This is a genomic window from Pseudomonas sp. GW821-FHT10B02, assembly GCF_059415665.1.
Genome location: NZ_JBWKNR010000005.1, coordinates 167,601 through 279,727 on the forward strand (window position 1 = coordinate 167,601; position 112,127 = coordinate 279,727).

Annotated in this window: 111 protein-coding genes (1 of these 111 only partly in view); 58 read left to right on the top strand and 53 right to left on the bottom strand. The window is 62.0% G+C overall.

Annotated elements, in window-relative coordinates:
- A protein-coding gene (locus AC07OF_RS10390; protein ID WP_495072853.1) for a hypothetical protein crosses the window boundary here: on the bottom strand, positions 1-1,258 show its 5' portion. It extends 236 nt beyond the left edge of the window; only the first 1,258 of its 1,494 coding nucleotides appear in the window; the start codon lies at positions 1,256-1,258; its stop codon lies off the left edge, out of view.
- Between the two features lie 447 nt (positions 1,259-1,705).
- On the opposite strand from AC07OF_RS10390, the gene AC07OF_RS10395 reads away from it, so the two are divergent.
- Positions 1,706-2,014, top strand: coding sequence for a DUF3077 domain-containing protein (locus AC07OF_RS10395; protein WP_476446955.1), 309 nt, complete (start codon positions 1,706-1,708; stop codon positions 2,012-2,014).
- A 33-nt stretch (positions 2,015-2,047) separates the two neighbouring features.
- On the opposite strand, the gene AC07OF_RS10400 is transcribed toward AC07OF_RS10395, so the two are convergent.
- A complete protein-coding gene (locus AC07OF_RS10400) occupies positions 2,048-2,485 on the bottom strand; it encodes an acyl-CoA thioesterase (protein WP_476446954.1) in 438 nt (145 codons plus the stop codon).
- Between the two features lie 103 nt (positions 2,486-2,588).
- Positions 2,589-3,545, bottom strand: a complete 957-nt coding sequence (locus tag AC07OF_RS10405) for a site-specific integrase (protein ID WP_495072854.1) — start codon at positions 3,543-3,545, stop codon at positions 2,589-2,591.
- A gap of 160 nt (positions 3,546-3,705) precedes the next feature.
- Here AC07OF_RS10405 and AC07OF_RS10410 point away from each other — a divergent pair, with 160 nt between their 5' ends.
- On the top strand, positions 3,706-4,353 hold the full coding sequence (locus tag AC07OF_RS10410) for a DUF1345 domain-containing protein (protein WP_495072855.1): 648 nt from the start codon (positions 3,706-3,708) through the stop codon (positions 4,351-4,353).
- On the opposite strand, the gene AC07OF_RS10415 is transcribed toward AC07OF_RS10410, so the two are convergent.
- Positions 4,279-5,535, bottom strand: a complete 1,257-nt coding sequence (locus AC07OF_RS10415) for a pyridoxal phosphate-dependent aminotransferase (RefSeq protein ID WP_495072856.1) — start codon at positions 5,533-5,535, stop codon at positions 4,279-4,281. The two genes, AC07OF_RS10410 and AC07OF_RS10415, sit on opposite strands and share 75 nt — an antisense overlap.
- 321 nt (positions 5,536-5,856) lie before the next feature.
- On the opposite strand from AC07OF_RS10415, the gene AC07OF_RS10420 reads away from it, so the two are divergent.
- On the top strand, positions 5,857-6,117 hold the full coding sequence (locus AC07OF_RS10420) for a DUF1652 domain-containing protein (RefSeq protein WP_461528836.1): 261 nt from the start codon (positions 5,857-5,859) through the stop codon (positions 6,115-6,117).
- Positions 6,118-6,119: 2 nt separating this feature from the next.
- Here the strand turns inward: AC07OF_RS10420 and AC07OF_RS10425 are convergent, their stop codons facing one another.
- The 10 genes from AC07OF_RS10425 to AC07OF_RS10470 all read right to left on the bottom strand — a co-directional run bounded on the left by AC07OF_RS10425 (position 6,120) and on the right by AC07OF_RS10470 (position 21,679).
- Entirely contained in the window at positions 6,120-8,204 is a 2,085-nt protein-coding gene (locus tag AC07OF_RS10425; protein ID WP_157192817.1) for a putative bifunctional diguanylate cyclase/phosphodiesterase, read from the bottom strand.
- A gap of 298 nt (positions 8,205-8,502) precedes the next feature.
- Entirely contained in the window at positions 8,503-9,990 is a 1,488-nt protein-coding gene (locus AC07OF_RS10430) for an efflux transporter outer membrane subunit (RefSeq protein ID WP_157192818.1), read from the bottom strand.
- Positions 9,987-13,094, bottom strand: a complete 3,108-nt coding sequence (locus AC07OF_RS10435; protein ID WP_495072857.1) for an efflux RND transporter permease subunit — start codon at positions 13,092-13,094, stop codon at positions 9,987-9,989. Before AC07OF_RS10435 ends, AC07OF_RS10430 begins: the two co-directional genes overlap by 4 nt.
- Entirely contained in the window at positions 13,091-16,192 is a 3,102-nt protein-coding gene (locus AC07OF_RS10440; RefSeq protein WP_157192820.1) for an MdtB/MuxB family multidrug efflux RND transporter permease subunit, read from the bottom strand. Before AC07OF_RS10440 ends, AC07OF_RS10435 begins: the two co-directional genes overlap by 4 nt.
- Entirely contained in the window at positions 16,189-17,472 is a 1,284-nt protein-coding gene (locus tag AC07OF_RS10445; RefSeq protein WP_157192821.1) for an MdtA/MuxA family multidrug efflux RND transporter periplasmic adaptor subunit, read from the bottom strand. The genes AC07OF_RS10440 and AC07OF_RS10445 overlap by 4 nt, the downstream gene beginning before the upstream one ends.
- Before the next feature lie 264 nt (positions 17,473-17,736).
- Positions 17,737-18,237, bottom strand: coding sequence for a thiol peroxidase (gene tpx, locus AC07OF_RS10450; protein WP_038611417.1), 501 nt, complete (start codon positions 18,235-18,237; stop codon positions 17,737-17,739).
- A gap of 166 nt (positions 18,238-18,403) precedes the next feature.
- Entirely contained in the window at positions 18,404-19,681 is a 1,278-nt protein-coding gene (locus AC07OF_RS10455) for a serine/threonine transporter (protein ID WP_157192822.1), read from the bottom strand.
- Between the two features lie 250 nt (positions 19,682-19,931).
- Positions 19,932-21,134, bottom strand: a complete 1,203-nt coding sequence (locus AC07OF_RS10460; RefSeq protein ID WP_157192823.1) for an amino acid aminotransferase — start codon at positions 21,132-21,134, stop codon at positions 19,932-19,934.
- 90 nt (positions 21,135-21,224) lie between these two features.
- Positions 21,225-21,506: a response regulator transcription factor gene (locus tag AC07OF_RS10465; protein WP_157192824.1), complete on the bottom strand. Its 282-nt coding sequence runs from the start codon at positions 21,504-21,506 to the stop codon at positions 21,225-21,227.
- Positions 21,404-21,679, bottom strand: coding sequence for a response regulator transcription factor (locus AC07OF_RS10470; protein WP_495072858.1), 276 nt, complete (start codon positions 21,677-21,679; stop codon positions 21,404-21,406). The genes AC07OF_RS10465 and AC07OF_RS10470 overlap by 103 nt, the downstream gene beginning before the upstream one ends.
- Before the next feature lie 255 nt (positions 21,680-21,934).
- Here AC07OF_RS10470 and AC07OF_RS10475 point away from each other — a divergent pair, with 255 nt between their 5' ends.
- Together AC07OF_RS10475 and AC07OF_RS10480 are read left to right on the top strand one after the other, a co-directional pair.
- Complete coding sequence (locus AC07OF_RS10475; protein WP_157192826.1) at positions 21,935-22,996, top strand: hypothetical protein; 1,062 nt, start codon at positions 21,935-21,937, stop codon at positions 22,994-22,996.
- A 62-nt stretch (positions 22,997-23,058) separates the two neighbouring features.
- Entirely contained in the window at positions 23,059-23,544 is a 486-nt protein-coding gene (locus tag AC07OF_RS10480; RefSeq protein WP_157192827.1) for a hypothetical protein, read from the top strand.
- Between the two features lie 45 nt (positions 23,545-23,589).
- Here the strand turns inward: AC07OF_RS10480 and AC07OF_RS10485 are convergent, their stop codons facing one another.
- Positions 23,590-24,612 carry an Ldh family oxidoreductase gene (locus AC07OF_RS10485; protein ID WP_157192828.1) on the bottom strand — a complete coding sequence of 341 codons (1,023 nt, stop codon included), beginning with the start codon at positions 24,610-24,612 and terminating at the stop codon, positions 23,590-23,592.
- A gap of 148 nt (positions 24,613-24,760) precedes the next feature.
- Between AC07OF_RS10485 and AC07OF_RS10490 the strand changes: the two genes are divergently transcribed.
- From AC07OF_RS10490 to AC07OF_RS10515, 6 genes are all read left to right on the top strand, one after another.
- Positions 24,761-25,630: a MurR/RpiR family transcriptional regulator gene (locus tag AC07OF_RS10490; RefSeq protein WP_157192829.1), complete on the top strand. Its 870-nt coding sequence runs from the start codon at positions 24,761-24,763 to the stop codon at positions 25,628-25,630.
- A 31-nt stretch (positions 25,631-25,661) separates the two neighbouring features.
- The gene (locus AC07OF_RS10495) at positions 25,662-26,420 is read left to right on the top strand and encodes a transporter substrate-binding domain-containing protein (RefSeq protein ID WP_038611431.1); all 759 of its coding nucleotides are present in this window, start codon (positions 25,662-25,664) and stop codon (positions 26,418-26,420) included.
- Positions 26,421-26,567: 147 nt separating this feature from the next.
- Complete coding sequence (locus AC07OF_RS10500; protein WP_157192830.1) at positions 26,568-27,287, top strand: ABC transporter permease; 720 nt, start codon at positions 26,568-26,570, stop codon at positions 27,285-27,287.
- Positions 27,284-27,994 (top strand): ABC transporter permease, encoded by a 711-nt coding sequence (locus AC07OF_RS10505; protein ID WP_107023393.1) that lies wholly within the window; start codon positions 27,284-27,286, stop codon positions 27,992-27,994. Before AC07OF_RS10500 ends, AC07OF_RS10505 begins: the two co-directional genes overlap by 4 nt.
- Before the next feature lie 24 nt (positions 27,995-28,018).
- Positions 28,019-29,260: an NAD(P)/FAD-dependent oxidoreductase gene (locus AC07OF_RS10510; protein ID WP_157192831.1), complete on the top strand. Its 1,242-nt coding sequence runs from the start codon at positions 28,019-28,021 to the stop codon at positions 29,258-29,260.
- Positions 29,261-29,278: 18 nt separating this feature from the next.
- Positions 29,279-30,067: an amino acid ABC transporter ATP-binding protein gene (locus tag AC07OF_RS10515; RefSeq protein ID WP_157192832.1), complete on the top strand. Its 789-nt coding sequence runs from the start codon at positions 29,279-29,281 to the stop codon at positions 30,065-30,067.
- 95 nt (positions 30,068-30,162) lie between these two features.
- Here the strand turns inward: AC07OF_RS10515 and AC07OF_RS10520 are convergent, their stop codons facing one another.
- Positions 30,163-30,453: a hypothetical protein gene (locus AC07OF_RS10520; protein ID WP_038611444.1), complete on the bottom strand. Its 291-nt coding sequence runs from the start codon at positions 30,451-30,453 to the stop codon at positions 30,163-30,165.
- A 420-nt stretch (positions 30,454-30,873) separates the two neighbouring features.
- Between AC07OF_RS10520 and AC07OF_RS10525 the strand changes: the two genes are divergently transcribed.
- Entirely contained in the window at positions 30,874-31,689 is an 816-nt protein-coding gene (locus AC07OF_RS10525; RefSeq protein WP_157192833.1) for a gamma-glutamyl-gamma-aminobutyrate hydrolase family protein, read from the top strand.
- Positions 31,690-31,886: 197 nt separating this feature from the next.
- On the top strand, positions 31,887-32,960 hold the full coding sequence (locus tag AC07OF_RS10530) for an NAD(P)-dependent alcohol dehydrogenase (RefSeq protein ID WP_157192834.1): 1,074 nt from the start codon (positions 31,887-31,889) through the stop codon (positions 32,958-32,960).
- Positions 32,961-33,036: 76 nt separating this feature from the next.
- On the opposite strand, the gene AC07OF_RS10535 is transcribed toward AC07OF_RS10530, so the two are convergent.
- Entirely contained in the window at positions 33,037-33,717 is a 681-nt protein-coding gene (locus AC07OF_RS10535) for an MOSC domain-containing protein (RefSeq protein ID WP_371261974.1), read from the bottom strand.
- 5 nt (positions 33,718-33,722) lie between these two features.
- Complete coding sequence (locus tag AC07OF_RS10540; protein WP_157192835.1) at positions 33,723-34,280, bottom strand: MarR family winged helix-turn-helix transcriptional regulator; 558 nt, start codon at positions 34,278-34,280, stop codon at positions 33,723-33,725.
- 124 nt (positions 34,281-34,404) lie between these two features.
- Between AC07OF_RS10540 and AC07OF_RS10545 the strand changes: the two genes are divergently transcribed.
- The 3 genes from AC07OF_RS10545 to AC07OF_RS10555 all read left to right on the top strand — a co-directional run bounded on the left by AC07OF_RS10545 (position 34,405) and on the right by AC07OF_RS10555 (position 35,949).
- Complete coding sequence (locus AC07OF_RS10545) at positions 34,405-35,139, top strand: hypothetical protein (protein WP_157192836.1); 735 nt, start codon at positions 34,405-34,407, stop codon at positions 35,137-35,139.
- An 81-nt stretch (positions 35,140-35,220) separates the two neighbouring features.
- On the top strand, positions 35,221-35,607 hold the full coding sequence (locus AC07OF_RS10550) for a hypothetical protein (protein WP_038611460.1): 387 nt from the start codon (positions 35,221-35,223) through the stop codon (positions 35,605-35,607).
- A 42-nt stretch (positions 35,608-35,649) separates the two neighbouring features.
- Positions 35,650-35,949, top strand: coding sequence for a DUF7693 family protein (locus tag AC07OF_RS10555; protein WP_157192837.1), 300 nt, complete (start codon positions 35,650-35,652; stop codon positions 35,947-35,949).
- A gap of 52 nt (positions 35,950-36,001) precedes the next feature.
- Here the strand turns inward: AC07OF_RS10555 and chrA are convergent, their stop codons facing one another.
- The 5 genes from chrA to AC07OF_RS10580 all read right to left on the bottom strand — a co-directional run bounded on the left by chrA (position 36,002) and on the right by AC07OF_RS10580 (position 43,288).
- Positions 36,002-37,189, bottom strand: coding sequence for a chromate efflux transporter (chrA, locus tag AC07OF_RS10560; protein ID WP_157192838.1), 1,188 nt, complete (start codon positions 37,187-37,189; stop codon positions 36,002-36,004).
- A gap of 475 nt (positions 37,190-37,664) precedes the next feature.
- Positions 37,665-38,405 carry a TorF family putative porin gene (locus AC07OF_RS10565; RefSeq protein ID WP_157192839.1) on the bottom strand — a complete coding sequence of 247 codons (741 nt, stop codon included), beginning with the start codon at positions 38,403-38,405 and terminating at the stop codon, positions 37,665-37,667.
- Positions 38,406-38,501: 96 nt separating this feature from the next.
- Positions 38,502-40,244 carry an amidohydrolase gene (locus tag AC07OF_RS10570; RefSeq protein WP_157192840.1) on the bottom strand — a complete coding sequence of 581 codons (1,743 nt, stop codon included), beginning with the start codon at positions 40,242-40,244 and terminating at the stop codon, positions 38,502-38,504.
- An 82-nt stretch (positions 40,245-40,326) separates the two neighbouring features.
- Positions 40,327-41,343, bottom strand: coding sequence for a helix-turn-helix transcriptional regulator (locus AC07OF_RS10575; protein ID WP_157192841.1), 1,017 nt, complete (start codon positions 41,341-41,343; stop codon positions 40,327-40,329).
- 40 nt (positions 41,344-41,383) lie between these two features.
- Complete coding sequence (locus tag AC07OF_RS10580; RefSeq protein ID WP_157192842.1) at positions 41,384-43,288, bottom strand: M14 family metallopeptidase; 1,905 nt, start codon at positions 43,286-43,288, stop codon at positions 41,384-41,386.
- 72 nt (positions 43,289-43,360) lie between these two features.
- On the opposite strand from AC07OF_RS10580, the gene AC07OF_RS10585 reads away from it, so the two are divergent.
- The gene (locus AC07OF_RS10585) at positions 43,361-43,687 is read left to right on the top strand and encodes a cupin domain-containing protein (protein WP_157192843.1); all 327 of its coding nucleotides are present in this window, start codon (positions 43,361-43,363) and stop codon (positions 43,685-43,687) included.
- Positions 43,688-43,718: 31 nt separating this feature from the next.
- Here AC07OF_RS10585 and ureG read toward each other — a convergent pair whose 3' ends face one another.
- Genes ureG through AC07OF_RS10625 form a run of 8 tightly spaced genes read right to left on the bottom strand, consistent with a single transcriptional unit; the run spans position 43,719 to position 49,259 of the window.
- Positions 43,719-44,345, bottom strand: a complete 627-nt coding sequence (ureG, locus tag AC07OF_RS10590) for an urease accessory protein UreG (RefSeq protein ID WP_157192844.1) — start codon at positions 44,343-44,345, stop codon at positions 43,719-43,721.
- A gap of 10 nt (positions 44,346-44,355) precedes the next feature.
- Positions 44,356-45,030, bottom strand: a complete 675-nt coding sequence (locus AC07OF_RS10595; RefSeq protein ID WP_157192845.1) for an urease accessory protein UreF — start codon at positions 45,028-45,030, stop codon at positions 44,356-44,358.
- A complete protein-coding gene (locus tag AC07OF_RS10600; RefSeq protein WP_157192846.1) occupies positions 45,030-45,575 on the bottom strand; it encodes a HupE/UreJ family protein in 546 nt (181 codons plus the stop codon). Before AC07OF_RS10600 ends, AC07OF_RS10595 begins: the two co-directional genes overlap by 1 nt.
- 21 nt (positions 45,576-45,596) lie before the next feature.
- Positions 45,597-46,076, bottom strand: a complete 480-nt coding sequence (gene ureE, locus AC07OF_RS10605) for an urease accessory protein UreE (RefSeq protein WP_157192847.1) — start codon at positions 46,074-46,076, stop codon at positions 45,597-45,599.
- Between the two features lie 10 nt (positions 46,077-46,086).
- Complete coding sequence (ureC, locus tag AC07OF_RS10610) at positions 46,087-47,790, bottom strand: urease subunit alpha (RefSeq protein ID WP_157192848.1); 1,704 nt, start codon at positions 47,788-47,790, stop codon at positions 46,087-46,089.
- Positions 47,787-48,104 carry an urease subunit beta gene (locus tag AC07OF_RS10615; RefSeq protein WP_495072859.1) on the bottom strand — a complete coding sequence of 106 codons (318 nt, stop codon included), beginning with the start codon at positions 48,102-48,104 and terminating at the stop codon, positions 47,787-47,789. Before AC07OF_RS10615 ends, ureC begins: the two co-directional genes overlap by 4 nt.
- Before the next feature lie 9 nt (positions 48,105-48,113).
- Entirely contained in the window at positions 48,114-48,416 is a 303-nt protein-coding gene (locus AC07OF_RS10620; RefSeq protein ID WP_107023374.1) for an urease subunit gamma, read from the bottom strand.
- A 9-nt stretch (positions 48,417-48,425) separates the two neighbouring features.
- Complete coding sequence (locus AC07OF_RS10625) at positions 48,426-49,259, bottom strand: urease accessory protein UreD (RefSeq protein WP_476446942.1); 834 nt, start codon at positions 49,257-49,259, stop codon at positions 48,426-48,428.
- A 241-nt stretch (positions 49,260-49,500) separates the two neighbouring features.
- Here AC07OF_RS10625 and AC07OF_RS10630 point away from each other — a divergent pair, with 241 nt between their 5' ends.
- Entirely contained in the window at positions 49,501-49,737 is a 237-nt protein-coding gene (locus AC07OF_RS10630; protein ID WP_495072860.1) for a hypothetical protein, read from the top strand.
- A 6-nt stretch (positions 49,738-49,743) separates the two neighbouring features.
- Here AC07OF_RS10630 and nfuA read toward each other — a convergent pair whose 3' ends face one another.
- Both nfuA and AC07OF_RS10640 read right to left on the bottom strand, forming a co-directional pair.
- Positions 49,744-50,328, bottom strand: coding sequence for a Fe-S biogenesis protein NfuA (gene nfuA, locus AC07OF_RS10635; RefSeq protein ID WP_028941949.1), 585 nt, complete (start codon positions 50,326-50,328; stop codon positions 49,744-49,746).
- Positions 50,329-50,452: 124 nt separating this feature from the next.
- On the bottom strand, positions 50,453-52,753 hold the full coding sequence (locus tag AC07OF_RS10640) for a fatty acid cis/trans isomerase (protein ID WP_495072861.1): 2,301 nt from the start codon (positions 52,751-52,753) through the stop codon (positions 50,453-50,455).
- A gap of 156 nt (positions 52,754-52,909) precedes the next feature.
- Between AC07OF_RS10640 and metH the strand changes: the two genes are divergently transcribed.
- The gene (metH, locus tag AC07OF_RS10645) at positions 52,910-56,617 is read left to right on the top strand and encodes a methionine synthase (RefSeq protein ID WP_157192852.1); all 3,708 of its coding nucleotides are present in this window, start codon (positions 52,910-52,912) and stop codon (positions 56,615-56,617) included.
- A 138-nt stretch (positions 56,618-56,755) separates the two neighbouring features.
- Positions 56,756-56,974 (top strand): DUF2970 domain-containing protein, encoded by a 219-nt coding sequence (locus AC07OF_RS10650; protein ID WP_157192853.1) that lies wholly within the window; start codon positions 56,756-56,758, stop codon positions 56,972-56,974.
- Between the two features lie 262 nt (positions 56,975-57,236).
- Here the strand turns inward: AC07OF_RS10650 and AC07OF_RS10655 are convergent, their stop codons facing one another.
- On the bottom strand, positions 57,237-58,319 hold the full coding sequence (locus tag AC07OF_RS10655) for an ABC transporter substrate-binding protein (RefSeq protein ID WP_157192854.1): 1,083 nt from the start codon (positions 58,317-58,319) through the stop codon (positions 57,237-57,239).
- 218 nt (positions 58,320-58,537) lie between these two features.
- On the opposite strand from AC07OF_RS10655, the gene AC07OF_RS10660 reads away from it, so the two are divergent.
- Together AC07OF_RS10660 and AC07OF_RS10665 are read left to right on the top strand one after the other, a co-directional pair.
- Positions 58,538-60,190: a nitrite/sulfite reductase gene (locus AC07OF_RS10660; RefSeq protein ID WP_157192855.1), complete on the top strand. Its 1,653-nt coding sequence runs from the start codon at positions 58,538-58,540 to the stop codon at positions 60,188-60,190.
- A complete protein-coding gene (locus tag AC07OF_RS10665; RefSeq protein WP_038611520.1) occupies positions 60,174-60,668 on the top strand; it encodes a DUF934 domain-containing protein in 495 nt (164 codons plus the stop codon). The genes AC07OF_RS10660 and AC07OF_RS10665 overlap by 17 nt, the downstream gene beginning before the upstream one ends.
- 36 nt (positions 60,669-60,704) lie before the next feature.
- On the opposite strand, the gene AC07OF_RS10670 is transcribed toward AC07OF_RS10665, so the two are convergent.
- Together AC07OF_RS10670 and sohB are read right to left on the bottom strand one after the other, a co-directional pair.
- A complete protein-coding gene (locus AC07OF_RS10670; RefSeq protein ID WP_495072862.1) occupies positions 60,705-65,921 on the bottom strand; it encodes an NEL-type E3 ubiquitin ligase domain-containing protein in 5,217 nt (1,738 codons plus the stop codon).
- A gap of 71 nt (positions 65,922-65,992) precedes the next feature.
- Positions 65,993-67,009 carry a protease SohB gene (gene sohB, locus AC07OF_RS10675; RefSeq protein ID WP_495072863.1) on the bottom strand — a complete coding sequence of 339 codons (1,017 nt, stop codon included), beginning with the start codon at positions 67,007-67,009 and terminating at the stop codon, positions 65,993-65,995.
- 197 nt (positions 67,010-67,206) lie between these two features.
- Here sohB and AC07OF_RS10680 point away from each other — a divergent pair, with 197 nt between their 5' ends.
- From AC07OF_RS10680 to AC07OF_RS10695, 4 genes are all read left to right on the top strand, one after another.
- Entirely contained in the window at positions 67,207-67,917 is a 711-nt protein-coding gene (locus AC07OF_RS10680; protein ID WP_157192859.1) for a histidine phosphatase family protein, read from the top strand.
- 57 nt (positions 67,918-67,974) lie between these two features.
- Positions 67,975-68,292: an SCP2 sterol-binding domain-containing protein gene (locus tag AC07OF_RS10685; RefSeq protein WP_028941938.1), complete on the top strand. Its 318-nt coding sequence runs from the start codon at positions 67,975-67,977 to the stop codon at positions 68,290-68,292.
- 268 nt (positions 68,293-68,560) lie between these two features.
- Positions 68,561-69,628 carry a phosphotransferase family protein gene (locus AC07OF_RS10690; protein WP_157192860.1) on the top strand — a complete coding sequence of 356 codons (1,068 nt, stop codon included), beginning with the start codon at positions 68,561-68,563 and terminating at the stop codon, positions 69,626-69,628.
- A 22-nt stretch (positions 69,629-69,650) separates the two neighbouring features.
- Positions 69,651-70,418 carry an SDR family oxidoreductase gene (locus AC07OF_RS10695; protein WP_191833542.1) on the top strand — a complete coding sequence of 256 codons (768 nt, stop codon included), beginning with the start codon at positions 69,651-69,653 and terminating at the stop codon, positions 70,416-70,418.
- A gap of 13 nt (positions 70,419-70,431) precedes the next feature.
- Here the strand turns inward: AC07OF_RS10695 and AC07OF_RS10700 are convergent, their stop codons facing one another.
- Both AC07OF_RS10700 and AC07OF_RS10705 read right to left on the bottom strand, forming a co-directional pair.
- Complete coding sequence (locus AC07OF_RS10700) at positions 70,432-71,031, bottom strand: thioredoxin family protein (protein ID WP_342622344.1); 600 nt, start codon at positions 71,029-71,031, stop codon at positions 70,432-70,434.
- A gap of 24 nt (positions 71,032-71,055) precedes the next feature.
- The gene (locus tag AC07OF_RS10705; protein WP_157192863.1) at positions 71,056-71,325 is read right to left on the bottom strand and encodes a DUF2790 domain-containing protein; all 270 of its coding nucleotides are present in this window, start codon (positions 71,323-71,325) and stop codon (positions 71,056-71,058) included.
- Positions 71,326-71,550: 225 nt separating this feature from the next.
- Between AC07OF_RS10705 and AC07OF_RS10710 the strand changes: the two genes are divergently transcribed.
- The 4 genes from AC07OF_RS10710 (at position 71,551) to AC07OF_RS10725 (ending at position 74,851) form a co-directional block, all read left to right on the top strand.
- Complete coding sequence (locus tag AC07OF_RS10710) at positions 71,551-72,291, top strand: response regulator (RefSeq protein ID WP_342622345.1); 741 nt, start codon at positions 71,551-71,553, stop codon at positions 72,289-72,291.
- 8 nt (positions 72,292-72,299) lie between these two features.
- Positions 72,300-73,601, top strand: a complete 1,302-nt coding sequence (locus AC07OF_RS10715) for a sensor histidine kinase (protein ID WP_495072878.1) — start codon at positions 72,300-72,302, stop codon at positions 73,599-73,601.
- 126 nt (positions 73,602-73,727) lie between these two features.
- The gene (locus tag AC07OF_RS10720) at positions 73,728-74,351 is read left to right on the top strand and encodes a ferric reductase-like transmembrane domain-containing protein (protein ID WP_476446931.1); all 624 of its coding nucleotides are present in this window, start codon (positions 73,728-73,730) and stop codon (positions 74,349-74,351) included.
- Between the two features lie 14 nt (positions 74,352-74,365).
- Positions 74,366-74,851, top strand: coding sequence for an HvfX family Cu-binding RiPP maturation protein (locus AC07OF_RS10725; protein WP_495072864.1), 486 nt, complete (start codon positions 74,366-74,368; stop codon positions 74,849-74,851).
- A gap of 58 nt (positions 74,852-74,909) precedes the next feature.
- Here AC07OF_RS10725 and AC07OF_RS10730 read toward each other — a convergent pair whose 3' ends face one another.
- The 5 genes from AC07OF_RS10730 to AC07OF_RS10750 all read right to left on the bottom strand — a co-directional run bounded on the left by AC07OF_RS10730 (position 74,910) and on the right by AC07OF_RS10750 (position 78,971).
- The gene (locus tag AC07OF_RS10730; protein ID WP_157192867.1) at positions 74,910-75,320 is read right to left on the bottom strand and encodes a cupin domain-containing protein; all 411 of its coding nucleotides are present in this window, start codon (positions 75,318-75,320) and stop codon (positions 74,910-74,912) included.
- A 22-nt stretch (positions 75,321-75,342) separates the two neighbouring features.
- The gene (locus AC07OF_RS10735; RefSeq protein WP_157192868.1) at positions 75,343-76,098 is read right to left on the bottom strand and encodes an SDR family oxidoreductase; all 756 of its coding nucleotides are present in this window, start codon (positions 76,096-76,098) and stop codon (positions 75,343-75,345) included.
- A gap of 163 nt (positions 76,099-76,261) precedes the next feature.
- Positions 76,262-76,981, bottom strand: coding sequence for an SDR family NAD(P)-dependent oxidoreductase (locus tag AC07OF_RS10740; RefSeq protein WP_495072865.1), 720 nt, complete (start codon positions 76,979-76,981; stop codon positions 76,262-76,264).
- Between the two features lie 103 nt (positions 76,982-77,084).
- The gene (gene yghX / locus AC07OF_RS10745; RefSeq protein ID WP_157192870.1) at positions 77,085-77,972 is read right to left on the bottom strand and encodes a YghX family hydrolase; all 888 of its coding nucleotides are present in this window, start codon (positions 77,970-77,972) and stop codon (positions 77,085-77,087) included.
- A 66-nt stretch (positions 77,973-78,038) separates the two neighbouring features.
- Positions 78,039-78,971, bottom strand: coding sequence for a LysR family transcriptional regulator (locus AC07OF_RS10750; RefSeq protein ID WP_476446927.1), 933 nt, complete (start codon positions 78,969-78,971; stop codon positions 78,039-78,041).
- Positions 78,972-79,098: 127 nt separating this feature from the next.
- On the opposite strand from AC07OF_RS10750, the gene AC07OF_RS10755 reads away from it, so the two are divergent.
- From AC07OF_RS10755 to ligD, 3 genes are all read left to right on the top strand, one after another.
- On the top strand, positions 79,099-79,839 hold the full coding sequence (locus AC07OF_RS10755) for an SDR family NAD(P)-dependent oxidoreductase (RefSeq protein WP_495072866.1): 741 nt from the start codon (positions 79,099-79,101) through the stop codon (positions 79,837-79,839).
- A 20-nt stretch (positions 79,840-79,859) separates the two neighbouring features.
- Positions 79,860-80,075: a tautomerase family protein gene (locus AC07OF_RS10760; RefSeq protein WP_157192873.1), complete on the top strand. Its 216-nt coding sequence runs from the start codon at positions 79,860-79,862 to the stop codon at positions 80,073-80,075.
- Between the two features lie 66 nt (positions 80,076-80,141).
- The gene (ligD, locus tag AC07OF_RS10765) at positions 80,142-82,610 is read left to right on the top strand and encodes a DNA ligase D (protein ID WP_495072867.1); all 2,469 of its coding nucleotides are present in this window, start codon (positions 80,142-80,144) and stop codon (positions 82,608-82,610) included.
- Positions 82,611-82,624: 14 nt separating this feature from the next.
- On the opposite strand, the gene ku is transcribed toward ligD, so the two are convergent.
- Complete coding sequence (ku, locus tag AC07OF_RS10770) at positions 82,625-83,485, bottom strand: non-homologous end joining protein Ku (protein ID WP_495072868.1); 861 nt, start codon at positions 83,483-83,485, stop codon at positions 82,625-82,627.
- Positions 83,486-83,660: 175 nt separating this feature from the next.
- Here ku and AC07OF_RS10775 point away from each other — a divergent pair, with 175 nt between their 5' ends.
- The 3 genes from AC07OF_RS10775 to AC07OF_RS10785 all read left to right on the top strand — a co-directional run bounded on the left by AC07OF_RS10775 (position 83,661) and on the right by AC07OF_RS10785 (position 84,959).
- Positions 83,661-84,167: a DUF4142 domain-containing protein gene (locus AC07OF_RS10775; RefSeq protein ID WP_157192876.1), complete on the top strand. Its 507-nt coding sequence runs from the start codon at positions 83,661-83,663 to the stop codon at positions 84,165-84,167.
- Between the two features lie 14 nt (positions 84,168-84,181).
- Positions 84,182-84,469, top strand: coding sequence for a hypothetical protein (locus AC07OF_RS10780; protein ID WP_157192877.1), 288 nt, complete (start codon positions 84,182-84,184; stop codon positions 84,467-84,469).
- Positions 84,470-84,533: 64 nt separating this feature from the next.
- Positions 84,534-84,959 (top strand): DUF1810 domain-containing protein, encoded by a 426-nt coding sequence (locus tag AC07OF_RS10785; RefSeq protein WP_157192878.1) that lies wholly within the window; start codon positions 84,534-84,536, stop codon positions 84,957-84,959.
- 85 nt (positions 84,960-85,044) lie between these two features.
- Here the strand turns inward: AC07OF_RS10785 and AC07OF_RS10790 are convergent, their stop codons facing one another.
- On the bottom strand, positions 85,045-85,317 hold the full coding sequence (locus tag AC07OF_RS10790; protein WP_157192879.1) for a DUF1652 domain-containing protein: 273 nt from the start codon (positions 85,315-85,317) through the stop codon (positions 85,045-85,047).
- Positions 85,318-85,617: 300 nt separating this feature from the next.
- Between AC07OF_RS10790 and AC07OF_RS10795 the strand changes: the two genes are divergently transcribed.
- The 3 genes from AC07OF_RS10795 (at position 85,618) to AC07OF_RS10805 (ending at position 86,727) form a co-directional block, all read left to right on the top strand.
- Positions 85,618-85,791 (top strand): KGG domain-containing protein, encoded by a 174-nt coding sequence (locus tag AC07OF_RS10795; protein WP_157192880.1) that lies wholly within the window; start codon positions 85,618-85,620, stop codon positions 85,789-85,791.
- Positions 85,792-85,840: 49 nt separating this feature from the next.
- Entirely contained in the window at positions 85,841-86,401 is a 561-nt protein-coding gene (locus AC07OF_RS10800; RefSeq protein WP_157192881.1) for an ATP-dependent Clp protease proteolytic subunit, read from the top strand.
- A gap of 98 nt (positions 86,402-86,499) precedes the next feature.
- The gene (locus tag AC07OF_RS10805; protein WP_157192882.1) at positions 86,500-86,727 is read left to right on the top strand and encodes a DUF6555 family protein; all 228 of its coding nucleotides are present in this window, start codon (positions 86,500-86,502) and stop codon (positions 86,725-86,727) included.
- A 1-nt stretch (position 86,728) separates the two neighbouring features.
- On the opposite strand, the gene AC07OF_RS10810 is transcribed toward AC07OF_RS10805, so the two are convergent.
- The 4 genes from AC07OF_RS10810 to AC07OF_RS10825 form a co-directional block, all read right to left on the bottom strand.
- Positions 86,729-87,646 carry a DNA-3-methyladenine glycosylase family protein gene (locus AC07OF_RS10810; RefSeq protein ID WP_495072869.1) on the bottom strand — a complete coding sequence of 306 codons (918 nt, stop codon included), beginning with the start codon at positions 87,644-87,646 and terminating at the stop codon, positions 86,729-86,731.
- Positions 87,647-87,756: 110 nt separating this feature from the next.
- A complete protein-coding gene (gene ycaC / locus AC07OF_RS10815; RefSeq protein ID WP_038611574.1) occupies positions 87,757-88,383 on the bottom strand; it encodes an isochorismate family cysteine hydrolase YcaC in 627 nt (208 codons plus the stop codon).
- 54 nt (positions 88,384-88,437) lie between these two features.
- Entirely contained in the window at positions 88,438-89,124 is a 687-nt protein-coding gene (locus tag AC07OF_RS10820) for a hydrolase (protein WP_038611578.1), read from the bottom strand.
- An 86-nt stretch (positions 89,125-89,210) separates the two neighbouring features.
- Positions 89,211-90,101, bottom strand: a complete 891-nt coding sequence (locus AC07OF_RS10825; protein ID WP_342622361.1) for a pirin family protein — start codon at positions 90,099-90,101, stop codon at positions 89,211-89,213.
- A gap of 96 nt (positions 90,102-90,197) precedes the next feature.
- Between AC07OF_RS10825 and AC07OF_RS10830 the strand changes: the two genes are divergently transcribed.
- A complete protein-coding gene (locus AC07OF_RS10830) occupies positions 90,198-91,106 on the top strand; it encodes a LysR family transcriptional regulator (RefSeq protein ID WP_232478273.1) in 909 nt (302 codons plus the stop codon).
- 31 nt (positions 91,107-91,137) lie between these two features.
- Here the strand turns inward: AC07OF_RS10830 and AC07OF_RS10835 are convergent, their stop codons facing one another.
- The 4 genes from AC07OF_RS10835 to AC07OF_RS10850 all read right to left on the bottom strand — a co-directional run bounded on the left by AC07OF_RS10835 (position 91,138) and on the right by AC07OF_RS10850 (position 94,111).
- On the bottom strand, positions 91,138-92,013 hold the full coding sequence (locus AC07OF_RS10835; RefSeq protein ID WP_157192886.1) for an alpha/beta fold hydrolase: 876 nt from the start codon (positions 92,011-92,013) through the stop codon (positions 91,138-91,140).
- 16 nt (positions 92,014-92,029) lie between these two features.
- The gene (locus AC07OF_RS10840; RefSeq protein ID WP_174446942.1) at positions 92,030-92,659 is read right to left on the bottom strand and encodes a LysE family translocator; all 630 of its coding nucleotides are present in this window, start codon (positions 92,657-92,659) and stop codon (positions 92,030-92,032) included.
- Between the two features lie 100 nt (positions 92,660-92,759).
- Positions 92,760-93,350 carry a 2-hydroxychromene-2-carboxylate isomerase gene (locus AC07OF_RS10845; protein ID WP_495072870.1) on the bottom strand — a complete coding sequence of 197 codons (591 nt, stop codon included), beginning with the start codon at positions 93,348-93,350 and terminating at the stop codon, positions 92,760-92,762.
- Between the two features lie 29 nt (positions 93,351-93,379).
- On the bottom strand, positions 93,380-94,111 hold the full coding sequence (locus tag AC07OF_RS10850; protein WP_038611598.1) for an SDR family oxidoreductase: 732 nt from the start codon (positions 94,109-94,111) through the stop codon (positions 93,380-93,382).
- Between the two features lie 91 nt (positions 94,112-94,202).
- Here AC07OF_RS10850 and AC07OF_RS10855 point away from each other — a divergent pair, with 91 nt between their 5' ends.
- The 18 genes from AC07OF_RS10855 to AC07OF_RS10940 all read left to right on the top strand — a co-directional run bounded on the left by AC07OF_RS10855 (position 94,203) and on the right by AC07OF_RS10940 (position 111,998).
- The gene (locus AC07OF_RS10855; protein ID WP_038611600.1) at positions 94,203-94,757 is read left to right on the top strand and encodes a TetR/AcrR family transcriptional regulator; all 555 of its coding nucleotides are present in this window, start codon (positions 94,203-94,205) and stop codon (positions 94,755-94,757) included.
- Positions 94,744-95,340: an eCIS core domain-containing protein gene (locus AC07OF_RS10860; RefSeq protein ID WP_461528891.1), complete on the top strand. Its 597-nt coding sequence runs from the start codon at positions 94,744-94,746 to the stop codon at positions 95,338-95,340. Before AC07OF_RS10855 ends, AC07OF_RS10860 begins: the two co-directional genes overlap by 14 nt.
- A gap of 95 nt (positions 95,341-95,435) precedes the next feature.
- Positions 95,436-96,482, top strand: a complete 1,047-nt coding sequence (locus AC07OF_RS10865) for a class I SAM-dependent methyltransferase (RefSeq protein ID WP_495072871.1) — start codon at positions 95,436-95,438, stop codon at positions 96,480-96,482.
- 110 nt (positions 96,483-96,592) lie between these two features.
- Positions 96,593-97,264, top strand: coding sequence for a GntR family transcriptional regulator (locus AC07OF_RS10870; RefSeq protein WP_038611607.1), 672 nt, complete (start codon positions 96,593-96,595; stop codon positions 97,262-97,264).
- 272 nt (positions 97,265-97,536) lie between these two features.
- Positions 97,537-98,469, top strand: a complete 933-nt coding sequence (locus AC07OF_RS10875) for a 4-hydroxyproline epimerase (protein WP_495072872.1) — start codon at positions 97,537-97,539, stop codon at positions 98,467-98,469.
- Positions 98,466-99,581 (top strand): NAD(P)/FAD-dependent oxidoreductase, encoded by a 1,116-nt coding sequence (locus tag AC07OF_RS10880; RefSeq protein WP_157192892.1) that lies wholly within the window; start codon positions 98,466-98,468, stop codon positions 99,579-99,581. The genes AC07OF_RS10875 and AC07OF_RS10880 overlap by 4 nt, the downstream gene beginning before the upstream one ends.
- Complete coding sequence (locus tag AC07OF_RS10885) at positions 99,574-99,810, top strand: 2Fe-2S iron-sulfur cluster-binding protein (protein WP_191833514.1); 237 nt, start codon at positions 99,574-99,576, stop codon at positions 99,808-99,810. Before AC07OF_RS10880 ends, AC07OF_RS10885 begins: the two co-directional genes overlap by 8 nt.
- Positions 99,807-101,063, top strand: a complete 1,257-nt coding sequence (locus AC07OF_RS10890) for an FAD-dependent oxidoreductase (protein ID WP_495072873.1) — start codon at positions 99,807-99,809, stop codon at positions 101,061-101,063. Before AC07OF_RS10885 ends, AC07OF_RS10890 begins: the two co-directional genes overlap by 4 nt.
- A gap of 56 nt (positions 101,064-101,119) precedes the next feature.
- Positions 101,120-101,869, top strand: coding sequence for an AraC family transcriptional regulator (locus AC07OF_RS10895; protein ID WP_157192895.1), 750 nt, complete (start codon positions 101,120-101,122; stop codon positions 101,867-101,869).
- Positions 101,870-102,110: 241 nt separating this feature from the next.
- Positions 102,111-102,929, top strand: a complete 819-nt coding sequence (locus tag AC07OF_RS10900; RefSeq protein ID WP_038611625.1) for an ABC transporter substrate-binding protein — start codon at positions 102,111-102,113, stop codon at positions 102,927-102,929.
- 10 nt (positions 102,930-102,939) lie between these two features.
- Complete coding sequence (gene lhpI / locus AC07OF_RS10905) at positions 102,940-104,721, top strand: cis-3-hydroxy-L-proline dehydratase (protein WP_495072874.1); 1,782 nt, start codon at positions 102,940-102,942, stop codon at positions 104,719-104,721.
- Positions 104,714-105,379, top strand: a complete 666-nt coding sequence (locus AC07OF_RS10910) for an amino acid ABC transporter permease (protein ID WP_157192897.1) — start codon at positions 104,714-104,716, stop codon at positions 105,377-105,379. Before lhpI ends, AC07OF_RS10910 begins: the two co-directional genes overlap by 8 nt.
- Before the next feature lie 10 nt (positions 105,380-105,389).
- Complete coding sequence (locus AC07OF_RS10915; protein ID WP_038611632.1) at positions 105,390-106,040, top strand: amino acid ABC transporter permease; 651 nt, start codon at positions 105,390-105,392, stop codon at positions 106,038-106,040.
- The gene (locus tag AC07OF_RS10920; RefSeq protein WP_038611635.1) at positions 106,033-106,755 is read left to right on the top strand and encodes an amino acid ABC transporter ATP-binding protein; all 723 of its coding nucleotides are present in this window, start codon (positions 106,033-106,035) and stop codon (positions 106,753-106,755) included. The genes AC07OF_RS10915 and AC07OF_RS10920 overlap by 8 nt, the downstream gene beginning before the upstream one ends.
- Before the next feature lie 114 nt (positions 106,756-106,869).
- Positions 106,870-107,898, top strand: a complete 1,029-nt coding sequence (locus tag AC07OF_RS10925) for a trans-3-hydroxy-L-proline dehydratase (RefSeq protein WP_495072875.1) — start codon at positions 106,870-106,872, stop codon at positions 107,896-107,898.
- Positions 107,899-108,021: 123 nt separating this feature from the next.
- Complete coding sequence (locus AC07OF_RS10930) at positions 108,022-108,939, top strand: dihydrodipicolinate synthase family protein (protein WP_038611641.1); 918 nt, start codon at positions 108,022-108,024, stop codon at positions 108,937-108,939.
- A 70-nt stretch (positions 108,940-109,009) separates the two neighbouring features.
- Positions 109,010-110,392 carry a fosfomycin efflux MFS transporter AbaF gene (gene abaF, locus AC07OF_RS10935; RefSeq protein ID WP_038611643.1) on the top strand — a complete coding sequence of 461 codons (1,383 nt, stop codon included), beginning with the start codon at positions 109,010-109,012 and terminating at the stop codon, positions 110,390-110,392.
- A gap of 25 nt (positions 110,393-110,417) precedes the next feature.
- Positions 110,418-111,998: an aldehyde dehydrogenase (NADP(+)) gene (locus AC07OF_RS10940; RefSeq protein WP_495072876.1), complete on the top strand. Its 1,581-nt coding sequence runs from the start codon at positions 110,418-110,420 to the stop codon at positions 111,996-111,998.
- Positions 111,999-112,127: the final 129 nt, after the last annotated feature.

Consider the following 112,127-nt stretch of genomic DNA (forward strand, 5'->3'; position numbering starts at 1 on the left):
GACCAGCAAAGACCACCCTCAATGCCCGCCCAGCAATCCTTCCCTTAGTTAACTCCTCTATTTCCGGTGTAACCGCCTCTACTTTAACGACACCGGTCTGGGGCTCTATCCTGAGAAGTGGAGTCTCTACACTCTGCCCCTCACCTATATACCCAAGAGGGACCCCATCGAATGTTTCATCCTTTGGAAAGTGGCTAACTAAAAACGTAAAGCTCAACGGGTTGAATGGACGTGCCGCTGCTTCGTCATTCCCCTGAGCGAACGCCACCTTGACCTCCACACTCAACCTGCTACTGCTCTTGAGCTTTTCCAGCTCCTTACGCGCCATATCAACACTCAATCCATTGCTCACGTGGCTACTGTCGACTATCAGGCCATTGGCCAAGTAGAACTGATAGTTCTCACCATTTTCCAAAGTACCCCGTGCAATAATCCAGTAGCGCTGTCCACTGGCAATCAACGGCCAAGGATCAACTTTCACCTGGGCATTGCCCTCGAAACTTACCAGATCCAGCTTATCATCGATGACCTGAGGCACAATCGGGGTGGGTAAATCGCCTAGGGACAATTCACCGACAGTCAGTGCAAGCGGCTCGGACAGCAAACTCGGACTACCCCCACGAACAACGGTATAGCGTACCGCAATAGTCTTGCCCTGACTGGCCGCGACCACCGAGACCGGGATATCAAAGTCGACATAACCGAAAAGGCTGCCATTTTTTTGTTCGGTTTGGTGTGAGTCCGCTACACCTTCACCGCGCCAGTCCACGGCCAGGATATCGGTTGCCAACATACCGACATAGGCAACCCGCACGGTGGCACCGCTTCGCGCATTGTTCGGATCGAGCGTACCGCCCGCCGCCTGTATCACCGTAGGCTTATCCAGAATCAGCCCCTGTTGGCGCTGGATCAGGAACGTCAGAGCCGGCGATGTATCGACCCTGCCGTTCGTGCGTTTGACCTCGTAGAACACTGTAACGCTGGTATCAAGGTTGCCAATGATGTACGGCGTATAGGCGATAAGAAAAAAAATCGGATCCTTGATGTTGTCCGCATTGACAGTGAAGGTGCCGATGAAGTCATGCCCTGCGCCGCCTAACCACTTAAGGGTTATCACCTCACCCTCGGTCTTCGCAAACTGGGGTATGTGGGCCTTGGTCCCGTCGCGAACCTCGTCAGGATCAAGGATCAGGTTGTTGAGGCCGACTATGGCTTCAGCAACATGAATGTCTGCTCGGGATTCACTGAGTGTGATCATGAAGGACTCCGGAAGGTGAACCGCGCGGCGCAGGTGTGTTGCGGGGTAGTGTGCGGAAAATCCGGGTATCAGGTAACTGACAAAAGTACTAGGTAGCACCGAGCTTTTCGCTTCGCTGTTGCTCTGGTCCACGGGGTATCAAATTGCTTCGAAAGATTTTAAGTCTGGTCATTTCAGGTCCTAGGAAATAACCTACGCGGTCTGTCGATGCCCTTCTGATTGCCTTGGGAAACCAGTCCTTCTAGTCTCCTCGGGTCGCTGTCGGTTCAGCGATCGGGTGTGGAAACCTGATAAATATCGTGAAGGTGCTGTCTTTATGGCAGTTGTGCGCGGGAGGCTTTCGGGCCTGCCGGGGGCTCCTCACGACCTGGTTTTCCACCCCGCGTACAACTGCCACCCCTTCGTGTGGAAACGAGCGGTTGCAGTTCAACCTCGTGAGGTGCTGCCATGAAAAAAATCGTCCCCGATCCACCAATACCCTCGCTCTATCCCACCCTCGAAAAACCGTTCGGCGACTGCCCCGCCGGTCACCCGCAATTGTTCTCCGTCAACGCCGGCCTCGCCCCGCACGATGCGCTGGTGCATATCTCGCTGTACTTGCGTTGCGCGTATGACACGGGAAACAAGGCTTTCGATGGTATCGATGAAGCATCCAAGGGCTTTCTCTGGTCCACCCTGCATTCAGTGGAGATGGCCAAGGGGCTGGCTGAGGCTTTGCTCGATGCCCATGAGGATGGGGAGTTGAGTCCGCTTTAAAAGCATCGCGGGGCTTGCCCCGCGATGACACAGCTAGTCCGTCAACGTACGCAATTCGTCTCGCACCAATTCAGGAATAGCGGTCGACTTGTTGCTGGCCCGGTCTACATACACATAGACAACGTAACCAAGCGCTGACACTTCAGTCTCGTCATTGCGGAAGATCCCCAGCTCATACCGGGCACTGCTGCTACCCAGGTGCGCAATACGCAAGCCCACGGTCACCTGATCAGGAAAGGTGATGGACGAAAAGAAGGTGCAGCTCGACTCGACAATCAGGCCGATAACCGGGCTGCTGTCGATATCCAGCGTCCCCTGCTCCACCAGGAACTGGCTGATCGCCGAATCGAAAAATGAGTAGTAGACGACGTTCTGTACATGACCATAAGAGTCATGGTCGCCCCAGCGCGTGCCGAGGGTATAGGCGCGTCGAAAGTCTTCGCGGCGCGGACGGTGGGCCTTTACAGGCATGGGCAAAAACCTCGAACGAATAGGTTGATAATGTCCGCAGCAGCGCTACGGACCTTCAACATATCGACTCGTCAGCCTTCAGCGCCCCTCCCAGGCGGGGGGGCTAGTAATCATACCGATCTACTGCCCGGCGCCGCTCGTTGTCGTCACGCATGTCGTAGTTGGCGGTGGTCTGGATGTTGCTGTGGTGTGCGAGCTTCTGCGCAATCGACAGGTCGTGCTCTTCGATCACCCGGGTGATGAACGAGCGACGGAAGTCATGGGGCATGATCTTTACCCCGACCTGGGTGCCGCGCTGGCGGGCAATGTAGTAGATCGCATGCTTGGTGATGCGCTCGCGGGTGATGTGGCTGCCGCGACGAATGCGATTGAACAGGAAGTCGTCATCGGCCTGGCCTTCTGGCAGCTGCTCGCGCCGAAAGGCCAGCCAGGCGTTGAGTTTGTCGAAGGCCCAGGTCGGCGCGTACTTGATCAGTTGCTTGTTGCCCTTGCCCAGCACCTGCAGGCTGCGCTCGTGGAAATCGACCTGGCTCAGGTCGAGGTTGACCGACTCGGATTTGCGCATGCCGGTGCCATAGAGCAAGGCGATCACCGCCGCATCGCGTAGCCCCTGCGGGCGCGGGTCGGCCGCGCAGGCGTCCATCAGTTCACGGATCAGGCTGCGCTTGAGGTTGCGCCCGCTGGCCAGGCGTGTGCCCTGGGTCGGTTTGACGCTGCGGATGCGCAGCAGCTGATCCTGGCTGATCAAGCCCAGACGCCAGGCCTCGTTCATCACCCCACGCACCGCATTGACGTACAGCGACGAGGTGTTGGGCGCATAACCATCGGCGCGCAAGGCCGCCACCAAGGCGGTGACATGGCCAGGTTCAAGCTGGTGCCACGGCACCTCGCTGATGTCGCAATCCTCGAAATCCAGGCGGTCGGCGGCATCCTGAAGGATGTACTTCATGGTCAGCTGACTGGAAGGCGCCAGGCGGGCGAGGTATTGCAGCAGGGGGTTTTGCAGTGAATCGGACAAACCGGGAATCCTGTAGAACGAAGCTCGGGGCAGATGCCCCATGTCATGACCAGGTCATTGATTGGCAAGCCATTTACACCCGGTACGGATGCCGATAGTACCTCATCCGGCCCTTCGGGATCGATTGAAGGCAATATCATGGCGTGCCCTGCCCCCGGCTTGCGGCTACAGTTGCTCAAGGTCCCCATAGCCCCGAGACAACATGGCTTTTCATCGACTGACCCGCAGCCACCCGCGCTTGAGTATCGCCGCCCTCGTCGGGCTCCTGAGCGGTTGGCTACTGCCGGCGAACGATTGGGTCGAGCATGTGCTGATCGGCTGGAACAGCGGCGTCTGGCTCTACCTGCTGCTGATTCTGTGGCTGACACTGGGCGCCGATGCACAAAAGGTTCGCAAGGTTGCCAGCATTGAGGACGAGAACGCCGGCCTGGTGCTGTTCACCGTCAGCATCGCGGCCATCGCCAGCCTAGTCGCGGTGGTGCTGCAACTGGCGGCCGGCGCCAAACTCGCAGACGGGCCGACAGCGCTACAGCTGGCGTTCACCGGTTTCACCGTTGCCGGCTCCTGGCTGCTGGTCGGCGCGATTTTCAGCCTGCACTATGCCCACCTGTTCTACACCGCCGAACAGCACACGCCGTTGCTGCGCTTTGCCGATGGCGAACGGCACCCGGACTATTGGGACTTCCACTACTTCTCCTACACCCTCAGCGTCGCGGTACAGACCTCCGATGTCGGCGTGGTCGGGCGGACCATGCGCCGAGTGGTACTGGCCCATTCACTGGTAGGTTTTGTCTTCAACACCGCCATTCTGGGTTTCACCATCAACATGGCCGCCACGCTGATCAACTGAAGGCTGACCCTCGAGCACTTGCACGGCGCACAGGGCAATGCGTCGGCAAGCCTTTTCCAGGTGCTCACTGTCCATCACCAGACCAACCCGCAAATGCCCCGCCGCACTGGGACCAAAGGCATCACCGGCGAGCACCGCCACCCCGTGTTCCTCCAGCAAGCGCTCGGCAAAAGCCTGCGCCCCCAGGCCGGTGGCGCGAATATCAACCATCACGAACATCCCGCCGTCCGGCTTGTGCACGCTGATACCCGGGCAATCGGCGAGGCAGGCACACACCCGGTCACGCCGCTCGCGGTAGCTGTCACGCATCTGCCGCACCTGCGGTAGATCTTGCTCCAGGGCCACTTGGGCGGCGTCGAGAATGAAGTCCGGCAGACCGTAGAGCATGCACAGCGCCAGGTTGCTCAAGTGATCGCACAACATCTGCGGAGCAATGACCCAACCGACCCGCCAGCCCGACATGGCGTGGGATTTGGACAAACTGTTGATGGTCGCACAGCGCACGGCCATGCCCGGCAGGCTGGCCGGGCTGAAATGCGTGCCCTCATACAGCAGCTCGCTATAGACCTCATCAGAGATCAGCCACAAGTCATGCTCGATACAGATCTGCGCCAGACGCTCCCAGCTGTGCCTGGGCAAGCTGGCTCCGGAAGGATTGTGCGGGCTGTTGAGCAGCAACGCCCGGGTACGTGAGGTAACCCGCGCGGCGACGTCGGCCGGGTCGACGCGAAAGCCTTGCTCGGGACGTACCGGCACCGGTACCACCTTCGCTGCGCAGGCACCGAACACAGCTTCGTAGGTGACATACATCGGCTCGGCGACGATGACCTCGTCACCGACATCGAGCAGGCACTGGGCCACGCCATACAAGGCACATTGCGCGCCGGCCAACACCACCACTTCCTGCGGATCGACCCGCTGGCCACTTTGACGCGATTGCTGGCGAGCAATGGCCTGGCGCAAGCCAAGGCTGCCACGCACGTCGGAGTAGTGCGTATTACCGGCACGCAGACTGTTTACGGCGGCCTCGACAACAGGCTGCGGCGTATCGAAATCAGGGTCGCCGATCGACAGCAGGAAAATTTCGCGCCCCTGCCCCTGCAGTTCCAGCGCGCGGTAGTGGATGTTCCAGGCAGCAGCACCGTCACCGGCGATACGTTGGGTGAGCGTGGAATAACGCATGGCGGTCTCCTTGACTGAACCCGGGGGAGCCATTGGTCCGAAAATCCCAGGCAGGCATCCCAGCCGACTGCCGGTAAAAATAGCAGAGCGCCATTGCCCGCAGCGGGGAAATGTTGCCGGCAAACGTTTGCCGTTTCGGTCTTTGTTTTCAGGGGATTTTGCAGTCGCTAAAGGCCAGCTTGAAAGAACCGGAAAACTGTCATGACTGCGGGCGGACATTCACGGTAGCGGTGCTATGTTTAGGTTTCTTGAATGTTCGCCAAGTCTTGAAGCACAGCTTGCTCCGCTCGCCCTGTTGTTCACCCCTACATGGAGGCCGGAATGAACAAACTGACGTTTCCCAACGCCTGCCAGGTGATGCGCTGGTATTTTCATCCGCTGGGCTTCGAGGCCAGCATGGATGCCCCGCGCAGCATGGTCGCTCGCCTGTTTGACCGGGCCACCGGTGAAACCCTGCTGGCCATCGCCGGAATTCCCTGCGCCACCCTGATGCCTGCTACCGATGTTGAACGGATCATCGAAGCCGTCGAGGCCGAACTTGACGCCTTCGAGCCGTCCTGCAACCTGCGCGCCGCAGGCTGAGCTCAGTTGAGCGCCAGTGACTGGCGGGCGCGCTCGATATCGACGATAAACCGCTCGGCCGGCAACGGCTGGCCGAGCAGGTAACCCTGTAGCGAGTCGCACCCCAGGCGGGTGAGGAAGTTCTGCTGGCGGTCGGTTTCCACCCCTTCGGCAACGATGCGCAAACCCAGGGCCTGGCCCAGCGCGACAATCGCCGAGACAATCGCGGCATCATCGCTGTCCTGCTCCAGGTCGCGGACAAAACCGCGGTCGATCTTCAACTCGTTGGCCGGCAGGCGCTTGAGGTACATCAGGCTCGAATAGCCGGTGCCAAAATCGTCGATGGACAGGTCCACGCCCATGTCCGAAAGCTGCTGCAGCACCGCCATGCTCGCGTCGGCATCGTGCATGGCGGTGGTTTCGGTGATTTCCAGGGTCAGGCTGTTGGCCGGCAACTGATGACGCGCCAGCACCTTGGCAACGCTGTCGACCAGCCCGCTGTGGCAGAACTGGATGGCCGAGAGGTTGACCGCTATCCGCCAGTCGCTGTAGCCCTGATCAATCCAGGCGCGCATCTGCCGGCAGGCTTCATCCAGCACCCATTCGCCAATCGGAATGATCAGCCCGGTTTTCTCTGCCAGGGCGATAAAGCGATCCGGCAGCAGCAGGCCATGCTGCGGGTGCTCCCAGCGCAACAGCGCTTCGGCACCGATGGGCTGGCAATCCTGGGCATCGAACTTGGGCTGGTAGAACAGGCGGAACTGCTTTTGCTCGAGCGCTACCCGCAGGTCCTGGAGCAGTTGCAGTTGCAGGCGCGCATTGCTGTTCATCGATACGTCGAAGAAGCTGTAACCGTTTTTACCGGCACTTTTGGCGTGATACATCGCCGCATCGGCGTTGCGCAGCAGTTCATGCTGGTCGATGCCATTGCCCGGATAAAGGACGATGCCGATACTCGCCGAGATCTGCAGGTTCTGCTCCACCACGCGGAAGGCACGGGAAATCAGGTTGACCTGCTTGGCCGCTACGCCCAGGGCGTCGTCAGGCTCCTGCAATTCCACCAGCAGCACGAACTCGTCGCCGCCAATACGGGCCAGGGTGTCCTGGCTGTGCAGATGGCCGCGCAGGCGCAGTGCCACTTCCTTGAGCAGCAGGTCGCCCATATGGTGGCCAAAGGCGTCGTTGACCGGTTTGAAGCCGTCCAGGTCGATGAACATCAGGGCGAAACAGCCACCCTGCTCCGCCACCTTGTTGATCGCCTGGTCGATGCGATCGGCCAGCAGCGTGCGGTTGGGCAAACCGGTCAGGGTGTCGTGCAGAGCCAGTTGGGTAAGCTCCTGGTTGGCGCGGGTCAACGAGCGCGCCAGTTCCGCCGTGCGCGCTTCCAGGCGGGCGTCGAGCACCGAGGTCAGCAGCGCCACCGCCAATACGGCCAGGGTGGTGATCAGCACCAGGTAATCCAGGCCGTTGCCACTCAGGCCAGCGCCCAGCGCGCCACAGAAGCTGCCTTCAGGGAAGTTGGCCGCTGCCATCGCGGTGTAGTGCATGCCGACAATCGCCACGCCCATCACTACCGCCGCAGCGCCACGGATCTGTCGGACATACAGGGTTTGCTGACGCAGGCGGAAGGCAATCCACAAGGCCGCCGCCGAAGCGCCCACGGCAATCACCAACGACAGGCCGAACAGCATCGGATCGTAGTCGATGCCCGGCTGCATCAACAGCGCGGCCATGCCGGTGTAATGCATGCTGCTGATACCCGCGCCCATGATCAGCGCCCCCAGGCCCAACTGGGTCCAGGGCAGGCTCGGCTGGCTGACCAGCCACAGGGCAAAACCGGAAGACAACCCGGCGATCAGCAGCGACAACAGCGTCAGGGTCAGGTCGTAGCCCAACGGGATCGGCAAGCTGAAGGCGAGCATGCCGATGAAGTGCATCGACCAGATGCCGAACCCCATCGCCAGTGCGCCACCGCTGATCCACAGGTACACCGCCCGGCCCTTGGCGGTGGCGATGCGTCCGGTCAGGTCGAGTGCGGTATAGGAAGCAAGAATGGCCACACAGAGCGAAATCAACACCAACGAAGAAGAGTAACTACCGATCAGCATTTGGCCTTCCACAACCCTTGGAACCGGGCATTGGTGCGGCCCGGGTAAAAGCCGATGATTGTACTCAACCTTTGGCGAAACGCACGGAGTTTTCGATGGCATTTAGCAATGACAACTGAATTGCCAAAAGCCCAATATTGAAACAACAAATATCATTATAAATCATGCAGTTACATAACAAATCTAATGCCTGACATTGCTTATTCATGCAATTTGCAGCAACACATTCATGAAGCAACAACAAGCATTAACAATGTCATGCAACTACATGTTTTTATTCATTTTTTTACAAGATAACTCAAGGCGACTCAGCAAACGCCGCCTGCGCATCCCAGCCGCCGCCCAGTGCCGCTATCAACTGCACGCTGGCCACCAGCCGCCCCTGCAGCAAGGTCAGCACACTGCGCTCGTTGCTCAGCGCGGTGGTCTGCACATTGACCACATCCAGGTAGGCGATCAGCCCCGCCTTGTACTGGTTGCTGGTCAGGCGCAGCGATTCGCGTGCGGCGTCCAGGGCTTCGCTGCGCACCTTGGCTTCATCCTCGTAGACGTCGAGCTGCACCAGGTAGTTTTCCACTTCCTTGAAGCCATCGAGCACCGCCTGACGGTACTGCGCCACGGTCTGGTCATAGACCGCTACGGTACGGTCGACTTCTGCCGAGCGCTGGCCGCCGTCGAACAGGGTCATGGCCAGTTGCGGGCCCACCGACCAGAAGCGGTTGGGCAGGCTGATCCAGTCGCTGAAGCTGCTACTGCTGTAGCCACCGCTCATGCTCAGGGTCAGGTCGGGGAAGTACGCGGCACGGGCCACGCCGATGCTGGCGTTGGCCGACATCACCTTGCGCTCGGCCGAGGCAATGTCCGGGCGACGCTCCAGCAGTTGCGAAGGCAAGGCCACCGGCACCTGGGGCAATGCCGGGATGTCTTTGCTGTCGGCCAGGGCAAAATCGGCCGGTGCCTTGCCCAGCAGTACGGCAATGGCGTTTTCCAGCTGGGCGCGCTGCCAGACCAGGTCGATCAGGTCGGCCTGGGTACTTTTCAGCTGGGTTTGCGCCTGGGCTACCGCATCCTTGCCAGACACCCCGGCGCGGTACTGGTTCTCGGTCATGGTCAGCGAGCGCTGATAGGCCGCGACCGTGGCTTCGAGCAGGCGTTTCTGCTCGTCCATCACCCGCAGTTGCAGGTAGTTCTGCACCAGTTCCGATTGCAGGCTCAGGCGAATCGCCGCCATGTCAGCCAGGCTTGCCTCGGCACTGGCTTGATTGGCGGCCAGGCCGTCACGCAGCTTGCCCCACAGGTCGGCCTCCCAACTGACCCCCAGGCTGGTGCTGTAAGTGTCGCGGATGCCGCTGCTGGAGTTACTCAGGCTTGAGCTGGAACTGCCGGTGCCCTGGCTGGAGCGGTTCTTGCCGGCGCTCAGGTCGACGCTGGGGAACAACGCACCGCGGGCGCTGCGCACCAGCGCCTGGGCCTGACGGTACTGGGCTTCGTACTGGGCGACGGTCTGGTTGCTGGCGTTGAGCTGTTCGACCAGGTCGTTCAGTTGGGCATCACCGTACAGCTGCCACCAGGCACCACGGGCCAGGGCGTCGGAAGGATTGGCCTGGGTCCAGCCAGCAGCATGCTTGAACGCCACCGGTTCCGGCGCTTGCGGGCGCTGGTAGTCCGGGCTCAGGGTGCAGGCGCTGAGCATCGCCAGGCACAGGCTGGAGGCCAGCAGGCGCGAGCCACGGGCGCCCAGCAGTTGCTGCAGGGAGCGGTCGGAGAGAAACGGACGTCGGGTCATAGCGGGGTTTCCAAAGCAGCGTCGGTGCGCACGCCGCGCCAGTGGTTGAAACGATGGCGCAAGCGGTCCAGATAGAGGTAAACCACCGGGGTGGTGTAAAGCGTGAGGACCTGGCTGAAGACCAGCCCGCCAATGATGGTCAGGCCCAGCGGCTGACGCATCTCCGAGCCCTCGGCATGGCTGAGCAGCAACGGCAAGGCGCCGAGAATGGCGGCGATGGTGGTCATCAGGATCGGTCGCAGACGCAGCAGACAGGCACGGCGGATCGATTGCTCCGGGCTCAGCTGTTCATGGCGTTCCAGCTGCAAGGCCAGGTCGATCATCATGATGGCGTTCTTCTTCACCACGCCGATCAACAGGAACAGGCCGAGCAGGGAAATCAGGCTGAACTCGCTACCCACCACATACAGGGTGAGCAAGGCCCCTACCCCGGCCGACGGCAAGGTCGAGAGAATGGTCAGCGGGTGAATGTAGCTCTCATAGAGAATCCCCAGCACCAGATACACCGCCAGCAGCGCCCCGAGAATCATGAACGGCTGGCCCTTCTGGCTTTCGGCAAAGGCATCGCCGGTGCCGCCGAGTTTGGCGATCACGTCTTCGGGCAAGCCGACCTTGGCCACTGCCCGCTCAACTGCAGCCAGCGCCTGGTCCTGACTGTAGCCTTCGGCGATGTCGAAGTTGATGCTTTCAGAGGCGAACTGGCCTTCGTGGCTGACCCGGTCGTCGGCCAGGCTGTTTTCGTAGTGAGCGAAGGTCGCCAACGGAACCCGGGCGCCGTCAGCGGTGATCACCTGGACCTGCTCCAGGCTACGCGGGTCCTGGGCGTACTTGGGGTTGATCTCCATCACCACCTGATACTGGTTGAGGCTGTCGTAGATGGTCGAGATCTGCCGCTGGCTGTAGGCGTTGTTCAGCACCGAGGTGACCATGCTCATGTCGATCCCCAGGCGCTTGGCCTGTTCGCGATCGACCACCAGGGTGACCTGCTGGGTGCCGCCACCTTCGCGAGCATCGATGGCAGTGAGTTCCGGCAGGGCCTTGAACGCCGCGACCACTTTCGGATACCACTCGCGCAAGGCGGACAGCTCGCTGCTCTGCAAGGTGTAGAGAAACTGCGAGGTGCTCTGGTCGCGGCCACCGCCGAACTGCAGGTCCTGGTCGGCCATGAGGAACAGGCGTCCACCGGGTACCTTGGGCATTTCCTTGCGCAAACGCTCGATGATCTTCTGCGCGGATATCTTGCGCTCGCTGATCGGCTTGAGGCGCACCAGCACCATGGCGTTGTTGGTGCCGCTGTTGCCACCGATAAAGCCGGCAACGCTTTCCACCGCCGGGTCCTTGAGCAGGGCCTGGCGGTAGATTTCCATCTTCGGCTGCATGACCTGGAACGACAGGCCGTCGTCACCGCGGACAAAGCCCATCAACTGACCGGTGTCCTGCTGCGGCAGGAAGGTCTTGGGCACCACCACGTACAGGGCGATGTTGACGGCGATGGTCACCAGCAGGCTGGCCAGGGTCAGGCGCCGATGGCGCAGGACCCAGTCGAGGCTGCGCCCATAGCTGGCCATCATGCGCTGGTGCAGGTGCTCGCTCCAGCGCTGCAGGCGCGTCTGCCCTTCTGGTGCCTGGGGCTTGAGCCAGCGCGCGCAGAGCATCGGCGTCAGGGTCAGGGAAACCACCAGCGAGACAATGATCGCCACCGCCAGGGTGATGGAGAACTCGCGGAACAACGAGCCAACGATACCGCCCATGAACAGGATCGAGACGAACACCACCACCAGCGACAGGTTCATCGACAGCAGGGTGAAGCCGACTTCCTTGGAGCCCAGGTAGGCAGCGCGCATCGGCGGCACGCCTTCGTCGATATGCCGGGAGATGTTCTCCAGCACCACGATGGCATCGTCCACCACCAGGCCGGTGGCGAGAATCAGCGCCATCAGCGACATGTTGTTCAACGAGAAGCCGCACAGGTACATGGCCGCGAAGGTGCCGACCAGCGACACCGGCACCGCCAGGGTCGGGATCAGCGAGGCCCGCAGGTTGCCGAGGAACAGGAACACCACGAGGATCACCAGCACCACGGCGATGATCAGGGTGTGCTCGGCTTCCTTGAGGGTCGCCTTGATCACTGGCGAGCGATCCATGGCCACGTCCAGCTTGACGCTGGCCGGCATCAGCGACTCCAGGGCCGGCAGCTGCTCCTTGATCTTGTTCACGGTCTCGATGATGTTGGCGCCAGTCTGGCGGTTGATCACCAGCAGCACCGCGTCCTGGTCATTGAAGAAGCCACTGTTGTAGCGGTTCTCCACCGCGTCGGTGACCTTGGCCACATGGCTCAGGCGCAATACCGCACCGTCCTGGTAACGGATCACCAGTGGCTCGTAGTCCTTGGCCTTTTCCAGCTGGTCGTTGGCCTGCACCTGCCAGCTGCGCTGAGGGTCTTCGATAAAACCCTTGGGCCGGCGCTGGTTGGCGTTGGCAATGGTCTGGCGCACATCGTCCAGCGCCACGCCGTACTGATTGAGCAATTGCGGTTCGAGTTCAATGCGCACCGCCGGCAGCGAACTGCCGCCGATCTGCACCTCGCCTACCCCCGGCACCTGGGACAGGCTCTGCGACAGGATGGTCGAGGCCAGGTCGTAGAGCTGACCCTTCTGCAGCACGCTGGAGGTCAGCGCCAGGACCATGATCGGCGCCTGGGACGGATTGAACTTCTTGTAGGTCGGCATGCTGCGCATACCGCTGGGCAACAGGTTGCGCGAGGCGTTGATCGCCGCCTGCACTTCGCGCGCGGCCGCATCGATATCTCGGCCCTGGTCAAAGCCGAGAATCACCCGGGTCGAGCCCTGGCTGGAATTGCTGGTGAGCGTGGTGACCCCGGATATCGCGCCCATGGAGCGCTCCAGCGGGGTCGCCACGGTTGAGGCCATCACCTCGGGGCTGGCCCCCGGCAGGTTGGCCTGGACCACGATCACCGGGAACTCGATCTGCGGCAGCGGCGCCACCGGCAACAGGCCGAAGCTGACGCCACCCAGCAGCATGATCGCCAGGCTCAGGAGCATGGTCGCTACCGGGCGGCGGATAAAGGGCGCGGAGAGGTTCATGGCAGGTCCTGCACCGCGGTGTCAGGCTGCGGGCGCATGCGCCGCGCCAGCCGGTCGAAGTACAGGTAGATGACCGGCGTGGTGAACAGCGTCAGCACCTGGCTGACCAGCAGCCCGCCGACCATCACCAGACCCAGCGGCTGGCGCAGCTCGGCGCCGGAACCGGTGGCGAGCATCAGCGGGATGGCGCCGAACAGGGCCGCCAGAGTGGTCATCAGGATCGGCCGGAAGCGCAGCAGCGCCGCTTGATAGATCGCCGCTTCCGGCGCCATGCCCTGGTTGCGCTCGGCCTCGAGGGCGAAGTCGATCATCATGATCGCGTTCTTTTTGACGATACCGATCAGCAGAATGATGCCGATGATGGCGATCATGCCCAGGTCGTTGCCGGACAGGATCAGCGCCAGCAAGGCGCCCACCGCCGCCGACGGCAGGGTCGAGAGGATGGTGACCGGGTGGATGTAGCTCTCGTAGAGCACGCCAAGCACGATGTACATGGTCACCACCGCCGCCAGAATCAGCAGCAAGGTGCTCGACAGCGAGTTCTGGAATGCTTCGGCCGCGCCCTGGAAGCGGGTCTGCACGCCGACCGGCATGCCGATCTCCTGCTGCACCTGCTCGATTGCCTTGACCGCCTCACCGAGGGCCACGCCCTGCCCCAGGTTGAACGACATCATCACCGCCGGGAACTGGCCGATATGGGCAATTGCCAGCTGCGCCTGACGCTGTTCGATGCGCGCCAGGCTCGACAGCCGCACCTGGCCGCCATCGGTGGCTTTCACGTGGATCTGCTCGAGCACCTGTGGCCCCAGGCTGGAGGCGGCCTCGGCCTGCAGCACCACGCGGTACTGGCTGGCCTGGGTGTAGATGGTCGAGATCTGGCGCTGGCCGAAGGCGTCGTACAGGGCATTGGTGATGTCGGCGACGTTGATGCCCAGGCGGCTGGCGGCATCCCGGTCGATCACCAGGAATACTTGCAGGCCCTTGTCCTGCAGGTCGCTGGCGACATCGGTGAGTTCCGAGCGCTGTTGCAGGGCATCGACCAGCTTGCCGCTCCACAGCGCCAGCAGTTCGGCGTCCGGGGACGACAGGCTGAACTGGTACTGGGTACGGCTGACCCGGTCTTCGATGCTCAGGTCTTGCACCGGCTGCATGAACAGCCGGATACCGACCAGCTTGTCGACCTGCGGCTGCAGCCGGGCGATCACCTGTGCGGCGGTCAGGTCGCGTTCGCCATGGGGCTTGAGGTTGATCAGCAGGCGCCCGCTGTTGAGCGTGGCGTTGTCACCGTCGACACCAATGTAGGACGACAGGCTCTGCACCGCCGGATCCTGGAGGATCACCGCACTGAGCTGTTGCTGGCGCTCGCTCATGGCGGCAAAAGACACCGACTGCGGCGCTTCGGATATACCCTGGATCACCCCGGTGTCCTGTGCCGGGAAGAAGCCCTTGGGCACCATCAGGTACAACAGCACGGTCAGGGCCAGGGTCGCCACCGCTACCAGCAAGGTCAGCGGCTGGCGCTTGAGCACCCACTGCAGGCCACGGCCATACCAGGCGATCATCCAGTCGATCCAGGCGCCGCTGGCACGGTAGAAACGCCCCTGTTCCTGCTCGGTGGGCTCGCGCTTGAGCAGGCGCGCGCACATCATCGGCGTCAAGGTCAGCGACACCACCAGGGAAATCAGGATCGCCACCGCCAGGGTGATGGCGAATTCACGGAACAGGCGCCCTACCACATCGGCCATGAACAGCAGCGGGATCAACACCGCGATCAGCGAGAAAGTCAGCGAGATCAGCGTGAAGCCAATTTGCCGGGCGCCCTTGAGCGCCGCCTGCATGGGGCTTTCGCCTTCCTCGATGTGCCGGGAAATGTTCTCCAGCATGACAATCGCATCGTCGACGACAAAACCGGTGGCGATGGTCAGCGCCATCAGGGTCAGGTTGTTGATCGAGAACCCGGCCAGGTGCATCACCGCAAAGGTGCCGATCAGCGATAGCGGCACGGCCACCGACGGAATGATCGTCGCGCTGAAGCGGCGCAGGAACACGAAGGTCACCATCACTACCAGGGCGATGGCCAGCAGCAGTTCGTGCTGAACATCCTTGACCGAGGCGCGGATGGTCTGGGTGCGGTCGGTGAGTACGCTGACATCAAGGCCGGCCGGCAAGTTGTCGGTGATCGACGGCAGCAGGGTCTTGATCCGGTCAACCACCTCGATAACGTTTGCGCCCGGCTGACGCTGGATGTTCAACAGCACTGCCTGGTTCTGGTTGGCCCAGGCCGCCAGGCGTTCGTTTTCGGCACCGTCGACAATCTCGGCGACGTCCTTCAGGCGCAGCGGCGCACCGTTGTTGTACGCCAGGATCAGGTTGGCGTATTCCTCGGGGGAGCGCAGCTGGTCGTTGGCGTCGAGCATCGACACCCGGGTCGGGCCGTCAAAGTTGCCTTTCGGCTGGTTGACGTTGGAGGCACCGATCAGGGTGCGCACATCCGCCAGGTTCAGTCCGGCAGACGCCAGGGCATCAGGGTTGACCTTGATCCGCACCGCCTGGCGCTGACCGCCGGCGATGCTGACCATGCCGACGCCGCTGATCTGCGCTATTTTCTGCGCCACGCGGGTGTCGACCAGGTCGTTGAGCTTGGGCAGCGGCATGGTTTTCGACGAGATGGCCAGGGTCAGCACCGGGGTGTCGGCCGGGTTGACCTTGTTGTACACCGGCGGTGCTGGCAGGTCGCTGGGCAACAGGTTGCTGGCGGCGTTGATCGCCGCCTGGACCTGCTGCTCGGCAACGTCCATGTTCATGTCCAGGCTGAAGCGCAAGGTCAGCACCGAAGCGCCGCCGGAGCTGGTCGAGGCCATCTGGGTCAGGCCCGGCATCTGCCCGAACTGGCGTTCCAGCGGCGCAGTGACTGCGCTGGTCATGACTTGCGGGCTGGCGCCCGGATACAGGGTCATGACCCGGATGGTCGGGTAATCGACCTGCGGCAACGCCGCCACAGGCAGCAAGGTGTAGGCGATCAGGCCGGCCAGGACAATGGCCAGCATGCTCAGGGTGGTCGCCACCGGGCGCAGGATGAACAGCCGCGAGAGGTTCATGCGCCGGCCTTGTCCTTGCGGTCCGCGGCAGCGGAGGCATCTTTGCCGTCCTGACCCTGCAGGTGCTGGCCGGGGGTTTCCGGGACTTGCGAGCTGTCGTTGACCACTTCCACTTCACTACCGTCACGCAAGCGGTCGGTACCTTCAAGCACCACCCGCTCGCCCTTGGCCAGGCCTGCGGTGACCACGGTGTGGTCGCCGTCGCTGGCGCCGAGGGTGAGTTTGCGGATGCGCACCTTGTTGTCGCCTTCCATGACATACACAAAGGAGCCGTCGGTGCCGAACTGGATGGCGGCCGAAGGCGCCAGTACCACGTTGGTCAAGGTGTCGGCCAGCAGGCGCACGTTGACGAACTGGTTGGGGAACAGCACTTCGTTCTGGTTCTCGAAGAAGGCCTTGAACTTCAGGGTGCCAGTGGTGGTGTCGATCTGGTTGTCGAGGCTGCGCAACTCGCCGACGGCCTGCTGCTTGAGGTCGCCGCGGTCCCAGGCTTCAACCGGCAACTTGGCGCCGCTGCGGTAGCGGGCCAGCACGGTGCTGAGCTCCGACTCGGGCAAAGTAAAGGCCACGGTGATCGGCTGGGTCTGGGTAATCACCACCAGTGCTGTGGTGTCGTTGGCTGCCACCAGGTTGCCGACGTCGAGCTGACGCAGGCCCAGGCGGCCGGTGATCGGGGCGCGGATCCGGGTGAAATCCAGGTTCAGCTTGGCATCGCCAACCGCCGCCTGGTTGGTCTTGATGGTGCCCTGGAACTGGCCGACCAGCGCCACCTGAGTGTCGAGGGTCTGCTTGGCGATACTGTCTTCGGCGTACAGGCCTTTATAGCGTTCCAGGTCGATCTGGGCGTTTTTCAGCTGGGCCAGGTTCTGTGCCAGGGTGCCTTCGGCCTGCTGCAGGGCGATCTGGTAGCTGCGCGGGTCGATCTCGGCGAGCAGGTCGCCGGCCTTGACCTTCTGCCCTTCCTGGAAGTTGACCTTGACCAGCTCGCCGCCTACCCGACTGCGCACGTTGACGGTATTGGTCGCGGTCACCGTGCCCAGGGCTTTGAGGTAGACCGGGAAGTTGCCGACAGTAGCCGGTTCGACGCGCACCGGTACCGGCCCGGCAAAGGCCCCGAAGCCTGGTCGCCCGCCCTTGCCACCGGCTGCGCCGGCAGCCTTGTGCGCCGCTGGAGACGGCCACAGCCACCAGCACAGGCCGGCAACCAGCAGCAGGATCAGCAGGCCGACAAGCCAGCGACGAGGGGAACGGGAACGAGAAAGCATCGGTTGATCGACCATTGGACTGGAAAGAATTCTTTTGAGGAGGCTGAACGATAAGCACTGTGGCGGGATAAGCAAAGCGCCTTTACCGGCAATTTACCTTGAGCTTACGTTGCTAAGGCAATGAACTATAAATAAAAACGGCCTGGACTATGTCCAGGCCGTAACAACTCTTAGCAATTATTGCATCGCCTTCATCGCCGACAAGGCCGGCTCCCACACTGGCTCGGCAATAAGTTGCCCTGTGGGAGCTGGCCTTGCCAGCGATTGACTGCGCCGCTGTTACTTCAAGACAGCCAGTGCAGCATCATAGTTCGGCTCGTCGGCGATTTCGCCAACCAGCTCGCTGTGCAGCACGTTGTCATTTTCATCCAGCACCACTACGGCACGGGCGGTCAGGCCGGCCAGCGGGCCGTCGGCGATGGCAACGCCGTAGTTCTCGATGAACTCGCGGCCACGCAGGGTCGACAGATTCTGGACGTTTTCCAGGCCTTCAGCGCCACAGAAGCGTGCTTGCGCGAACGGCAGGTCAGCGGAGATGCACAGCACTACGGTGTTGTTCAGTTCGTTGGCCTTCTTGTTGAAGGTACGCACCGAGGTAGCGCAGGTCGGGGTGTCGACGCTTGGGAAGATGTTCAGCACTTTGCGCTTGCCGGCCAGGCTGGCCAGGGTCACGTCAGCCAGGCCTGCACCAACCAGGGAAAACGCTGGCGCTTTCGAGCCGACCTTCGGCAGTTCGCCGTTGACCTGAACAGGATTGCCTTTGAGAGTCACTTGAGCCATGAGCTGAGTCCTTTTGCGGGGTGAGTGGTAAAGGACCAGAGTTAATCATGAAAGTGCCCGGGCACCTATGGGGGAGCAACAAATTGTTGTATTTCCAGACAATTATTGTGGACAAAGCGGCCACTCGAAAGCAGACAATCCTGCTTGCGGGTGGCCGGTCAATCCATCAGCTCAGCAGCGAGTAAACCAGCGCCGAGATCGCCACCAGGCCGACGGCCACGACGAAGACGTTGGACATCTGCCCGCTGTATTTACGCATGGCCGGGACCTTGCGGATGGCGTACATCGGCATCAGGAACAGAATCGCCGCGATCACCGGGCCGCCGAGGGTCTCGATCATGCCGAGGATGCTCGGGTTGAGGGTGGCGACGATCCAGCAGATCACCAGCATGAAGGCTGCGGTCATGCGGTCCAGCGCCTTGGCGCCAGGGCGTTTGCCGGTCTTGACGATCAAGCCCTTGAGACCTTCGCTGGCACCGATGTAGTGGCCGAGGAACGACTTGGCAATGGCGATGAAGGCAATCAGCGGTGCGGCAAAAGCGATGGTCGGGTTGCTGAAGTGGTTGGCCAGGTACGACAGGATCGACAGGTTCTGCGCCTTGGCTTCGGCCAGTTGCGCCGGGGTCAGGGTCAGCACGCAGCTGAACACGAAGAACATCACCATCGCCACCATCAGCAGGTGGGCGCGGCGCAGAATCTGCCCGCTGCGCTCGTCGGCGTGCACGCCGTACTGGCGCTTCTGGTCAACGGCAAAGGCCGAGATGATTGGCGAATGGTTGAACGAGAACACCATCACCGGAATCGCCAGCCACAGGGTGTGCAGGAAGGCCGAACCCGAAGGTACTTCAGTGGCAGTGGTGAGAATACCGCCGCTCCAGTGCGGAATCAGGAACACCGCCAGGAACGCCAGGGCCACGATGAACGGGTATACCAGCAGGCTCATGACCTTGACCGTGGCCTGCTCGCCGCAGCGCACAATGGCCAGCAAGCCGAGAATCAGCACGAACGACAGCACGGCGCGCGGTGGCGGCTCGATGTGCAGCTGGTGCTCCATGAAGCTGCCGACCGTGTTGGTCAGGGCCACGCTGTAGATCAGCAGGATCGGGAAGATGGCGAAGAAGTACAGCAAGGTGATCAGGGCACCGGCCTGGATGCCGAAGTGCTCTTCGACCACGTCGGTGATGTCGGCGCCATCGCGCCCGGACAGTACAAAGCGGGTCAGCCCACGGTGGGCGTAGTACGTCATCGGGAACGCCAGCAACGCCAGGATCAGCAGAGGCCAGAAGCCACCCAGCCCGGCATTGATCGGCAGGAACAGGGTTCCGGCGCCGATGGCCGTGCCAAACAGGCCCAGCATCCAGGTGGTGTCCTGACGGGACCAGCTGCCGAGGGCGGCTGGGGTCGATTCGAAGCGTTGTTCAACGCTCGGGGCCTGCTCATTCATCCGGGTGCAACTCCACTCGCAAGACTGCAACAGGGCTGAGAGTGGCGAAACAGACGCATCACCGCCCCTCAACCATATAAAGAGGGGCGCGATTGTGCGCCGATTGGTTGCACTTGAGAAGTCCTGTCCGACGGAGCGGTTGCACCTTTTACAAAAGGCATCGCCGGCAACGCCGGCTCCCACAAGGGCAACAGTCACTGCTGCCTGTGGGAGCCGGCGTTGCCGGCGATTGGGTTTACCCTTTATCGAATCAAGCGCGTTCCTGAACCGCGGCAATCGCCTCAGCCACCTGCTGCAGGTTGTCCGGACGCAGCCCGGACATGCACACCCGACCGCTGTCGATCAGGTACACGCCGAACTCGTCACGCAGGCGACGCACCTGCGCGACGCTCAAACCGGTGTAACTGAACATCCCGCGCTGGCTCAGGAAGAACGAGAAGTCCTGGCCCGGCAGCAGCACCGCCAGAGCATCGACCAGCCCCTGACGCATGTCGAGGATGCGCAGACGCATCTGCTCCACTTCAGCCGCCCACTGCGCATTGAGCAGCGCATCGCCCAGCACTGCGGCCACCAGTTGCGCACCGAAGGCCGGTGGGCTGGAGTAGTTGCGGCGCACCGTGGCCTTGAGCTGGCCGAGTACGCTTTGCGCGGTGTCGGCGTCGTCGCAGACCACCGACAGGCCCCCTACCCGCTCGCCATACAGCGAGAAGATCTTCGAGAACGAGTTGCTTACCAGGCACGGCACACCGGCACGGGCCGCTTCGCGGATGGCATAGGCATCCTCGACCAGACCTTCGCCGAAGCCTTGATAGGCGATATCGAGGAACGGGATCAGGTTGCGCGCCTTGACCACCTCGATTACCTGCTGCCATTGCGCCTGGCTCAGGTCGACACCGGTCGGGTTGTGGCAGCACGGGTGCAGCAGCACGATGCTGTTGGCCGCCAGGCCCTGCAGGGTCGCGAGCATGCCGTCGAAGTCCAGGCCACGGGTGTTCTGGTCGAAGTACGGGTAGGTGTTGACCTTGAACCCGGCACCTTCAAAGATCGCCCGGTGGTTGTCCCAGGTCGGATTGCTGACCCATACCTGCGATTCGGGGAAGTAACGCTTGAGGAAGTCGGCACCGACTTTCAGCGCGCCAGAGCCACCCACGGTCTGCACGGTGGCTACACGACCGCCCTGCACTGCCGGATGATCGGCACCGAACAGCAGCGCCTGGATTGCCTGGCGATAGCTGCTCAGACCTTCCATCGGCAGGTACAGCGACGCTTCATGCGGCTGGCCGGCCATGCGCTTCTCGGCTTCGCCGACCGCGGCCAGTTGCGGCACCACGCCTGCGGCGTCGTAATACAGACCGATACTCAGGTTGACCTTGTTGGCGCGCGGGTCGGCCTTGAAGGTTTCCATCAGGGAGAGAATCGGATCGCCGGCATAGGCATCGACATGTTTGAACACAGCGTGCAGCTCCTTGGGTCTGGGCAAATCGGAAAAGACTGTGGCGAGGATACCTGTAGCCGCGCCTAAGCAACATGACCTTTGACGCAACTATTCTGTGCATCGGTGCATGCCTTGCGCACTAACCGGCCAGGGCAGCCAGCCTTGAGTGAAGGCCAGGTACAACAGCGCACAGACATTTGCGCTTGCCGTCTTGCTGAGCATGTTGCGCCGATGCGTACGCGCAGTCTGGTCACTGATCGCCAGCGCCCGGGCAACCTGCTTGTCGCTCAAGCCTTGGGCCAGACAGCCAAGCACCTGCCGCTCGCGTGCCGACAACGGTGCTGTCGACCTTTGCTGCCCGCCTTCCAGGTCGGCACGGCGCCCAGGCACAGGTAGATCCCCACCAGCGCACTGGACCTGCCGACCTTGAGTTTGTCGAGAATGTTTTCGCGGTGCTTGCGCGCAGTCGACAAAGCGACGGACAGCTGCCGGGCGACTTCCCGATCAGTCAGGCCACGTGCAACCAACGAAAGCACCACGGTTTCCCGATCACTCAATGGCATGTTCGTTCCCTGAACGGTTCGCAGTTGCGCGACGGCATGCCCGCACCTGAAAGCCAAGCCTAGGAGCTGACCTCCCCCTGTCAAGTCGCGGTCAAACGCCCTTTTGCATACCGCATTTGCCGAATGTTCCTGCACCCACGACAGAGAGACGATTCAGCCGCCGACGTTATTCAACCCGGCAGTCGGCGGCAGGGAATGTCGCTGCGAGTCGCTGTTCGGCCCACTCGAACGCTCAATGGAAAAGGAATGCACATCATGAACTGGAACCGCTCGTTTACTGATCTGATCCGCAATGGCCGTGCCGCTTACTGGGGCAACTGGACCCTCGACCAGAAACTCAAGGTCGGCAGTGTCGGCTTTGTCTCCCCCGACAGTGGTGACTTCACGCTGGTCCAGGAGCAGGCGCCGGGGCTGACCGTCAGCACGCGCAACGCACCCAACCAATGGAAGCTGTCCTCAAGCAATGTAAAGCGCAGCCAGAGCAGCGTCGCCCTGGACGGTTCGGCCACCGACCCGGAAACCGGCACCAAGATCACTGCAGGCACCGAAGTGAAGTGGGATTTTGCCTCGACAGGCTCGATCGCCTCGGAGTTCGGTATTGCCTCGGAGTCCTACCTGGCTGACCTGACGGTGCTCACCCAACCACAGACCCTGCAATGGCTCAAAGACCAGGCCAACCGTGTCAGCATGGCGTCAAGCAACGGTATCGCCCAGGGCTTTGGCGTGGTCACCAGTGTGATCTACGCCACCAGCGGCCTGAACGTCGGCTCGCAGGACAACAGTTCGTCGTTCTCCATCACCGGCTCAGTGGGCGGGGTTCAAGACCTGCTGGCCAGTGCCGACGCCAAGGGTTCCTACGTGTCGACCAATCAGACCAAAAGTGTCGACCAGCACCTGTGGCCGGACAAGGCCGGCACCCTGGCCAGTCAGTCGATTCCGATCGCCTACACCTTCGCTTCATTCGACGGCGAGCTGCTGATCCCTAACTGGATCAACCGCCTGGGCGGCCTGGAGATTCTGTTCAATAACCAGCCCGGCTGCACCTACATCACCAGCATCACGCTGGACTACGACACGCCCTCGGGCAAGCAGCATCAGTCGTTCAGTCTCAGTGGCGGCCTGTCGAAAACCGTAGGCAACATCCCGCTCAATGCCACCAACATCACCGCCCAGGTGTCGTTCAAAGGGATGATGAACAACGACAACTACAGCTTCAGCTGGCCGAGCCCGCTGGGCCAGTGGCTGACCGGAAGCCGAGAGATCCAGATGACAGGCGTATGGCCGGGCAAGACCTCGGCCAAAGACCTCCAGCACTGACAAGCGCCTGATCAATCAATCTGCACAACGCAGCCCGCAAGGGCTGCCGCGAGGACACCGATATGTGTAACTGCACATCCGACTTTCTGGTCAAACACGTGCGCATCCTTGGCCAGCGCCGACCTGACGACCTCTACAACCAATTGATAGAACGCGATCTTGAAGTTCCTGCAGAGGCGATGCGCATTCTTAACGAGAAGATCGACAACACCCGAGAGGCGGTGACACACCGTGCGGGCATCACCCTGCAAGCAAGGGTCGAAGAGTTCGATCATCAGTACCCCAACACCGTGATGTTCATGGACCTGGCGACGCTGCAGCAGTTCTGCGCTTCGCTCAACCCGTTGCAGCGTCACAAGCGAGACTTCGACTGCAATGTGCGCATCCCCTGGATTGTCACCTGGACCGGTACCAACAGTTACGAAGTGGTACAGAACGCCGCCGGCTTTGCTGCTTCGACCAATAACGAGGGCTTTTGCAATCATTACCGCCAACCGCTGACGGATGGGCAAAGCAACACCAGTACCTGGAAACCTAAAGGCCTGTAACGACAAGCCCCATCGTCAGCCTGGCTGGCGATGGGGCCCGGGTGCTTATGCCATGGACTGCAACTGTTCCAGCTCCTGCACCGTCAACGTCACGCCCTGGCGCGCCGACAACTCGCGCTCACGATAACGCCGCTCACCGGGCATCCGCTGCAGGCCCACCGATTGCATCTGTCGTACCAGTTCATAGCTGCGCTCGGCAAAGCGGCCACCTTCAGCCTTGCTCGGGTCGATCACGATAATCAACTGCCCGGTCCAGGGGGTTTTCGCGCCCGGGTGCTGCGACCAGTCGAACTCCCAGGAGAAATTGCCTCCGGTCAGCGCCGCTGCCAGCAACTCGACCATCATCGACAGGGCCGAGCCCTTGTGCCCGCCGAACGGCAGCAGCGCGCCGCCGTCGAGAATCTTCTGCGGATCGCGGGTCGGCTCACCCTGGCTGTCGACACCGATGCCATCGGGCAGTTGCTCGCCTTTGCGCGCCGCGATCTGCACATCACCATGGGCCATGGCGCTGGTGGCCATGTCGAAGACGATAGGATCAGTCCCGGCGCACGGCGCGGCAAAAGCGATCGGGTTGGTGCCGAACAACGGCTGGCGAGCACCATGCGGCACCACGCAGGTCATGCTGTTGACCACACTCAAGGCCACCAGGCCTTCATCGGCGAACGGCTCGACATCCGGCCACAGGGCCGCGAAATGGTGCGAGTTATGGATTGCCAGCACGGCGATCCCGGCACTGCGGGCCTTTTCCACCAGCAGCTCACGGGCGGCGGCCAGAGCTGGTTGGGCAAAGCCACCTTTGGCGTCAACCCGCAGGTAACCACTGGCAATATCAGTCACTTCAGGCACGGCCTTGCCGTCGACCCAGCCACTGGCCAGGGTCGACACATAACCGGGAATACGGAACACACCATGGCTATGGGCGCCGTCGCGCTGGGCACTGGCGCAGTTGAAGGCCAGGGCGCAGGCCACCGCTTCACTGGTGCCATGACGGATGAAAATACGCTGCAACAGGGCCTGCAGCTCGGCAAAAGCAATGTGCGCGACAGCGGTGTCGGGGCGTGCGGACATCTGAAGCTCCCTTATTGGATTTGGAATGGGCAACAGCGATGAGCAATGGCGAAACTTTCCTCTTGTGACAGCAAACTGTCAAATGTTGACTTGATGACAGAAAACATTCATTTTCTGCTTCAACGTGCAACCGCCTTCGAGAATCGCCGTGAGCCAACCGATCAAACAACGCCTGGAAAACAGCCTGCACAGTGCCGCGGCTTCCGGGCGCAAGATCGCCAGCTACATGCTCGCCAACCTCACCGACCTGCCGTTCGAAACCTCGGCAAGCCTGGCGGCGAAAATCGGCGTCAGCGAATCCAGTGTCGGGCGCTTCTGCCGGGCCCTGGGCTATGAACACCTCAAGGCACTCAAACACGATCTCAAGGACGACCTCGGCGACGGGCCCTGGCTAGTCGGTGATCGTTTGCAAGAATTCCGCCAACAGCATGGTAAAGATGCCGCTGGCCTGGCGCGCAGCCTCGAACAGGAAGTCGGGGCGCTGGTGCGGGTCTACGAATACAGCCGCACACCGGCCTGGGAAGTGGTCAGCCAGCGCCTGGCCCGGCGGCGCAAGGTGTTTGTCGCAGGGTTTCAGACCGAACGCGGCATCGCCCAGTGCATGGCTCATCTACTGCAGTACCTGCGCGACGGTGTGCAGGTGGTCGATGGCAGCGCCGGGCATTTCGGCGAGGTGTTGCTCAGCGACCCAGCCGACTGCGCCCTGGTGGTGTTCGAAGCCCGCCGTTATTCACGCCATGCCCTGACCCTGTGCCACAAAGCGCACGAAGCGGGCATCCCGGTAACACTGGTAACCGACACGTTCTGTGACTGGGCCGACGCCAACGCCGACGAGGTGTTTCGCATCCCCACCGAATTCAATCTGTTCTGGGAGTCCACCGCGACGATGCTGTCGTGGGTACACCTGATGGTCAACGAGGTCTGCAAGAAGCTTGGACCGGATGTTGAAAAACGCTTGGAAGCAACTGCCGCTCTACACAATGAATTCGTTGGCTACACGTCAGCGAGCAAACAATAGCAAGAGTGCAAACAACAGATCGAGGTGTGACATGAAACCCGTTATCCGCTTTGCAGGTGCGTGCGCCCTGCTGCTGGCCGGTGCAACCATGGCTCAGGCCGAAACCCTGAAAATTGCTACCGAAGGCGCTTACCCGCCGTTCAACTATGTCGATTCGGATAACCAGCTGCACGGCTTTGATGTGGACATCAGCAAAGCCCTGTGCGAACAGATGAAGGTCGAATGCACCCTGGTGGCCCAGGACTGGGAAGGCATCATCCCGGCCTTGATGGCGAAGAAATACGACGCGGTAGTGGCGTCGATGATCAACACCGAAGAGCGCCGCAAGAAAATCGCCTTCACCAACCACTACTACAAGACCCCACTGTCGGTGGCCGTGCCTAAAGACAGCGAGATCACCGACGCACAGACTGACTTCAAAGGCTTCACGGTTGGCGCCCAGGCCTCTTCGACCCAGGCAATCTACGCCGAGGACGTCTACGGCAAGGCCGGTGCCGACGTCAAACTCTATCCGACCCTCGATGAAGCCAACGCCGACCTCGCCGCCGGCCGTCTGGACGGCGTGATCGCCGACAAATTCCCGTTGACCGAATGGCTGGGCAAGGCCGGCAAGGACTGCTGCAAGATCCTTGGCGACGTCAACGGCACCAAGGCCGATGCTTCGATTGCCGTGCGCAAGGAAGACCAGGCGTTGCGCGAGCGCCTGAACAAAGCGCTGGACGAGATCGTCGCCAACGGCACCTACCAGAAGATCGCCAGTCGTTACTTCGACTTCGATATCTACCAGTAATCCTGGCCCAGGGTACCTGTGGGAGCTGGCCTTGCCAGCGATGCAGGCAACGCGCACTGAATGACACCGCGTTGATGCTATCGCCGGCAACGCCGGCTCCCACAGGTAGCCCGCTGTCGCCTGCTGTTTCTGCAAGAGGGTTCGCCCATGCTCGAACAACTGTCCCTGTTATCCTTCGCCAGCGGCGGCTGGGGCCAGGCCCTGCTGGCCGGCGCGCTGGTGACCATTTCCCTGGCCCTGGCCTGCCTGCCCATCGGTTTGCCCCTCGGTCTGGGCGTGGCCTTGATGGCGCGCTCGCACAAGCGCTTTCCCCGCGCCGTGGCCACCGTCTTTTCTACCGTGTTCCGCGGTCTGCCTGAGCTGCTGACACTGTTGATCATCTACTACGGCTGCCAGATCGCCGCGCAGAAAATTCTCGCCGCCATGGGCTACGAAGGCGAGGTACTGATCAACACCTTCCTCGCCGCAATGATCGCCTTCAGCCTGGTATTTGCCGCGTTCTCCAGCGAAATCTGGCTGGGCGCGTTCAAAACCGTCGCCAAGGGCCAGTACGAAGCCTCCCAGGCCCTGGGCCTGAGCAAGACCACGACCTTTCGCAAGGTGATCTTCCCGCAACTGGTGCGCATTGCCATGCCGGGCCTGTCGAACAACTGGCTGTCGCTGCTCAAGGACACCTCGCTGGTCTCGACCATCTCCCTGGTCGACCTGATGCGCCAGACCAACCTCGCGGTCAGCGTGACCAAGGAACCGATGTTCTTCTATGGCGTGGCCTGCCTCGGTTACCTGCTGTTCTCGGCGTTGTCGGGGCGGGTCTTCGTGTTTATCGAGCAGTACTTCAGTCGCCACCTGCGGAGTGCCCGGACATGAGTTTCGATCAATTGCTGGCACTGGTCCTCGATCCCGACCTGCTGGAACGCTACGGCCCGCGTTTTATCGACGGCCTGCTGGTCACCGGCAAGCTGGTGGCAATTTCCTTCACCCTCGGCGCCCTGCTCGGCATGCTGCTGGCCTTGGCGCGGCTGTCCAACAGCCTGCTGTTGCAACGCCTGAGCGCCGGTTACATCTACTTCTTCCGCGGCTCGCCACTGCTGGCCCAGCTGTTCTTGCTGTACTACGGCCTGGGTTCGCTCAAAGGCTTCTGGCAGGACGTGGGAATGTGGTGGTTCTTCCGCGAAGCCTGGTACTGCACGCTGCTGGCCTTCGTCCTCAACACCGCGGCCTACCAGGCAGAGATCTTCCGTGGTGCCCTGCTGGCAGTCGCCCCCGGCCAGTATGAAGCGGCCAAGGCCCTGAGCCTGAAGCGCTCGACCACCTTCTTCAAGGTGATCCTGCCGCAATCGATGATCGTCGCCATCGGCCCGCTGGGCAACGAACTGATCCTGATGATCAAGGCCAGCGCGATTGCCTCGCTGGTGACCATCTACGACCTGATGGGCGTGACCAAACTGGCCTTCTCGCGCAGTTTCGATTTCCAGATCTACCTGTGGGCCGCCGTGCTCTACCTGCTGATCGTCGAGATCGTGCGCCGCAGCCTGAAACACATAGAAGCCCGACTGGGCCGCCATCTGCACTGATAGCCTGCTGTGAGGACCGTTCCAATGCATTGTCAAACCATCGTTCTGGGCGCCGGTATCGTCGGCGTCAGCACGGCCCTTCACCTGCAGGCCCGCGGTCGCAAGGTCATCCTCATCGACCGCGACGAGCCCGGCAGCGGCACCAGTCATGGCAACGCCGGTCTGATCGAGCGTTCCAGCGTGATTCCCTATGCCTTTCCGCGGGAGCTGTCGAGCCTGCTGCGCTACGGCCTCAATCGCCAGTCCGACGTGCGCTACAGCCTGACCCATGTACCGAAGATCGCGCCCTGGCTGTTCAAGTACTGGCAGAACTCCTCGGCCGCCGGTCTGCAGGTTGCCACCCAGGCCATGCTGCCGCTGGTGCAGCGTTGCGTGGAAGAACACGACGCCCTGATCGATGCCGCCGGGCTTGGCGATCTGGTCAAGGCCAATGGCTGGATCGAGGTGTTTCGCAACGACGCCGCGTTCAGCAAGGCTAAAGCCGATGCCCATGCCCTGGCGCCCTACGGCCTGAGCTACGAGGTGCTTGATCGCCAGCAACTGCATCAACGCGAAACCGACCTTAGCGACCACGTGGTCGGCGGCATCCACTGGCTCGACCCCAAGACCGTCACCAACCCCGGCGGCCTGACCCGTGGCTACGCCGCCCTGTTCGTCAAACGTGGCGGCCAGTTCATCCATGGCGATGCACGCACCCTACGCCAGATCGCCAGCGAATGGCAGGTCGACAGCCGCCAGGGCCCGATCACCGCAGCTGAAGTGGTAATTGCCCTCGGCCCGCAATCGGCTGACCTGTTCAAGCCGCTGGGTTATCGCATTCCGCTGGAAATCAAACGCGGCTACCACATGCATTACCAGGGCCGTGACGGTGCCGAACTCAAGCATTCGATCTGCGATGGCCAGGGCGGCTATGTACTCGCACCGATGGCCCAGGGTATCCGCCTGACCACCGGCATCGAGTTCGCGGCCAGCGGCGACGCGGCCAACGAGATTCAGCTCAAGCGCTGTGAAGCCCTGGCGCGCAAGATCTTCCCCCTTGGCCAGCGCCTCGACGCCCAGCCGTGGCTGGGGCGCCGCCCATGCCTGCCGGACATGCGCCCGGTGATCGGCCCGGCGGCACGGCACAAGGGCCTGTGGTTCAACTTCGGCCACGCCCATCATGGTCTGACGCTGGGGCCGGTCAGTGGCCGCCTGCTGGCCGAGATGATCACCGGCGAGGCGACCTTTACCGACCCTGCGCCCTACAGCGCGGCACGCTTCAATTGATCGCGGGAGAATAACAATATGACCGCTTCACTGAGCCTTGCAGCAACCAGCCCTGCCCCGCACGCCGACCCGCGCAAGATTGTGGTCAGCATCGAGGGATTGAACAAACACTACGGCGCCTATCATGTGCTGCGCGACATCAACCTGAATGTGCGCGAGGGCGAGCGTATTGTCCTGTGCGGGCCTTCGGGTTCGGGAAAGTCCACGCTGATCCGCTGCATCAACCGCCTGGAAATCGCCGAGAAGGGCCACATCCGCGTCAACGACACTGACCTGGCCCTGACTACCCGCCAGGCCGCCGATGTGCGCAGTGAAATCGGCATGGTGTTCCAGCACTTCAACCTGTTCCCGCACATGAGCGTGCTGGACAACTGCACCCTGGCGCCGATGAGCGTGCGCGGTCTGTCGCGCAAGGACGCAGAGGAACGTGCGCGCTTCTACCTGAACAAGGTGGGTATCGAGAGCCAGGCCAACAAATACCCCAGCCAGCTCTCTGGCGGCCAGCAACAGCGTGTGGCGATTGCCCGGGCGCTGTGCATGAAACCGAAGATCATGCTGTTCGACGAGCCGACCTCGGCGCTCGACCCGGAAATGGTCGCCGAAGTGCTGGATGTGCTGGTGAAACTGGCGGACACCGGCATGACCATGCTCTGCGTCACCCACGAAATGGGCTTTGCCCGTCAGGTGGCCGAGCGGGTGCTGTTTCTCGATGGCGGGCAGATTATTGAAGATGCCAGCCCGGAGGCGTTTTTCAATAACCCTCAGACGGCGCGAGCCAAGGGCTTTCTCGCGCAGATTTTGCACTGACGCAATCGCGGGGCAAGTCGAGTCGTCGCACCGCCGCTCCCACCGGGACTGTGATGACCCGGTGGGAGCGGGCTTGCCCCGCGATAGATTCACCTTTATTGCGGATGCATCTTCGACTTGATCAAGCCGATGATGAAGGTCAGCACCGCGCCCCCGGCACCGCCGCCGATAATGCTGCTGATCAGCGCTGCCAGGTCCACTCCGCCACCGGCGGCCGCAGCCGCAGGCTCACCGGTTACCGCCGCGATAATCTGCCCGAGCACGACCCCGCCGATACCCCCGACGATCGAGTTGAGCCCAGGCCCCATGCTTTGTTTGCTCATGCCGACAGCATTGCCGCCCACTACCCCGGCAATGATCTGAACCACCAGACTGACGATATCCATGATCTGTACCCCTTGCAGCGTTGAGAGAGGACGACTCGCATCCGCCGACTACAAAGGCACGACCACAGGATCAGAGGCGTCTTGACCCGGTCAACGACAGCAGGCTGTTGCCGATGGCATCAAGTATAGGTGGCCAGTGGCCGCTTGGCTGTCAAATATAATTAACCGCAAAAAACGCCCACAGTGCCGGCTGGCAAGGCATGCACAGCGATAATTGCACCGAGGCAATGACAAGCTTCGCCCGCGCAATCTGAAGTCGTTTGACATATTAAACGGCTCTGGCAAGCTGTATGACAGGTTTCGACCGGAAATACGGGCCCAAAGCGCCCTTCCGGCAGTGCTCGAAACCTCAGGTAGCGCAAAGGTTTCAGCAGCGCGCCTGCACAATAATGACAGGCCGCGCCTGTCCCAAGGTGACATATGCCCAACAGCAACATTGGCAATAAGAAACAAACCCTTCGCAAACCCGTCGTCCTGATGACCATGGGCGCCCAGGAGCGCAAAGGTCACGACTATCAGGTCATGACTCACAAATACATCGTGCCGCTGGTTGAACATGCCGGTTGCGTACCCGTCCTGGTACCGACCTGCTGCGGTATCGAAGACCTCGAAACCTACCTGGACATGGCTGACGGTGTTTACCTCACCGGTGCTGGCAGCAACATCGACCCAGCGCTCTACGGCCAGGAAAACCAGACCCCGGGCAAAGCCCAGGATCGTGACCGCGACCTGTTCGACCTGCCCCTGGTGAAAGCCGCCATCGCCCGTGGCCTGCCGATCTTCGGCATCTGCCGTGGCATGCAGGAAATCAACGTAGCCCTGGGTGGCGACATCTACCAGAAGGTCTACGCAGAAGCCGGCTTCAACGATCACCGGGAAAACCCCGAAGATCCGGTGGACGTGCAGTACAGCGCGGTGCACAGCGTGCGTCTGGCGCAAGGCAGCTGGTTGCAGAAGCTGCTGCAAAGCGACGAGATCCGCGTCAACTCGCTGCACGGCCAGGGCCTGAAAAACCTCGGCAAAGGCATCGAGCCGCTGGCCCACGCTGAAGATGGCCTGGTAGAGGCCATCCACGCGCCAAGCCTGTCGCCCTTCCTGTTCGCCGTGCAATGGCACCCGGAATGGCAAGCAGCGAAGAACCCGGATTCGGTGAAGATGTTCCAGGCCTTTGGCGACGCCTGCCGCAAGCAGATGGTCAAGGCTCATGGTGGCAACAAACTGAGCTCGGCGGCCTGATCCAGTGGGAGCCAGCCTTGCTGGCGATGCCCGGCATAGCCGGGCCAGGGACGCTTCGCGCCCCATCGCCGGCAAGGCCGGCTCCCACAGGTTCACCCTCCTATTGATCCTGATCACTGGCCTTACGCCCGCCAAACGCGCACCCTGAACGCAGACTGCACGCCCCAGCCACGCACACCTGTTCAGGAGAAATGGCCATGTCACGCATGAAAGCGGCAATCTTCGTTGAAAAGAACCGCATTGTTCTGGATGAAAAACCTATCCCCGAAGTGGGGCCTTCCGACGCGCTGGTGCGCGTAACCACCACGACAATCTGCGGCACCGACGTGCACATCCTGCGCGGCGAGTACCCGGTCGCCAAAGGCCTGACCATCGGTCACGAGCCGGTTGGCATCATTGAAAAGCTCGGCAGCCAGGTTCAAGGCTTCACTGAGGGCCAACGGGTCATCGCCGGTGCGATCACCCCCAGCGGCCACAGTTACGCCTGCCTGTGCGGCTGCGCGTCCCAGGACGGTCCAGGCACGCCACACGGCTTTCGCCCCGCAGGCGGCTGGAAGTTCGGCAATACCATCGATGGCTGCCAGGCCGAATATGTACTGGTGCCAGACGCCATGGCCAACCTGTCACCAATCCCCGACGGTCTGAGCGATGAACAGGTGCTGATGTGCCCGGACATCATGTCCACCGGCTTTTCCGGTGCCGAACGCGGTGGCGTGCGGATCGGTGACACAGTCGCGGTGTTCGCCCTCGGGCCTATCGGCCTGTGCGCCGTGGCAGGTGCCCGGCTGATGGGCGCAACCACTATCATCGGTGTCGACACCGTTGCTGCGCGACTGACCGTTGCACGTCAGCTGGGGGCCACGCATGTGGTCGATTTCAAGCAGGGCAATGTGGTGGAGCAGATCATGGCCCTGACCCATGGCCGCGGTGTAGATGTCGCCATCGAAGCGCTCGGCACCCAGTCAACCTTCGAATCGGCCCTGCGCATCCTGCGTCCGGGCGGCACCTTGTCGAGCCTGGGCGTGTATTCGTCCGACCTGAACATCCCGCTGTCGGCGTTTGCCGCAGGGCTGGGCGACTACAGCATCGTCAGCACCCTGTGCCCCGGTGGCAAGGAGCGTATGCGCCGGTTGATGGAAGTGGTCGGCAGTGGCAGCGTCGATCTCAAGCCGCTGGTCACCCACCGCTTCAAGCTGGACGATATCGAGGCCGCCTATGAGCTGTTTGCGCATCAGCGCGACGGGGTGATGAAAGTCGCGATTACGCCTTGAGTCTTTTCGCGGGGCAAGCCCGCTCCCACCGGGTTATCACAATCCTGGTGGGAGCGGGCTTGCCCCGCGAAGAATTTTACACCTGTGGCCCCTGCAGACGCGGGGCCCAGTCCTCCACTTCAGCCTGTTCCAGGCGCCGCGCCAGGGTTCGCTGCCAGTTCGGCACCAGCGGCAATTCCAGACACTGGCGAATGATTTCACGGTCCACGCGCTTGTCGAACAACACTGACGACAGCCGCGCTACCGACCACTGCGGATGAGGCCGTTCGAGCAGTTCGAAGGCCATCCCCGCTGCCAGCACGCCCTCCTCCAGCACCCGGTAATACCAACCGGTACGACCGCTTTGCTGGACGCGCAACGACATGTCCTTGACCCCGAAGCGGTCATTGAGCTTCCAGCACGGCATACGCCCCTGGGAAACTTCCAGCACCGCCGTGCCCACCCGCAAACGATCGCCCAGACACACGCTCTGCTCGGTCCAGCCGTAGGTGCTGAGGTTCTCGCCAAAGGCACCGGGCGCCTGTAGCAACGGGTGCTCGCCCAGCTCTTCAGCCCACAGCGCATAGTGCTCGCGCGGGTAATGATGAATCGCTTTTTCCTTGCCGCCATGCACCCGCAGATCACCCTGTTCGTCGCCGGCCAGGCCGAGCTCTGTCACGGCCAGTTCGCCGTTGCGTGGCTGTTTGGCAATAGCACTACTGGAACCTGGCCGGGTGAAGGGTACGGCCTTACCGGTCAAAACAGCTTCAAGCTTCATCGGCATTACTCCGTCAGTTCGGCGAGTTGATGCTCGCGGCAAATCAGATCGCGCTCGCCTGTAGTCAGCGGCTCCTGGGTCAGCTCACAAAAGCCGCCGCTGGCAGTCTTGCGATGAAACCGGCAGGTCTTGCACAGGCCGAATCCCGGCACGTTTTCGTTGCGCTGGACCGTACGCAGCAGGTCAGCCAGCAGGTTTTCCAGATCCTGGGCACGCGTGCCCATGCGCGCACTGGCCGCAGCGAGAAAATCCGGCGGCATCACCGCATCGAGCAAGGCCCGGGCGGGTTCGGTCAGGCTCAGGTGCACGCTGCGTTTGTCCGCAGCATCCTGGGTCTTGACGATCAAGCCCTTGGTCTCCAGGGCCTTGAGCGATTGCGAGACCGTGCCCTTGGTCAGTCCCAGGTACTCGGTTACCGCCAGCGGGGTATTGGAATAACGGTTGCAGCGCGCCAGGTACAGCAAGGCGCTGAGCTGAATCGGCTGCAGATCGGCCAACAACGGGTGCTGGCGAAACCACACGCGGGTCAGGCTCGACAGCCTTTCCAACAGGTCGAATAGCACGGTGTTTAGCCTCGGTTGATCACGTCGATAGATAGTATCGAATAAAAACTATATTGACAAAGGCCAGGATGAGCTTAGGCTATTTGGTATCGATTCGAAACCATAAACCCAGCAGGAGCATCCGATGAAACGTACCCTGGCCTTCACCCTCAGCCTGTTCGCCACCCAGGTCTGGGCCCATGAAAACCCTGGCATCAGCAGCGCCAAAGGCAATGCCGAAGCCGCCTTCGACCTGGTCCAGACCCGCGTCTTCAAGCAAGGCGACAATCTGGTGTTCGAACAACTGGTCGACGGCAAAGCCGGCAGCCGCCTGCCGAGCGCCAAGGGCTCGTTTGCCGGGGCTGAGGTCTACAGCTATGTCTGGCCCACCAGCCTGGACAGCAGCAGCGTCGGCTTCGAAGCCAAGGCCGGTATTCTGGCCCTGGCCCTGACCTCGCACCCGGACTTCGATGACACCCCGCAGCTCGATGAAAACCGCGATGGCAAAACCGACAACGACGGTGGCCTGTGGCACTCCCACTGGGTGGTGTTGAGCAAAGATGAAAGCTGCGGCCCGAGCGGGCTCAAGGTGCGTGACATACCCAAAGGGGCAAAACCGAAACTGCCCGCCACCTGGCCGGGTGCGCCGATCTACATCGACTCTCCCGGCTACGCACTGAGCGTGGACAAGAACGCTGCACAGATCAGCGTACCGCTGGCGGCGGTTGGCTTTCCGCAGAGTTTCAATTACGACGGTGTAACCGCAGCGCTGAAGGTCAACGCCGACCTGCACAACCCGCTGCTGTGCGTCAGCAGTGTGTGGGACATCAGCTCCGGTGACCTGTCATTGCCGGGCACCTGGAAGCTCAAGCAGGATTAAGCGACAGCAGGCGAGCCGCCCGACGACAGGCTGCGGCTCGCCTCTGGGCAAAAGCCTGTTGGCGTCGCTATGCTGGAGGTCATGAACGCCTCCCTGCCAACCCGCTCCCCCTGCCCGCCCGGCGCCTGCAATTGCGGCCGTGAAACGCTGCAGGACATGCGCATCCTGCTGCTGACCCGCGAGGAAGAAAAACGCCTGCTCGAGCGCCTGGAGAATCTGCAGAGCCTGGCAGACCTGGAGCACATGCAGCGCAAGCTCTTTGAGAACCTCGGCATTCGCCTGCAGATCAGCCCCAGCGACAACGAAGTGCGGACCATGCGTGGCTTCAACATCCAAATCGAAGAACTGCCAGGCCTGTGCCGCAAGACCCGGCAGAGTATCCCTGCCGCCATCCGCCGGGCGCTGGAGCGTCAGCCACAGATCGCCTACCGGCTGCTGGATGCCCAGGATTTGCTGCGTGATGCCTGAAGGGCTGCCACGCTACACTTGGCATTTACCGAGCTGATACCGATGCCCACCCTGCACTCTCGCGAGGTCTACCAACAATTGCGCGACGCCGCCCTCGGCGTACGCTCCCTGCAGCTTGTGCAACAGCATCAGCTCGACGGACAGTTATGGGTCGATATCGATGGCTGGCAACTGCTGCTGGATTTTGAAGGGAACCGCCTGCACCACTGCGAACACTGCAGGCACCCGGATGGCCGAGAGGGCTCGCTGGACACCTGGCAACGCTATGGCACCAACCCGGTCAGCCTGCTCAGCACCTGGGAGATGGCACAGATCGAGCGGTTACTGGCGCAGGATCGCTAGCGCTCGTACGGGCCAACGCTGCCGGCAGCCTTATCGCGGGGCAAGCCCGCGCCTACAGCAACCAGCCGGCAGCACCACACCCGATCACCACCAGCCACGGCGGCAGCTTCCAGACCATCAACGCCACAAGCGCTACCAGTGCCAAGGCGAAGTCCATTGGCTGCAAGATGGCGCTGGTCCATACCGGTCGATACAGCGCCGCCAGCAACAGGCCAACCACCGCCGCGTTGATGCCGAGCATGGCCGCTTGCATGCGCACATTGCGCCGCAATTGCTCCCAGAATGGCAGCGCGGCAAACACCAGCAGGAACGACGGCGCGAAGATCGCGATCAGCCCCAGCACACCGCCGAGCCAGCCGGACTGCGGCCCGTGCAGTGATGCACCGAGAAAAGCCGCGAACGTGAACAAGGGGCCCGGCATGGCCTGGGTAGCGCCGTAGCCGGCCAGAAACGTCTCGTTGCTGACCCAGCCCGAGGGCACGACCTCAGCCTGGAGCAAAGGCAGGATGACATGGCCGCCGCCAAACACCAGCGACCCTGTGCGGTAGAAGGCGTCCAGCATATTCAAGGTCTGGCTGGGCCAGAGTTCAGCCAGCAGCGGCAAGCCCAGCAGCAGGAGAAAAAACAGCGTCAGCCAGCACACGCCTGCGCGATGGCTGACGGTGATCGGCAGCGGATCATGCTCAAGGGTCTTCGCCGGTTCGAACATGAACAGGCCAGCAATACCGGCCACCACAATCACCCCCACCTGCGCCCAGGCCGAGGGCACCAGCAGCACCAAGCAGGCTGCAATAGCCATCAGCGTCACCCTTGGTGCATCCGGACAAAGGTTACGCGCCATGCCCCAGACTGCTTGCGCCACAATCGCCACCGCCACCACTTTCAGCCCATGCAAAATACCCTCAGGCATGGCCTCACCGAAGCTAGCGATACCCAGGGCAAAGAGCATCAGCGCCAGGGCCGAAGGCAAAGTGAAGCCAAGCCAGGCCGCCAGCGCGCCAGGGTAACCCGCGCGCGCCAGCCCCAGCGCCATACCGACCTGACTGCTGGCCGGGCCGGGCAGAAACTGGCAGAGCGTCACCAGATCGGCATAACTGCGCTCACTCAACCAGCCGCGACGGCAGACGAATTCATCGCGAAAGTAGCCAAGATGGGCAACCGGCCCACCAAAAGAGGTCAAACCCAGGCGCAGGAAAACCAGAAAGACCTGCAAAGGGCTGCGATCGTGGTTGAGGGGCATGAACAGCCTTCTAAAAGCGGTGGCTCTGAACAATACATGATTAAAGCCGCTATTACGGTCGCCCACGAACAGCAAGAGCGAAGCGAATTGTGCCCTTGATCTTGATCTGCTTTTGATCTGCTTTTGATCTTGATCCACCGGCCCCGTTAACCAGTAGGGCCGAGTGGAGGTGTCGTGGAGGGGCTAGCGCGCAGCGCCTTCGGCGTTAGCCGAAGTTGCGAAGCGTAGAGTTGCTTGCAACTCGTAGCTCGCAATGCCCCGTAGCGACACCGGAAGGAGGGAACCCGGAGCGCAGCGTAGGGCCCCTGGTGGGGCGAGACCTTTGTGTTCCTTTGGGGCGTTTGCCAAAGGGACCCGCCGTAAGGGCGGAAAGGTGACTCAGCGCCACCTTCGCCAATGGATATGTTCAAAAAATGCGGGCCAATCGAAGGCCGCATCGCGGGGCAAGCCCGCTCCCACAGCCCCCCTTCAGCCATCAAAACGTCTTGCTGGCACTGACCACCACCGTCGCCGAGCACAAATCATCATACCCGTACCACCCAAAGCACTCGCTTTTCGACAGATCAGTGTCGACATAGCTCACCCCCCAGGTAACCCCGACGAACTCACGGCTAAGCTTCGCCTCCCACTCGTAATAAGCCTTACGGTCATCGCCACTGGCCGACCAGAACGCCGGATCTTTCACATCGTTGCGCCCTGCCCGCAACGCCAGCCCCACCTCACCCGGCAGCGCAAAGGTATAACCGAGATAGGTGTAGAGCGTGTCCTGATCCTCACCAAAGACATTCGGCGTGTCATCGGAGTAATAGGCCCCCAGTTGCACCCCGTAAACATCGAGGATGGCGTAAACCTCGCTCAGGTTGAACTGGCCCTCCTTGGGATAGGCATATTTGATGTACCCCAGATCAAGGCTAATGGCATCGCTCGCCTGCCAGTACCAACCGGCGTAGTACTCCAGCTCCTGCCGGGTCTTGAAGTCAAAGCCGAAATCCACGTTCGAAGTCCAGGCCCCCAGGTACAAACCACTGCTGTGGATCAGCGTAGCGCCGCCCTGCAGGGCCGGATCGCCAAGAGTTTGCGAGACACCCCGGCTGCGATAGTCGCTGGCAACGGTGAGTTCCACCTCCAGGGAGAAGTCTTCGCTCAGCGTCAGCGCCTGACTGCTCAAAGGGGTCAGCAACAAGCTGGCGAGGGAAAAAATGGCACGTGCGTTCATACAAAACCCTTGTTGTTATCGGTGTGCGGGTAGATTCGTGCAGGCGAAACCGGGCCCCTCGCGGCGCAAGGAACCAGGCTTCGTCAAAGAGAGCGGTCAGGACGCGGGGGCGTAGACCTGTTTGCCGGCGAAGAAAGTCTTCAGCACTTGGGTGTCGAACAACTCATCGTTGCTGACCTTGAACACATCCCGATCGAGGACGATCAGGTCAGCCTGCTTGCCGGGCGCCAATGAGCCGATCTGCTGGTCCAGGCGCAGGGTCTTGGCGGCATTGAGGGTATAGGCCTGGAACATGACCTGACGGTCGACACTTTCCTTGGCGTTGAGCACCCCCAACGGCCCTTTGCGGGTAACCGCCTGGGCAATGGCGTTCCACGGGTTGGGGCTGGACACTGGCCAGTCGCTGGCGCCGGCAATCATTGCCCCGGCGTGTTGCAGGGAGTTGGCCGGGTACTGATAGCTGTACGCCGATGCACTGATGTAGGGTTTGACCAGCTCCACGGTGTAGCTCTCCCCCGTGGCCCAAAGCAGCTGCATCGAGGCGATCACCCCCAGTTGCTTGAAACGCGGGAAGTCCTTGGGGTCGACCAGTTGCAGGTGACTGATGCTGTGCGCCTTGGCGCTGCTGTTGAGCTTGCGCGCGTACTCGACACCGTTCAGTGACTCGCGCACCGCCCGGTCGCCAACGGCGTGCATATGCACGATCCAGTCGCGCTGTTCCGCCGCAGCCACCAGTTCCCCAAAGTGTTCGGGCTCGATCAGCAACTGGCCGTTTTTCTGGCTGTTCTTGTAGGGCGCAAGCACCGCGGCAGTCTGCCCGGGATACTCCAGCACACCGTCAACGAAGACCTTGATCCCCGGAAAGCTCAAGTTGGGCACGCCCTGAAACTTGTTCATCACGCTGGCCAACACCTCAAGGTCCGCTGGCCGGCTCTTGGGGTTGGCAATCATCAAGGCGGCAACATGCGCGCTAAGCTCGCCCTTCTCGGCCAGCGTGCGATAAAGCGGCAGCACGCCGTAGCTCTGCTCGGTGGCTTTGAAATCAAACAGCGAATCGTCACTGCCAGCGTTGGCGGCGGCGTCCATCCAGGCGGTCACACCGTACTGATTGTTGATCCGCACCGCTTCACGGGCGGCCTTGAGCATGACCTCTTCACTGGCAGCGGGAATCTGACTGCGCACCTGGTCCCATTGCGATTCGGAAAAATAGCCGTTCGGCGTGAAGTCAGCCTCGTGACCGACATAGCTGCGGTCTTGTTCTGACATGCCCTTGACCCGTGCGGCGTCAATCTTCAGCCGCTTGAGCATGGCGTTGTTGGCCCAGCCGGTGTGGCCGTCGATGCCGTTAAGCACCAACGGCTGATCCGCCCAGCGGCCCTGGTTGAACAGCTGGCCCAGTTCACGACTTTTCTCCCAATAGGCCGAACTCACGTTGGCGATACTGATGACATCAGCGGCACGCCCGCGCCCGTCCTTGACCTCGGCAAGTATCCATTGCTCCAGTTCCGCCAGCGGTTTGACCTGATCCTCAAGGTTAGCCCCCAGCGTGGCGAAGGCGCCCGCTACCGGATGACTGTGGGTGTCGATCATGCCCGGCATCAGCACCTTGCCGGCCAGGTCGATACGTTGCGTGTGGGCATCGGCCAGCGCATTGATCTGCGCGTCAGTGCCCACTTGCACAATCTTGCCATCCTTGACCGCCACCGCTTGCATCAGGGCCTGGCCGGGCTCGGCGGTGTACACCTTGCCGTTGACCAGCACGAGGTCAGCGGCGGCCATGGCCTGCCAGGAAGAAAAGGCCAGGGTCGCGGCCAACAGGTTGGGGATCACTCGTTGCATCGGAACGCTCTCTTGTTTTTATCGGCTCTGGGCACACCCTATAGCGCGCAACAAAAGAACGGACCTCCGCAAATGAGGAGGGTCAGACGATTTTTTCCACCACCGGTGCTGCCGAACGCAAGGCCGAGCCCAGTTCCACCTTGCTCTTGACCCCCAGTTGCGCATAGCAATTACGCAGGTAGGTACGCACCGTGGCCGGGCTCAGCGACAGCATCCGGGCGATTTCCTTGTAGGAATGGCCTGCGGCGAACAGCATCGCCGCCGTGCGTTCGCGGGGCGCAAGCACCACGCCAGGAGGCGGCGCTTCAAGTGACAGGATCACATGCTCGGCGTTGGGGCTCAGGGTCAGCGCACAGCGCCCCAGGCGCATCACACAGGGCACCTGGTGCAACTGCGCGGTGACTTCGGCGGGCAACACCGAGCCGCTCCAGCCCGGCACCTCACGCTGTATCGCCGCGCACAGCCGTGCCCCGACGTACAGCAGGCTGCCATCCAGACGGGCGACACCGAAATCACTGGCACCGTTGCCGGTGTCGAGGCGGATCATGTCCTGTACCTGGAAACGCCACAATTGCAGCAAGTGGGCGCAGAAGGCGGCAAACAGCCCCTCCTCACTGGCGTTGAACGCTTGCTCATCCTCGCCCCGGTACAAGCAGACGAAAAAGCTCAGACCGCTCTCCGGCAGTTCGAAGGTGATGCACATCAGGTGATAGAGGTCGTAGCGCCGGGCAAAGTCGTTGACCGCCTCGACCGGATCGGTGAACTCGCTGTCGCGAATCACCCTGCCCGGCTTGGCCAGGGTGTCGTGGGCGAAGCTGTCCAGGCCTGCGACGTGACGCCACTCGGTAGCAAAGGATGCCGGCAGGTCGATGCGCCCGTGCATCCAGCTCTGCAGTGGCGCACTGGAAACGCTCGCAGACATTTCCCCCCACCAGGCCGAGGCGAATGGCACCAGTTGACGGAAGGCCTGCAAGCCGTCGGCGATGAAATGCGAGCTGCCTTGCTCACGGGCCAGGCTAGCCAACTGCAGAACACACTGATTGAACGCTTCGAGCGTTGCTATCGACACCTGTGCGCCATTTGCTTGAACCGCGACCATCGTTTCCTCTCTTATCATTATGTTTGTCCCGCGCCCGGCTTCAGAACACCGCCCCCACCGGATAAACAAAGGCATTCACGTCATAGAACGGCGTACGCTGGTAAAACCATTGCAAGCGCGCACTGGGGCTGGCGGCAAAGGCCTTGTCGGCCTTGAGCTTCTTGTCGAACTCGGCCTTCAGTTCAGGGCTCTCGGCGAGCATCTTGCGCGCCATGGGCTCCATCACGTACTCCTCAGGCTCTTCCGCCACCACCAGGGTCGAGTTGAAGAATCCCCAGGCCCAGAACGAATCAGGGCTTTCGGGGTACAGCAAGTTGACCGCCAGCACACCCAACGGTTGATCAAGGTCGATTACCACCGAACCTGCCGGGAAGGTCTGCAAGCGTTCGAATGGCCTGGCTACCCCGCTGACCAGCAGACGGCCTTCATAGCCAGGGATCTGGTTGGTTTGCGCTCGATCAGGCTCGAATCCGCCCGCCACCTTGACCTCGTCCATGCGGTACAGGGTGACCGCTATCGCCTTGGGCTTGTCCAGAGTGGTCATCTGGATGCCGTGGGCCTTGAGCCGGGCGATGACCTCGCGCCACTGGCCGGGCACGACGTACTGCTGCGGACGCTTGGTCACCAGGTCCGGCTCGGTATTGCCGGTCACCGGAACTGTCAGCTGCTTGGGTTTGTTGCTCCAGACAATGGTCTTGGCACCGGTGATCGGCGACTGTTCATAACGGTAGTCGCCGACACTGAACGGGGTGGTCTGGGCCTTGCCCGGCTTCCAGGTGAGGACCACCTCCTGCTGGTTTTCCAGCCGCTCACGGTCCTGACGGATCGCCTCCTTGAGCGATGCCGATTGCTCGCCAATCACCTGGAACATGCTTTTGAGCATCACATAGTTACCCAGCACCTGGGTCTGGTAGGGATGCAAGGCGTGTTGTTCGATGAGAATCGAGGGGACGTTGCGAATGTCACCGTACTGGTTGGAAAACCGCGCGTAGTCAGTGCGGTACGGGTAGTAGCCCTTGCTCGGGTCCTGGTTGTCGTTGAGGCTGATGCACTCATGCACCACATGCCCGTCGGCCTCCAGCGCCTTGTACACCGGCCCACGCATGACGTTATCCATCCACGCGCTGCTGGCTGGCGACCAGCCGTTGCCGTTGTGGCAATAGGAGCTGTCGTAGGGGTACATGGCGCCATCGGTGGAATGGGTGTCGGCGAAAAAGCTCAGCTCGTAGGTGTTGAATACCCAAGCGACGTTGCGGATCTCGGCGCTGTCGAGCTTGGTGAAATCACGGTTAAGGTTGTAGTTCAGGCCGTTGACCCGCCAACCGGTCTCCTGCGGACCGTTCTGGTTGATCCGCCCGTAGGCGCTGCGACGCAGGTCGCCATCGATGTTGACGGTGGGAATGAAGAGGATGTTGACCTTCTCCAGCACGCTGGCCAGCGGCTTGTCGCCGGTGGTCATGTCGCGCAGCAGCATGAACATGGCGTCTTTGCCGTTGGCCTCGCCGGGATGAATCTCGGCCTCGACGAAGATTGTCGGCTTGCCCGACTCGTTCAGGCCAGCCGGCGACTTGTCGACTTCCAGCGAGGCAATGGCCATGACCATCGGGTGGCCTTCGGCGCTTTTCTCCGGCAAATCGTGAAGCACGATACTGCCTCCGGACGCCGCAACCAGCTTGCTCAGGTAATCACGCGTCTGTTGGTAATCGCTGGTCTGGTTGAAGCCGCTGGCTTCGGCCTGGGTGATCAGCGGGTTGTCTGCCTTGGCGATGTAGCGGGTGCTGGCCAGGGTCTGCTCGAACATCGGCGGCAGGATGCGCTGCTTGGCCGCCGCCGGGTAGCCGCTATCATCGATGTAGGACGGCGCGCTGGGCAATGCGGCCAAGGCAGGCAGGCAAGTGCTCATCAGCATCGCGACACACAGGGGCTGCAAAAGCGGGTGTTTCATGATGATTCCCTATCATGAGTGGCAGACGTCACCTTAAACCACAATCTGGTGCCAGACGAGGGTCTTACAGCGATGCTCAACAATCTGTTTAGTCCCCTTCCTGTGGACAAGACACAGGAACACTTCGACGAACTGCTGGCGCGTCCGGGCGTGCGTATCGAACGTATTGTCTCGCAGGGTCAGGCGAGCCCGGCGGACTTCTGGTATGACCAGCCGCAGGGGGAATGGGTGGTGGTACTGAGTGGCTCGGCCGGACTGCGGTTTGCGCATGAAAGTAGTGAACGGGTGCTGCGGCCCGGGGATTTTGTCGAGATCCCGGCCCATTGTCGGCACCGGGTCGAGTGGACTGACAGTGTACTGCTGACCGTATGGCTGGCAGTACATTTCGGTGACAGCTGAATCCGCTCCTACAGGCATCAGTGTGGTGACGTTATCTGTGCCCTGCGCCCAACATCCCGCGCTCGACAATGAAATCGATCACCCGCTGCAAGCCCTGCCCGGTCTTGAGGTTGGTAAAGGTCCAGGGCCGCTCGGGACGCATGCGCTGGGTGTCCTTCTCCATCACCTCCAGTGACGCCCCCACATAGGGCGCCAGGTCAATCTTGTTGATCACCAGAAAATCCGATTTGGTGATTCCCGGCCCGCCCTTGCGCGGGATTTTCTCGCCTTCGGCCACATCGATCACATAGACCGTCAGGTCGGCCAGTTCGGGGCTGAAGGTGGCGCTGAGGTTATCGCCGCCGCTCTCGACGAAGATCACTTCGAGGTTACCGAACTTGCGTGCCAGATCCTCCACCGCCGCCAGGTTCATCGAGGCGTCTTCGCGTATGGCGGTGTGTGGGCAGCCGCCGGTTTCCACACCGACGATGCGCTCGGGGGCCAGGGCCCCGGCTTCGGTGAGGATGCGCTGGTCTTCCTTGGTGTAGATGTCGTTGGTCACCACGGCGATTTCATAGTGATCGCGCATGGCCTTGCACAGGGCTTCGAGCAGCGCGGTCTTGCCGGAGCCGACCGGGCCGCCGACACCGACGCGCAGGGGTTGCTGATAGCTTTGCATGGAGCGTTCCTCAGGATCGGAATAATCGGGTGTATTGGGTTTCGTGGCGGGCCGAGGCAATCGCCAGCAGCGGCAAGCCACCGCCCAACTGCTCGTCGGGCAGTTGCAGGGCACGTTGCAGCACCTCGGGCAGTGCTTCACACAGGTCGCGCAGCAGACTCTGGGCCGCCTGCTGACCAAAGGGCACCAGCTTGACCCCGGCCATCACTGCGCCTTCGAGCCAGGCGAAGCCATGGCCCAGCGCCAGATCGCGCAGCGGGATATCCCAATGCACGCCTAGCCAGGCCATGCCGCCCAACTGACTCAAACCCAGGCTGGCTCGCCACTCGGGCGCCTGGCACAACTGCCAGCCGTCCAGCAACCGCGCCAGGGCCATGCCACGCTGGCGTTCTTCCAGGCGCAGCTCGGCAGTTTCGCGGTTGGCCAGCAAGAACTGGCTCCAGCGCGCGAACGCTTCGCCATCATCGTCGCGGCACGCCTGGTACAGGCGCGCCAACAATGGCCAGTCGAGGTAGCCGAGAGTGTCTTCCAGCTGCTGACGCTGCCAGTTGCGAAAGCCTTCGGCGCCTTGCACCCAGCCGGCTTCCACCGCCCATTCCAGCCCCTGCGAGTAGGTGAAACCACCCACCGGCAGGTTCGGGCTGGCCAGCTGCAGCAGGCGCAACAGCTTGAGATCGCTGCTCATCAACCGGCCAGCACCACTGCGGCACCTGCCAGCAGGCCGCCGCCGAAGGCTTGTTGCAGGCCTCGGTGCCGGCGCAGCAGGCAGCCTGCGGCAAAGCCTGCCAACAGCAACAGACCGCTGACCGTGACAAAGCCTGCGCTGAACATCCAGAACGCGCCGGGGCTGGCTTCAACACCATGGGCCCAACCGTGGAACAGCGCGAACAGCGGCATGGCCAAGGCCAGCATCAGTTGCCGAGCAGGCAACAACAAGGCGGCAGCAGCGACCAGCAGCGAACCGATGATCATCTGCTCCATGCCGATCACACCGCCGAACAGATGCCCGAGCAGCGCCCCGCCGAACATGGCGCAGAGGGTCAGCAGCGGTAGCGCCAGGGTGCGCCCGGTCAAGGCCGCGAGGACACCGGTACCGAGCAGCATCAACAGGTGATCCAGGCCGGTCAGCGGATGCAGCAGACCATCCTGCAGCGGATTGGCATCGTGCCCGGGGTGAGCGAAAGCCGGTACGGCAACCAGCAACAAAACGAGGGCCAGGGTGTTTTTCATGGTGATGCTCCTTATCAAAAATCAGTGCTGTGCCACACGTACAAAGAGATGGTCGCTATGCGCATGGCTATGCGGCGCGCTCTGATAGGCACCGGCTTCAGGCTCGAACGGCGCTTGCTCCACCGCCACCTGCAAGCCCAGGCCGCGAACCATCTCGTCCAGTACGTGATCATGCTGATAGCGCAAAAAGCCGCCTTCGATCTGCAACGGCACATGGCGATTGCCCAGGTGGTAGCTGGCGCGCGCCAACAGCAGCGGGTCATCGCAGCGCACGGTGGAAACCTGCTCGGCCGCCGCCACCACGCGAACAACTTCAGCCCCCAGCTCATCACTCAACAGCTCACCGCCGCGCAACAACTGGCCGCGTTCGAGCATCAGGCCGGCCTCGCGACCGTCGTCGAGGGTGACGCGCACCCGGCTCTTGATCCGGGTGTCCAGGCTGAGGGTCACCGTGGTGCTTACCTGCTCGGCTTCATTCAGCCGACGCGTGAAGACAATCATGCTCGCTCCTTCAGAACAGAAAATAACGTTGCGCCATCGGCAGCACCGTGGCTGGTTCACACACCAGCAGCTCGCCGTTGGCACGCACCTCGTAGGTTTGCGAATCCACTTCGATCAATGGCAGCAGGCCGTTATGCACCATGTCGCCCTTGCGCACCGTGCGACAGCCATCGACCACGCCGATCAGGCTGCGCAAGCCCAACTGTTGATGGACGCCGCGCTCATGGGCCGACTGCGACAGGAAGGTCATGCGCGTGGCATTGCGCGCCGCGCCCAGGGCGCCGAACATCGGCCGGTAATGCACCGGCTGCGGGGTCGGGATCGAGCCGTTGATATCGCCCATCGGTGCCATGGCGATCATCCCGCCCTTGATCACCAACGCTGGCTTGACCCCAAAAAAGGCCGGGGGCCAGAGCACCAGGTCGGCAAGCTTGCCTGCCTCTACCGAACCGACTTCATGGGCGATGCCATGGGTCAGCGCCGGATTGATGGTGTATTTGGCGATGTAGCGTTTGACCCGGAAGTTGTCGCTGTAGCTGCTGTCTGGCGCCAGCGGGCCACGGCGGCGCTTCATCTGGTCGGCGACCTGCCAGGTGCGCAGTACCACTTCACCGACCCGGCCCATGGCCTGCGAGTCGGACGAGGTCATGGAGAACGCTCCGATGTCATGCAGGATGTCTTCGGCGGCGATGGTTTCGCGGCGAATGCGCGATTCGGCGAAGGCCACGTCTTCAGCAATGCTCGGGTCCAGGTGATGGCAGACCATGAGCATGTCCAGGTGCTCATCCACGGTGTTGATGGTGTAGGGCAAGGTCGGGTTGGTCGACGATGGCAGCACGTTGGCAAAGGCCGCCGCGCGGATGATGTCCGGGGCATGCCCGCCGCCCGCCCCTTCGGTGTGGAAGGTATGGATGGTGCGGTCACCGATGGCCGCCAGGGTGTCCTCGACACAGCCGGACTCGTTGAGGGTGTCGGTGTGAATGGCCACCTGCACATCTAGCTCTTCGGCCACCGTCAGGCAACAGTCGATGGCTGCCGGGGTCGAGCCCCAGTCCTCATGCAGCTTGAGGCCCACGGCGCCGGCATGAATCTGCTCGCGCAAGGCTTGTGGTTGCGAGGCGTTGCCCTTGCCCAGCAGGCCGATGTTGATCGGCAACTCATCGGCCGCCTGAAGCATGCGCGCCAGGTACCAGGGCCCGGAGGTGCAGGTCGTGGCGTTGGTGCCGGTGGCAGGCCCGGTGCCGCCACCGATGAAGGTGGTGATGCCCGAGGTCAGCGCCTCCTCCACCTGCTGCGGGCAGATGAAGTGGATGTGCGAGTCGATGCCGCCAGCGGTGACGATCTTGCCTTCGGCGGCGATCACCTCGGTGCCCGCGCCGACAGGCAGGGTCACCCCGGGCTGCACATCGGGATTACCGGCTTTGCCGACGCCATGGATGCGTCCGTTCTTGATGCCGATGTCCGCCTTGACGATGCCCCAGTGGTCGATGATCAACGCATTGGTCAACACCAGGTCCATGGCCTCGGCGGCGAGCATCTGGCCCTGGCCCATGCCGTCGCGGATCACCTTGCCGCCACCGAACTTGACCTCTTCGCCGTAGATCGTGAAGTCCTTTTCCACCTCGACCCACAACTCGGTGTCGGCCAGGCGCACACGGTCACCGACAGTGGGGCCGAACATATCGGCGTAGGCCCTGCGGGAAATCCGACTCATCCTTGCGCCTCCAGCTTGCCCATCACCCGCCCCTGGAAGCCATAGACCTCGCGCTTGCCGGCATACGGCACCAGGGTCACGGTGCGCGCCTGGCCCGGTTCGAAGCGCACGGCAGTACCGCCGGCGATGTCCAGGCGCATGCCGCGGGTGGGCTCGCGCTCGAACACCAGGGCGTTGTTGACCTCATAGAAGTGATAATGCGAGCCGACCTGCACCGGCCGGTCGCCATGGTTGGCCACCGTGACACTGAAGTGCGGGCAGCCGGCATTGAGTTCGATGTCGCCCTCGGCGACCTGTACTTCTCCGGGAATCATCCTGGGCTCCTAGACAATCGGATCGTGCACGGTCACCAGCTTGGTGCCGTCGGGAAACGTCGCTTCGACCTGCACGTCGGGAATCATTTCGCTCACGCCTTCCATCACCTGCTCGCGGCTGAGCACTTCACGGCCCAGGTTCATCAGTTCAGCAACGGTGCGTCCGTCACGCGCCCCCTCCATCACCGTGGCGCTGATCAGCGCGACCGCTTCCGGGTAGTTGAGCTTCAGGCCACGGGCCAAGCGGCGCTCGGCAAGCAGCGCGGCGGTGAACAGCAGCAGTTTGTCTTTCTCTCTCGGGGTCAGCTCCATGGCGTTCTCTCAGGTAGCCCAGATACGCGGCGGGCATGGCGCCAGGCCGACCACGGCCGGTCGCAAGGCATGCCATAGCCGCTGCAGGGTGGATTGCAGGCGTTGGTTGTCGTCATCGAGCAGACGCACTACCAGCAGTTGGCCGAGCAGGGTCGCTGCGGCGGGTACGCTCGAGTCGTCGATCAGGGCGCGGGTTTGTTCGAGCAGTGCTTCGCTGGCCGGGTAGGCGCAGAAAGTGGCTTGCAACGGGTAGCCGCCGAGCTTCTGCAACTGGCCACCTTCGATGCGCAGGCGTTCGTGCAGGCCGGGGTCATCGGGCACATCGATCTGCAGACGGCTGTCCAGCGCGCCATGGCTGAACAGCTCGTTCATCACCGGCCGCCCCAGACACAGGGTTTCCCAGGCCAGCAGGCGCGCACCCGGCGACAGGCTGAAGCGGTTTTCCAGGCGAACACGGGCACCGGGAAAACAGATGCTGCCCTGGGGCAACCATTCCAGCACGCTGTCGGGTGCCAGGTGAAAGTGTTGGGTCAGGGTCGAGGTGTCGCCGCCGCTGCGGTAAAACTTGGTCGCCCCGGGCATGGTCAGCAGCGCATGACTGCCTGCTTCCAGGTGCACATCGAGCACCAATTTGTCGCCGCCGACCACGCCACCGGGCGGATGCAGCACATAGACGTGACACGGCGCGCCTTCGGGGTAGAACGGCCGCTGCACCAAAAGAGGACCGAAATGCCGCCGCGCACCAATACAGGTCTTCGCTGCACGGCGGACAAAGCGCAGTCTCAACTCGGCACTCCAGCCGGTATCGCGGGCAGCGAGGTCGAGTGGTTGAGCAAGCGTCATGCAGCGGATCCCTGTAAACATGCAGTTCCAGGGGGTAAAGCACATAGCGGGCCAACCAGCATTGCTGCACTGCATGCAGCACTGATCTGCCTTTTCAGGTAATTGTTGATCATGCCATCAGTAAATATCCTCGCAGCCACCTACAACTGATCTGAGGTACTGAACATGATCTTGCGTTCTTATCCGCAGTGGCATTTGTATCGCCAGGATGAGTTGCAGACCATCAAAGGTGCAGAGTTCGATGCAGAGCAACGATAACGAAGCGTTGCTTGGCGTAGCCCGGGCGGGCGTAGGCATCATCGCCGGCGGCGACTGGATGATGAAGAGCCTGGACTGCGGCAACCTGCAGCGGGCGTTGCCAGAATGGCAACTGGACAGTGATGCGGGCGTTTACCTGGTGCGTCCTGGTACTGAAATGAATCGCGGGGCAAGCCCGCTCCTACAGATGATTTGTAGGAACGGGCTTGCCCCGCGATAAAACGCCTTAGTAGTAGGCGTTCTCTTTCTGACTGTGGTCAGTCACGTCACGCACACCCTTGAGCTCAGGAATACGCTCAAGCAAGGTCCGCTCGATGCCTTCCTTCAAGGTCACGTCGGCCTGGCCGCAACCCTGGCAGCCGCCACCGAACTGCAGTACGGCGATACCGTCTTCAACCACTTCGATCAGGCTGACCTGGCCGCCGTGGCTGGCCAGTCCCGGGTTGATCTCGGTTTGCAGGTAGTAGTTGATGCGCTCGTTGATCGGGCTGTCTTCGTTGACCATCGGCACTTTGGCGTTCGGCGCCTTGATGGTCAGCTGGCCACCCATGCGGTCGGTGGCGTAGTCGACGACTGCATCTTCAAGAAACGGCACACTGACCGCGTCCAGGTAGGCAGTAAAACTGGCCAGACCCACAGCAGTGTCTTCCGGCTTTTCTTCGCCCGGCTTGCAGTAGGCAATGCAGGTTTCGGCGTAAGTGGTGCCCGGCTGGGTGATAAAGATGCGAATGCCAATACCCGGGGTGTTCTGCTTGGACAGCAGATCAGCCAGGTAATCATGCGCGGCGTCGGTAATAGTTATGGCGCTCATGGAAGTTCCTCACAGACTTGTCGGCAGTTTACGCCAACCTGGCCGCCGAACAAAGTCCTAGTAATTCTGTCGGGAAAGCCTGGCAGCGCCGGGAAAGGTCAGGCGACCCTCCCGGCGACCCGGCTCAGAGGTTTTCGTAGCGGTTCATGTCAAGCACGCCCGCCTCCACCGCATCGGTTTCCTTGATGTAGCTGTTGAGGTCGTGGAAGTACTGCCAGAACTGCGGATGGCTGCGCCGCACGCCCCAACGCATGACCACGCGTTCAAACCGCTCAGGGTCATCGCGGGCCGCTTCCAGGTCTTCGACGAACTCCGGAACATCGGCTGCGGTGACGTTGAACATGAAGTTCGGGTAGCTGCTGAGCACGCCAGGGACCAGGGTCAGGGTGTCCAGACCCGGCTGGTAGCGATACGCCTCGCCGAGCATGAAGGCCACGTTGCTGTGCGCCCGGTTGCGCAACAGGCTGTAGACCTGACGCTGGCCGCCCTGCCCTTCGATCCGCAGCATGGTCGCTTCAGGCAACTGGCTGATGACCTTCAGCCCCGCAGCCGGACGCGACACCAGACGGCTCAGGGTCTGCTCGACGTCACGAAACTCTTCGTTCATCTGCGGACGAGAGCAATAGGCGCCCTGGCAACGGTTGATCGGGTCGGGCGCGGCATTGAGGCTTCCGGTGCGCTGGATCAGCTTGAGGCCGAAATCGCGTTTGGGATCATTGGCGGCCAGTTGCAATGCGCTCGGGGTATCGGTGTCGATCTCCTCGTAGTCCATCCACATCTTCACCTTGCCGCTGTTCTGGTACCAGTCGCTGAGAATCGCCCCGCGCTGTCCGGCCGGCATCAGGCGCAGGAAATTGACCTCGGCGCCGTTGCGGATCAGGTCGAAGTACAAGCGCGTCTGCGCCTGGTGCGAGACGTTGCCGTAGACATCGAAGTTGACCGCCAGCTGATAGTAGGTGCGCTCGAACAGCGGGTAGTCGAACAGCCACATGGTTTTCGGCACGTCGCCGATCAGGCCCTTGGTTACCGAGGCGCTGTCGAAGTGGCGGAAGATGGTCAGCAATGCGTTGTCGTTACCGGCCCACAGGGTCGACCAGCTCGGCGCCGGCATGTCGGCATAGGCCTCGCGGCGCAGGCTTTCGTACTCGTTGCGCTTGTCGCGGTAGGCATGCCACAGGCTCAGGATGCTGCCCACGTCATCGATCTGCCCGGGCATGGCCAGCAACGGCGTGGCCTGGCCGCGGTACTCGGCATCGGTCAGGTAGCGGTCGTGAGCCGGCTCCTGGAACAGCGCCCAGAAGTTGTCGCGGATCACGTCGGTGGCGATCTGACCCCGGCACACCGGGCCGCGGATGAAGGTACGCACGAAATACTCGGCGTTATCCAGCATGAACTGGTAACGGGCCACGGCCGGGATTGCTTCGAAGGTTTCGAAAGGATTGGCGCGGTGGCGCGGACCGTAGCCTGGCAGCGCCTTGGCATGCCAGTCGCCGCTGTAGAACAGCTGCTTGACGCGCTTGAGCTTCTGCGGGCCCATCGGGTAAGTGATGTGGGTTTTATGCACGATCGCGCCCTGCACCGGCATCAACCGGTAATAGAAGTCGGTACCCGGTGGATCGTTGGGGCGACGCGTCGCGATCAGGTCGATCGGCTGGCCACTGGGCGTACGCGAACGTACCCACTGGAAAAAGTGACCCTGTTCGCCGCCGACAAAATGGATATGCGCAAGGAACAGGTGCTCGTACAGCCAGCGCCCGACCAGCGCCTCGGTCGAGCCCGGACGGTTGAGCAGCGCTTCCCAGTCGGCGATCTGCGCAGCTTCCGTGGCGCTCGGCTGGATCGGGTTGTGTTCTACCGGCGCACCGGCGGCGAGCCAGCGTTGCAGGGTCTGGTACTCGGCATCGGTGAGGCCGGTGACCGCCAGCGGCATGCCCTCTTTGGGGTGTGCGCCGGCATAGGCATCGAATTCGCCGGGCAACGGGCACAGGTTGTTGCGGTTCAGGCCCAGCACGATTTCTTCAGGCAACTTGGCGTTGGGTGTCAGCGGCGTCTTGTGGCCCAGTTCAAGCATCCGCGCCATCAGCGCTGCCTGGCTGCCCTGGTTGTCGAGTACCGAGTAAAAGCCTTTGCGCTGCCAGGCCTCGGTGCTGGTGGCGTCGTAGAACAAGCGGGTCGGGGCCACGGCCTTGCTGCGATCACCTTGGTACACCGGCACCTTGGAAGCGCCCCGCGAAGCGCCCTCGGCACTGCCCAGGTTCAGCTGGCAGGCCGCGTCGTTGCAGGCGTGGCAGGCCACGCATTTCTCGGTGAAGATCGGTTGGATGTCCCGGGTATACGAAATAGCCGAGCTCGATTGAGGGGCTTGCCCCAACGCCACGCCGCTGATGAACAGAGCGAAAGCGCCGGCAAGTAAGCGATGCACCATGTGCCGAATGTCCTGGGTATTGATAGCTTCACGATTCTACCGGTGCTGGCGGCGCGCCAACATGAATGAAATTCATGTAAATGCTCGACACGTCTAAAAACCGCGCAGCTTTGTTATTATTCCGCAACTTTTGTTTTCGCCCGACCAGGTAGTCCTATGTCTGACCGCAGCGCTCGTTTCCAAGCACTTCAGCAAGCACTCAAAGAGCGCATCCTGATTCTCGATGGCGGCATGGGTACTATGATCCAAAGCTACCGCCTAGAGGAACACGACTATCGTGGCACGCGCTTCGCCGACTGGCCAAGCGATGTCAAAGGCAACAACGACCTGCTGCTGCTCTCGCGTCCGGATGTCATTGCCGCCATCGAGAAGGCCTATCTGGACGCTGGGGCCGATATTCTTGAAACCAACACCTTCAACGCCACGCAGATTTCCCAGGCCGACTACGGCATGGAAGCGCTGGTGTATGAGCTGAACGTGCAAGGCGCGCGCATCGCCCGCCAGGTCGCCGATGCCAAGACTCTGGAAACTCCGGACAAGCCGCGCTTCGTTGCCGGCGTGCTCGGCCCGACCAGCCGTACCTGCTCGATCTCTCCGGACGTCAACGACCCCGGCTACCGCAACGTCACTTTCGACCTGCTGGTAGAAAACTACATCGAGGCCACCCGCGGCCTGATCGAGGGCGGCGCCGACCTGATCCTGATCGAGACCATCTTCGACACCCTCAACGCCAAGGCGGCGATCTTCGCCGTGCAGCAGGTGTTCGAGGAAGACGGCGTCGAATTGCCGATCATGATCTCCGGGACCATCACCGACGCCTCCGGCCGCACCCTGTCCGGGCAGACCACCGAAGCCTTCTGGAACTCGGTGCGGCATGCCAACCCGATCTCGGTGGGCCTGAACTGTGCGCTCGGCGCCAAGGATCTGCGACCTTACCTGGAAGAGCTGTCGGACAAGGCCGGCACCCATGTGTCCGCGCACCCGAACGCCGGCCTGCCGAACGCCTTCGGTGAATACGATGAAACCCCGGCCGAGATGGCCGTGGTAGTCGAGGAGTTCGCCGCCAGCGGTTTCCTCAACATCATCGGCGGTTGCTGCGGCACCACCCCGGGGCACATCCAGGCGATTGCCGAAGCGGTGGCCAAGCACCCGCCACGGGCCATTCCGGACATCCCCAAGGCCTGTCGCCTGTCGGGTCTTGAGCCGTTCACCATCGATCGCAACTCGCTGTTCGTCAACGTCGGCGAGCGCACCAACATCACCGGTTCCGCCAAGTTCGCCAGGCTGATCCGCGAAGAGAACTACACCGAAGCGCTGGAAGTCGCCCTGCAGCAGGTCGAGGCCGGCGCCCAGGTGATCGACATCAACATGGACGAAGGGATGCTCGATTCCCAGGCGGCCATGGTCAAGTTCCTCAACCTGATCGCCGGTGAGCCGGACATCTCGCGCGTACCGATCATGATCGACTCCTCCAAGTGGGAAGTGATCGAAGCGGGCCTCAAGTGCATCCAGGGCAAGGGCATCGTCAACTCGATCTCGATGAAAGAAGGCGTCGAAGCCTTCAAACATCACGCCAAACTGTGCAAGCGCTACGGCGCCGCGGTGGTGGTAATGGCCTTCGACGAAGTCGGCCAGGCCGATACCGCCGCGCGCAAGCGCGAGATCTGCAAACGCAGCTACGACATCCTGGTCAATGAAGTGGGCTTCCCGCCGGAAGACATCATCTTCGACCCGAACATCTTCGCCGTCGCCACCGGCATCGAAGAGCACAACAACTACGCCGTCGACTTCATCGAAGCCTGCGCCTACATTCGCGATCACCTGCCCTATGCGCTGAGTTCGGGCGGGGTGTCCAACGTGTCGTTCTCGTTCCGCGGCAACAACCCGGTGCGCGAGGCGATTCACTCGGTATTCCTCTACCACGCGATCCAGAATGGCCTGACCATGGGTATCGTCAACGCCGGCCAGCTGGAGATCTACGACGAGATCCCGCCGGCCCTGCGCGAGAAGGTCGAGGACGTGGTACTCAACCGCACCCCGGAAGGCACCGATGCCCTGCTGGCGATTGCCGACGACTACAAAGGTGGCGGCGCGGTCAAGGAAGTCGAGAACGAAGAGTGGCGTTCGCTGCCGGTCGGCAAGCGCCTGGAACACGCGCTGGTCAAAGGCATCACCGCCTTTATCGTCGAAGACACCGAGGAGTGCCGCCAGCAGTGCGCACGCCCGATCGAAGTCATCGAAGGCCCGCTGATGAGCGGCATGAACGTGGTCGGTGACCTGTTCGGCGCCGGCAAGATGTTCCTCCCGCAGGTGGTGAAATCCGCCCGGGTGATGAAGCAGGCGGTGGCCCACCTGATTCCCTTCATCGAAGCGGAAAAAGGCGACAAGCCCGAAGCCAAGGGCAAGATCCTCATGGCCACGGTCAAAGGCGACGTGCACGACATCGGCAAGAACATCGTCGGCGTGGTGCTCGGTTGCAACGGTTATGACATCGTCGACCTCGGCGTGATGGTCCCGGCCGAGAAGATCCTGCAGACCGCCCGCGAGCAGAAATGCGACATCATTGGCCTGTCCGGCCTGATCACCCCGTCGCTGGACGAGATGGTCCACGTCGCCCGCGAAATGCAGCGCCAGGACTTCCACCTGCCGTTGATGATCGGTGGCGCGACCACTTCCAAGGCGCACACGGCGGTGAAAATCGAGCCCAAGTACAGCAATGACGCGGTGGTCTACGTCACTGACGCCTCGCGTGCAGTGGGCGTTGCCACGCAATTGCTGTCCAAGGAACTCAAGCCGGGCTTTGTCGAGAAAACCCGCCTGGACTACATCGAAGTACGCGAGCGCACCGCCAACCGCAGCGCCCGCACCGAGCGCCTGAGCTACGAGCAGTCGATTGCGGCCAAGCCGAAATATGACTGGGCCGGTTATCAGCCGGCGGTGCCGAGCTTTACCGGGGTCAAGGTCCTGGAGAACATCGACCTCAAGGTGCTGGCCGAGTACATCGACTGGACGCCGTTCTTCATCTCCTGGGACCTGGCCGGCAAGTACCCGCGCATCCTCACCGACGAAGTGGTCGGCGAAGCGGCCACTGCGCTGTTCAAGGATGCCCAGGAAATGCTCGCCAAACTGATCGACGAGAAGCTGATCAGCGCCCGGGCGGTGTTCGGTTTCTGGCCGGCCAACCAGGTCAACCACGACGACATCGAAGTCTATGCTGCCGACGGCCAGCCGCTGGCCCGGCTCCACCATCTGCGCCAGCAGACCATCAAACCGGACAACAAGCCGAACTTTTCCCTGGCCGACTTCGTCGCGCCAAAGGAAACCGGCATCACCGATTATGTCGGCGGTTTCATCACCACCGCAGGCATCGGTGCCGAAGAAGTGGCCAAGGCTTACCAGGACAAGGGCGACGACTACAACTCGATCATGGTCAAAGCCCTCGCCGACCGCCTGGCCGAAGCCTGCGCCGAATGGCTGCACGAGCAGGTGCGTAAAGACTACTGGGGTTACGCCAAGGACGAGCACCTGGACAACGAAGCGCTGATCAAGGAGCAGTACTCGGGTATCCGCCCTGCCCCGGGCTACCCGGCCTGCCCGGACCACACCGAGAAGGAAACCCTGTTCCGCCTGCTCGATGGCACCGCCATCGGCGAAACCGGCCCCAGCGGCGTGTTCCTCACCGAGCACTTCGCCATGTTCCCGGCGGCGGCGGTCAGCGGCTGGTACTTCGCTCATCCGCAGGCGCAGTACTTTGCCGTGGGCAAGGTCGACAAGGATCAGGTGCAGAGCTACACCGCGCGCAAAGGCCAGGACCTGAGCGTGAGTGAGCGCTGGTTGGCGCCTAATCTTGGGTATGACAATTAAGTAGCGCAGGCATCATCGCCGGCAAGGCCGGCTCCCACAAAAAATCTGCAGCAGTCCAATTTGTGGGAGCCGGCCTTGCCGGCGATGGGGCCAGTACGGTCTACACTAGTGGGGATGGCCTATACTCAGGAGCCCCTCATGGACGACCCAGCCCAAGGCAAACCCCCAACTTTCTGGCAGATGCTGCAAAGCATTCTGGCGGCGGCGTTCGGCGTGCAAAGCGGCAAGAACCGCGCCCGCGACTTCACCTACGGCAAGGCCAGCCATTTCATTGTGCTGGGCACCGTCTTCACCTTGATCTTCATTCTGGTACTGGTGGGGCTGGTGCAACTGGCCATGCACCTCACCGCGCGCTGAAACGCAATCCGCCCGCAGATGTCCATTCTGCGGGCGGTTCATGATTACCCATCGCGTGATATTACTGGTGGCTGACCCAATACACCGCGGTCACAACAACCAGGACGATCAGACAGAGTATCGCCCAGGCATCGACACTGCTGTCACTCTTACCCGCTTTGGTCGAGTTTCCCATTGCATTGCCTCTTATTGGTGGTTATGGGAATGCATGTCACCCGTAGCAGTTAAGTCCAGCAATGCCCTTTGCTCAAGCAGGGCTATTTCAATATTTGACCGGCGCACTCAGGAATGGATAGCGGTACTCGGCAGGATGGCCCTGAGCGCTGAAACGGTTGAAGTCCAGCCCGTAGTCGGCCTGGCCATGAAGACTCAACCAGCGCCGGGCACGCAGCGGATCAATCAACTGCAGCACCGGCACCTGGTGATCGCGCTGTCCATCCCGATCAATTGGCAGATTCAGCGCATCATCGTGCAGCAACACCATGGCCCAGCCCCCCAGAGAGAAGTGCCCGCCCATCAGCACGCTGAGACGGCCGTCGATTCGCGCCTGTAGTGCTTGCGGGGAGCTGTTGACGGCACTGAACAGGACATCCTTGCCGGGCGTGCGGCCAGCTTCGACAAACGCCTGCATGGCACCAAAGGCCATCTCGTCGTTGGCCGACCAGACCAGTTCGATCTTCGGGTAGCGCTTCAACAATTGCTGCGCCTGCTCATAAGCCCGTTGCTGACCCCAGCCGCCATACACCACCTGGCGCAAGCGTACTTGCGGATGTTCGGCCAGGGCCCGGCGCATGCCCTGCTCGCGCAACTGCGCGGCGGGAGTGGTCTTGAGGCCGGAAAACGCCAGCAGCTCGATCGGTCGCTGCGAGCCGTCGCGCAGGTGCAGGGCAATCAGCTCCTTGAGCATCTGGTAGCCGGCCTGTTCATCGTTACCCACCAACGTGCCAAGCATTGGCGGGTACTTGTCCGGGTTAGCGCGAATCAACTCGGCCTGGTCTTGGGTCAGACCGTTATTGACCAGAAACAGCTTGACCCCGCTCCCCCGTGACAGGCGAATGATTTCGGGGGCCACGTACTGCTCATTGACCAGCACCAGATAATCAGGACGCTGCTTGCCTTCAAGCACTTGCCGCGCCTGATTCAGCGCCAGTTGCGGTTGCCGCTCACTGTATTCGATGCGCAACTGCATGCCCAGATCCTTGGCGGCGGCCTGCATGAAGTTCGAATAGCTGACCCAGAAGGTTTCGTTGGAATAGCCCGGATTGAGAAAAACCACCGACGCGGCCTGCGCGCTGGCAGCCAGCGGCAGACTCAGGCACAGGCTTTGGCACAAGGCCTTGAGCATGCGGATTCGCTCCTGCTATTCAAACCATTGATTATAAACACTGCAGAGGGTCGAACGGCGAAATGCCAGTCAGTCTCACTTAGTCCGAATGGTTCTTTTCATATGCAAAAACATCACTTTTGCGCATAAACGCAAACTGCTATCTTTCCTTCGCTCCGTTTAGGGAGTGCGCGGCCGTGCGCGCGATTAGCTGCAAGCAGCTTGAGAACAGGACCCCTATGTACGTATACGACGAGTACGATCAGCGGATCATCGAGGACCGCGTAAAGCAGTTCCGTGATCAGACCCGCCGCTATCTGGCCGGTGAGCTGAGCGAAGAAGAGTTCCGCCCCCTGCGCCTGCAAAATGGCCTCTATATCCAACGTTTTGCCCCGATGTTGCGGGTCGCCGTGCCTTATGGCCAGCTGACTTCGCGCCAGACTCGGATGCTGGCGAAGATCGCGCGCGACTATGACAAGGGCTATGCCCACATCAGCACCCGGCAGAACGTGCAGTACAACTGGCCTGCCCTGGAAGACATCCCGGAAATTCTGGCTGAGCTGGCCACCGTGCAGATGCACGCGATCCAGACCAGCGGCAACTGCCTGCGCAACGTCACCACCGACCAGTTCGCCGGTGTCGCTGCCGATGAAGTGATCGACCCACGCCCATGGTGTGAGATCGTTCGCCAGTGGACCACCTTCCACCCCGAATTCGCTTACCTGCCACGCAAGTTCAAAATTGCGATCAACGGCTCGAGCAGCGACCGTGCGGCCATCGAAGTGCACGATATCGGCCTGGAGCCGGTGTACAACGCTGCCGGCGAGCTGGGTTTCCGTGTCCTGGTCGGTGGCGGCCTGGGCCGCACCCCGGTGGTCGGCGCCTTCATCAATGAGTTCCTGCCGTGGCAGGACCTGCTCAGCTACCTGGACGCGATCCTGCGGGTTTACAACCGCTACGGCCGTCGCGACAACAAGTACAAGGCGCGGATCAAGATCCTGGTCAAAGCGCTCACGCCTGAAGTCTTCGCCGAGAAGGTCGAGGCCGAAATGGTCCACCTGCGCGGCGGCAGCACCACGCTGACCGAAGCCGAAGTGCAGCGCGTGGCCAAGCACTTCGTCGACCCGGACTACAAGGCGCTGGACAACCTCGACTTCAGCGAACTCGAGCAACAGCACCCAGGCTTCGCCCGCTGGCGCACCCGCAACGTCCTGGCGCACAAAAAGCCGGGCTACGTTGCCGTGACCCTGTCGCTCAAGCCTACCGGCGTCGCCCCTGGCGACCTGACCGACAAACAGCTCGATGCCGTCGCCGATCTTGCCGAGCGCTACAGCTTCGGCCAGCTGCGTACCTCTCACGAGCAGAACATCATCCTCGCCGATGTCGAGCAGAGCCAGCTGCACGCCCTGTGGCTGGAGCTGCGTGAAAACGGTTTCGCCACGCCGAACATTGGCCTGCTGACCGACATCATCTGCTGCCCGGGTGGCGATTTCTGCTCGCTCGCCAACGCCAAGTCGATCCCGATTGCCGAAGCCATCCAGCGCCGTTTCGACGACCTGGACTACCTGTTCGACATCGGCGAACTGGACCTGAACATCTCCGGCTGCATGAACGCCTGTGGTCACCACCACGTCGGCCACATCGGTATTCTCGGGGTGGACAAGAAAGGCGAAGAGTTCTACCAGGTCTCCCTCGGTGGCAGCGCCAGCCGCGACGCCAGCCTGGGCAAGATCCTCGGCCCTTCCTTTGCCCAGGACGCCATGCCGGATGTGATCGAGAAGCTGATCGACGTCTACGTTGAAAAACGTACCGAAGACGAGCGCTTCATCGACACCTACCAGCGTATTGGCATCGACCCTTTCAAGGAACGCGTCTATGCAGCGAATCATTAAAAACAACGAAATCGTCGACGAAACCTGGCACCTGCTGCCCAAGGACTTCAACATCGACGAAGTGACCAACTGCGACGACTACATCGTGCCATTGCAGTTGTGGCGTGAACACGGCCATATGCTCAAGGCCCGCGACGGCGGCCTGGGCGTATGGCTGGATGCCGACGAAGAGGCTGAAGAGATCGGCCACGTCGCCAACGAGTTCCAGGTTATCGCCCTGAACTTCCCGGCCTTCACTGACGGGCGCAACTACTCCAATGCGCGTCTGCTGCGTGATCGCTACAAGTTCACCGGTGAACTGCGCGCCATTGGCGACGTGCTGCGCGACCAGCTGTTCTACATGAAACGCTGCGGGTTCGACGCCTTCGCCCTGCGGGCCGACAAAGACCCGGTTGAAGCGCTGGAAAGTCTCAAGGACTTCTCGGTGACCTACCAGGCCGCAACCGACGAACCGCAACCGCTGTTCCGTCGCCGTTGAACAAACGAGGCCCCGCATGCGGGGCCTTGTTTTTTGTCACACCTCAGGCTGAACCTCTGCAGCCTGCGTCAACCTCAGCATCAGCGCGTCCTCAGCAACTTTCCTGGCGCTTTTCAGAGCGTCGCTCGCCTGCTGGTACTGCCCATCGTTGATTACAATCTTGTGCAACGTACCCTCTGCATTCATGGGTTCTGCGCCCAACACAGTGCGTAAGAACGTCAACACCTCGCTATCGAGCGCTTCAGGTCCCTCGTTGAACGCACCAACGCAGAAGTCCAGGTACTCCTGCCCCTCGGCCCACACCTCCCGGAAACTATCGAATTGCGACGCGTAGCGCTGCTCCAGGTACCGCGTCCAATTGATATCCTCGACCATCCATACCTGCCGGTTGGCGACCGTATCACTCGCCAAGACAGCACTTTTAACCCGCTGTACCGTCTGCGGCGACAGATTGGCAAAGTCCTGATAAAGCATGCCGCTGGACGGCTCCGGATAATCCAGCTCACTCGCCAGCTGCTGGCGCAAGGTCAGTCGAATTTCGATGTCGTCGACTTCGTTACGCCTCAACAGGGCATCAGTGATGTCATCCAGCGGATCCAATGGGGTCAGCGCACTGTCCGACAGCAAGGCTCGACGCCGCTGCTTGCGAGCCAATGACAGTACATCGGCCATGCGCTGGACTTCATGGCGACGGAACAACTGTTTGTACAAAGCCAGCAACTCGGCACCGCGCTCAGCAGTGATGGCTTCCTGGCTTCGTTCAAACACCAGCACCGCAATTTCCAGGGCGCTGAAAGCATCGGCACCGGCATCGCCACAGGTGACCGGAAACGCTTCGGCAATGTCAAGCAGCTCCTCTCTCAGTTGCGTGTGCTGCGAGGCAAGCCGAAGCATTGACCACACTCGCTTGCGCACATCCGCCCCATTGCGTTGAAACTCCCTGGACAAGGCCAGCCGCTCAAGCATTTCACGCAGTGCCTTGTGCCCCTCATTCTGGAACAGCTCATCCCACAGGTCGCGTTGCGCCAAGGTTGCGCCCCGCAGCCAGGGACCGCCAGGCTGCACCTGTATGACAACTTCAGGCTCGAACTCTACCCCGATCAGATCCAGGCGCGCGATGCTCTCGGCGTCCAGCGGGTTGAAATACAGGTTCAGCCCCTGCGCAGCATGTGTATTGGCGCGCAGACCAGCGCCAAAACGCGTGGCAGCCAGGTCCGGCAACTCAATGATCTGGTTGCGACTGAGGTCGACTATTCGCAACTCATAGGGATTCTGGTTCATCAGCGTGGTCAACTCGGCGGGCCATTCACTTACCCCGCACCCCTGAAGATCCAAATCCCGCAGCTGCACAAGGTTGCCAAGCTCGGGAAACCGCCTCAAGTAGTTGCCGCTTAACCTCAAACGCTGCAGGCGGACAAACCTTGAGAAGACCTGGGCGCCTGCTTCATCCAGCTCCAGCCCAGTCCTGCTCAAATCCAGCTCCTGCAGGGGTAAACGAGCCAGGGTTGCCAAGCCTTCGCTAGTCAAACTCACCGGGTTGTAACGCAAGCTCAGATGGCTCAATGCAGGCAAACTGGCCAGCGTTTCCAGCGCCGCATCCGGGATACTGCCCAGTCCGTTGCTTTGCAACTCCAGCCGCTGCAGGCCTACCAATGGCCTCAGCGCCTCAAACATCGTATCGCTGCTGATCAGGTCGATCTCTCTCAAGTTCAAATAGTGCAGGCCAGTCAATGCGCTGATATCAGGCGGAATAGCCCTGAACGGGTTACCTTCCAACGACAGGTTTTGCAGTCTGGGAAAACACTCCAGGAACACCGTGGGCATTTGTTGAAGGTTCATTCGGCTCATGTTCAAGCTTCGGATATGGTCGAAGCGCGCCGTCAATACCGGTAGATGCCCGGTATCCCGTTCATGCAGATTCAACAGCGATCTTTGGCGACCACCTATTCGACGCCAGGCGTTTACCAATTGATCCCTGGTTCTTGCGCGAGCAACGCGCTGAAAGGGGCCTTCACTGGCCTCGACCCACTCATCGAGGGTTGTCTGGAGCACTCTACGTTCGGTCTCCAGCCTGAGAACAACATTTTCCAATGTCTGATTGTGCTGCTGATGGAACCGAATGAGCTCGTCAAGTTCCGAGTTCTCCAGCTCCGGGAACATTGCCCTGAGCTTTGCCTTGAGGACCCAATTTCGCACTGATCCGCCCAAAGGGTACCCAACACGTCCATCGGCCAGGCGCAAAGGTGAGCGAAACCAGGGCTTGATTGGCTGCTGGCCAAGTAGTTTCGCCGCCCTCGCGCGATCCTCAACAGCAAGCGCATACAGGGCAGTGTGCAACGAATGTGTGGCATAGATATCGAGGTTCAACGCCCTTCGCTCGCTATCGGGCAGGGCTTTGAGCAGAGAGACGATAACCGCCTGATCCTTGCTCAGTTCAACCCCCTGAGCGTCATAGACGGTATAACGCTCTCTCTGGCGTACCAGCACCTTCAGTTCGCCGCCAGGTTCGCCGACGCTGGCCAGCAAGCGACCGGACCACACCTCCTCGCGCATTTCCAGACGAACCGAACCAGTCCAGCCAGGCAGTTCAGTCAACAGCCCCAACGCCAGGCGGTCGCTGTCCAGACTTGCCAGGGTGGCTTCATGCACGCCCTGTATTGCCCGACTCAGGACAATCTGGCGTTGATACTTCCGGGCCTCTTCGGCCAGACGCATCGGTACACGACCATCACTGGCTTGCAGTTGCAGGCGTTCAGCGGCGTCAGCAGCATTGACGATCTCCAGTGCGGCAGCGTCAGTAAGCATTGGGAAGTCGCGAATCAGGCGTGCCTGTTCAACGGAACGAATCGGATGATTATGCTCAGATATAATCTTGAAAATATAAGCACGGTGGTTTACAGCGCGCTCAGCAATAAGAATGCGCAACACCTCCTGTCGTTTATTAGCCTCGACACTGGATCCGAACAGCTCAAGGGCTTCGGTCTCGTTCAGGTCTGTGAGTACTTTGTCGGCAAGCTCGTTAGCGTACAGCTCCTTCGTCGATATACGTATGACCCGCCCATTGGGCCAGAGATCTGCACCATAGCGAACAGGCGCCTTATGCAGATTGCCCTCCTCATAGACTTCGAGCACCCGCTGCGGCCAGCGCGGTAATTCCTGAATCAGCACGGGCCCCAGCCCCAGTCCCAAGCTCTCCACATCGGGAGCACCCACCCTCAAATTGTGGATCAATCTGGTCACCCGACGGTCAACCTGAAAGCGTTGTAACGTGTCCCTGAGTAGCGGCGGTATCGGTAACTGATCCAAGTGCATACGCCTTAGTACATCATCGTCGATTCCACTTATCCGTACTGCCTGTTCGAGCACCTGATCAGGCAATCCGTGTGTCGCCGAACCAATACGGCGGAGCAACTTTTCATGGCTCCATTGCAGCGGTTGCTCACCGACAGCTTGCCAGGTGCCCTCCTGGTTATGCTTGAGGGCCGGCTGATAAGCATCGGGGTCATCTGGATGGCGAACCGACCAGGCACCGTCAGCGCCTTCGAATACTTCGAAAACCTGCCCGTCGATTCGGATGTAGGATTTGCCATCAAGGCGGTACACCCCCATGTCATTCGGGGCGATGTCTGTCAGTTCGACATTGCGGGCATAGGGCGTCAGGTCAGGCTTCCACAAGCGCTGCTCGCCGTTGGGCAAGGTGACACGCACCAGGCTGTCCACACGCTCGCTTGCCTGCAATGGTGCGGCAACGTGGCCTGCGGCACCCAAGCCAACAGCCAGGACGACATTCAGAGCCACCGACTCAAAATGCGCCAACGCCTCATCCAGCTCGCCGGCCTCCCAGGCATGGGCCCCATCGACAATTTCCTTGACCAGTTGCCCGGCGGCGACCGCCGCCATGACTGCATCGAGCACAGGCACAAAGAACGCAGCGGCATTGAGCGCGTTGAAACCAATGTTTTCCCAGTAAGCCAGGCGTTGCTTCTTCGCCGCCTCATCGACCTCCGCACTGGGCACGGCAAGGTCGCGGGCATTGGCCTTGATTCGCTTCAGCAACTGGTCTTGTACATAGCCAAACAACTCACTTTCAATCGCCACATCACGCAGGTGCAGATTGGCCTCGGGTTTGAGTTGGCCACCGGCATCAAGGCTGCGGTCATACAGCGCCTCATCGAGCCGCGTGAAGAAATGTTCTTGCTCATGCCTGGGCACAAAAGATCGAAACAGCTCCAGGTAAGTAGACGTCAGCAGGTTTATGCGCAGGTCTTGCTTGAACGCCGCCACTGAAGCGTATTCTTTGAGCGGGTACAGCGGTGCGCCTGGCAAGTAGACGACAATCGGCTCGACCTCGTCGCTGACGACCCGATTGGCACTGAACACCAGTACACCGTCCAGCGCTGACTGGAACATGCTCAGTGATTGGCAGATCACAGGCTTGCCATGCAGAAGCGGGGCTCGCTCGCCTTTGAGCAAGTCGTTGAACATCTGCTGAACCGGAGCAGAGATTTCGCCCTTCATCAGCGCTGTTTGCGCAACAAGGCGCAAATTGTCCTTGTAGGCGTTGATCGACAACATGCGAACGGCATCCCGAGTCGAAGGACTCTCGAACACTTCGCTCAGGTGCGCCTGATACTTGCCGCCCAGATCCAGCTCATGACACAAGGCGGCAAAGCGCGCGGGCTCGATGTCCAGCTGGCGGGTATAGCGGTATTGAAAGCGCGGGTAAGCACCTTCCTGCCCAGGTGCCAGCTCCAGTAGAAAATCTCCCTTGGCGGCCAAGGCACTGCCCGGCAGGAATTCGCTATCGGCGGCAAAATTCTGCATTGCCGCCTGGAGCAGGCTTTGCTGGCGTGGTCTGATCCGCAGCACGCTACCCAGCAGTACAGACTCTTGATGAATCTCCACCAGCTCGGTGGTGTTGACGTCGAGTTCGACATCCAGGTCGGCTTTCAGCCTGGCCTTGAGCAAAGGCTCGGCGAAGGCGCCCAAGCCCTGAAAGTCTTTCAATGCCGTGGCCAAGGCCCGCACTGAACGGCGGCTGCTTTGCTGAGCGTCGAGCAACGCCTGACGGGCGTCTTCGCTTGCATCAAAAAACCAGGCGCTGGAACCGGAGGGATTCAACTGGGCCGGACGCTGGCTTTCGCGCCAGCGCTTGAGGTCGGCGACAGTGGCATGCTTGAGCCAGTCCGGTAGGCGGTCGACTAAAAAGCGGCCATGCAGGCCAGGGACCGAGATCGATTGAGAAGTCAGCATAGGGGGTCTCCCGTGGTCAGTTGGACCCGCAGGAAACCCGAGTTACCCTATGCCGTGGTGTTACATATTGCTCAACGCCATTGACCGAGCTTGCTCCAGAGCCCGAGCAACGTGTTTTCGATCGAACCGCTGGCCGCCAACCCTACCCGCTCTTGCAGGCTTTTGCGTTCGGCATAGTGCAGGTGATACAGATTCGCCTCACGTGCGCGGTCGCCCAGGTACTCGTCGCTGGTTTTGAGCTCGTCAATCAACTGCTTGTTCAGGGCGGCGACGCCCAACCACACTTCACCGGTGGCCACATCGTCGATATGCAACTGCGGGCGATAGCGCGAGACGAAGTCCTTGAACAGCTGGTGGGTGACGTCCAGGTCTTCCTGGAATTTTTCCCGACCCTTTTCCGTGTTTTCGCCAAACACCGTCACGGTGCGCTTGTATTCGCCGGCAGTGAACACTTCAAAGTCGACATCATGCTTTTTCAGCAGGCGGTTGACGTTAGGCAACTGCGCCACCACGCCAATCGAACCGAGAATGGCAAAAGGCGCACTGACGATCCTGTCGCCAATACAGGCCATCATGTAACCGCCGCTGGCAGCAACCTTGTCGATACAGACGGTCAGCGGAATGCCCGCCTGACGAATACGTGCCAACTGCGAAGCGGCCAGACCGTAGCTGTGAACCATGCCACCGCCGCTCTCCAGGCGCAGCACCACTTCATCGCGCGGCGTCGCCAGGCTCAGCACGGCAGTGATCTCGTGACGCAGGCTTTCAGTGGCCGAAGCCTTGATGTCACCGTCAAAATCGAGCACGAAGACCCGCGGTTTGTCTTCGGGGGTTTTCTTCTGCTGCTTTTGCGCCTTGGCCTGCTGCTTGCGCAGGGCCTTGAGCTGGGCTTTGTCCAGCAGGCTGCTTTCCAGGCGCTCGCGCAAGTCCTTGTAGAACTCGTTGAGCTTGTTGACCTGCAACTGGCCGCCCGCCTTGCGCCGGCCTTTGCCACGCAAACCGGCAATCGCCGAAAGAACAACCAGAATCGCGATCACCAGGGTCGCGGTCTTGGCGAGAAAGCTTGCGTACTCTGCAAGAAACTCCACAGTAACTCCTTAACATGCCGGCGCCCGAACGGCGCGAACCGATAGTCAAGCATACCGACGCGGCCTTGCCCCTGCCAGCGTAGGAAATCTCCAGCAATGCAGTTCAAACGCTCTTTTCAAACGCTTGTATGTTTTTTCGTTGACAGCCCGCCAGCGGCATCCTAACCTCGGCCTCATTCTCAGCGCAGGCGCACGACGTGGGCAGTATCTACCTGATTCGACATGGCCAGGCCTCATTCGGTGCAGACGACTACGACGTCCTCTCTCCGGTGGGCATGCGCCAGAGCGAAGCACTCGGCGAACACCTGGCCCAGCTGGGGGTACGCCTGGATCGTTGCCTGGCTGGCGACTTGCGCCGCCAGCAAGATACCGCGCGCCTGGCGTTGGCAGCCATGCATGACGCCGGCTGCAACGTGCCGCAGCTGGAAACCGATGCCGCTTTCAACGAGTTCGATGCCGACGCCGTGATCCGCAGTCTGTTGCCCGGCTTGTTGCCAGAAGAGCCCGAAGCCCAGCATATCCTGCGCAACGGTGCTCAGAATCGCCGCGAGTTCCAGCGCCTGTTCGCGCTGCTTATCCAGCGTTGGCACGGTGGTGAGCACCAAAGCGATTGCCTGGAGTCCTGGCAGGGTTTTGTCGAACGTGTCGACGCAGGCCTGCAGCGGGTGCTGCAACAGGCCAGCAACGGCGACAACATTGCGATTTTCACCTCGGGTGGCACGATCACCGCCCTGCTCCACCTGGTTACCCGTATCACTGCCAGCCAGGCTTTCGAGCTGAACTGGCAGATCATCAACACCTCGCTCAGCCAGCTGAAGTTTCGTGGCCGCGAGGTGGCCCTGGCTTCCTTCAACAGCCAAGCGCATGTGCAGCTGCTGAAGGTGCCGGAGCTCATCACCTACCGTTGAGTCCCGGCCCGTGGCAGCCTTCACCGGTTGCCGTAATCACTTAATAAGGAACACACCATGAGCGATGTAGCAAAAGCCGTCGAAGCGATGAAAGCCAAGTTCAACCCAGCCGCTGCTGCCGGTCTTGACCTGGTGTTCGGTTTCAACATCACCGACGAAGACAAGCACTACGCCCTGATCGTCAAGGATGGCACCTGCGAAATCCAGGAAGGCGAAAACGCCGACGCCAACTGCACCCTGGTGCTGGACAGCGAAACCCTCAAAGGTATCGTCAGCGGCGACACCGATGGCATGCAAGCATTCATGGGCGGCAAGCTGCGCGTTGAAGGCGACATGATGCTGTCGATGAAGCTGAGCGAGCTGTTCCCGGCCTGAGCCCTGCGCTGATGCCAGACAAAACCGAAGCCTTGAACGGCTTCGGTTTTTTTTCGTCTGCTCTTCGGTGGGAGCGGGCTTGTCCCGCGATGCGATGTGACTGAGAGATCGCGATCGCGGGGCAAGCCCGCTCCCACTGGCTGTCACCCATCAGGGGCGTTGATCGACCTGCAACACGCTGGCCTATAAGGCTGTGTCAGACTTGTTCGGGTCTGTCGCGAGAATTAGATTAGCCAATAGTCACTGGCTTCAATCATAAGGGAAAAGCATGACGCTCACCGATCAGTCCACCCAGGTCCGCCCCGGCGAAGAACTCGATGCCGCTGTCATCGACCCTTATCTGAAGGCGCACATTGCCGGTCTTTCCGGCACACCGCAAATCAGTCAGTTCCCCGGCGGCGCGTCCAACCTGACGTACCTGGTGCAATACCCCGAGCGCGAGTTCGTCCTGCGCCGTCCGCCGTTCGGCCACAAGGCCAAGTCGGCCCACGACATGGGGCGCGAGTTCCGCATCCTCAACCAGCTCAACAGCGGCTTCCCCTACTGCCCCAAGGCCTACGTGCATTGCACCGACGAGGCGCTGATCGGCGGCGAGTTCTACGTCATGGACCGGGTCAAGGGCATCATCCTGCGCTCGGACCTGCCGCCGGAGCTGGGCCTGGATGCCACACGCACCGAGGCGCTGTGCAAGAGCTTCATCGAACGCATGGTCGAACTGCACCAGGTGGACTACAACGCCTGCGGCCTGGGCGACCTGGGCAAGCCGGAAGGTTACGTGCAGCGTCAGATCGAGGGCTGGAGCAGTCGCTATGAGAAGGCCCTGACCCCGGATGCGCCGCGCTGGGAAAAGGTCATCGCCTGGCTGCGCGAAAAGATGCCGGCCGATCATCCCAAGCCTGCCATCGTGCACAACGACTACCGCTTCGACAACGTCATCCTCGATGCCGACAACCCGATGCGCATCATCGGTGTGCTCGACTGGGAAATGACCACCATCGGCGACCCGTTGATGGACCTGGGCAACACCCTGGCCTACTGGATCGAAGCCAGCGACCCGGCACCGGTGCAGCTGATGCGCCGTCAGCCAAGCAACGCCCCGGGCATGCTCACCCGCCAGCAGTTCGTCGACTACTACGCCGAACGTGCCGGAATCAGCATCGACAACTACGACTTCTATTACACCTACGGACTGTTCCGTCTGGCCGGTATCGTCCAGCAGATCTACTACCGCTTCTTCCACGGCCAGACCCAGGACAAGCGCTTCGCCCAGTTCATTCATATGAACAAGCTGCTGGAGCATATGAGCCTGCAGGTCATCGCCAAGTCCAGCCTCTGACGACTACAACAAGGAAAAGACCATGTCCAAGACCCAACTGTTCGACCTCGACGGCAAGATCGCCTTTGTTTCCGGTGCCAGTCGCGGCATCGGCGAGGCGATTGCCCACCTGCTGGCCCAGCAAGGCGCCCATGTGATCGTTTCCAGCCGCAAGCTCGACGGCTGCCAGCAAGTCGCCGACGCCATCGTCGCCGCCGGCGGCAAGGCCACGGCGATTGCCTGCCATATTGGCGAGATGGAACAGATCAACGCCGTGTTTGCAGCTATCCGCGAGCAGTTCGGGCGCCTGGATATCCTGGTCAACAACGCCGCGACCAACCCGCAGTTCTGCAACGTGCTGGACACCGACCTTGGCGCCTTCCAGAAGACCGTCGATGTGAACATCCGCGGTTACTTCTTCATGTCGGTCGAAGCCGGCAAGCTGATGCGCGAAAACGGTGGCGGCAGCATCATCAACGTCGCTTCGATCAACGGGGTATCGCCAGGCGTGTTCCAGGGCATCTACTCGGTGACCAAGGCAGCGGTGATCAACATGACCAAGGTCTTCGCCAAGGAATGCGCACCCTTCGGCATTCGCTGCAACGCCCTGCTGCCTGGCCTGACCGACACCAAATTCGCCTCGGCACTGGTCAAGAACGACGCCATCCTCAACACCGCGCTGCAACAGATCCCGCTCAAGCGCGTGGCCGACCCGAAAGAAATGGCCGGTGCGGTGCTGTACCTGGCCAGTGACGCCTCGAGCTACACCACCGGTGTGGCATTGAACGTGGACGGCGGTTTCCTCTCCTGATTGCGCAGCGGCATCAAGGGGCAAGCCCGCGCTGCTCTGCCAGCAGCTGCTGGATCACTTGCTCCTGGGTGTCATAGGCGCCCTCGCCAAAATGCACAAAACGCACCTGGCCCCGGGCATCGACAAAGTAGTGCGCCGGCCAGAACTGATTGCCGAAGGCATTCCAGATGGCATAACGGTTGTCGATGGCCACCGGGTACTCGATACCCAGCTTGGCGACTTGCCCACGCACGTTGTCGATGTCGTTTTCGTAGTCGTACTCCGGGGTGTGCACGCCGATCACCACCAGGCCCTGGTCGGCGTAGCGCTTGGCCCAGTTGTTGACGTACGGCAGGCTACGCCGGCAATTGATACAGTCGTAGGTCCAGAAATCCACCAGCACCACCTTGCCCTTGAGCGCTTCGCGATCCAGCGGTGGCGAGTTGAGCCACTGCACTGCGCCGCTCAATTCAGGCATGGGCCCCAGGGTGTCCAGCTGCGAGGGGCCGGCCAGCAAGCGCCCGCCCAGGCCTGAAGCAATCAGTGAAAGGGCCAGCGCAGCGGCGATGCCAACCCTGCGCCGTGTTGGATTCAGGCGGCGCAAGGCGCCGCCCAGCGATGTGAACAATGACATGCTCGGCTCTCTCCGTGAGGGTGCTTAACCGCCTTCGTGGCAGGCACCGGTGGCGTAGGTCTGGTATTGCACGCTGTGCGGCTGGCCTTTGGAGTCCAGGTAGTCCATCTTCGCCGTGACCACGCCACAGGCCTCGCCATTGTTGTTTTCGTGGATGGACAGGACTTTCTTCACGTCCAGATGCTGGCCGTAATGATAGTTCTGCACGGGTATGCTGCTGTCAGCAAAGGCACTGAAGGCACCGAAACCGAAAAGGGCGAACAGGCTGATGCGAGCCAGGGTCTTGATAGTCATCTCGAGTCTCCCGGGTGAAAATCTCACCCTCTGCCGGAGAGGAAGGACCCTCCCCGTTGAGACCTATTTGAGGCGCCCAAGGTATCGCCGATGTGTCTGGATCACGCCGGATTGCCTCTTCAGGTATCTGCCGGCACAACAGATACACTGCAATACAAACCCCGGCAGGCAAGCGCCACCGGGCTCTGTACACTTCAGGCCAAAGCGCTTGAACAGGAGCCGGGCATGGATCATATCGATCATGTGCTGATCGTCGACGACGATCGCGAAATCAGAGAACTGGTAGGCAACTACTTGAAGAAGAACGGGCTGCGCACCAGCATCGTCGCTGACGGCCGGCAGATGCGCGCCTTTCTGGAATCCAACGTGGTCGACCTGATCGTCCTCGACATCATGATGCCCGGCGACGACGGCCTGTTGCTGTGTCGCGAGCTGCGGGCCGGTAAACACAAGGCCACCCCGGTGCTGATGTTGACCGCGCGCAACGACGAGACCGACCGCATCATCGGCCTGGAGATGGGCGCCGACGACTACCTGACCAAACCCTTCTCGGCCCGCGAACTGCTGGCACGCATCAATGCCGTGTTGCGCCGCACGCGGATGCTGCCGCCGAACCTGACCCTCAGCGAAAGCAGCCGCTTGATCGCGTTTGGCCAATGGCGTCTGGACACCACCGCCCGTCACCTGCTCGACGGCGACGGTACCCTGGTGGCCCTCAGTGGCGCCGAGTACCGTTTGCTACGGGTGTTCCTCGACCACCCACAGCGAGTACTCAGCCGCGAGCAACTGCTCAACCTCACCCAGGGCCGCGAAGCGGATATCTTCGACCGCTCCATCGACCTGCTGGTCAGCCGCTTGCGCCAACGCCTGCAGGACGACGCCCGCGAGCCGGCCTATATCAAGACTGTGCGCAGTGAGGGCTATGTGTTCTCGCTACCCGTACAACTGGTCGAGCCGCAGTCATGAGTGCACCGCTGCGCTGGCCGCGCACCCTGGCCTCGCGCCTGGCACTGATCTTTTTCACCGGGCTGGTGCTGGCCTATGGATTGTCGTTCAGTTTTCAGTTCTACGAGCGCTACATCAGTTCACGTTCGATGATGCTCGGTAACCTGGAGCAGGACGTGTCCACCTCGGTAGCCATCCTCGACCGCCTGCCCGCCGCGGAACGCGAGGCCTGGCTGCCGCGCCTGGAACGGCGTACCTACCGTTACCGGCTTGATGAAGGCCAATCGGGTCAGCCGCTGTCATTGGCCAACGCGCCGATGGCGGCCCAGTCCATCGACAAAGCCATCGGCCATCAGTACCCGTTGATTTTCAACAATCTCGCCGGCCCGAATCCGCACTTTCAGGTGCACCTGCGCCTGGCCGACGGCAAACCGCTGACGGTGGATGTCACGCCGGCACCGATACCGTTATCGACCTGGTTGCCGGTGGTGTTGCTGATTCAACTGGCGCTGTTGCTGCTATGCACATGGCTGGCGGTGAAGACCGCGATCAGCCCGCTGACCCGCCTGGCCCACGCCGTCGACAGCCTCGACCCCAATGCACCGGGCCCGCTGCTGGATGAAAGCGGCCCGCGCGAAGTGCGCTACGCCGCTGTGGCCTTCAACTCATTGCAAGCGCGCATCGCCGCCTACCTCAAGGAGCGCATGCAGCTGCTGGCGGCGATATCCCATGATCTGCAAACCCCCATCACGCGCATGAAGCTGCGGGTCGAAGTGATGGACCCGTCGCACGAGAAAGACAAACTCTGGAGCGATCTGGAAGCCATGGAACACCTGGTGCGCGAGGGCGTAGCCTATGCGCGCAGCATCGACGGCAGCACCGAAGCCAGTTGCCGGGTCAACCTCGACGCCTTTCTCGACAGCCTGGTGCTCGACTACCAGGACAGCGGCCAGCAGGTGTTGCTTGAGGCCAGCACCGGCGCGGTGATCGACACCCGCCCGCATGCCTTGCGCCGGGTGCTGGTCAACCTGATCGACAATGCCCTCAAGTTCGCCGGCGCCGCGCAGCTGGAAGTCGAGTCAGGTGCGGGCCGTACCACCCTGATCCGGGTGCTGGACAATGGCCCCGGCATTCCCGCCGATGAACTTGAAGAGGTGCTCAAGCCGTTCTACCGCGTCGAAGGCTCGCGCAACCGCACCACCGGCGGCACCGGCCTGGGCCTGGCCATCGCCCATCAGCTGACCCAGGCCATCGGCGGCAGTCTGAGCCTGAGCAATCGCGACGGCGGTGGTCTGTGCGCACAGATCGAGTTGCCCGCACGGGGCGTCTGAAGCCTTCAGTACATAGCGATACATAACGGGCGGTGGCCGACACACTGCAGATAACTGCCCTTGCAAAACTCCCGGACAGATAAGGCGCCGCCACCCCGACGGCGCCCTCTGCCTCTGGAGCCCTTGATGAAACTGCCCCCTTTGCCCTCCGGCTGGAAACTGTTCGGCCTGCTGGCCGTGTTGACCCTGGCGATGACCGCACTGATCCTGGCCGCCCAGCCGCTGGGCGCAGACGGCCTGCGCAGTGCTATCCGCGCCACCGCCCGCAGCTCGTTCGCCTTGTTCCTGCTGACCTTCCTGGCCTCGTCCCTGGCCATTCTGCTACCGGGTGACACGACGCGTCGGCTGCTGCGCGAGCGGCGCTACCTGGGCCTGGCATTTGCCTTCTCGCACACCGTGCACGGGGTGTTGATCTACCGCTATTCGCAGCAGTTTCCAGCGCTTTTCTGGGCTGGGCGCACGCTCACCTCAAGCCTGCCCGGCAGCTTCGGTTACCTGTTCATCCTGTTGCTGACCCTGACCTCGTTCAAGGCACCGATGCGCCTGCTCGGGTCGCGGGCCTGGAAGCAACTTCACAGTGTCGGTACCTGGGTCATTGCCCTGGTGTTCTGCCTGTCGTTCTACAAACGCATTCCCATGGGCGCCTGGTATGTGCTGGCTTTCTCGACAATGTTCGCCGCCATTGCCCTCAAACTCACCGCCAAACTGGCCCTGCGCGTGCGCCGTGCAGCAGTGGCCTTTGCGTCCTGATCGAGGAACTTGTCATGACCGCTATCACTACCCCGTTCGCGCCCCTGAACCGCCTTGGCGCCTGGAGCGCCGACCTTGCCTTGCGAGTGTTCCTGGCCTGGGAATTTTTCGAATCAGGCTGGCAAAAATGGAATGGCGAGAACTGGTTCGATCAGCTCCAGTCGGCCTTTCCTTTCCCGTTCAACCAGCTGTCGGCCAGCTTCAACTGGCAGCTGTCGATGTGGGCAGAACTGCTGTGCGCGTTGTTGCTGTTGATCGGCCTGGCGACGCGCTTCTCTGCACTGGTGCTGTTCATCGTCACCGTGGTGGCCATTGCCGCGGTACATTGGCCGGCGCACTGGTCGGGACTGGCAGAGCTGGCACAAGGGTACTCGATCAGTGACCACGGCTTTGGCAATTACAAGCTGCCGTTGATCTACCTGGTGGCATTGGTGCCGCTGATGCTCAACGGGGCCGGGAAACTGAGCCTGGATAATCTGCTGCAGCGTTGGCGGCGTTGAGATGATCGCGGGGCAAGCCCGCTCCCACAGACGGTGGGAGCGGGCTTGCCCCGCGATGCTACTGCGCCGGCAACACCGCCGGCTTATCGGCATCCTTGAGCAGAAACACCACGAACTTCGCCGGCTTGTCCTGGCTGGCATTGCGCCCGACCGTGTGGATATCGGCCGGGCCTTCATGGAAGGCCTGGCCAGGCATCAAGGTGACTTCCTTGCCACCCTTCACCCCCATGACCACCGAGCCCTCCAGCACATAGACAAAACCGTGGGCGTCATGACGGTGCACCGGGTCGGCGCCCCCTGGCGGATAGGCCACCTCCAGGATCAGCACTTCCTTGCCCGGGTAGTCGGGCAGCGCCTGGGTCATCACCGGGGTAACGGTGGGCGGCGGCGCGCTGGTGGTCGGGGATTGGCCATGAACGGCCGTAACGCCCATCAAAGGTACAAGCACAAGCAATGACTGGATGCGCATAGGGCTCTCCTGGTCTTGTGTGTCAGCGTTGGACAGGTGTGTTTTTCAACCACGTCTGGAAATGCAGACCACCGGTGATCGCATCGGCGTCAGGCGTCAGCGAGCGATCATCGATCGGTGCGCCAAAATAAGTGGCCTGGGGATCGGCGATCACTTCGCGGGGGTCCTGTTGATGCAGCAGATAACTGCGCACGAACTCGTCCAGCGGCTGACGGTCAGGCCCCGCTACCTCGAAGGTGCGATTGGCCGCAGGCTTGTCGACCAGCTCGGCCAGGACCTGGGCAACGTCGGATGAAGCGATCGGTTGCAGCGCCGCGGTGGTGACACGCACACAGTTGCCGTCGGCACCGGAGTAGGCAATCGCACCCATGAACTCGAAAAACTGCGTGGCCCGCAGGATGGTATAGGGCACACCGGCGTGTTTGATCAGCTCCTCCTGAGCCATCTTGGCGCGAAAGTACCCGCTTTCCAGCATGCGCTCGGTGCCCACCACGCAGAGTGCAATGTGATGCTTCACCCCGCAGGCCTTTTCGGCGGCAAACAGATTGCGCCCGCAGGTTTCGAAGAACCGTAGCACTGCAGCGTCCTCGAACGACGGCGAGTTAGCCACATCCACCACTACATCAGCGCCTTCCAGTGCCAGCTCCAGGCCTTCACCGGTCAGGGCATTGACGCCGGTTTGCGGGGATGCGGCAAGCACCGCATGCCCCTTCGCACGCAGGTTGTTGCACAACTGGGTACCGATCAGGCCGGTACCGCCGATCACAACGACTTTCATGGCAGAGTCTCCCGCAAAGTGGGCGGCGAGCGTGTCCGACGCCACGGGATGACTGCATTAGGTGGTAAGGGGCCCGCTCGTTGGTAGCGTTGCAACAATCCATGATAGTGCTTCGTGCCCTGGCGAGCGCAGGGACGGATCAGTGGTTAGCCCATCCCACAGGTCAGAAGCGCTCGTCCAGTATCGCCGGCAAGGTCAGTTCCCTGACAAAACTGGCTGACGACAGACTGAGGGCCATGCTCACCACCTGAACCACATCGTGTACCGGGATCAATTGCCCCTCACCCTGCTGCTCAGCCACCTCACGCGGGACAGCCAGGGCGTCATCGGTGTTCAGATAACCCAGGTTCAGGCAGGTAACCCCCAGGTGCTGCTGGCGATAGCCCTCGCGCAAGGCATCGGCAATGCCTTGCAGGGCGAACTTGGACGCGCCGAAAGTGACTTCCGGTCGCCCGCTGCGGGCAAGTCCAGAGGTTGAGCCGGTGAGAATGATGCGCGGGCGGGTGCTTTGCAGCAGGGTCGGCAGCAGGCGCTTGATGACCAGCAGGGTTGCGGTGATGTTGCAGCTGACAATGGCTTCGATCTGTTCCTCGTCATCTTCGAGAAAGTCGTAGCCGGCGCCAAAAGCACGCTGTTCCCAGATCCCCAGGTTGTAGATCAAGGTGTCCAGTCCCTGTTCAGCCACCGCCTGCTCCAGTTGCTGTGCGGCTTGCCGGGGATGGGTCAGGTCGGCCGCAATCCATTGGATCTGCACTCCGGGTTGAGCGTCGAGCCCTTGCGGCTTGCTGCGCGACACACCGATCAGGGTGTCGCCCGCCTCTCCCAAGCCCTCGATCAACGCCTTGCCCAAGCCTTTGCTGGCACCTACCACCATGGTTCTCATCGCCTGTCTCCTGACGTGGCTTGCTGTTTGAGGCAGACATGCCAGCAGAACGATGAGGGCTTGGCAAAGCGTCGACTGTATCCGGATGTGTAGCTGCCAGCCGCTATGCCAGGTAGCGCCGGAACCAATCCAGGGTCCGCTCCCAGGCCAGCTTCGCCGCCGCTTCGTCGTAGCGCGGCGTGGTGTCGTTGTGAAAGCCGTGATTGGCGCCGGGATAAAAATAGGCTTCGAAGGTCTTGCCCGTCGCCTTCAGCGCTCGCTCATAGGCTGGCCAGCCCTCATTGATGCGGGTGTCCAGCTCGCCGTAATGCAACAACACCGGTGCCTTGATCTTCGCGACATCCTTGGTGTCCGGCTGACGTCCGTAGAAAGACACCGCCGCCCCCAGCTCCGGATAGGCCACCGCCGCCGCGTTGGCCACCCCACCGCCGTAGCAGAAGCCGGTGATACCGACCTTGCCGGTGGTGTGATCGTTCTTCATCAACCATTCGATGGCGGCGAAGAAGTCATTCATCAGCTTTTGCGGGTCGACCTTTTCCTGCAGTGCGCGGCCCTTGTCGTCATCGCCCGGATAGCCGCCAACCGAGGTCAGCCCGTCGGGCGCCAAGGCAACAAAACCGGCTTTGGCCAAACGCCGTGCAACATCTTCGATATAGGGGTTCAGGCCGCGATTTTCATGCACCACCACAACCCCCGGCACTTTGCCCTGTACCTTGGCCGGGCGCACCAGATAACCACGGACCTGACCATGGCCCCTGGGTGAAGGGTAAGTGACATATTCGGCGATGATGTCCGGATCGTTGGCCGCTACTTGTTGGGCCAGCGCGTAGTTGGGACTCAAGGAGGCCAACAAGGCACTGGCGGTCATCCCGGCCAGGGTAAAAGCCGCTGCACGGTCGAGAAACTCACGGCGGTTGATCTGACCGTGGGCGTAGTAGTCATAGAGTTCGAGCAGTTCAGGGGCAAAGTCTTTGGCAGTGAGACGTTCCATGGGCGCATGCTCTGTGAAGTGAGTCAGGGGCACGAAGGTCTGATTCATTAAAGCAGGCTTGCCGGTTCATGGCTGGGGGCGTGATGAATGCGTGACGTCGTTGTGCAGCAGGAAATCGATCATTGCCCTGACCCGCGACGGCACATGCCGGGCATGAGGGTAGATAAGCATGAAGGGTCGTGAGGCACCGCCGAAGTCGCGGAGTACCTCCACCAGCTGTCCGTTGTCCAGTTCCTGTTGCACAGTGAATCGATAGGCCTGCATCAGCCCGGCCCCGCTTTTCACCAGGGTGACAGTTGCCAGAAAGTCCTCCAGACAGGTGTAGCTGCCTGAGGTTTGCAGCTCCATCGGTTTACCGTCAACGCGAAAAGACCAGGTACTGGGACGTCCGCTGCTGGGCAGTTCGAACTGGATGCATTGATGATCGAGCAAGTCCTGCGGCGTCCCTGGCGTCCCCGCGCGCCGCAGGTAGTCGGGCGTCGCCACCACCACCAGCTCGGCATCCTCCAGGCGGCGGGCGATCAGGTTCGAATCGGCAGGTTCGCGCCCGCGGATCGCCAGGTCATAGCCTTCATCGGCAAAGTCGATGTTGCGGTTGCTGACGTGCACATCGATCCGCACCTGCGGATAGCGCTGACGAAACAGCGGCAGGCGCGGCAACAGGCGGTAATGGGCGTAGGGTGTCGGCATGCTGATGCGCAACAAACCGGACGGTACCACCTGTGAACCGCTGACTTCGCGCTCGGCATCGACCAGTTGCGTCAGGGCCTGGCGGCATTGCTCGTAGTATCGGCGCCCACCTTCAGTCAGGCGCATCTGGCGGGTGGTGCGCACGAACAGACGCACGCCCAGCCGTTCTTCCAGACGCGCCACCGAGCGGCTCACCGCCGCCGGGGTGATCCCGGCCTGGGTTGCGGCACCGGTGAAACTGCTGGTTTCAGCCGCCAGACAGAACAGTTCGATACTGCCCAGTTGAAAATCATCGAAAAGCCGCGTCATGGTCGCTCAATTAGTTACATGGAGTATCTATTCAAGTTCCATGCGCAGCATTTTTCAAGTGCTGTTTGCCAATTACAGTGAGCTCCACCTACCGGGCCTACCGCCCGGCCTTTTGGAGACATCGATCATGCAAGCCAGCAAAACCGTCATCGTCACCGGCGCTTCCAGCGGCCTGGGTTTCGCCATCGCCAAAGCCTACCTTGAGCGCGGCGACAATGTAGTCGGCAACGCCCGCACCCTGGCGCGCTTGCAGGACGCCGCGGATAAATTGGGCAATCCGGCAAACTTCCTCCTGGTGGAAGGCGACATTTCCCAGCCGCAAACGGCTGAAAGACTGTTCGCCCAGGCCATTGAAGCCTTCGGCAAGGTCGACGTGCTGGTCAACAATGCCGGCATCTTCATCGCCAAGCCGGTGGCCGAGTACACCCCGACTGACATCGAGGCCATCGTCGACACCAACCTCAAAGGCTTCGTTTATCCCGCCCAGGCGGCCGCACGGCACATGACGCAAAACGGCGCCGGGCAGATCATCGCCATCACCGCCTCCATCGCCCTGCAACCCAATACCAAGGTGCCAGCGCTGCTGCCGGTACTGATCAAGGGCGGATTGAACCAGGCGGTACGCGCCCTGGCGCTGGAACTGGCGTCTGCGCAAGTACAGGTCAATGGCGTGGCACCGGGGATCATCGATACCCCACTGCATGGCGATGACCCGCAGGTGCGCAACGCACTCAAGGCCCTGGCCCCGACCGGACAGATCGGTACGCCTCAGGACGTTGTCGATGCTGTGCTTTACTTGAGCGACTCGCGTTTCGTCACCGGGACCGTCATGGCGGTGGATGGTGGTTCGGCTACAGGTGTCTGGTAATCAATCGGAGGAAAACCGTCATGCCCTATGTTCATATCCGGGTCACCCAGGAAGGCGTCAGCGCCGAGCAAAAGCGCGCACTGATCGAGGGAACTACCGAGCTGTTGTTTCAGGTGCTGAACAAGCCACCGGCCTCGACCTTTGTGGTGATCGAGGAAGTGCCGACCGATAACTGGGGGGTCGGCGGTGAGACGGTGACGGCGCTGCGCCAGCGAGAGAGGCGGATATCGAGCTGATTGAACTCTCACCCCTGCGGCCTTTCCCAATGCTAAGGAAAAGCACAAAAGCCGCAGGGCACCGCCATGTCCAAACCATTGCAGGACTACGCGCGCAAGCGCAATTTCGACGCCACGCCGGAACCTGCCGGCAAGCCCTCCCGCGGCAAGCAGACAGCACATGCGTTGCAGTACTGCATCCAGAAACACGACGCCAGCCACCTGCACTATGACTTTCGCCTGGAGCTGGACGGCACCCTGAAGAGCTGGGCGATTCCCAAAGGCCCGTCGCTTGATCCCAGCGTCCGGCGCCTGGCGGTGCATGTCGAAGACCACCCGCTGGAATACGCCAACTTCGAAGGGCACATCCCCGAAGGCCATTACGGCGCCGGTGACGTGATCGTCTGGGACCGTGGCCTGTGGATCCCCGAAGATGACCCGCACAAGGCCTACGCCAAGGGCAAGCTACGCTTTCGCCTGCAGGGCGAGAAGCTTTCAGGAACCTGGAACCTGTTTCGCACGCACCTGGCCGGCAAGAAAGAGCAGTGGCTGCTGGTAAAATCCGACGACGCCCAGGCGCGCGCGCAGGCCGACTACGACATTCTCGAGGCCGAGCCCGACAGTGTGCTTAGCGAACGCACCCTGATTACCCGCAACGAACCCAAAGCAAGCACAAGCAAAACCAGGTCCGCGAGCAAAGCATTGACCGCCGCGCAAAAGGCCACACTGCCTGCCACGCTCAAACCGCAGCTGGCGACCCTGGTGGAGTCGCCTCCCAAGGGCGACTGGCGCTACGAGGTCAAGTTCGACGGCTACCGCATCCTCGCCCGTATCGAAGACGGCGAAGTGCGGCTGTTCACCCGCAACGGCCATGACTGGACCGCCAGGCTGCCAAGCCAGGCCAAGGCCCTGGCCAGACTGAAACTGCGCTCGGCCTGGCTCGACGGCGAAATGGTGGTGACCAATGAACAGGGGGTGGCCGACTTCCAGGCCCTGCAGAACGCCTTCGACGCAACCCGCGATGAGCAGATCATCTATTACCTGTTCGACCTGCCCTTTCTCAATGGCCTGGACCTGCGCCAATGCCCATTGCAACAACGGCGTACGGCCCTGGCTGCGGTGCTGGAAAAAGCCGATGCCGAATGTCTGCGTTTTTCCGCCGACTTCAATGAGCCGGTCGAGTCGCTGCTCGACAGCGCCTGCAAAATGGACATCGAAGGCCTGATTGGCAAACGCCTGGACAGCCCTTACGTCAACCGCCGCAGCAACGACTGGATCAAACTCAAATGCCAGCAGCGCCAGGAGTTCGTGATTGTCGGCTACACCGACCCCAAGGGCTCGCGCGAAGCCTTCGGCGCCCTGCTGCTGGCCCTGCATGACCCGGACAGTGGTGAGCTGCGCTATGCCGGCAAAGTCGGCACAGGATTCAGCAACACCACCCTCAATAACATCCGCCAACGCCTGGCGCCGCTGGAAGTGCGCAAGGCGCAGTTCGGCAATCCACCGCGTGGCGCCGAGGCCACAGGCGTGCACTGGCTCAAGCCACAGCTGCTGGCCGAAGTTGCCTATGCGCAGATGACTCGCGAGGGCGTGGTTCGCCATTCAGTGTTTCATGGCCTGCGCGATGACAAGCCGGCTCGATCCATCGGTCTGGAGCAACCCGTGAAAAACCCGGTGAACACCCCTGCCCTGCACCTTACCCACCCTGCACGAATCGTCGACGCCAGCAGCGGCATCAGCAAGCGCCAGGTGGCCGAGTATTACGCCCTGGTTGCGCCGTGGATCCTGCCGCACCTCAAGCGCCGGCCCGTGGCCCTGGTGCGTGCGCCGGATGGCCTGGCCGGTGAGCTGTTTTTCCAGAAGAACGCCGCGCAGTTGAACATCCCTGGCCTGGAAAGCCACGACAAGGCCGAAGCCGGCCAGGCGCTGATGATCATTGACCAGGCTGCCACCCTGCTCGGCGCGGTGCAGATGAACACCCTCGAATTGCACACCTGGAATGCCACGGCCAAGGACTTCGACAAGCCCGACCGTTTCATCCTCGACCTCGACCCGGACCCGGCGCTGCCGTGGAAAGCCATGCTCGAAGCCACCCAGCTGACCCTGGCGCTGCTCGACGAACTGGGCCTGCAGGCGTTTCTCAAGACCAGTGGCGGCAAGGGCATGCATATCGTCGTGCCGTTAACCCGCCGCGCGAGCTGGGACGAGGTCAAGACATTCAGCCAGGCCATCGTCCAGCACCTCGCCGGGCTGTTTCCCGAGCGCTTGTCGGCAGTGTCCGGGCCGAAGAATCGAGTGGGACGGATCTTTATCGACTACCTGCGCAACAGCAAGGGCGCGACCACCGTTTGCGCCTACTCGATCAGAGCGCGCCAGGGTTTGCCCGTGTCTGTACCGATTCGCCGTGAAGAGCTGACCGCGCTCAAAGGCGCCAGCCAATGGACACTGCGCAACCTCGGCGAGCGCCTGGCAGAAGACGCCGACCCCTGGGCCGGCTATAGCAAGGTGCGACAAGCGATCAGCAAGGACCTGCGCCGTCGTCTGGGACTTGAATGAGGGTGCGTAGCTGGTCAGGCCTTTTTCTGCGGTTTACCGGTAGTCGTGGGCTTTTTCGCCGCGGGGGATTTTTTCGCCGGTGCCTTACGCCCGGCCAGGCTGCGCTTGAGCAGTTCGGTAAGGTCGATGATATCGGCGCTTTTCTGCCCACCTTCACCGTCCTGAGACTCGACCGTGGCGATCTTGCCCTGGCTGGCTTTCTCTTCGACCAGACTCATGATGGTGTCCTTGAAGTCGTTGCGATAATCCTCTGCAGTCCAGTGGCCGCTCATGTCCTCGACCAGACGCCTGGCCATCTCCAGCTCGCGTTTGTCGAGGCTTGATTCGCGCACGCTGCTGTCTAGCTCCAGGCTGCCCAGGCTGCGCACTTCTTGCGGCCAGCGCAGGGTAATCATCACTATCGCGTCTTCAAGCGGGCGCAATAGTGCCAGGTGCTGCTGGGTATGCAGCACTACCTTGGCCAGAGCGACCTTGCCGGTACTCTCCAGGGTCTCCCGAAGCAACGCATAGACTTTGCCGCCGCGGCGATCCGGGCTCAGGTAGTACGGTGTATCAAATTGCTGCAGAGGGATTTCGTCGCTGTCGACGAAGGAAAAGATATCGATGGTCTGGGTCGCTGCCGGGCGTGCCTGGCGAATCTCCTCTTCGCTGATCACCACATAGCGACCTTTCTGGTACTCCACGCCCTTGACGATATGCTCGCGGGCGATCTCCTTGCCAGTGACCTTGTTCACCCGCTTGTAGCCGACCGGTTCCATGCTGCGCTCGTCGAGCCAGTCGAAATCGATCCGCTCACTGCTGATGGCGGAACTCAAGGACACCGGAATATGGACAAGGCCGAAACTGATGGCACCTTTCCAGATGGCTCTGGCCATGATCTTCTCCCGCAGGCAATTGAACGGCTCTTTGTCTGTGTGACTGCAGCGCACACTGAAGGTTTGCCGGAACCGACGATCAGAGCCGCGGATCGGGCAAGAAAGCTGAACTCTGGCGCTGCGGGCCTTTCGTAAAACTAACAGCCGTCTGTTTCATTGCCAGGAGTAGCCGCTGATGAATACTTACCTCCCCACCCGCCTTGCCCTGGGCCTGTGTGCCCTGCTCAGCGCTGCAGCCCACGCGGCCTCGAACAACAGCTTTATCGATGAAGCGGTCAGTGCCGGTATGGCAGAAATCCAGACCAGCCAGCTGGCCCTGGAGAAAACCGAATCAGCACAGGTAAAGGCGTTTGCCGAGCAGATGATCAAGGATCACACTAAAAGTAATCAGCAGTTGCTCGATCTGGCCAAGCAGCATGATTTCAGTGTGCCAGATGATGCCGCCCTGACCAGCAAGGCGCGCAAGATGATGCTGCAGGTGCAGGAAGGTGCGTCGTTCGATGCCGCCTACGCCAACCACCAGGTCGATGCCCATGAGCAGGCGGTGCGTCTGTTCGACGAGGAAAGCCGATCGACCTCGGATCCGCAGGACCTGCGTCACTTTGCCAAGACCACGCTGCCGACCTTGAAGCACCACCTGGAAATGGCCAAGCAACTGCAGAACACGCACAGCAAGAACTGAAGGAGGTGTCTGACATGAGAAAGGTCAGTCCGGCGTGTCCAACCTGCCTGCAGCTCGATTTTGTCCAGGACACGTTGTTCGGCCCTGTTGCCCATAGCGCCGAGTGCCAGGTGCAAGTGGCGCCGTTGAATCTCAACGGCCTGCCCGGCCTGCAGATGCAAGTCCGGGCGCCAGTACCGGCCAAGCTTGAGCGCTCGCATAGCGTGGCGTTTGTCTGGGAAGGTCGTACCTATCGCGGGATCGTTCACTACCACCGGCGTTGTGATGATGGCGGATTGCAGTTGCAGCTTGAGTTGCAATAGCAGGCCAGCGCTTCGAGGCAGATCATAGCCAAACCCGTCCCGACCTCGCGCTCAGGAGACCAGCATGCCAGCCCCCTTCAACCTCCAGCGCTTCGTCGACGCCCAGGACCCTTTCCTTGACCGGGTCCTGGCTGAACTCCACGCCGGGCGCAAAACCAGCCACTGGATCTGGTTCATCTTTCCTCAACTGGAGGGCCTGGGTCACAGCGAAATGGCCGAACGTTATGCCCTGCAATCTGCTGACGAAGCCCGTGCGTATCTGCGCCATGAGGTTTTACGTGCCCGCCTGGAACAATGTGTCGCCGCAATCGTGCAGCACACGGACAAAAGCGCTGTGCAAATCCTTGGTCATCCCGATGATCTGAAGCTGCGCTCGTGCCTCACCTTGTTTGCCAGCGTCGAACCCGATCATCCCTTGTTCAAGGCCGCGCTGGAGCAGTTCTATGACGCGCAACCCGACCCCAGGACCTTGCAACTGCTGCAAACCTGAGTTCGCTTATTGCTTGCTCTATCAACCTTGATGGCGAACGGATACAGCAGCGCCCGGCCAGTCCAGGCCGGGCAACAGCAACAGTTCAGGCAGTAGCCTGGCGCTGAAACGGAATGTGACTGCGCCCCAGGCGTTGCTCTTCCCGCACCTGTGCGACCAGGGCCGCCAGTTCGTGACAGGTGGTCAGGCTATGCACACAAATGCCGGTGACCGTCAGGCAATCATCCAGGCTGTCACCCTGCCCTAACTGGATGGTCAGGTGCTCACCGTCTATGCACGACACAACACAGCGGTCGGGCAAAAATGCCTGTTCCATGAGCTGGCACAATTCAAGATTTGAAACGCCAATCAGTGACATATCTCGATCCTCGCCCAGAGGGCCCCATCACTCAGAGTCTCCTGAGCAGGTCCTCGCTGCCAATTGTAAATACTGATGCGGCGCCGTTTCCTCCATGCAGTGTGACAATCACCGAGGGCGCCACCTCAGATGAGCCGCCTGTGGCGGCAAAGTTCAACCGAGCAAACCCGGAGCAGATAAACGGAAAACCCCGACCGTTCGTCCCGCATCGCTGAAATTTTTCAAACTTTGCCCGCCACGCCTATCTCCCATTTTGTGTAGGGCACACGCCTTGCAAACATTCAAAAGAGGAAGAGAATCATGGCTAATAAAGGCACTTCGAATCCTGGAAACTTCAGCAACGACAGACAGAAAGCCTCCGACGCCGGCAAGAAAGGCGGCCAGGCTTCCGGCGGCCAGGCGGGTAGCCAGACCCGCAAACCCGATATGGATAAAGACCAGCCGCGCAAACCAAGTGGTGGCGGCCGTAGCTGACGGACGAACAACCGGCGCACCGAGGGTGCGTCGGTTTTGAGGCCCTGCGATGACCCAGTACGTCATTCATTTTCACTGCCAGATCGATCAGGACACCACCGAGCGCTTTCGCGACCGGTGCCTGCAAGCCATCGATGAGGGCGCTTCGTCGTTGCTGCTGTTTTTGTCGACGACCGGTGGCAGCACCAACTTCGGCTTTTCGCTCTACAGCTTTCTCAAGTCGTTGCCGGTGCCACTGTGTGCGGTCAATGCCGGCAACATCGAATCCATGGGCATCATCCTCTACCTGGCCGCCGCCGAGCGCATCGCCGCGCCCCATTCGCGCTTTCTCATCCACCCCATGACCTGGCACTTCAGTCAGAGTGCGGTGGACCATTCGCGCCTGCGCGAGTACCTGTCGAGCCTGAACAACGACCTGGAGCGCTATGTGCGCATCTTCGAACTGGAAACCGTCCAGGCTGAACGCAAGCTGGACATTTTCCAATGCCTGTCGGCCGAAGAGAAAGTCATCCCGGCCTACGATTCGCTTGCCTGTGGCATCGCTCATCGACTGGAGCAGGTGGTATTCACAGCGGATGCTCGTCACTTGACCGTCAGCGCAACGCATTAACGGTTGAAACCCGATGGAATTTTTCCAGCCTTGCAGGACTCACTAAAGACATTGAAGGGATGTTCTCGGTCACTGTTCTGAAAGGATCTTTTAGCCCTATGAACAACGCAAAGCTTTTTGTCATCGACTATCAACTGCACGGCGATCACAAGTCATTCATCATCCGCGCCGAAACGATGGACAACGCCGAGGCCTGGCATTGGGCAAGTTGCGACGCCGGGGTTGGCCGTATCGGTCGTTACGGGCGCGAGAAGGTGAAGAAAGTCAGTCAGCCGCTGGCCGAGCGTTATGGCATTACCGAGGTTAAATGGCGCCAGTCCGGTTGAATCAGCTTAATGACACCCACAGGTGCTGGGCAGCGTAAGCACGCCATGGGCTCCAGGCCCGGGCGCGATCCGCCAGTTGCACTTCGGGCCCTTCCAGCAGGCGCAAGGCCTTGACCAGGGCGACGTCGCCCAACGGCAAGGCATCGCTGGCACCCAGTTGACGCAAGGCCAGGTACTGAGCGCTCCACGGGCCGATCCCGCGCAATTGGCACAGGCACTGCACCCAGCTGTCCAGGTCGGCGCCCGGGCGCAACAGATTCGGTTCAGCGAGCAATGCCCGGGCCAGGGTCGACAATGTCGCGGCGCGCGAACGGGGCATGCCGAGATCACTCAGATCCTCATCGACCACGGCTGCAGGTACCGGAAACACATGGCTCAGCCCTGCTGCTTCAGCGACCTGCGACGACAACGGCTGACCATAGCGGGCCACCATCCGAGCAGCCAGGGTCATCGCCCCAGCTACGCTAATCTGCTGACCCAATACGGTACGCATGGCCTGCTCGAAACCGTCCCAACCCTGGGGCACACGCAATCCTGGCCGAACGGCGATCAGCCTCGCCATCAACGGATCCGTGCCCAGTTGCGCCTCGATCCGCGCAGGTTGCGCATTCAGGTCAAACACCCGCCGCACCCGGGCGATCAAACCGGGTAACGCCGCTGCCGGCACACCGCTAAGCGTCAGCTTCAATCGATGCCCGCGTGCCCTGCTGACCTGAATCACCGCGTGGCGACCGGCCACGACGACACTGCGCGAATACACCCCGGCCTGCACCGTCTCGATACCGGCAATACAGCGCGCAGACAGAAATCCCAGCAGCGACGGCCAGTGCAAAGGCGGCTGGTAGTTCAGCCAGAAAGTCAGCAAACAGTCGGGGCGTAAACTGCGCCGGTAACCGTGCATGGCAGGGGCATGATTCATTGGCGGATCATCGCCCGATTGCCGCAGGCTTTGCCAGTATCGATTTCAGCAGGCAGAAACGACAACGGCCAGGCAACGCAAGTGCCCGGCCGCTGACAGGTGAAACGGCGTTACTTGCCGTTGGTGAGGGTGTTGTAGCTGGTGATCAGGTTGCGGTAGTCCGGGATGTGGTTGGAGAACAGCGTGCCCAGGCCTTCGATATCGTTGCGCCAGTCGCGGTGCAGCTCACAGGCCAGGCCGAACCAGGTCATCAGCTGGGCGCCGGCTTGCGACATGCGGTCCCAGGCCGAATCGCGGGTCAGCGCATTGAAGGTACCCGAAGCGTCAGTGACCACGAATACCTCAAAACCTTCGGCCAGGGCCGAGAGTGCCGGGAAGGCCACGCACACTTCTGTCACCACACCGGCGATGATCAGTTGTTTCTTGCCGGTGGCCTTGACCGCCTTGACGAAATCTTCGTTGTCCCAGGCGTTGATCTGGCCAGGACGGGCGATGTACGGCGCCTCCGGGAACTGCGCCTTGAGCTCGGGTACCAGCGGGCCGTTAGGGCCGGTTTCAAAGCTGGTGGTGAGGATGGTTGGCAGGTTGAAATACTTGGCCAGGTCACCAACGGCCAGCACGTTGTTCTTGAACTTGTCCGGGTCGATATCGCGTACCAGCGACAGCAGACCGGTCTGGTGATCGACCAGCAAAACAGCAGCGTTGTTTTTGTCCAGACGAACGTAGGGCTTGCTCATGGTATTACTCCTTGCGTGGGTAGACCGGCACCCAGTGGCACCGGGCATGAGGGATCAGCGTGCCGAATCCAGTTGTTCGTTTTCTTTGGCGACCTGTTGCGCCTTGAGGTAGCTTTCGATCAGCAGTTGGTAGTGCGGGAATACTGCACTGTAGGCTTCGGCCCACTGTTGTGCGTCCGGGCGGTTCCAGGTGCGCTGGACTTCCGAGCACACCGCAGCGGTGTCCATCGGTACTACACCGGCCTGCATGATGCGCGACAGGGTGATTTCCTGAGCCATCTTCGAATAGGTGCCGCTGGCGTCGATCACCGCAAATACCTGGTAACCGGCACTGACCGCGCTGATGCTCGGGAAGGCCATGCACACACTGGTGATGGTGCCAGCGATGATCAGTTGCTTTTTGCCGGTAGCCTCGACCGCCTTGACGAACTCCGGATTGTCCCAGGCGTTGATTTCACCTTTGCGCGCAACATATTTGGCATGCGGCGCGGCTTCATGGATTTCCGGAATCAGCGGGCCGTTGGGACCTTGCGGTACGGAGGCCGTGGTAATCACCGGGATCTTGGCCAGGCTGGCGACCTTGGCCAGGGTAATGGCGTTGGCCCGCAGTTCAGTCATGGGCATGTCCTTGACCGTCTGGAACAGACCACTCTGGTGGTCGATCAGCAGCATCGCGGCATTATCAGGATCGATACGCGGGACCTGGCCATTGAAATTGGCAACGTTGGCAAATGTACTCATGACACATTCTCCTTGGGGTCTGGCTGCAAGTTGTGCTCGCAGCCGGGTCGAAGGCCACCCGTCGGGCGACCTTCGGGTTATTGATACTAGTTGTCGTGACGAGAACCGCCCGACCCATTCATCTGGCCGAAACGACCGGCACGGAAGTCTTCAAACGCCTCGGCAATCTCGGCCTCGCTGTTCATCACGAACGGGCCGTAACCGACGATCGGCTCGTCCAGCGGCTCGCCGCTAAGCAGCAGCACCGACACCTCGGTCTGCGCTTCCAGCAACAGTTCGTCACCGGCACGGTCGAACAGCACCAACTGCGCCGGGCCGACGGCCCGCTCGCCATTGACCAGCAGCTTGCCGCGTAACACCACCAATGCCGTGCTGCGCCCTGCCGCGCTGGGCAGGCGCACCGGTGCGCCAGGTTTGAGCTGCAGGTCCCAGACGTCCATCGGCGAAAAGGTCTGCGCCGGGCCCTGGTGGCCACGGAATTCACCGGCGATTACCCGCAGGCTGCCGCTACCGGCGCCCAGGGGCACGACAGGAATGTCGCTGCTGAGCAGGGTCTGGTAACCGGCTGCTGCCGATTTGTCCTTGGCCGGCAGGTTGACCCACAGCTGGACCATTTCCAGGGTGCCGCCCTTGGCGGCGAACGCCGGCGAGTGGAACTCTTCATGGAGGATGCCGTTGGCCGCGGTCATCCACTGCACATCGCCCGGACCGATCAGGCCGCCGGCACCGGTGGAGTCGCGGTGTTCCAGTTCGCCCTGGTAGACGATGGTCACGGTTTCAAAGCCGCGATGCGGGTGCTGGCCGACACCGCGACGCGCCGTGGTCGGGGTGAAGTCGTGGGGGCCGGCATAGTCGAGCAACAGGAACGGGCTGATGTGCTGGGCCAGGTTGTCGTAGGTGAACAGGCTGCGTACCGGGAAGCCATCGCCGACCCAGTGCGGGTTGGGGCTGCTGTAGACGCCTTGGATCTTTTTCATGAGATGTCTCCTCTCGTGGATGGCTATAACCATACGAGCGCAACGAAATCGGCGGTAGATCAGTTAAACTGTCTTCAGCGTTCCATATGGAGAACACTGGTGGAAGACCTCAACGACCTTTACTACTTTGCCCAGGTCGTCGATCACGGTGGCTTTGCCCCTGCTGGTCGTGCCCTGGACATGCCCAAGTCAAAACTCAGCCGGCGTATCGCCGGGCTGGAAGAACGTCTCGGTGTGCGCCTGATCCAGCGCTCGACCCGACATTTTTCGGTCACCGAAATCGGTCAGGCCTATTACCGCCACTGCGTGGCGATGCTGGTGGAAGCCGAAGGCGCCGCCGAGTTGATCGAGCGCAACCGTGCCGAACCCCAGGGCATCGTGCGCCTGAGCTGCCCGACTGCCCTGCTGGATTTCTGGGTAGGTGCCATGCTGACCCGCTTCATGGTCCAGTGCCCGTTGGTGCAGTTGCACATTGAAAGCACCAACCGCCAGGTCGACCTGATTCAGGAAGGCATCGACATCGCCTTGCGGGTGCGCGTGCCGCCGCTGGAAAGCAGTGACCTGGTGATGAAAACCCTCGCCCACAGCACCCAGTGCCTGGTGGCCTCACCCGAGCTGCGCGAGCGCCTGCCGACGCGTCCGGTACCGGCTGACCTTGCCAGCCTGCCGAGTTTGCACTGGGGCAAACCGCAACGGGACTATCACTGGGAGCTGGTCGGTCCTGATGGCGCTCGCGCCAGCCTGCGCTATCAACCGCGACTGGTTACCGACGATCTGCTGATGTTGCGCGAGGCAGCAGTGGCTGGCGTTGGCGTGGTTCATGTGCCGTTGGTGGTGGTGCGTGATGAACTCGATAGCGGCCAACTGGTCAGGGTCACCCCTGAGTGGGCACCGGAGTGCGGTGTGCTGCACGCGGTGTTCGCCTCGCGCCGGGGGTTGCTGCCGGGCGTGCGCAGCTTGCTGGACTTTCTGGCGAAAGAGTTCGAGGCCAGTGATATCACCTGACTGACTCACCGGCCCCGCAATCGACATCACCCTATTGCTGCAGCAAGAATGCCGTGACCCGCTCGCTGCAAGCCGCCGGGTCTTCCTGCATGAAGCAGTGTCCGCCCGGCACTTGCTCGGCAACGACCTGTCGATTGTCCTGCGCCCAGCGCTGCACCGACTGCGGCACGAAGGGATAGGTGGTTTCGCCGTAGAGTACCTGGCTCGGGGTCTTCACCCGGGTCAGCGAAGCCCACATGCGCCGCGGGAATGAACTGAAAATCTCCACTTCACGGCTTGGCCTGCACTTGAGCACCACGCCTTCGCCACAGTCGCCGATGGCATGCTCGATATACGACTGCAACGCATGCTCGTTCCAGCCCTTGAAGATCCCCCGCCCCTCCAGCGAGGCGCGTGCGGCGCTACGATCCGGCCAATGACTGCGGCGGGTTGCGGCCTTGCGCGCCAAGGCGTGACGACGGTGCAGGCCAACCAGCGCAGCAGCGCCCATGATGCTCATCATCGAGCGGCTGAACAGCACCGGGTCGAGCAGGACCGCACGCTGGAACAACTGCGGCCGATACGCCAGCATCAACCCGGTCAGCACCCCGCCAAAACTGTGGCCGACGGCAAAGCGCGGCACCTCGGCGTATTCGCCACGGCCCGCCTCGAAGGCCTCGATAGCCAACTCTGCGGTACGGTTCCAGCCCTGGAACGGGCCGCCATGGTCACTGTCGCCATGGCCCTGGACATCACACAGCCAGAGGTCGAAGTGTTCCGCCAGGCGCGCCAGCATTGGCTGGTAGACCAGACAGCAAAAGCCATTACCGTGGAGAAAATGCAGCAAGGGTTTGCCGCTGGCGGGTGAACGCCAGCCGCGCAAGGTAAAGCCGGCACTTGTGTCATGGGACCAGGGAATCAACTGCATGTGCCAGCGCACTCATTCAGGAAAAACTCGATTCTACAAAGAGCAGCGGGTAAAGGGATATCACCAGCAACGCCGCCATCAGGACATTGAACAGCATTAACCAGCGCGGGTTCTGCAATACCGTACGCAAGGCGCTGCCGAACATCACCCAGACGCACACGCTGGGCAGGTTGACCAGGGCGAACACGGTGGCGATGACGATCACGTTGGTGACATAGCCCTGGGCTGGCGTGTAGGTAGTGATTGCCCCCACCGCCATGACCCAGGCCTTGGGGTTGACCCATTGAAACGCTGCCGCGCCCCAGAAGCCGAGCGGTTTACGGCTCTCGGGGTTGCTGACCGACAAGGGCCCGGAAGTGGCGATTTTCCACGCCAGGTAGAGTAGGTAGGCCGCGCCGACATAGCGCAGCACGGTATAGATCGGCGGATAGGCTTTGAACACTTCACCCAGGCCAAAGCCCACCGCCAGCACCATGACCATGAAGCCCACACTGATGCCCAAGGCGTGCGGAATCGAACGGCGCACACCAAAGTTCACCCCGGAGGCCAGCAACATGGTGTTGTTGGGCCCCGGGGTGATCGAAGACACGAAGGCGAACAGCACGAAGGCGGTTATCAGATCGATTGAGCTGAGCATGGCAGGCATCCAGATTTTTCTTGTGGGCTGCACTGACACTAGCGGAGTCCTGCTCTAGGCCGACCATACAGTTACTAAAAATAATACCGTATCACTTGACTGTACCCATTCAAGCCAACGCCGCTTCAACGAACTCCAGGCGGTCCTGACCGAAGAACATCTGCTCACCGACAAAGAACGTGGGTGCGCCGAACGTGCCACGGCGCACGGCCTCTTCCGTGGCCTCCTTGAGTGCCGCCTTGACCTGCGGATCTGCGCTCCAGGCTTGATACTGCTCGGGATCGAAGCCTGCTTCGCGCAACACCGTTGCCAGCACCTGCGGATCGCCCAGGTTGCGTTGCTGCACCCACATCGCCGGGAACAGCGCAGCGAGGTAAGCCTCGAAGCGCTCGGGTTGAAACAATTGCACAGCCATGGTGCCGCGCATCAGCCCCAGGGTATTGACCGGAAAGCCCGGCGGGAACGCCAGGGTCACGCCATAGCGCTTGGCATAGCGCTGAAAATCGGCAAACACGTAGCGCGCCTTGGCCGGCACCATTGCTGGCGAAGCATTGCCGGTGGCCAGGAACACCCCGCCCAGCAGCATCGGCCGGTACCGCAGTTGCGCATCGTGGCGGGCACACAGCGCCGGCAGTTGGGTCCAGGCCAGGTAACTGGCCGGGCTGCCCAGGTCAAAGAAGAATTCGACGGTTTTGCTCATTGTTCAGAGTCCTTGTTGTTATCGGAGGCTTACCAGCGTTCCATCCACGGCCGCAGATCGAGTTCGAAGGTCCAGGCATCCCGCGGCTGTGCGTGCAGGAACCAGTAGCTGTCGGCAATGTGCGCGGGGTCAAGGATGCCGTCCTGCTCCTTGAGCGCATAGCGCTCGGGGAAGCTGTCGCGGATGAACGCGGTGTCGATGGCGCCGTCCACCACCACATGGGCGACATGAATATTGCGCGGCCCAAGCTCGCGGGCCATGCTCTGCGCCAGGGCGCGAATACCATGTTTGGCCCCGGCGAACGCAGCAAAACCGGCAGCGCCGCGCAGGCCGGCGGTAGCGCCGGTGAACAGAATGGTTCCGCGCTCACGGGTGACCATGCGCCGGGCCACGGCCTGACTGGTCAGGAAGCCGGCGAAGCAGGCCATTTCCCAGATCTTGAAGTACTTTCGTGCGGTCTCGTCGAGAATGCTGCACGGCACGTTGGCGCCAATGTTGAACACGAACGCCTCGATCGGGCCGAGGGTAGTTTCGATCTGTTCAACCAGCGCCGCCACCTCCTCTTCCTTGCGTGCATCGGAGGCAAAGCCATGCGCCTCGCCACCTGCGGCACGAATCTCGTCCACCAGCGGCTGCAGCTTGTCGGCGCTGCGCCGGGTCACGCAGGCGATATAGCCCTCGCGGGCAAAACGCTTGGCAATCGCTCCGCCGGTGGCATCACCGGCCCCTACTACCAACACCACTTTCTTGCCCTGGGTCATCCATCGCCTCCATTGGTAAACGATCATTTAGTAAACGAACGCTATGCTATGATCCAGGCTTCGTCAAGTCAGTGCTACGGAGAAGGTCGGCGTGCGCTACTCCACCACCCACAAGGAACAAACCCGGCAGAAACTGCTGGAGAGCAGCGGCGCCCTGGCCAAGCGCGGCGGCTTCAATGCCACTGGCGTCGCCGGCCTGATGAAGGCCATCGGCCTCACTGGCGGGGCGTTCTACAACCACTTCCCGTCCAAGGACGACCTGTTCACCGAAGTGGTGCGCCGCGAGCTGTCGCTGAGCCCCATGGCCCAGCAACCAATGAACCGCCAGCGCCTTGAGCGCTGCCTGGACCATTACCTGAGCCTGGCCCACGTGCACAACCCCGAAGGCGGTTGCGCCATCCCGGCCCTGGGTGCCGAGATCGCCCAGGCGCCGTTGCCGGTGCGTGAAGAGGCCGAACACTGGCTGCGCACCCTGCAACAAGCCTGGGCCGACACCCTCGAAGACCCGGACCTGGCCTGGGCCCTGCTCAGCCAGTGCGTGGGCGCACTGGTGATCGCGCGCATGCTGGCCAACCCATCCAGCCAGCAGGAAGTGCTCAAGGCCTCCCGTGAGTTTCTCGCCGGGGCCTTGCATGAGAGTCCTTGAACCGCTGTTGCTTGGTCTGGCCCTGCTCGCCCCGCTCAACGCCCTCGCCGCCTGCCCCGCTGGCCAGTACGAAATATGCCTGGGCAGTTGCATCTGCTCGCCGATCGATCCGGGCGAGGCCCGTAGCGTGCTCGACGACCTCGGACGCATCGCCAGCAGTTCCCTGGCCCTAGCCCTGCAACAGGCACGCGACACCGCGGCGGCCGGTACGGTGCTGCCGATTCCCCTGCACATCCGCGCCCAGCTTGAGCCGTACTACGACTTCCAGGTGCTGGATGCGGCGCGCTACAAGGTCGGCGATCAACAGGCGCTGGACAGCGCCAATGCCCTGCTGCAGAACCCCGACGTCAATGCCGTAACGCTGATCGACATCATCGTCTTTCGCAACGAGGCCGATGCCCAGGACAACGCCGCGCTCTGGGCCCATGAACTGCACCACGTGCAGCAATACCAGCAATGGGGCGTGGAAGAATTCGCCCGGCGCTACTCGCGCGACTTCGATGCGGTCGAGGCACCGGCTTACGAGATTCAGTCGAAAGTCAGCAAAGCCCTGCGCGAACGCTCATCCGGCCAGGCACGCTGAACTAGACTTAATGATTGCCCCACGAGAAATGGCCCGAGGTCGTCGCCTGGCGTGACGACCCCGTTGACGTTGGACTTCTTGCAGGAGAACACGCAATGGACGAAGCCAAGCTGAACGACTTCATGGGAAAGCTGGTCAACGACATGGGCGCCGCCGCCCTGCTCGCCAACCTGATCCTCGGCGATGAACTGGGCCTGTACCGGGCCATGGCTGACAGTCAATTCATCAGCCCCGAACAACTGGCACAAAAGACCGGCTGCAATGCCCGGCTGCTGCGCGAATGGCTCAGCGCCCAAGCCGCGTCGGGCTATATGGAACACCAGGATGGCCGCTTTCGCCTGCCCGAGGAGCAGGCCATGGCCCTGGCTATCGAGGACTCACCGGTGTACGCCGCAGGCGGTGCTTCGGTGATTGCCGCCCTGTATCACGACAAAGACAAACTGGTAGCCGCCATGCGCGGCGATGGCGGCCTGGCCTGGGGCGATCATCATCCGTGCATGTTCAGCGGCACTGAGCGCTTCTTCAGACCCGGCTATCGCGCCCATCTGGTCAGCGAATGGCTGCCAACCCTGACCGGAGTGCTCGATAAACTGCAGGCCGGGGCCAAGGTCGCCGACGTGGGTTGCGGTCATGGTGCCTCGACGGTGATCCTGGCCCAGGCCTTTCCGGCTTCGCAGTTCTACGGTTTCGACTACCACGCGCCGTCGATCACGGTGTCGAGCCAGCGCGCTACCGAAGGCGGCGTGGCCGAACGCACGCAGTTCATCCAGGCCAGCGCCAAGGATTTCCCCGGCAAGGATTACGACCTGATCTGCTACTTCGATTGCCTGCACGACATGGGCGACCCGGTTGGCGCTGCCCGCCATGCCTATAACGCGCTGAAGGCCGACGGTACGGTGCTGCTGGTCGAGCCCTTTGCCAACGACAGCCTGGAAGAAAACAGCACACCCGTTGGTCGGCTGTTTTATGCCGCCTCGACCTTTATCTGCACACCCAACTCGCTGTCCCAGGAAGTCGGCCTGGGGCTCGGTGCCCAGGCAGGGGAAGCGCGCTTGCGCGCGGTGTTCGCGGAGGCTGGCTTCAAACATTTTCGCCGGGCCACGGAAACGCCGTTCAATTTGATTCTGGAAGCTCGCAAGTAATGCCTTTTCGCGGGGCAAGTCGGGACGCCAAACTGCCGCTTGCCCCCGCGAGACGCGAGCGCGGATAAATTCGTATACCATATCCACAAAGAACTTCGGACGACGCCACCGTGACCGTACCTCGCCTCAACGCCCCGGATCTGGGCAATACGCCTTCGACCTCGGAAATCATCACCCATCACCTGCGCGATGCGATCATTGCCGGGCACTTCGCCGAAGACGAACCGATCCGCCAGGACGACATCGCCCGTCAGTTCAACGTCAGCAAGATCCCCGTACGCGAGGCGCTCAAGCGCCTGGAGGCCGAGGGGCTGGTGATGTTCCAGCGCAATCGCGGGGCGATGGTCACGCGCATCTCCGAACCGGAGCTGGCGCAGATGTTCGAAGTACGCATGCTGCTCGAAGACAAGGCGCTGCGCCTGGCGATCCCGAACATGACCGAAGCAACTTTCGCGCGCGCCGAACGGATCTGCCAGGAGTTCGTCGGCGAGAACGACGTCGGGCGCTGGGCCGAGCTGAACTGGGAGCTGCACGCCTGTCTGTACGAGCCGGCGCAGCGGCCCTTTCTGGTCAACATGATCCGCTCGGTGAACGACAAGCTGGAGCGCTACCTGCGCATGCAGATGAGCCTGTCGGCGGGCAAGGAACGCGCCGATCATGAACACCGCGAGATCCTCGATGCCTGCCGGGCCAAGGATGTCGAACGTGCCGTCACGCTGCTCGACGAGCACATTGCCGGCGTCTGCAAGACCCTCTTCGAGCACCTCCCGCAGAGCAAGTGACGGGAACCCGCTGGGAGCAACTGCCTATCACTTGCTTCATTGTGGGAGCCGGCCTTGCCGGCGATGGGGCGCTTAGCGCCCCTGGCCCGGCAGTGCCGGGCATCGCCGGCAAGGCCGGCTCCCACGGGTTAACCAGGTGGCAAACAGTTGCTCCCACCAGGAGTCAGTCGCTGTGCTGATTTCGTCGTTCACATGGCTTAAAGGCATCAAGCCTGCAAGCCAGGCGACAAGCCACTCTGTCGTTCACTTCCCTGAACGGACGCGGCCTGCCCATGAAACGCATCAGCGTGATCGACTCCCACACCGGCGGCGAACCCACCCGCCTGGTCACCGACGGATTCCCTACGCTTGGCCACGGCAGTATGGCCGAACGCCGCCAGCGCCTGGCCGAGCAATACGATCAATGGCGCAGCGCCTGCATGCTGGAGCCGCGTGGCAGTGACGTGCTGGTTGGCGCGCTGCTGTGCGAGCCGGTCGATCCCGACGCCTGTGCCGGGGTGATCTTCTTCAACAACACCGGCTACCTGGGCATGTGTGGCCACGGCACCATCGGCCTGGTGGTGTCACTGGCGCACCTGGGCCGCATCGGGCCGGGTGTGCACCGTATTGAAACCCCGGTCGGCACCGTGCAGGCGACCCTGCACGAAGACCACTCGGTCAGCGTGCGCAACGTACCGGCCTACCGTTACCGCAAGGACCTGACACTGGAGGTGCCGGGCATCGGCCGGGTGGTCGGCGATGTCGCCTGGGGCGGCAACTGGTTCTTCCTGATCGCCGATCACGGCCTGAGCGTCGCCGGCGACAACATCGAAGCGCTGACCGCCTATACCTACGCCGTGCAACAGGCGCTGGAGAATCAGGGCATTCGCGGCGAAGACGGCGGCCTGATCGACCATATCGAACTGTTCGCCGACGACCCCGACGCCGACAGCCGCAACTTCGTGCTCTGCCCCGGCAAAGCCTATGACCGTTCGCCCTGCGGCACCGGCACCAGCGCCAAGCTCGCGTGTCTGGCCGCCGACGGCAAGCTGCAACCCGGTCAGGTGTGGCGTCAGGCCAGCGTGATCGGTAGCCAGTTCGAAGGTTCATACGAGGCCGACGGCGAGCGCATCGTGCCAACCATTCGCGGCCGCGCGCACATCAGCGCCGAAGCCACGCTGATCCTGCAGGAAGACGACCCGTTCGCCTGGGGCATCCGCCCGTGAACCGTGGTGCCGTGGCCGATGTGATCGTGATCGGCGCCGGGATCATCGGCGCCGCCTGTGCCCAATCGCTCGCCGCGCGGGGGCTGCAGGTGCTGGTGCTCGATGCCGGTCTGCACGGCGCCACGGCCGCTGGCATGGGTCACCTGCTGGTGCTCGACGACAATGCCGCAGAGTTGGCGCTCAGCCAGCATTCGCTGCAACGCTGGCGTGAACTAGCTCCCCGGCTCCCCGAAGACTGCGCCTACCGCAGCAACGGCACCCTGTGGCTGGCGGCCAACGCCGAAGAGATGGCCGTGGCCGAACACAAATTCAACGTGCTGCAAGCCCGGGGCGTGACCTGCGAGCTGGTCGCCGGGCACGCCCTGCGCCAGCGCGAACCGGCACTGCGTGAGGGGCTGGAAGGTGGTCTGCTGATCAACGGCGACGGCATCCTTTACGCCCCGGCCACCGCCCGCTGGATGCTGCAATCGCCGCGTATCGAACAGCGCCGGGCGCAGGTCACCACGGTGCAAGGCAACCGTGTGCGCCTGGACGACGGCCAGTGGCTGAGCGCCGATGCCGTTGTACTGGCCAACGGCATCCAGGCCACCGACCTGTGCCCGGAACTGCCGATCGAACCGAAGAAAGGCCACCTGCTGATCACCGACCGCTACCCCGGCACCGTCACCCATACCTTGGTGGAGCTGGGCTATGTGACCAGCGCGCATAACGCCAGCGGCCCGTCCACCGCCTGCAATATCCAGCCGCGCCCGACCGGCCAGCTGTTCATTGGTGCTTCGCGGCAGTTCGGCACCACCGACCCGGCCGTTGAAGGCTGGATGCTGGCGCGCATGCTCAAGCGCGCCACTGAATACATGCCAGACCTCGCACACTTGAACGGCATCCGCGCCTGGACCGGCTTTCGCGCCGCCAGCCCCGACGGCCTGCCGCTGGTGGGCCGCCATCCGCAGCAGGATGGCCTGTGGCTCGCGGTCGGTCACGAGGGCCTCGGCGTCACCACCGCCCCGGCGACCGCCGACCTGCTGACCGCGCAACTGTTCGACGAAACGCCACCGCTGGCGGCGCAACCCTATCTGCCTGAACGCTTTCTGGGAGCACTTGCCCATGCCTGACCTGACCCTCGATGGCCGCCCGCTGCATGTGGCCGACGGCACCAGCGTGGCCGCCGCCCTGGCGTTGGCCGGCGACGGTAGCTCACGCACTTCGGTCAGCGGCCAGCGCCGCGCACCGCTGTGCGGCATGGGCATTTGCCAGGAATGCCGGGTACACATCGATGGCCGCCGGCGTCTGGCCTGCCAGACCCTGTGCCGCGACGGCATGCAAGTGGAGACCCGGGCATGAGCGAACACACCAATCTGTTGATCATCGGCGCCGGTCCCGCCGGCCTGGCTGCAGCACTGGCCGCCGCCCCCCGTGCCGCGCGCATCGTGCTGCTCGACGACAACCCGCTGCCAGGCGGACAGATCTGGCGTGACGGCCCGCAGGCCAAGGTGCCTGCCCAGGCGCGTCAACTGCGCGAGCAGGTACTCGCCTGCCGCAATGTGCACTACTACAGCGGCACACGGGTGATCGCCCAGCCCGGCCCGGACACTCTGCTGGTGGAAGACGCCGAGCGTGGCTGGCAGATCCGCTACGACCGGCTGATCCTCTGCACCGGTGCCCGAGAACTGTTGCTGCCCTTCCCCGGCTGGACCCTGCCTGGCGTCACCGGTGCCGGCGGTTTGCAGGCGCTGATCAAGGCCGGCCTGCCGGTGCGTGAGCAACGTATCGTCATCGCCGGCAGCGGGCCATTGCTGCTGGCCAGCGCTGCCACCGCCAAAGCCAACGGCGCCCGGGTACTGCGCATTGCCGAACAGGCTTCGCCCGCCGCCGTCGCCGGCTTCGCCGCGCAATTGCCGCGCTGGCCGCAAAAACTCCTGCAGTCCTTCAGCCTGTTCGACCGCCAGTACCGCAGCGCCAGCCATGTACTTGCCGCACTGGGTAGCGATCGCCTGGAGGGTGTGCGCTTGATGCAAAACGGCAAGCTCGTGGAAATCGCCTGTGACCGGCTGGCCTGCGGCTTCGGCCTGATCCCCAACATCCAGCTGGCCCAGGCCCTGGGCTGCGCCATAGCGCATGACGCCGTTGCCGTGGACAACTGGCAGGAGACGACGCTGCCCGGCGTTTACGCCGCAGGTGAATGCACCGGCTTCGGCGGCAGCGAGCGGGCCCTGGTGGAAGGTGCGATTGCTGGCCATGCCGCAGTCGGCAATCGCCAGGCGGCGCAGCGGCTGTTGCGCCAACGCGCCCGCTGGCATGGGTTCGCCGATGCCCTGAACAAGGCCTTCAGCCTCAACCCGGCGCTCAAGTCGCTGGCGACTGCCGACACCCTGGTGTGCCGCTGCGAAGATGTCCCCTATTCCGCCCTCGCCGGACACCGCAGCTGGCGCGAAGCCAAGCTCGCCAGCCGCTGCGGCATGGGCGCCTGTCAGGGCCGGGTCTGCGGCGCGGCCACCCGCCACCTGTTCGGCTGGCAACCCTCGGCGCCGCGCCCGCCGTTCAGCCCGGCGCGCATCGACACCCTGCTGTGCCTGGAGGAAACGCCCGGCGCTTGAGATAAACGCCGGGGACGCTCTATGATCCCGACGGTCGCCCCCGGACCGCCAGCGCCATGCACGCCACGCTCAACCACTTCGCCCCCTGCGATCTGCCGACCCTGCTGAGCAGTTTGCGCCCCATCGCGCCGCTGCTCGACACCCTCAACGACGTGGTGTTCTTCATCAAGGACCGCGAAGCGCGTTACGCCTTCGTCAACCAGACCCTGGCCCGGCGCTGCGGCCGCAAGCACTGCGACGAGCTGCTCGGGCTCACCGCCGAACACGTGTTCCCCGCCCGCTTCGGCCCGCTCTACACCGAGCAGGACCGCCGCGTGCTGAGCAGTGGCCGGGAACTGGCCGACCAGCTTGAACTGCACCTGTATTTCGGCAACCAGCCGGTCTGGTGCCTGACCCACAAACGCCCGCTCAAGGATGCCGACGGCAGCATCGTTGGCCTCGCCGGCATCTCCCGTGACCTGCAATTGCCGCAGTCGAACCACCCGGCGTTCCAGAAACTCGCCGCCGTCGACGCACATATCCGCAGCCACTTCAGCCGCCCCATAAGCCTTGCCGAACTGACCGCCATCGCCGGGCTTTCGATCGCGCAACTGGAGCGCCATTGCAAACGGATCTTCCAGCTCACGCCACGGCAGATGATCCACAAAGCGCGCCTGGAAGAAGCCTCGCGCTTGCTGCAAGACCTCGACCTGCCGATCACCGACATCGCCCTGCGCTGCGGTTACACCGACCACAGCGCCTTCAGCCGCCAGTTCCGCGCCCTCACCGGGCTTTCGCCGAGCCAGTACCGCGACAGCCAGCGCTGAGTGTTCCTTTCCGGGGCGCTGCGCGCACGCAGTGCTCCCATATGTAACACCCGTCATACACCCGGCCAGGCACGCTGAAACCTCCCAAAGCAGCCGTCCCTTCTGTCAGACGCCCTAGTGCAGGGGCTGAAGGACAATTCCTGCAACAACACAAAAACAGGCACGGCCATTGCACTTAAAAATATCGTATACGAAATCTCAGCTACGATATTTAACAGCACCCACCCACCACGAGGCACCTATGAAAAACCGCACATTTGCCGTAGCCCTCAGCGCTGTTCTCAGTACCACCTTTATTGCCAACGCCCAGGCCGACAAACTCGACGACATCATCGGCTCCGGCAAGCTGCGCTGCGCCGTGACCCTGGACTTCCCACCCATGGGTTTTCGCGACGAAGCCAACAAACCCGCAGGCTTCGACGTCGACTACTGCAACGACCTGGCGAAAATCCTCGGGGTCGAGCCCGAAGTGGTCGAAACGCCCTTCCCTGACCGTATCCCCGCCCTGGTTTCCGGGCGCGCCGACGTAATCGTAGCGTCCACTTCCGACACCCTGGAGCGGGCCAAGACGGTCGGCCTGACCGTGCCCTACTTCGCCTTCCAGATGGTTGTGCTGACCCGCGACAACACCGGCATCAACAGCTTCGAAGACCTCAAGGGCAAGGCGCTGGGCAACACCAGCGGCACCTATGAAGCCATCGCCCTGGAGAAGGACGTGAAGAGCTGGGGCAGCGGCACCTTCCGCGCCTACCAGTCGCAGAACGACACCCTGCTCGCGGTCGCCCAAGGGCACATCGACGCCACCGTGGTCACCAACACCGTTGCCGCCGCCACCCTCAAGTCCGGCAAGTACAAGAACCTCAAGGTCGCCGGTAATGCGCCTTACGTGATCGACTACGTATCGCTGGGCGCCAAGCGCAACGAGTACGGTCTGCTGCGTTACCTCGACCTGTTCGTCAACCAGCAGGTGCGCACCGGGCGCTACAAGGAGCTGTTCACCAAGTGGGTGGGCACCGAAATCGCCCCGACCGACCTGACCGTGCCACAGGTCTACTACTGAGGTGGGCAGCATGACCAGCACTCCCAAACCCCTGGCCGGGCGTAGCCTGGTCGAGGGCGCGGCCCAGGGCGAATTGCTGTTCGCCGACACCGGGCTGAGCTTCTGGGGCGGGGTCGACCCGTTCAGCGGCGAAGTGATCGACCGCCATCACCCGCTCAGCGGCCAGTGCATCGCCGGGCGTGTGCTGGCGATCCCCAGCGGACGCGGCTCGTGCACCGGCAGCAGCGTGATGATGGAACTGATCAGCAACGGCCACGCACCGGCAGCACTGGTGCTGGCCGAGGCCGACGAGATCCTGGCCCTCGGCGTGCTGGTCGCGCAGACCCTGTTCGGGCGCTCCTTGCCGGTGCTGTGCATCGGCAAGGAGGCTTTCGCCAGTTTGCGCGGCGCAGGCTTTGCGCGGGTCGAAGGCGAGCGCCTGAGCCTGTTTGCCCAGGCGCCCGCCGCCGACTGGCAGGCCCCGACATTTACCCCGGCTGACCGGCCATTCAGCAGCGCCCTGAACCTGAGCCCGCAGGACCAGGCGCTACTTGATGGCAGCCATGGCAAAGCGGCGCAGATGGCGATGCAGATCGTCCTGCGCATGGCCGAGCTGCAAGGCGCCGAGCAGTTGCTGGACGTGACCCAGGCGCATATCGACGGCTGCATCTACACCGGCCCCGCCAGCCTGCGCTTTGCCGAACAGCTGGTGCAGTGGGGCGCGAAAGTGCGGGTGCCGACCACGCTCAATTCCATTTCGGTCGACCAGCGCCGCTGGCGCGAACTGGGCATCGACCCGGCGCTCGGCGAGCCGGCCAGTGCCCTGGGCGATGCCTATATGGCCATGGGCGCGCAATTGAGCTTTACCTGCGCGCCTTACCTGCTCGACAGCGCGCCGACCCTGGGCGAACAGGTGGTCTGGGCCGAATCCAACGCGGTGGTCTACGCCAACAGTGTGTTGGGTGCGCGCACGCTCAAGTACCCGGACTACCTCGACATCTGCATCGCCCTGACCGGTCGGGCAGCGAGCATTGGCTGTCACCTCGACAGCCGGCGCAAGGCCCAGCTGATTGTTGAAGTGCCGCCGCTGGACGGCCTCGACGACAGCTTCTACCCCCTGCTCGGCTACCACATCGGCGCCCTGTCCGGTTCGCGGATTCCTCTGGTGTACGGGCTGGAACAGGCGCAACCCGGCCTGGACGATCTCAAGGCGTTCGGCGCCGCCTTTGCCACCACCTCTGCCGCGCCGCTGTTTCATATCGCCGGGGTGACGCCCGAAGCCCTGGACCCGGCGCAAGTGCTCGAACCCGGCGCAACCCTGCCGACCGAGCGCCTGCACCTGAAGGATCTGCTGCACAGCTGGCGCGAGCTCAACAGCGCCCGCGAGCCGCAGGTCGATGTGGTGTCGCTGGGCAACCCGCATTTCTCGTTCAGCGAGTTCGCCGCGCTTGCCCGCCTGTGCCAGGGTCGGCACAAACACCCGGACGTGGTGGTGGCGATCACTTGCGGTCGCGCAGTACTCGAACAGGCCCGCGCCGCCGGGCATATCGCCGGGCTCGAACGCTTCGGCGTAACCCTGGTAACCGACACCTGCTGGTGCATGCTCGGCGAGCCGGTGATCCCGCCGGCGGCGCGCACGCTGATGACCAACTCGGGCAAATACGCCCACTACGGGCCTGGCCTGGCCGGTCGCCCGGTGCATTTCGCCAGCCTCGCCGAGTGTGTCGAATCGGCCTGTAGCGGCCAGGCCAGCGGTCGCCTGCCAACCTGGCTGCAACCTGCCGTCTGCAAGGAGAGCCCCGCGCATGTTTGACTACACCTTCCAATGGCGTTCGGCCCTGCGCGCCCTGCCGGATATGCTGACTGGCGCCTGGGTCACCTTCGAGACCGCCGCATTGTCGATGATCTTCGGGGTGTTGATTGCCCTGGCCCTGACCGTGATGCGCGAAGGCAAACAGCCGTTGCTGCGCGGCTTTGCCAATGGCTGGGTGTCGATCGCGCGCAACACCCCTTCGCTGTTCCAGATCTACATCCTGTACTTCGGCCTCGGTTCGATGGGCCTGCATGTCAGTTCGTGGATCGCCCTGCTGGCGGGGATCACCTTCAACAACGCCGGGTACCTGGCGGAGAACTTTCGCGGCGGCCTCAAGGCCGTGCCGACCACGCAGATGCGTGCGGCGCGCTCGCTGGGCATGAGCGCCTTCCAAACCTACCGGATGATCGTCATTCCGCAATTGCTGCGGGTGGTGTTCTACCCGTTGACCAACCAGATGGTCTGGGCGGTACTGATGACTTCGCTGGGGGTGATCGTCGGCCTGAACAACGACCTCACCGGCGTGACCCAGGACTACAACGTCAAGACCTTCCGCACCTTCGAATACTTCGCCCTGGCGGCGGCGCTCTACTACGTAATCGCCAAGGCGATCGTCGCAGTTGCGCGGCTGATGGCCTGGCGCTTGTTCCGCTACTGAGGAGCCCGGCATGTTCTCTACCAGCTTTACCTGGAACGACTTCATGTTCCTGCTCGACGGGGCCAGGGTTACCGTGCAACTGACCTTCTGGGCCATCCTCCTGGGCACCTTCGCCGGCTTGCTGTTCGGCCTCGCCCGTGCCCTCTGGCCACGGCTCAGCCTGCCCCTGGCGTGGGTGCTGGATGTGTTTCGCAGCGTGCCGTTGCTGATCCAGTTCGTGCTGTTCAACTCGTTCAAAAGCATCGTCGGGCTGAACATCAGCGCCTTCAGCGTCGGCTGCATCGTGCTCGGCGTGTACACCGCCGCGTACTTCACCGAGATCGTCCGCGGCGGTGTGCTGGCGGTGTCGCTGAGCGTGCGCCGGGCCAGCCGTTCGCTGGGCATGAGCTACCTGCAGGATTTGCGCTGGATCGTCCTGCCGATGGCCACCCGGGTGGCGTTTCCCGGCTGGCTGAACCTGGTGCTGGGGGTGATGAAAGACACCGCGCTGGTGATGTGGATCGGCATTGTCGAACTGCTGCGCGCCTCGCAAACCATCGTTACACGGATTCAGGAACCCCTGCTGGTGCTGTGCATCGCAGGCCTCATTTACTACGTCATGAGCCTGGTGGTTGCCCGCCTGGGCGCCCGTCTGGAAAGAAGGTGGCAAGAAAATGATTGAGATCCAGAACGTACACAAATCCTTCGGCAACCTCGAAGTGGTCAAGGGCGTAAGCCTGACCGTGGACAAGGGCGAAGTGGTGTCGATCATCGGCGGCTCGGGTTCCGGCAAGTCGACCTTGCTGATGTGCATCAACGGCCTTGAGGAGATCCAGAAAGGCAGCATCCGCGTCGACGGCGTCGAGGTGCACGACCGCGCCACCGACCTGAACCGCTTGCGGCAGAAGATCGGCATCGTCTTCCAGCAGTGGAACGCCTTTCCGCACCTGACGGTGCTGGAAAACGTGATGCTGGCGCCGCGCAAGGTGCTGGGCAAGAGCAAGGAGCAGGCCGAAGAGCTGGCGGTCAAGCAACTGACCCACGTCGGCCTGGGCGACAAGCTCAAGACCTTCCCCGGCAAGCTGTCGGGCGGGCAGCAACAGCGCATGGCGATTGCCCGGGCGCTGGCGATGTCGCCGGACTACATGCTGTTCGACGAAGCCACCTCGGCGCTCGATCCGCAGCTGGTGGGTGAAGTGCTGGACACCATGCGCATGCTCGCCGAAGACGGCATGACCATGGTGCTGGTGACCCACGAGATCCGTTTTGCCCGCGATGTGTCGGACCGCGTGGCGTTCTTCCGTAACGGCCTGGTGCACGAGATCGGCGCGCCGGATCAGGTGATCGGCAACCCGTTGCAGCCGGAGACGGCGGCATTTTTGAAGTCGGTGAAATAACAGCATCGCCGGCTTCGCCAGCTCCCACAGGGTCCATGGTCATCACACCGCCCTCTGTGGGAGCCGGCCTTGCCGGCGATGAGGCCCTCCCCCTCAACACAAGGAGTCCCGTGAATGCGTTCATCAAAGATCATCCACATCGTCAATTGCCATGCCGAAGGTGAAGTCGGCGACGTCATCGTCGGTGGCGTCGCCCCGCCGCCCGGCGCCACCGTCTGGGAGCAGTCGCGCTGGATCGCCCGCGACGAGACCCTGCGCAACTTCGTCCTCAACGAGCCGCGCGGCGGCGTATTCCGCCACGTCAATCTGCTGGTGCCGCCGAAGGACCCACGCGCGCAGATGGCCTGGATCATCATGGAGCCGGCCGACACCCCACCGATGTCCGGCTCCAATTCACTGTGCGTGTCCACCGTGCTGCTCGACAGCGGCATCCTGCCGATGACCGAACCGGAAACCCGCCTGGTGCTCGAAGCCCCTGGCGGCCTGATCGAAGCGGTCGCCGAATGCCGTGACGGCAAGGTGCAGCGGGTGGAAGTGAAGAACGTGCCGTCGTTCGCCGACCGCCTCGACGCCTGGATCGAAGTCGAAGGCTACGGCTCGCTGCAGGTCGACACGGCCTACGGCGGCGACAGCTTCGTCATCGCCGATGCCCGGCAACTGGGCTTCGCCATTCGCCCGGACGAAGCCCGGGAGATTGTCGAGATCGGCCTGAAGATCACCCACGCCGCCAACGAGCAGCTGGGCTTTCGTCACCCGCTGAACCCGGACTGGTCGCACATCTCTTTCTGCCAGATCGCCGCGCCCATCGAGTACGAGAATGGTGTCGCCACCGGCGCCAACGCCGTGGTCATCCGTCCCGGCAAGATCGACCGCTCGCCCTGCGGCACCGGTTGCTCGGCACGCATGGCGGTGATGCAGGCCAAAGGCTTGCTCAAGGTCGGCGATCGCTTTATCGGCCGCTCGATCATCGGCTCGGAGTTCCACTGCCGCATCGATTCGCAGACCGAAATTGCCGGACGCGAAGCCATCTACCCGTGCATTTCCGGGCGTGCCTGGATCACCGGCACCCACCAACTGCTCCTCGATCCGAGCGATCCATGGCCACAGGGCTACCGGCTGTCGGACACCTGGCCCGGTGCCTGATCACTAACCCGTTGATTTACAAAGACCCTTAAAACCCGATCCGCGACACACGAAAAAAACACTGGTCGACATCACACACTTTTAATATCGTATACGAAATACAATAAACAACCGGAGAACACCATGAGCAAGCACGTAAACTGGAGCGGCGTCTTCCCTGCGGTCACCACTCAATTCAACGACGACTTCTCGATCAACCTGGAGAAAACCCACGAGGTGATTTCCAACGTGATCCGCGATGGCGTCTCGGGCCTGGTGGTGTGTGGTTCGGTGGGTGAAAACACCTCGCTGACCGCCGAAGAAAAGATCGCCGTCACCGAAGTCGCCGTCGACGCCTCGCGCGGCCGGGTCCCGGTGATCTGCGGCGTCGCCGAGTTCACCAGCGTACAGGCGGCCAAGGTGGCCAACGCGGTGCACAAGGCCGGCGTCGACGGGGTGATGCTGATGCCGGCGCTGGTCTACGGCTCCAAGCCGTTCGAGACTGCCGAGCACTACCGCTATGTGGCCAAGCACGCCGACGTGCCGCTGATGGTCTACAACAACCCGCCGATCTACAAAAACGACGTTACCCCGGACATCCTGATTTCCCTGGCCGACTGCGACAACGTGGTGTGCTTCAAGGACTCCTCCGGCGACACCCGGCGCTTTATCGACGTGCGCAATGAAGTCGGCGACCGCTTCGTGCTGTTCGCAGGTCTGGACGACGTGGTCCTGGAAAGCATCGCCGTCGGTGCCCAGGGCTGGGTCTCGGGCATGTCCAACGTGTTCCCGAAAGAAGGCGAGACGATCTTCCGCCTGGCCAAGGCCGGTCGCTTCGCCGAGGCCCTGCCGATCTATGAATGGCTGATGCCGATCCTGCACCTGGATGCCCGCGCTGACCTGGTGCAGTGCATCAAGCTGTGCGAAGCCATCGCCGGTCGCGGCAGCGCGCTGACCCGTCCGCCACGCCTGGCCCTGCCGGAAGCGGATCGGGTGTTCGTCGAGCAGATCATGGCCAAGGCCCTGGCCAACCGTCCGCAGCTGCCAGACGTCGGCCTCTGATGTGATGACCGGGCCGGCTCCGTGGTGGAGACCGGCCCGCCTGTTTTGCGCCCATACAGGAACCGCCAGCATGTCCAGTCACCCTTCCAGCGCAACCACCCCTGCAGGATTGAAACGTGTCGTCGCCGCGGCCATGGCCGGCACCGTCGCCGAATGGTATGAATTCTTCCTTTACGGCACCGCCTCGGCACTGGTCTTCGGCCAGTTGTTCTTCCGCCAGACCGACAGCCCCATCGACGGCATCATCGCCGCCTTCGCCCTGTATGCCGTGGGCTTTCTCGCCCGTCCTCTGGGCGGGCTGGTGTTCGGTCACTACGGTGACAAATTCGGCCGCAAGCGCCTGCTGCAGCTGAGCCTGGTGGTGGTCGGCATCACCACCTTCCTGATGGGCTGCCTGCCCGGATTCGACAGCATCGGCTATGCCGCACCGGTGTTGCTGGTGCTGTTACGGCTGATCCAGGGCTTTGCCTTTGGCGGCGAATGGGGCGGCGCCATCCTGCTGGTGTCCGAGCACTGCCCGGACAACCGTCGCGGCTTCTGGGCCAGCTGGCCGCAAGCCGGAGTGCCGGCGGGCAACCTGATCGCGACCCTGGCCTTGCTCCTGCTGTCGAGCACCCTGGCCGAAGAGCAGTTCCTCGCCTGGGGCTGGCGTGTGGCGTTCTGGTTCTCGGCGGTGGTGGTGCTGATCGGCTACTGGATCCGTACCAGCGTCGACGACGCGCCAATCTTCAAGGAAGCCCAGGCTCGCCAGGCACAGAAGGCCGAACAGCAACTGGGCGTGGTCGAGGTCTTGCGTCATCACTGGCGGGCAGTGCTGGTGGGGATCGGTGCGCGTTTTGCCGAGAACATCCTCTACTACACCGTGGTGACCTTCTCGATCACCTACCTCAAGCTGGTGGTGCACAAGGACACCTCGCAGATTCTCCTGCTGATGTTCGGTGCGCACCTGTTGCACTTCTTCCTGATTCCGCTGATGGGCTACCTGTCCGACCTGGTCGGACGCAAACCGGTCTACCTGACCGGCGCGGTGCTCACAGCGTTCTGGGGCTTTATCGGCTTCCCGATGATGGACACCGGCAACAACTGGCTGATCATGGCGGCGATCACCCTGGGCCTGGCCATCGAATCGATGACCTACGCGCCCTACTCGGCGCTGATGGCCGAGCTGTTCCCGACCCACGTGCGCTACACCGCCCTGTCGCTGTGCTACCAGGTCGCGCCGATTTTCGCCGGCTCCCTCGCACCGCTGATCGCCATCACCTTGCTCAACAAGTACCACAGCTCGACACCGATCGCCTGGTACCTGGTCGGCGCCGCGCTGATCTCGATCGTCGCTGTCGGCCTGACCCGCGAGACCCGTGGCAAGTCGCTGCACGCGGTCGACGCCGAGGCTGCCGCGCGCATTGCCGCCGGGCAAGCCGCACCTGTTCGCCAGGGCAGTTCGCTGGCCTGACCCCACCTTTGATATGGAGTGCTCCATGCCGGACATCATCGGCCACAACTACATCGGCGGCGCGCGCAGCGCCGCTGGCACTGTCACCCTGCAAAGCCATGCGGCGAGCAGCGGTGAAGCCCTGCCCTATCGTTTCCATCAAGCCACACCCGAAGAAGTCGACGCTGCCGCCCGTGCCGCGCAACAGGCGTATCCAGCGTTCCGTAGCCTGTCACCGGAGCGGCGCGCGGCCTTTCTCGAGGCCATCGCCACACAACTGGATGCCCTGGGTGATGATTTCATCCAACTGGTGACCTGCGAAACGGCGCTGCCCAATGCCCGTATTCTGGGCGAACGCGGGCGCACCAGCGGGCAGATGCGCCTGTTCGCCCAGGTGCTGCGCCGGGGTGACTTCCTGGGAGCACGGATAGACCGTGCGCAGCCGGACCGGCAACCATTGCCACGTGCCGACCTGCGCCAGTACCGCCTTGGCGTCGGCCCGGTCGCAGTGTTCGGTGCCAGCAACTTCCCGCTGGCCTTCTCCACCGCTGGCGGTGACACCGCCGCCGCGCTGGCCGCCGGTTGCCCCGTGGTGTTCAAGGCGCATAGCGGCCACATGGCCAGCGCCGAAGTGGTCGCCGACGCGATCATCCGCGCCGCCGAACAGACCGGCATGCCCAAGGGTGTGTTCAACATGATCTACGGCGCCGGGGTTGGCGAAGCGCTGGTCAAGCATCCGGCGATCCAGGCGGTCGGCTTCACCGGTTCGCTCAAGGGCGGACGCGCGCTGTGCGACATGGCCGCCGCACGGCCGCAACCGATTCCGGTATTTGCCGAGATGAGCAGCATCAACCCGGTACTGGTACTGCCACAAGCGCTGGCCAAGCGTGGCGAGCAGATCGCCCGCGAACTGGCCGCCTCGGTGGTGCTCGGCTGCGGGCAGTTCTGTACCAATCCGGGGCTGGTCATCGGCCTGCGCTCCCCCGCGTTCAGTGCCTTCAGCGAGCAACTGGCGGGACAACTGGCTGAACAGGCGGCGCAGACCATGCTCAATGCCGGCACTCTCGCCAGTTACACCAGGGGCGTGCAGGCACTGCTTGCACATCCGCGCATCACCCACCTGGCGGGCCGTGCGCAACAGGGCAGCCAGGCCCAGCCGCAGTTGTTCAAGGCGGATGCAAAGCTGCTGATCGAGGGTGATCCGCTGTTGCAGGAAGAGGTCTTCGGTCCGGCCACGGTGCTGGTCGAAGTGGCTGATGTCGGCGAGCTGCACCAGGCCCTGAACGGTCTGCATGGCCAGCTCACCGCGACGCTGATCGGTGAAGCCGCAGACCTGCAAGCGCATGCCGAGCTGCTGCCGTTGCTGGAACAGAAAGTCGGCCGCGTACTGTTCAACGGCTACCCGACCGGCGTCGAGGTCTGCGATGCGATGGTGCATGGCGGGCCGTATCCGGCGACCTCGGATGCACGTGGGACGTCGGTTGGCAGCCTGGCCATCGATCGTTTCCTGCGACCGGTGTGCTATCAGAACTGCCCGGATGCGCTGTTGCCTGAAGCGTTGCAGGACGCCAATCCATTGGGCATTGCCCGTCTGGTGGACGGTCAGAGCAGCCGCTACGCGCTATAGGCTCTATGATTCTGAGTTGGGCTGGGTTTCGAATGCGGGCTTATCCATTTGGTGTGGCGACGCTGCCGGCCCCTTCCGCCCTTACGGCGGCCTACTTTTTTCTTGGAAAAAGTAGGCAAAACCGCTCGC

Bases quoted from the DNA above. Each gene is read 5' to 3' on its own strand.
- AC07OF_RS10395 (WP_476446955.1), top strand. From the start codon at position 1,706: ATGAAAAAAATCGTCCCCGATCCACCAATACCCTCGCTCTATCCCACC.
- AC07OF_RS10400 (WP_476446954.1), bottom strand. From the start codon at position 2,485: ATGCCTGTAAAGGCCCACCGTCCGCGCCGCGAAGACTTTCGACGCGCC.
- AC07OF_RS10405 (WP_495072854.1), bottom strand. From the start codon at position 3,545: ATGGGGCATCTGCCCCGAGCTTCGTTCTACAGGATTCCCGGTTTGTCC.
- AC07OF_RS10410 (WP_495072855.1), top strand. From the start codon at position 3,706: ATGGCTTTTCATCGACTGACCCGCAGCCACCCGCGCTTGAGTATCGCC.
- AC07OF_RS10415 (WP_495072856.1), bottom strand. From the start codon at position 5,535: ATGCGTTATTCCACGCTCACCCAACGTATCGCCGGTGACGGTGCTGCT.
- AC07OF_RS10420 (WP_461528836.1), top strand. From the start codon at position 5,857: ATGAACAAACTGACGTTTCCCAACGCCTGCCAGGTGATGCGCTGGTAT.
- AC07OF_RS10425 (WP_157192817.1), bottom strand. From the start codon at position 8,204: ATGCTGATCGGTAGTTACTCTTCTTCGTTGGTGTTGATTTCGCTCTGT.
- AC07OF_RS10430 (WP_157192818.1), bottom strand. From the start codon at position 9,990: ATGACCCGACGTCCGTTTCTCTCCGACCGCTCCCTGCAGCAACTGCTG.
- AC07OF_RS10435 (WP_495072857.1), bottom strand. From the start codon at position 13,094: ATGAACCTCTCCGCGCCCTTTATCCGCCGCCCGGTAGCGACCATGCTC.
- AC07OF_RS10440 (WP_157192820.1), bottom strand. From the start codon at position 16,192: ATGAACCTCTCGCGGCTGTTCATCCTGCGCCCGGTGGCGACCACCCTG.
- AC07OF_RS10445 (WP_157192821.1), bottom strand. From the start codon at position 17,472: ATGGTCGATCAACCGATGCTTTCTCGTTCCCGTTCCCCTCGTCGCTGG.
- tpx (WP_038611417.1), bottom strand. From the start codon at position 18,237: ATGGCTCAAGTGACTCTCAAAGGCAATCCTGTTCAGGTCAACGGCGAA.
- AC07OF_RS10455 (WP_157192822.1), bottom strand. From the start codon at position 19,681: ATGAATGAGCAGGCCCCGAGCGTTGAACAACGCTTCGAATCGACCCCA.
- AC07OF_RS10470 (WP_495072858.1), bottom strand. From the start codon at position 21,679: ATGCCATTGAGTGATCGGGAAACCGTGGTGCTTTCGTTGGTTGCACGT.
- AC07OF_RS10475 (WP_157192826.1), top strand. From the start codon at position 21,935: ATGAACTGGAACCGCTCGTTTACTGATCTGATCCGCAATGGCCGTGCC.
- AC07OF_RS10480 (WP_157192827.1), top strand. From the start codon at position 23,059: ATGTGTAACTGCACATCCGACTTTCTGGTCAAACACGTGCGCATCCTT.
- AC07OF_RS10485 (WP_157192828.1), bottom strand. From the start codon at position 24,612: ATGTCCGCACGCCCCGACACCGCTGTCGCGCACATTGCTTTTGCCGAG.
- AC07OF_RS10495 (WP_038611431.1), top strand. From the start codon at position 25,662: ATGAAACCCGTTATCCGCTTTGCAGGTGCGTGCGCCCTGCTGCTGGCC.
- AC07OF_RS10500 (WP_157192830.1), top strand. From the start codon at position 26,568: ATGCTCGAACAACTGTCCCTGTTATCCTTCGCCAGCGGCGGCTGGGGC.
- AC07OF_RS10505 (WP_107023393.1), top strand. From the start codon at position 27,284: ATGAGTTTCGATCAATTGCTGGCACTGGTCCTCGATCCCGACCTGCTG.
- AC07OF_RS10510 (WP_157192831.1), top strand. From the start codon at position 28,019: ATGCATTGTCAAACCATCGTTCTGGGCGCCGGTATCGTCGGCGTCAGC.
- AC07OF_RS10515 (WP_157192832.1), top strand. From the start codon at position 29,279: ATGACCGCTTCACTGAGCCTTGCAGCAACCAGCCCTGCCCCGCACGCC.
- AC07OF_RS10520 (WP_038611444.1), bottom strand. From the start codon at position 30,453: ATGGATATCGTCAGTCTGGTGGTTCAGATCATTGCCGGGGTAGTGGGC.
- AC07OF_RS10525 (WP_157192833.1), top strand. From the start codon at position 30,874: ATGCCCAACAGCAACATTGGCAATAAGAAACAAACCCTTCGCAAACCC.
- AC07OF_RS10530 (WP_157192834.1), top strand. From the start codon at position 31,887: ATGTCACGCATGAAAGCGGCAATCTTCGTTGAAAAGAACCGCATTGTT.
- AC07OF_RS10535 (WP_371261974.1), bottom strand. From the start codon at position 33,717: ATGAAGCTTGAAGCTGTTTTGACCGGTAAGGCCGTACCCTTCACCCGG.
- AC07OF_RS10545 (WP_157192836.1), top strand. From the start codon at position 34,405: ATGAAACGTACCCTGGCCTTCACCCTCAGCCTGTTCGCCACCCAGGTC.
- AC07OF_RS10550 (WP_038611460.1), top strand. From the start codon at position 35,221: ATGAACGCCTCCCTGCCAACCCGCTCCCCCTGCCCGCCCGGCGCCTGC.
- AC07OF_RS10555 (WP_157192837.1), top strand. From the start codon at position 35,650: ATGCCCACCCTGCACTCTCGCGAGGTCTACCAACAATTGCGCGACGCC.
- chrA (WP_157192838.1), bottom strand. From the start codon at position 37,189: ATGCCCCTCAACCACGATCGCAGCCCTTTGCAGGTCTTTCTGGTTTTC.
- AC07OF_RS10565 (WP_157192839.1), bottom strand. From the start codon at position 38,405: ATGAACGCACGTGCCATTTTTTCCCTCGCCAGCTTGTTGCTGACCCCT.
- AC07OF_RS10570 (WP_157192840.1), bottom strand. From the start codon at position 40,244: ATGCAACGAGTGATCCCCAACCTGTTGGCCGCGACCCTGGCCTTTTCT.
- AC07OF_RS10575 (WP_157192841.1), bottom strand. From the start codon at position 41,343: ATGGTCGCGGTTCAAGCAAATGGCGCACAGGTGTCGATAGCAACGCTC.
- AC07OF_RS10580 (WP_157192842.1), bottom strand. From the start codon at position 43,288: ATGAAACACCCGCTTTTGCAGCCCCTGTGTGTCGCGATGCTGATGAGC.
- AC07OF_RS10585 (WP_157192843.1), top strand. From the start codon at position 43,361: ATGCTCAACAATCTGTTTAGTCCCCTTCCTGTGGACAAGACACAGGAA.
- ureG (WP_157192844.1), bottom strand. From the start codon at position 44,345: ATGCAAAGCTATCAGCAACCCCTGCGCGTCGGTGTCGGCGGCCCGGTC.
- AC07OF_RS10595 (WP_157192845.1), bottom strand. From the start codon at position 45,030: ATGAGCAGCGATCTCAAGCTGTTGCGCCTGCTGCAGCTGGCCAGCCCG.
- AC07OF_RS10600 (WP_157192846.1), bottom strand. From the start codon at position 45,575: ATGAAAAACACCCTGGCCCTCGTTTTGTTGCTGGTTGCCGTACCGGCT.
- ureE (WP_157192847.1), bottom strand. From the start codon at position 46,076: ATGATTGTCTTCACGCGTCGGCTGAATGAAGCCGAGCAGGTAAGCACC.
- ureC (WP_157192848.1), bottom strand. From the start codon at position 47,790: ATGAGTCGGATTTCCCGCAGGGCCTACGCCGATATGTTCGGCCCCACT.
- AC07OF_RS10615 (WP_495072859.1), bottom strand. From the start codon at position 48,104: ATGATTCCCGGAGAAGTACAGGTCGCCGAGGGCGACATCGAACTCAAT.
- AC07OF_RS10620 (WP_107023374.1), bottom strand. From the start codon at position 48,416: ATGGAGCTGACCCCGAGAGAGAAAGACAAACTGCTGCTGTTCACCGCC.
- AC07OF_RS10625 (WP_476446942.1), bottom strand. From the start codon at position 49,259: ATGACGCTTGCTCAACCACTCGACCTCGCTGCCCGCGATACCGGCTGG.
- AC07OF_RS10630 (WP_495072860.1), top strand. From the start codon at position 49,501: ATGCAGAGCAACGATAACGAAGCGTTGCTTGGCGTAGCCCGGGCGGGC.
- nfuA (WP_028941949.1), bottom strand. From the start codon at position 50,328: ATGAGCGCCATAACTATTACCGACGCCGCGCATGATTACCTGGCTGAT.
- AC07OF_RS10640 (WP_495072861.1), bottom strand. From the start codon at position 52,753: ATGGTGCATCGCTTACTTGCCGGCGCTTTCGCTCTGTTCATCAGCGGC.
- metH (WP_157192852.1), top strand. From the start codon at position 52,910: ATGTCTGACCGCAGCGCTCGTTTCCAAGCACTTCAGCAAGCACTCAAA.
- AC07OF_RS10650 (WP_157192853.1), top strand. From the start codon at position 56,756: ATGGACGACCCAGCCCAAGGCAAACCCCCAACTTTCTGGCAGATGCTG.
- AC07OF_RS10655 (WP_157192854.1), bottom strand. From the start codon at position 58,319: ATGCTCAAGGCCTTGTGCCAAAGCCTGTGCCTGAGTCTGCCGCTGGCT.
- AC07OF_RS10660 (WP_157192855.1), top strand. From the start codon at position 58,538: ATGTACGTATACGACGAGTACGATCAGCGGATCATCGAGGACCGCGTA.
- AC07OF_RS10665 (WP_038611520.1), top strand. From the start codon at position 60,174: ATGCAGCGAATCATTAAAAACAACGAAATCGTCGACGAAACCTGGCAC.
- AC07OF_RS10670 (WP_495072862.1), bottom strand. From the start codon at position 65,921: ATGCTGACTTCTCAATCGATCTCGGTCCCTGGCCTGCATGGCCGCTTT.
- AC07OF_RS10685 (WP_028941938.1), top strand. From the start codon at position 67,975: ATGAGCGATGTAGCAAAAGCCGTCGAAGCGATGAAAGCCAAGTTCAAC.
- AC07OF_RS10690 (WP_157192860.1), top strand. From the start codon at position 68,561: ATGACGCTCACCGATCAGTCCACCCAGGTCCGCCCCGGCGAAGAACTC.
- AC07OF_RS10695 (WP_191833542.1), top strand. From the start codon at position 69,651: ATGTCCAAGACCCAACTGTTCGACCTCGACGGCAAGATCGCCTTTGTT.
- AC07OF_RS10700 (WP_342622344.1), bottom strand. From the start codon at position 71,031: ATGTCATTGTTCACATCGCTGGGCGGCGCCTTGCGCCGCCTGAATCCA.
- AC07OF_RS10705 (WP_157192863.1), bottom strand. From the start codon at position 71,325: ATGACTATCAAGACCCTGGCTCGCATCAGCCTGTTCGCCCTTTTCGGT.
- AC07OF_RS10710 (WP_342622345.1), top strand. From the start codon at position 71,551: ATGGATCATATCGATCATGTGCTGATCGTCGACGACGATCGCGAAATC.
- AC07OF_RS10720 (WP_476446931.1), top strand. From the start codon at position 73,728: ATGAAACTGCCCCCTTTGCCCTCCGGCTGGAAACTGTTCGGCCTGCTG.
- AC07OF_RS10725 (WP_495072864.1), top strand. From the start codon at position 74,366: ATGACCGCTATCACTACCCCGTTCGCGCCCCTGAACCGCCTTGGCGCC.
- AC07OF_RS10730 (WP_157192867.1), bottom strand. From the start codon at position 75,320: ATGCGCATCCAGTCATTGCTTGTGCTTGTACCTTTGATGGGCGTTACG.
- AC07OF_RS10735 (WP_157192868.1), bottom strand. From the start codon at position 76,098: ATGAAAGTCGTTGTGATCGGCGGTACCGGCCTGATCGGTACCCAGTTG.
- AC07OF_RS10740 (WP_495072865.1), bottom strand. From the start codon at position 76,981: ATGAGAACCATGGTGGTAGGTGCCAGCAAAGGCTTGGGCAAGGCGTTG.
- yghX (WP_157192870.1), bottom strand. From the start codon at position 77,972: ATGGAACGTCTCACTGCCAAAGACTTTGCCCCTGAACTGCTCGAACTC.
- AC07OF_RS10750 (WP_476446927.1), bottom strand. From the start codon at position 78,971: ATGACGCGGCTTTTCGATGATTTTCAACTGGGCAGTATCGAACTGTTC.
- AC07OF_RS10755 (WP_495072866.1), top strand. From the start codon at position 79,099: ATGCAAGCCAGCAAAACCGTCATCGTCACCGGCGCTTCCAGCGGCCTG.
- AC07OF_RS10760 (WP_157192873.1), top strand. From the start codon at position 79,860: ATGCCCTATGTTCATATCCGGGTCACCCAGGAAGGCGTCAGCGCCGAG.
- ligD (WP_495072867.1), top strand. From the start codon at position 80,142: ATGTCCAAACCATTGCAGGACTACGCGCGCAAGCGCAATTTCGACGCC.
- ku (WP_495072868.1), bottom strand. From the start codon at position 83,485: ATGGCCAGAGCCATCTGGAAAGGTGCCATCAGTTTCGGCCTTGTCCAT.
- AC07OF_RS10775 (WP_157192876.1), top strand. From the start codon at position 83,661: ATGAATACTTACCTCCCCACCCGCCTTGCCCTGGGCCTGTGTGCCCTG.
- AC07OF_RS10780 (WP_157192877.1), top strand. From the start codon at position 84,182: ATGAGAAAGGTCAGTCCGGCGTGTCCAACCTGCCTGCAGCTCGATTTT.
- AC07OF_RS10785 (WP_157192878.1), top strand. From the start codon at position 84,534: ATGCCAGCCCCCTTCAACCTCCAGCGCTTCGTCGACGCCCAGGACCCT.
- AC07OF_RS10790 (WP_157192879.1), bottom strand. From the start codon at position 85,317: ATGTCACTGATTGGCGTTTCAAATCTTGAATTGTGCCAGCTCATGGAA.
- AC07OF_RS10795 (WP_157192880.1), top strand. From the start codon at position 85,618: ATGGCTAATAAAGGCACTTCGAATCCTGGAAACTTCAGCAACGACAGA.
- AC07OF_RS10800 (WP_157192881.1), top strand. From the start codon at position 85,841: ATGACCCAGTACGTCATTCATTTTCACTGCCAGATCGATCAGGACACC.
- AC07OF_RS10805 (WP_157192882.1), top strand. From the start codon at position 86,500: ATGAACAACGCAAAGCTTTTTGTCATCGACTATCAACTGCACGGCGAT.
- AC07OF_RS10810 (WP_495072869.1), bottom strand. From the start codon at position 87,646: ATGAATCATGCCCCTGCCATGCACGGTTACCGGCGCAGTTTACGCCCC.
- ycaC (WP_038611574.1), bottom strand. From the start codon at position 88,383: ATGAGCAAGCCCTACGTTCGTCTGGACAAAAACAACGCTGCTGTTTTG.
- AC07OF_RS10820 (WP_038611578.1), bottom strand. From the start codon at position 89,124: ATGAGTACATTTGCCAACGTTGCCAATTTCAATGGCCAGGTCCCGCGT.
- AC07OF_RS10825 (WP_342622361.1), bottom strand. From the start codon at position 90,101: ATGAAAAAGATCCAAGGCGTCTACAGCAGCCCCAACCCGCACTGGGTC.
- AC07OF_RS10835 (WP_157192886.1), bottom strand. From the start codon at position 92,013: ATGCAGTTGATTCCCTGGTCCCATGACACAAGTGCCGGCTTTACCTTG.
- AC07OF_RS10840 (WP_174446942.1), bottom strand. From the start codon at position 92,659: ATGCCTGCCATGCTCAGCTCAATCGATCTGATAACCGCCTTCGTGCTG.
- AC07OF_RS10845 (WP_495072870.1), bottom strand. From the start codon at position 93,350: ATGAGCAAAACCGTCGAATTCTTCTTTGACCTGGGCAGCCCGGCCAGT.
- AC07OF_RS10850 (WP_038611598.1), bottom strand. From the start codon at position 94,111: ATGACCCAGGGCAAGAAAGTGGTGTTGGTAGTAGGGGCCGGTGATGCC.
- AC07OF_RS10860 (WP_461528891.1), top strand. From the start codon at position 94,744: ATGAGAGTCCTTGAACCGCTGTTGCTTGGTCTGGCCCTGCTCGCCCCG.
- AC07OF_RS10865 (WP_495072871.1), top strand. From the start codon at position 95,436: ATGGACGAAGCCAAGCTGAACGACTTCATGGGAAAGCTGGTCAACGAC.
- AC07OF_RS10875 (WP_495072872.1), top strand. From the start codon at position 97,537: ATGAAACGCATCAGCGTGATCGACTCCCACACCGGCGGCGAACCCACC.
- AC07OF_RS10885 (WP_191833514.1), top strand. From the start codon at position 99,574: ATGCCTGACCTGACCCTCGATGGCCGCCCGCTGCATGTGGCCGACGGC.
- AC07OF_RS10890 (WP_495072873.1), top strand. From the start codon at position 99,807: ATGAGCGAACACACCAATCTGTTGATCATCGGCGCCGGTCCCGCCGGC.
- AC07OF_RS10895 (WP_157192895.1), top strand. From the start codon at position 101,120: ATGCACGCCACGCTCAACCACTTCGCCCCCTGCGATCTGCCGACCCTG.
- AC07OF_RS10900 (WP_038611625.1), top strand. From the start codon at position 102,111: ATGAAAAACCGCACATTTGCCGTAGCCCTCAGCGCTGTTCTCAGTACC.
- lhpI (WP_495072874.1), top strand. From the start codon at position 102,940: ATGACCAGCACTCCCAAACCCCTGGCCGGGCGTAGCCTGGTCGAGGGC.
- AC07OF_RS10910 (WP_157192897.1), top strand. From the start codon at position 104,714: ATGTTTGACTACACCTTCCAATGGCGTTCGGCCCTGCGCGCCCTGCCG.
- AC07OF_RS10915 (WP_038611632.1), top strand. From the start codon at position 105,390: ATGTTCTCTACCAGCTTTACCTGGAACGACTTCATGTTCCTGCTCGAC.
- AC07OF_RS10920 (WP_038611635.1), top strand. From the start codon at position 106,033: ATGATTGAGATCCAGAACGTACACAAATCCTTCGGCAACCTCGAAGTG.
- AC07OF_RS10925 (WP_495072875.1), top strand. From the start codon at position 106,870: ATGCGTTCATCAAAGATCATCCACATCGTCAATTGCCATGCCGAAGGT.
- AC07OF_RS10930 (WP_038611641.1), top strand. From the start codon at position 108,022: ATGAGCAAGCACGTAAACTGGAGCGGCGTCTTCCCTGCGGTCACCACT.
- abaF (WP_038611643.1), top strand. From the start codon at position 109,010: ATGTCCAGTCACCCTTCCAGCGCAACCACCCCTGCAGGATTGAAACGT.
- AC07OF_RS10940 (WP_495072876.1), top strand. From the start codon at position 110,418: ATGCCGGACATCATCGGCCACAACTACATCGGCGGCGCGCGCAGCGCC.